The organism is Pseudoalteromonas sp. J2K-J031 (genome assembly GCF_058197095.2).
Window position 1 is genome coordinate 709848 of record NZ_CM200279.1, and the last position, 115343, is coordinate 825190.

The 115343-nt window shown below is 40.4% G+C and carries 108 protein-coding genes and 1 pseudogene (2 of these 109 cut by a window edge); 65 read left to right on the forward strand and 44 right to left on the reverse strand.

What is annotated here, in order from left to right; genetic code table 11:
- The 6 genes from dusB to rpsU form a co-directional block, all read right to left on the reverse strand.
- Positions 1-613, reverse strand: the 5' portion of a protein-coding gene (gene dusB / locus AC3KZC_RS03240; RefSeq protein WP_490578055.1) for a tRNA dihydrouridine synthase DusB. It extends 359 nt beyond the left edge of the window; the window shows 613 of its 972 coding nt (coding positions 1-613); its start codon is at positions 611-613; its stop codon lies off the left edge, out of view.
- 210 nt (positions 614-823) lie between these two features.
- Complete coding sequence (gene prmA / locus AC3KZC_RS03245) at positions 824-1702, reverse strand: 50S ribosomal protein L11 methyltransferase (protein WP_490578054.1); 879 nt, start codon at positions 1700-1702, stop codon at positions 824-826.
- Between the two features lie 73 nt (positions 1703-1775).
- Positions 1776-3623 carry an RNA polymerase sigma factor RpoD gene (gene rpoD / locus AC3KZC_RS03250; protein ID WP_490578053.1) on the reverse strand — a complete coding sequence of 616 codons (1848 nt, stop codon included), beginning with the start codon at positions 3621-3623 and terminating at the stop codon, positions 1776-1778.
- Between the two features lie 134 nt (positions 3624-3757).
- Entirely contained in the window at positions 3758-5509 is a 1752-nt protein-coding gene (gene dnaG, locus AC3KZC_RS03255) for a DNA primase (protein ID WP_490578052.1), read from the reverse strand.
- 123 nt (positions 5510-5632) lie between these two features.
- Entirely contained in the window at positions 5633-6079 is a 447-nt protein-coding gene (locus AC3KZC_RS03260; protein ID WP_490578051.1) for a GatB/YqeY domain-containing protein, read from the reverse strand.
- A 22-nt stretch (positions 6080-6101) separates the two neighbouring features.
- Positions 6102-6317, reverse strand: a complete 216-nt coding sequence (rpsU, locus tag AC3KZC_RS03265) for a 30S ribosomal protein S21 (RefSeq protein ID WP_009837707.1) — start codon at positions 6315-6317, stop codon at positions 6102-6104.
- A gap of 240 nt (positions 6318-6557) precedes the next feature.
- On the opposite strand from rpsU, the gene tsaD reads away from it, so the two are divergent.
- Positions 6558-7574, forward strand: a complete 1017-nt coding sequence (tsaD, locus tag AC3KZC_RS03270; protein WP_490578050.1) for a tRNA (adenosine(37)-N6)-threonylcarbamoyltransferase complex transferase subunit TsaD — start codon at positions 6558-6560, stop codon at positions 7572-7574.
- Between the two features lie 31 nt (positions 7575-7605).
- Here tsaD and plsY read toward each other — a convergent pair whose 3' ends face one another.
- Entirely contained in the window at positions 7606-8196 is a 591-nt protein-coding gene (gene plsY, locus AC3KZC_RS03275) for a glycerol-3-phosphate 1-O-acyltransferase PlsY (RefSeq protein ID WP_490578049.1), read from the reverse strand.
- 127 nt (positions 8197-8323) lie between these two features.
- Between plsY and folB the strand changes: the two genes are divergently transcribed.
- The 3 genes from folB to AC3KZC_RS03290 are packed head-to-tail and all read left to right on the forward strand — an operon-like array spanning position 8324 to position 9978.
- Entirely contained in the window at positions 8324-8680 is a 357-nt protein-coding gene (gene folB / locus AC3KZC_RS03280; RefSeq protein ID WP_490578048.1) for a dihydroneopterin aldolase, read from the forward strand.
- On the forward strand, positions 8681-9169 hold the full coding sequence (gene folK, locus AC3KZC_RS03285) for a 2-amino-4-hydroxy-6-hydroxymethyldihydropteridine diphosphokinase (protein WP_490578047.1): 489 nt from the start codon (positions 8681-8683) through the stop codon (positions 9167-9169).
- Positions 9166-9978 carry an undecaprenyl-diphosphate phosphatase gene (locus tag AC3KZC_RS03290; RefSeq protein ID WP_490578046.1) on the forward strand — a complete coding sequence of 271 codons (813 nt, stop codon included), beginning with the start codon at positions 9166-9168 and terminating at the stop codon, positions 9976-9978. The genes folK (AC3KZC_RS03285) and AC3KZC_RS03290 overlap by 4 nt, the downstream gene beginning before the upstream one ends.
- 515 nt (positions 9979-10493) lie before the next feature.
- Here the strand turns inward: AC3KZC_RS03290 and lepB are convergent.
- The 7 genes and pseudogenes from lepB to AC3KZC_RS03325 all read right to left on the reverse strand — a co-directional run bounded on the left by lepB (position 10494) and on the right by AC3KZC_RS03325 (position 15795).
- Positions 10494-11201, reverse strand: a complete 708-nt coding sequence (gene lepB / locus AC3KZC_RS03295; protein ID WP_490578045.1) for a signal peptidase I — start codon at positions 11199-11201, stop codon at positions 10494-10496.
- A 138-nt stretch (positions 11202-11339) separates the two neighbouring features.
- Positions 11340-11570: a DUF1496 domain-containing protein gene (locus AC3KZC_RS03300; protein WP_490578044.1), complete on the reverse strand. Its 231-nt coding sequence runs from the start codon at positions 11568-11570 to the stop codon at positions 11340-11342.
- Positions 11567-11734 carry a DUF1496 domain-containing protein gene (locus tag AC3KZC_RS03305; RefSeq protein ID WP_490578043.1) on the reverse strand — a complete coding sequence of 56 codons (168 nt, stop codon included), beginning with the start codon at positions 11732-11734 and terminating at the stop codon, positions 11567-11569. Before AC3KZC_RS03305 ends, AC3KZC_RS03300 begins: the two co-directional genes overlap by 4 nt.
- Before the next feature lie 221 nt (positions 11735-11955).
- Positions 11956-12225, reverse strand: a pseudogene (locus tag AC3KZC_RS03310) (HlyD family efflux transporter periplasmic adaptor subunit); the annotation flags it as partial.
- 10 nt (positions 12226-12235) lie between these two features.
- Positions 12236-13392 (reverse strand): IS3 family transposase gene (locus AC3KZC_RS03315; protein ID WP_518525906.1). Its coding sequence is split into 2 segments (ribosomal slippage): positions 12236-13146 and positions 13146-13392, totalling 1158 coding nucleotides; the frame shifts between segments, so codons are not numbered across the junction.
- 45 nt (positions 13393-13437) lie between these two features.
- A complete protein-coding gene (locus AC3KZC_RS03320) occupies positions 13438-14451 on the reverse strand; it encodes an HlyD family secretion protein (RefSeq protein WP_490579170.1) in 1014 nt (337 codons plus the stop codon).
- 234 nt (positions 14452-14685) lie between these two features.
- Entirely contained in the window at positions 14686-15795 is a 1110-nt protein-coding gene (locus AC3KZC_RS03325) for a tRNA nucleotidyltransferase/poly(A) polymerase-related protein (protein ID WP_490579169.1), read from the reverse strand.
- Positions 15796-15927: 132 nt separating this feature from the next.
- Between AC3KZC_RS03325 and AC3KZC_RS03330 the strand changes: the two genes are divergently transcribed.
- Together AC3KZC_RS03330 and AC3KZC_RS03335 are read left to right on the forward strand one after the other, a co-directional pair.
- Positions 15928-16839: an ExeA family protein gene (locus tag AC3KZC_RS03330; RefSeq protein ID WP_490579168.1), complete on the forward strand. Its 912-nt coding sequence runs from the start codon at positions 15928-15930 to the stop codon at positions 16837-16839.
- Between the two features lie 13 nt (positions 16840-16852).
- The gene (locus AC3KZC_RS03335) at positions 16853-17662 is read left to right on the forward strand and encodes a general secretion pathway protein GspB (protein ID WP_490579167.1); all 810 of its coding nucleotides are present in this window, start codon (positions 16853-16855) and stop codon (positions 17660-17662) included.
- Between the two features lie 6 nt (positions 17663-17668).
- On the opposite strand, the gene AC3KZC_RS03340 is transcribed toward AC3KZC_RS03335, so the two are convergent.
- The 3 genes from AC3KZC_RS03340 to putA form a co-directional block, all read right to left on the reverse strand.
- The gene (locus AC3KZC_RS03340; protein ID WP_490579166.1) at positions 17669-18853 is read right to left on the reverse strand and encodes a DUF3391 domain-containing protein; all 1185 of its coding nucleotides are present in this window, start codon (positions 18851-18853) and stop codon (positions 17669-17671) included.
- 15 nt (positions 18854-18868) lie between these two features.
- On the reverse strand, positions 18869-20071 hold the full coding sequence (locus AC3KZC_RS03345; protein WP_490579165.1) for a cyclic di-GMP phosphodiesterase: 1203 nt from the start codon (positions 20069-20071) through the stop codon (positions 18869-18871).
- A gap of 138 nt (positions 20072-20209) precedes the next feature.
- Entirely contained in the window at positions 20210-24016 is a 3807-nt protein-coding gene (putA, locus tag AC3KZC_RS03350) for a bifunctional proline dehydrogenase/L-glutamate gamma-semialdehyde dehydrogenase PutA (protein ID WP_490579164.1), read from the reverse strand.
- 156 nt (positions 24017-24172) lie between these two features.
- Between putA and AC3KZC_RS03355 the strand changes: the two genes are divergently transcribed.
- Positions 24173-24649, forward strand: a complete 477-nt coding sequence (locus AC3KZC_RS03355; protein WP_490579163.1) for an Lrp/AsnC ligand binding domain-containing protein — start codon at positions 24173-24175, stop codon at positions 24647-24649.
- Between the two features lie 115 nt (positions 24650-24764).
- Here AC3KZC_RS03355 and AC3KZC_RS03360 read toward each other — a convergent pair whose 3' ends face one another.
- Positions 24765-25373, reverse strand: coding sequence for a TIGR04211 family SH3 domain-containing protein (locus AC3KZC_RS03360; RefSeq protein ID WP_490579162.1), 609 nt, complete (start codon positions 25371-25373; stop codon positions 24765-24767).
- A gap of 186 nt (positions 25374-25559) precedes the next feature.
- Here AC3KZC_RS03360 and AC3KZC_RS03365 point away from each other — a divergent pair, with 186 nt between their 5' ends.
- Positions 25560-27080 carry a CYTH and CHAD domain-containing protein gene (locus tag AC3KZC_RS03365; protein ID WP_490579161.1) on the forward strand — a complete coding sequence of 507 codons (1521 nt, stop codon included), beginning with the start codon at positions 25560-25562 and terminating at the stop codon, positions 27078-27080.
- A gap of 5 nt (positions 27081-27085) precedes the next feature.
- A complete protein-coding gene (locus AC3KZC_RS03370) occupies positions 27086-27700 on the forward strand; it encodes an START domain-containing protein (RefSeq protein WP_490579160.1) in 615 nt (204 codons plus the stop codon).
- Positions 27701-27751: 51 nt separating this feature from the next.
- On the opposite strand, the gene metK is transcribed toward AC3KZC_RS03370, so the two are convergent.
- Complete coding sequence (gene metK, locus AC3KZC_RS03375; RefSeq protein WP_490579173.1) at positions 27752-28903, reverse strand: methionine adenosyltransferase; 1152 nt, start codon at positions 28901-28903, stop codon at positions 27752-27754.
- Positions 28904-29185: 282 nt separating this feature from the next.
- Between metK and tkt the strand changes: the two genes are divergently transcribed.
- The 5 genes from tkt to AC3KZC_RS03400 all read left to right on the forward strand — a co-directional run bounded on the left by tkt (position 29186) and on the right by AC3KZC_RS03400 (position 36963).
- Entirely contained in the window at positions 29186-31177 is a 1992-nt protein-coding gene (gene tkt / locus AC3KZC_RS03380) for a transketolase (protein WP_490579159.1), read from the forward strand.
- 346 nt (positions 31178-31523) lie between these two features.
- Entirely contained in the window at positions 31524-32537 is a 1014-nt protein-coding gene (epd, locus tag AC3KZC_RS03385) for an erythrose-4-phosphate dehydrogenase (protein ID WP_490579158.1), read from the forward strand.
- Positions 32538-32611: 74 nt separating this feature from the next.
- Positions 32612-33787 (forward strand): phosphoglycerate kinase, encoded by a 1176-nt coding sequence (locus AC3KZC_RS03390; RefSeq protein WP_490579157.1) that lies wholly within the window; start codon positions 32612-32614, stop codon positions 33785-33787.
- A 167-nt stretch (positions 33788-33954) separates the two neighbouring features.
- Positions 33955-35019: a class II fructose-bisphosphate aldolase gene (gene fba, locus AC3KZC_RS03395; protein WP_490579156.1), complete on the forward strand. Its 1065-nt coding sequence runs from the start codon at positions 33955-33957 to the stop codon at positions 35017-35019.
- Positions 35020-35160: 141 nt separating this feature from the next.
- Positions 35161-36963, forward strand: a complete 1803-nt coding sequence (locus AC3KZC_RS03400) for a choice-of-anchor I family protein (protein ID WP_490579172.1) — start codon at positions 35161-35163, stop codon at positions 36961-36963.
- A gap of 326 nt (positions 36964-37289) precedes the next feature.
- Here AC3KZC_RS03400 and AC3KZC_RS03405 read toward each other — a convergent pair whose 3' ends face one another.
- The gene (locus AC3KZC_RS03405) at positions 37290-38912 is read right to left on the reverse strand and encodes a response regulator (RefSeq protein ID WP_490579155.1); all 1623 of its coding nucleotides are present in this window, start codon (positions 38910-38912) and stop codon (positions 37290-37292) included.
- Between the two features lie 375 nt (positions 38913-39287).
- Between AC3KZC_RS03405 and AC3KZC_RS03410 the strand changes: the two genes are divergently transcribed.
- The 4 genes from AC3KZC_RS03410 (at position 39288) to AC3KZC_RS03425 (ending at position 43832) form a co-directional block, all read left to right on the forward strand.
- Positions 39288-40238, forward strand: a complete 951-nt coding sequence (locus AC3KZC_RS03410; protein ID WP_490579154.1) for a porin — start codon at positions 39288-39290, stop codon at positions 40236-40238.
- A gap of 421 nt (positions 40239-40659) precedes the next feature.
- Positions 40660-41349: a phosphate regulon transcriptional regulator PhoB gene (gene phoB, locus AC3KZC_RS03415; RefSeq protein ID WP_490579153.1), complete on the forward strand. Its 690-nt coding sequence runs from the start codon at positions 40660-40662 to the stop codon at positions 41347-41349.
- Between the two features lie 86 nt (positions 41350-41435).
- The gene (gene phoR, locus AC3KZC_RS03420; protein WP_490579152.1) at positions 41436-42758 is read left to right on the forward strand and encodes a phosphate regulon sensor histidine kinase PhoR; all 1323 of its coding nucleotides are present in this window, start codon (positions 41436-41438) and stop codon (positions 42756-42758) included.
- 105 nt (positions 42759-42863) lie between these two features.
- Positions 42864-43832 carry a PstS family phosphate ABC transporter substrate-binding protein gene (locus tag AC3KZC_RS03425; protein ID WP_490579151.1) on the forward strand — a complete coding sequence of 323 codons (969 nt, stop codon included), beginning with the start codon at positions 42864-42866 and terminating at the stop codon, positions 43830-43832.
- A gap of 291 nt (positions 43833-44123) precedes the next feature.
- Here the strand turns inward: AC3KZC_RS03425 and AC3KZC_RS03430 are convergent, their stop codons facing one another.
- From AC3KZC_RS03430 to sfsA, 8 genes are all read right to left on the reverse strand, one after another.
- Positions 44124-44357: a hypothetical protein gene (locus AC3KZC_RS03430; RefSeq protein WP_490579150.1), complete on the reverse strand. Its 234-nt coding sequence runs from the start codon at positions 44355-44357 to the stop codon at positions 44124-44126.
- Between the two features lie 15 nt (positions 44358-44372).
- Positions 44373-45224, reverse strand: coding sequence for a pantoate--beta-alanine ligase (panC, locus tag AC3KZC_RS03435; RefSeq protein ID WP_490579149.1), 852 nt, complete (start codon positions 45222-45224; stop codon positions 44373-44375).
- A complete protein-coding gene (gene panB / locus AC3KZC_RS03440; protein ID WP_490579148.1) occupies positions 45224-46018 on the reverse strand; it encodes a 3-methyl-2-oxobutanoate hydroxymethyltransferase in 795 nt (264 codons plus the stop codon). Before panB ends, panC begins: the two co-directional genes overlap by 1 nt.
- Before the next feature lie 34 nt (positions 46019-46052).
- Entirely contained in the window at positions 46053-46538 is a 486-nt protein-coding gene (gene folK / locus AC3KZC_RS03445) for a 2-amino-4-hydroxy-6-hydroxymethyldihydropteridine diphosphokinase (protein ID WP_490579147.1), read from the reverse strand.
- Position 46539: 1 nt separating this feature from the next.
- Positions 46540-47913, reverse strand: coding sequence for a polynucleotide adenylyltransferase PcnB (gene pcnB / locus AC3KZC_RS03450; RefSeq protein ID WP_490579146.1), 1374 nt, complete (start codon positions 47911-47913; stop codon positions 46540-46542).
- 175 nt (positions 47914-48088) lie between these two features.
- Positions 48089-48991, reverse strand: coding sequence for a tRNA glutamyl-Q(34) synthetase GluQRS (gene gluQRS / locus AC3KZC_RS03455; protein ID WP_490579145.1), 903 nt, complete (start codon positions 48989-48991; stop codon positions 48089-48091).
- Positions 48992-49002: 11 nt separating this feature from the next.
- Entirely contained in the window at positions 49003-49446 is a 444-nt protein-coding gene (gene dksA / locus AC3KZC_RS03460) for an RNA polymerase-binding protein DksA (RefSeq protein ID WP_490579144.1), read from the reverse strand.
- A 160-nt stretch (positions 49447-49606) separates the two neighbouring features.
- Positions 49607-50314 (reverse strand): DNA/RNA nuclease SfsA, encoded by a 708-nt coding sequence (gene sfsA / locus AC3KZC_RS03465; RefSeq protein ID WP_490579143.1) that lies wholly within the window; start codon positions 50312-50314, stop codon positions 49607-49609.
- Between the two features lie 91 nt (positions 50315-50405).
- On the opposite strand from sfsA, the gene pepB reads away from it, so the two are divergent.
- The 3 genes from pepB to AC3KZC_RS03480 all read left to right on the forward strand — a co-directional run bounded on the left by pepB (position 50406) and on the right by AC3KZC_RS03480 (position 53499).
- Positions 50406-51701, forward strand: a complete 1296-nt coding sequence (gene pepB / locus AC3KZC_RS03470; RefSeq protein WP_490579142.1) for an aminopeptidase PepB — start codon at positions 50406-50408, stop codon at positions 51699-51701.
- Between the two features lie 173 nt (positions 51702-51874).
- Entirely contained in the window at positions 51875-52738 is an 864-nt protein-coding gene (locus AC3KZC_RS03475; RefSeq protein WP_490579141.1) for an urea transporter, read from the forward strand.
- Between the two features lie 197 nt (positions 52739-52935).
- Positions 52936-53499, forward strand: a complete 564-nt coding sequence (locus AC3KZC_RS03480; protein ID WP_490579140.1) for a phosphoribosyltransferase — start codon at positions 52936-52938, stop codon at positions 53497-53499.
- Positions 53500-53739: 240 nt separating this feature from the next.
- Here AC3KZC_RS03480 and AC3KZC_RS03485 read toward each other — a convergent pair whose 3' ends face one another.
- Positions 53740-54396: a Crp/Fnr family transcriptional regulator gene (locus AC3KZC_RS03485; RefSeq protein ID WP_490579139.1), complete on the reverse strand. Its 657-nt coding sequence runs from the start codon at positions 54394-54396 to the stop codon at positions 53740-53742.
- A 275-nt stretch (positions 54397-54671) separates the two neighbouring features.
- Here AC3KZC_RS03485 and AC3KZC_RS03490 point away from each other — a divergent pair, with 275 nt between their 5' ends.
- Positions 54672-54902 carry a uroporphyrinogen decarboxylase gene (locus AC3KZC_RS03490; RefSeq protein WP_490579138.1) on the forward strand — a complete coding sequence of 77 codons (231 nt, stop codon included), beginning with the start codon at positions 54672-54674 and terminating at the stop codon, positions 54900-54902.
- A gap of 26 nt (positions 54903-54928) precedes the next feature.
- On the opposite strand, the gene ubiM is transcribed toward AC3KZC_RS03490, so the two are convergent.
- Both ubiM and AC3KZC_RS03500 read right to left on the reverse strand, forming a co-directional pair.
- On the reverse strand, positions 54929-56083 hold the full coding sequence (gene ubiM, locus AC3KZC_RS03495) for a 5-demethoxyubiquinol-8 5-hydroxylase UbiM (protein ID WP_490579137.1): 1155 nt from the start codon (positions 56081-56083) through the stop codon (positions 54929-54931).
- 80 nt (positions 56084-56163) lie between these two features.
- Positions 56164-57810, reverse strand: a complete 1647-nt coding sequence (locus AC3KZC_RS03500) for an amidohydrolase (protein WP_490579136.1) — start codon at positions 57808-57810, stop codon at positions 56164-56166.
- 1 nt (position 57811) lies between these two features.
- On the opposite strand from AC3KZC_RS03500, the gene AC3KZC_RS03505 reads away from it, so the two are divergent.
- From AC3KZC_RS03505 to AC3KZC_RS03515, 3 genes are all read left to right on the forward strand, one after another.
- Positions 57812-60565 carry an ATP-binding protein gene (locus AC3KZC_RS03505; RefSeq protein WP_490579135.1) on the forward strand — a complete coding sequence of 918 codons (2754 nt, stop codon included), beginning with the start codon at positions 57812-57814 and terminating at the stop codon, positions 60563-60565.
- Between the two features lies 1 nt (position 60566).
- The gene (locus AC3KZC_RS03510) at positions 60567-61805 is read left to right on the forward strand and encodes a response regulator (RefSeq protein WP_490579134.1); all 1239 of its coding nucleotides are present in this window, start codon (positions 60567-60569) and stop codon (positions 61803-61805) included.
- Between the two features lie 100 nt (positions 61806-61905).
- Entirely contained in the window at positions 61906-62076 is a 171-nt protein-coding gene (locus AC3KZC_RS03515; RefSeq protein WP_490579133.1) for a transposase family protein, read from the forward strand.
- Positions 62077-62162: 86 nt separating this feature from the next.
- Here the strand turns inward: AC3KZC_RS03515 and pdsS are convergent, their stop codons facing one another.
- Positions 62163-64307 (reverse strand): proteobacterial dedicated sortase system histidine kinase, encoded by a 2145-nt coding sequence (pdsS, locus tag AC3KZC_RS03520; protein ID WP_490579132.1) that lies wholly within the window; start codon positions 64305-64307, stop codon positions 62163-62165.
- Entirely contained in the window at positions 64307-64996 is a 690-nt protein-coding gene (pdsR, locus tag AC3KZC_RS03525; protein WP_490579131.1) for a proteobacterial dedicated sortase system response regulator, read from the reverse strand. Before pdsR ends, pdsS begins: the two co-directional genes overlap by 1 nt.
- A gap of 221 nt (positions 64997-65217) precedes the next feature.
- Here pdsR and pdsO point away from each other — a divergent pair, with 221 nt between their 5' ends.
- The 3 genes from pdsO to AC3KZC_RS03540 all read left to right on the forward strand — a co-directional run bounded on the left by pdsO (position 65218) and on the right by AC3KZC_RS03540 (position 68670).
- Positions 65218-65964 (forward strand): sortase-associated OmpA-like protein PdsO, encoded by a 747-nt coding sequence (pdsO, locus tag AC3KZC_RS03530; RefSeq protein ID WP_490579130.1) that lies wholly within the window; start codon positions 65218-65220, stop codon positions 65962-65964.
- 146 nt (positions 65965-66110) lie between these two features.
- Positions 66111-68105, forward strand: a complete 1995-nt coding sequence (locus AC3KZC_RS03535) for a marine proteobacterial sortase target protein (protein WP_490579129.1) — start codon at positions 66111-66113, stop codon at positions 68103-68105.
- On the forward strand, positions 68089-68670 hold the full coding sequence (locus AC3KZC_RS03540) for a class GN sortase (protein WP_490579128.1): 582 nt from the start codon (positions 68089-68091) through the stop codon (positions 68668-68670). Before AC3KZC_RS03535 ends, AC3KZC_RS03540 begins: the two co-directional genes overlap by 17 nt.
- 7 nt (positions 68671-68677) lie before the next feature.
- Here AC3KZC_RS03540 and AC3KZC_RS03545 read toward each other — a convergent pair whose 3' ends face one another.
- Positions 68678-69616 carry a DMT family transporter gene (locus AC3KZC_RS03545; RefSeq protein ID WP_490579127.1) on the reverse strand — a complete coding sequence of 313 codons (939 nt, stop codon included), beginning with the start codon at positions 69614-69616 and terminating at the stop codon, positions 68678-68680.
- A gap of 150 nt (positions 69617-69766) precedes the next feature.
- Between AC3KZC_RS03545 and proB the strand changes: the two genes are divergently transcribed.
- The 7 genes from proB to AC3KZC_RS03580 all read left to right on the forward strand — a co-directional run bounded on the left by proB (position 69767) and on the right by AC3KZC_RS03580 (position 78522).
- Positions 69767-70879, forward strand: coding sequence for a glutamate 5-kinase (proB, locus tag AC3KZC_RS03550; protein WP_490579126.1), 1113 nt, complete (start codon positions 69767-69769; stop codon positions 70877-70879).
- A gap of 27 nt (positions 70880-70906) precedes the next feature.
- Entirely contained in the window at positions 70907-72148 is a 1242-nt protein-coding gene (locus AC3KZC_RS03555) for a glutamate-5-semialdehyde dehydrogenase (RefSeq protein WP_490579125.1), read from the forward strand.
- Positions 72149-72359: 211 nt separating this feature from the next.
- Positions 72360-72719, forward strand: coding sequence for a glutaredoxin family protein (locus tag AC3KZC_RS03560; protein ID WP_490579124.1), 360 nt, complete (start codon positions 72360-72362; stop codon positions 72717-72719).
- A 171-nt stretch (positions 72720-72890) separates the two neighbouring features.
- Positions 72891-74876, forward strand: a complete 1986-nt coding sequence (locus tag AC3KZC_RS03565) for a methyl-accepting chemotaxis protein (protein WP_490579123.1) — start codon at positions 72891-72893, stop codon at positions 74874-74876.
- A gap of 881 nt (positions 74877-75757) precedes the next feature.
- On the forward strand, positions 75758-76705 hold the full coding sequence (locus AC3KZC_RS03570) for a YecA family protein (protein WP_490579122.1): 948 nt from the start codon (positions 75758-75760) through the stop codon (positions 76703-76705).
- Positions 76706-76864: 159 nt separating this feature from the next.
- On the forward strand, positions 76865-77491 hold the full coding sequence (locus tag AC3KZC_RS03575; protein WP_490579121.1) for a KwaA family protein: 627 nt from the start codon (positions 76865-76867) through the stop codon (positions 77489-77491).
- A 2-nt stretch (positions 77492-77493) separates the two neighbouring features.
- Entirely contained in the window at positions 77494-78522 is a 1029-nt protein-coding gene (locus tag AC3KZC_RS03580; protein ID WP_490579120.1) for a Kiwa anti-phage protein KwaB-like domain-containing protein, read from the forward strand.
- 593 nt (positions 78523-79115) lie between these two features.
- Here the strand turns inward: AC3KZC_RS03580 and AC3KZC_RS03585 are convergent.
- Positions 79116-79394, reverse strand: a complete 279-nt coding sequence (locus AC3KZC_RS03585) for a hypothetical protein (protein ID WP_518525925.1) — start codon at positions 79392-79394, stop codon at positions 79116-79118.
- 420 nt (positions 79395-79814) lie between these two features.
- Here AC3KZC_RS03585 and gltX point away from each other — a divergent pair, with 420 nt between their 5' ends.
- The 5 genes from gltX (at position 79815) to AC3KZC_RS03610 (ending at position 86595) form a co-directional block, all read left to right on the forward strand.
- Positions 79815-81299, forward strand: a complete 1485-nt coding sequence (gene gltX / locus AC3KZC_RS03590; RefSeq protein ID WP_490579119.1) for a glutamate--tRNA ligase — start codon at positions 79815-79817, stop codon at positions 81297-81299.
- A 177-nt stretch (positions 81300-81476) separates the two neighbouring features.
- Positions 81477-82175, forward strand: coding sequence for a DUF3581 family protein (locus tag AC3KZC_RS03595; protein ID WP_490579118.1), 699 nt, complete (start codon positions 81477-81479; stop codon positions 82173-82175).
- Positions 82176-82297: 122 nt separating this feature from the next.
- Positions 82298-83539, forward strand: a complete 1242-nt coding sequence (locus AC3KZC_RS03600) for a DEAD/DEAH box helicase (RefSeq protein ID WP_490579117.1) — start codon at positions 82298-82300, stop codon at positions 83537-83539.
- Positions 83540-83952: 413 nt separating this feature from the next.
- Entirely contained in the window at positions 83953-84525 is a 573-nt protein-coding gene (locus tag AC3KZC_RS03605) for a mechanosensitive ion channel domain-containing protein (protein WP_490579116.1), read from the forward strand.
- Positions 84526-84642: 117 nt separating this feature from the next.
- Positions 84643-86595, forward strand: coding sequence for a TonB-dependent receptor plug domain-containing protein (locus AC3KZC_RS03610; RefSeq protein ID WP_490579115.1), 1953 nt, complete (start codon positions 84643-84645; stop codon positions 86593-86595).
- A gap of 46 nt (positions 86596-86641) precedes the next feature.
- Here AC3KZC_RS03610 and rimK read toward each other — a convergent pair whose 3' ends face one another.
- Entirely contained in the window at positions 86642-87547 is a 906-nt protein-coding gene (rimK, locus tag AC3KZC_RS03615) for a 30S ribosomal protein S6--L-glutamate ligase (protein WP_490579114.1), read from the reverse strand.
- Positions 87548-87560: 13 nt separating this feature from the next.
- On the reverse strand, positions 87561-87986 hold the full coding sequence (locus AC3KZC_RS03620) for an ATP-dependent zinc protease family protein (protein ID WP_490579113.1): 426 nt from the start codon (positions 87984-87986) through the stop codon (positions 87561-87563).
- A gap of 131 nt (positions 87987-88117) precedes the next feature.
- Here AC3KZC_RS03620 and AC3KZC_RS03625 point away from each other — a divergent pair, with 131 nt between their 5' ends.
- Positions 88118-89089, forward strand: a complete 972-nt coding sequence (locus tag AC3KZC_RS03625; RefSeq protein WP_490579112.1) for a zinc transporter ZntB — start codon at positions 88118-88120, stop codon at positions 89087-89089.
- Positions 89090-89190: 101 nt separating this feature from the next.
- Here the strand turns inward: AC3KZC_RS03625 and AC3KZC_RS03630 are convergent, their stop codons facing one another.
- Positions 89191-89475, reverse strand: a complete 285-nt coding sequence (locus tag AC3KZC_RS03630; RefSeq protein ID WP_490579174.1) for a hypothetical protein — start codon at positions 89473-89475, stop codon at positions 89191-89193.
- Between the two features lie 383 nt (positions 89476-89858).
- Between AC3KZC_RS03630 and AC3KZC_RS03635 the strand changes: the two genes are divergently transcribed.
- From AC3KZC_RS03635 to AC3KZC_RS03645, 3 genes are all read left to right on the forward strand, one after another.
- Positions 89859-90365 (forward strand): DUF3087 family protein, encoded by a 507-nt coding sequence (locus AC3KZC_RS03635; RefSeq protein ID WP_490579111.1) that lies wholly within the window; start codon positions 89859-89861, stop codon positions 90363-90365.
- Positions 90366-90574: 209 nt separating this feature from the next.
- The gene (locus tag AC3KZC_RS03640) at positions 90575-91390 is read left to right on the forward strand and encodes a TIGR02285 family protein (protein ID WP_518525907.1); all 816 of its coding nucleotides are present in this window, start codon (positions 90575-90577) and stop codon (positions 91388-91390) included.
- 84 nt (positions 91391-91474) lie between these two features.
- Complete coding sequence (locus AC3KZC_RS03645; RefSeq protein WP_490579109.1) at positions 91475-92155, forward strand: phosphoglycolate phosphatase; 681 nt, start codon at positions 91475-91477, stop codon at positions 92153-92155.
- 15 nt (positions 92156-92170) lie between these two features.
- Here AC3KZC_RS03645 and AC3KZC_RS03650 read toward each other — a convergent pair whose 3' ends face one another.
- The 5 genes from AC3KZC_RS03650 to AC3KZC_RS03670 all read right to left on the reverse strand — a co-directional run bounded on the left by AC3KZC_RS03650 (position 92171) and on the right by AC3KZC_RS03670 (position 96592).
- Positions 92171-93625, reverse strand: coding sequence for an FAD-dependent oxidoreductase (locus AC3KZC_RS03650; RefSeq protein WP_490579108.1), 1455 nt, complete (start codon positions 93623-93625; stop codon positions 92171-92173).
- Between the two features lie 83 nt (positions 93626-93708).
- Positions 93709-94896, reverse strand: a complete 1188-nt coding sequence (locus tag AC3KZC_RS03655; protein ID WP_490579107.1) for a vWA domain-containing protein — start codon at positions 94894-94896, stop codon at positions 93709-93711.
- A gap of 4 nt (positions 94897-94900) precedes the next feature.
- On the reverse strand, positions 94901-95740 hold the full coding sequence (locus tag AC3KZC_RS03660) for an AAA family ATPase (protein WP_490579106.1): 840 nt from the start codon (positions 95738-95740) through the stop codon (positions 94901-94903).
- Positions 95741-95810: 70 nt separating this feature from the next.
- On the reverse strand, positions 95811-96269 hold the full coding sequence (locus tag AC3KZC_RS03665; protein ID WP_490579105.1) for a hypothetical protein: 459 nt from the start codon (positions 96267-96269) through the stop codon (positions 95811-95813).
- An 86-nt stretch (positions 96270-96355) separates the two neighbouring features.
- Positions 96356-96592, reverse strand: a complete 237-nt coding sequence (locus AC3KZC_RS03670; protein ID WP_490579104.1) for a DUF1653 domain-containing protein — start codon at positions 96590-96592, stop codon at positions 96356-96358.
- Between the two features lie 117 nt (positions 96593-96709).
- Between AC3KZC_RS03670 and AC3KZC_RS03675 the strand changes: the two genes are divergently transcribed.
- The 10 genes from AC3KZC_RS03675 (at position 96710) to rpoS (ending at position 104051) form a co-directional block, all read left to right on the forward strand.
- The gene (locus AC3KZC_RS03675) at positions 96710-97186 is read left to right on the forward strand and encodes a DUF2947 domain-containing protein (protein ID WP_490579103.1); all 477 of its coding nucleotides are present in this window, start codon (positions 96710-96712) and stop codon (positions 97184-97186) included.
- A 67-nt stretch (positions 97187-97253) separates the two neighbouring features.
- On the forward strand, positions 97254-97883 hold the full coding sequence (locus AC3KZC_RS03680; protein WP_490579102.1) for a hypothetical protein: 630 nt from the start codon (positions 97254-97256) through the stop codon (positions 97881-97883).
- Positions 97884-97897: 14 nt separating this feature from the next.
- Positions 97898-98179 carry a cell division protein FtsB gene (gene ftsB / locus AC3KZC_RS03685; RefSeq protein ID WP_490579101.1) on the forward strand — a complete coding sequence of 94 codons (282 nt, stop codon included), beginning with the start codon at positions 97898-97900 and terminating at the stop codon, positions 98177-98179.
- Positions 98179-98877 carry a 2-C-methyl-D-erythritol 4-phosphate cytidylyltransferase gene (ispD, locus tag AC3KZC_RS03690; protein ID WP_490579100.1) on the forward strand — a complete coding sequence of 233 codons (699 nt, stop codon included), beginning with the start codon at positions 98179-98181 and terminating at the stop codon, positions 98875-98877. Before ftsB ends, ispD begins: the two co-directional genes overlap by 1 nt.
- On the forward strand, positions 98874-99356 hold the full coding sequence (gene ispF, locus AC3KZC_RS03695) for a 2-C-methyl-D-erythritol 2,4-cyclodiphosphate synthase (protein ID WP_490579099.1): 483 nt from the start codon (positions 98874-98876) through the stop codon (positions 99354-99356). Before ispD ends, ispF begins: the two co-directional genes overlap by 4 nt.
- Positions 99353-100384 (forward strand): tRNA pseudouridine(13) synthase TruD, encoded by a 1032-nt coding sequence (truD, locus tag AC3KZC_RS03700; protein WP_490579098.1) that lies wholly within the window; start codon positions 99353-99355, stop codon positions 100382-100384. Before ispF ends, truD begins: the two co-directional genes overlap by 4 nt.
- Positions 100381-101145, forward strand: coding sequence for a 5'/3'-nucleotidase SurE (surE, locus tag AC3KZC_RS03705; RefSeq protein ID WP_490579097.1), 765 nt, complete (start codon positions 100381-100383; stop codon positions 101143-101145). Before truD ends, surE begins: the two co-directional genes overlap by 4 nt.
- Positions 101135-101773 (forward strand): protein-L-isoaspartate(D-aspartate) O-methyltransferase, encoded by a 639-nt coding sequence (locus AC3KZC_RS03710; RefSeq protein ID WP_490579171.1) that lies wholly within the window; start codon positions 101135-101137, stop codon positions 101771-101773. Before surE ends, AC3KZC_RS03710 begins: the two co-directional genes overlap by 11 nt.
- Before the next feature lie 370 nt (positions 101774-102143).
- Positions 102144-102974 carry a peptidoglycan DD-metalloendopeptidase family protein gene (locus tag AC3KZC_RS03715; RefSeq protein ID WP_490579096.1) on the forward strand — a complete coding sequence of 277 codons (831 nt, stop codon included), beginning with the start codon at positions 102144-102146 and terminating at the stop codon, positions 102972-102974.
- 102 nt (positions 102975-103076) lie between these two features.
- Entirely contained in the window at positions 103077-104051 is a 975-nt protein-coding gene (rpoS, locus tag AC3KZC_RS03720) for an RNA polymerase sigma factor RpoS (protein WP_490579095.1), read from the forward strand.
- 336 nt (positions 104052-104387) lie between these two features.
- Here rpoS and ettA read toward each other — a convergent pair whose 3' ends face one another.
- On the reverse strand, positions 104388-106052 hold the full coding sequence (ettA, locus tag AC3KZC_RS03725) for an energy-dependent translational throttle protein EttA (RefSeq protein WP_490579094.1): 1665 nt from the start codon (positions 106050-106052) through the stop codon (positions 104388-104390).
- 196 nt (positions 106053-106248) lie between these two features.
- Between ettA and AC3KZC_RS03730 the strand changes: the two genes are divergently transcribed.
- The 11 genes from AC3KZC_RS03730 to AC3KZC_RS03780 all read left to right on the forward strand — a co-directional run.
- A complete protein-coding gene (locus tag AC3KZC_RS03730) occupies positions 106249-107529 on the forward strand; it encodes a sensor domain-containing diguanylate cyclase (RefSeq protein ID WP_490579093.1) in 1281 nt (426 codons plus the stop codon).
- 252 nt (positions 107530-107781) lie between these two features.
- On the forward strand, positions 107782-109038 hold the full coding sequence (gene glyA, locus AC3KZC_RS03735; RefSeq protein ID WP_490579092.1) for a serine hydroxymethyltransferase: 1257 nt from the start codon (positions 107782-107784) through the stop codon (positions 109036-109038).
- Positions 109039-109206: 168 nt separating this feature from the next.
- Positions 109207-109656, forward strand: a complete 450-nt coding sequence (gene nrdR / locus AC3KZC_RS03740; protein ID WP_490579091.1) for a transcriptional regulator NrdR — start codon at positions 109207-109209, stop codon at positions 109654-109656.
- A 4-nt stretch (positions 109657-109660) separates the two neighbouring features.
- Positions 109661-110782: a bifunctional diaminohydroxyphosphoribosylaminopyrimidine deaminase/5-amino-6-(5-phosphoribosylamino)uracil reductase RibD gene (gene ribD / locus AC3KZC_RS03745; protein ID WP_490579090.1), complete on the forward strand. Its 1122-nt coding sequence runs from the start codon at positions 109661-109663 to the stop codon at positions 110780-110782.
- A gap of 3 nt (positions 110783-110785) precedes the next feature.
- On the forward strand, positions 110786-111442 hold the full coding sequence (locus tag AC3KZC_RS03750; RefSeq protein ID WP_490579089.1) for a riboflavin synthase: 657 nt from the start codon (positions 110786-110788) through the stop codon (positions 111440-111442).
- A 70-nt stretch (positions 111443-111512) separates the two neighbouring features.
- Positions 111513-112622 carry a bifunctional 3,4-dihydroxy-2-butanone-4-phosphate synthase/GTP cyclohydrolase II gene (gene ribBA, locus AC3KZC_RS03755; protein WP_490579088.1) on the forward strand — a complete coding sequence of 370 codons (1110 nt, stop codon included), beginning with the start codon at positions 111513-111515 and terminating at the stop codon, positions 112620-112622.
- Positions 112623-112732: 110 nt separating this feature from the next.
- Positions 112733-113197: a 6,7-dimethyl-8-ribityllumazine synthase gene (gene ribH / locus AC3KZC_RS03760; RefSeq protein ID WP_305972900.1), complete on the forward strand. Its 465-nt coding sequence runs from the start codon at positions 112733-112735 to the stop codon at positions 113195-113197.
- A gap of 9 nt (positions 113198-113206) precedes the next feature.
- Complete coding sequence (gene nusB / locus AC3KZC_RS03765; protein WP_490579087.1) at positions 113207-113617, forward strand: transcription antitermination factor NusB; 411 nt, start codon at positions 113207-113209, stop codon at positions 113615-113617.
- Positions 113618-113657: 40 nt separating this feature from the next.
- A complete protein-coding gene (gene thiL / locus AC3KZC_RS03770; protein ID WP_490579086.1) occupies positions 113658-114626 on the forward strand; it encodes a thiamine-phosphate kinase in 969 nt (322 codons plus the stop codon).
- Positions 114623-115111: a phosphatidylglycerophosphatase A family protein gene (locus tag AC3KZC_RS03775; RefSeq protein WP_490579085.1), complete on the forward strand. Its 489-nt coding sequence runs from the start codon at positions 114623-114625 to the stop codon at positions 115109-115111. Before thiL ends, AC3KZC_RS03775 begins: the two co-directional genes overlap by 4 nt.
- 12 nt (positions 115112-115123) lie before the next feature.
- Positions 115124-115343, forward strand: the start of a protein-coding gene (locus AC3KZC_RS03780) for a diguanylate cyclase domain-containing protein (RefSeq protein WP_490579084.1). 2906 nt of this gene lie beyond the right edge of the window; the window shows 220 of its 3126 coding nt (coding positions 1-220); its start codon is at positions 115124-115126; its stop codon lies off the right edge, out of view.

Genomic DNA, 115343 nt, shown 5'->3' on the forward strand with positions numbered 1-115343 from the left:
ATGTAATATCGCCATTGGCAACAATCGGTATAGACACTGAACGCTTTATATCCCTAATGGTTTGATATTCTGCTTCACCTTTGTACATGCACGCTTTAGTGCGACCATGTACGGCAAGAGAGGCAATACCATTACGTTCAGCTATCTTTGCAATTTCAACACCGTTACGATTATCGGTATCCCAACCGGTACGGATTTTTAAGGTAACAGGAACATCAACCGCTGCAACAACAGCTTGAATGATTTCCTCTACTAAATCCGGATATTGTAATAGTGCTGAACCTGCAAGTTTCTTATTCACTTTCTTAGCTGGGCACCCCATGTTGATATCAACAATCTGAGCGCCATTTGCCACATTAAATTGAGCTGCCTGTGCCATGAGCTCCGGATCTGCACCTGCAATTTGTACCGCCCGAATTCCCGACTCACCAGAATGATCCATTCTGTTCATCGACTTTTCGGTTTTCCAAACATCAGGGTTAGATGACAACATTTCTGACACTGCTAAACCTGCACCTAAGCGACGGCATAACTGTCTAAAAGGCCTGTCTGTAATGCCTGCCATTGGCGCGACAATTACATTGTTCTCTAATTTGTACTGACCGATCTGCACAGCGTTACTAGGCCTCTATTTAAGGGGCGCTAAGTTTACGGTTTTTTTTGCAAAAATCAAAGGCTATAAATTGAACAAAAGTGTTTTTTTTTGAACTTTTTGACTTGACTTTTCCTAACCGGTTGACAGATTTTTCATTTTGTATGAAAAAAGTACACTTCAAAGTGCAAGCCGCGCTGAATGCGACTTGCAAGGGACTTTCGATTTAGATTATTTTTTTTGGCCACTCACTCGAACCCATTCACCTTGCTCGGCAATTGGATCAAGTTGGCAATATTCTTGATACACATTGGCAACAGAATCAGCTTGTTCAACTAAAATGCCTGAAAGTGCTAAAGCACCTTTTGGCTTTAATAATCCTAAAATAACCTGATGTAATTCACGAAGTGGAGCGGCCAATATGTTGGCTACCATCACATCGGCCATAAATTCAGGTTGGTCTTGTGGGAGGTAAACTTCTAGTTGATGAGCGACACCATTACGCTGTGCGTTATCTAAGCTTGCTTCTAATGCTTGAGGGTCAATATCAATGCCGATCACTCGTGCTGCGCCTAATTTGATTGCCGCAATTCCTAAAATGCCAGAACCACAACCAAAATCGACGACTGTTTTACCCGTTAAATCTTGGCTTTCTAACCATTGAAGACAAAGTGCTGTTGTTGCATGGGTGCCCGTGCCAAAAGCAAGACCAGGATCGAGTAATACGTTTACTGCAGTGGGATCTGGAATTTCACGCCAGCTTGGACAAATCCACAAACGCTCACCAAATTTAATTGGATGAAAATTATCCATCCATTCACGTTCCCAATCTTTATCTTCAAGCTGCTCAATTTTATACTCGAATTGCTCTAAAAGTTCAGGCTGCTCACTTAAGTAATCAACCACCGCTTGCATATTTTCTGAGGCATCAAATAAACCAATAACTGTTGTTTGGGCCCATAATATGACTTCACCAATCGGCGGCTCATAGATTGGCGTATTATTGGTATCAAGAAATGTAACAGAAGCGCTGCCGCAGTCCATTAAGTAGTCGCTAATTTGATCGGCATTTTGTTTAGTTGCATTAATGCGAATTTGGATCCAAGCCATGAGAGTGACCTTTTTTAGTTTAAAATTTAAAAAGGCCGCAATGCGGCCTTTTATTTTAGCAATAACGTCTTAGTTATTTAAAATCTAAGAAGCTTTTTAATAAATCAGAGCGAGAAGGGTGACGTAACTTACGTAACGCTTTAGCTTCAATTTGACGAATACGCTCACGAGTAACATCAAACTGTTTGCCTACTTCTTCTAAGGTATGGTCGGTATTCATATCAATACCAAAACGCATACGTAATACTTTAGCTTCACGAGCGGTTAAACCTGCAAGCACTTCATGGGTTGCGCCTTTTAGGCTTTCCATGGTGGCTGAGTCAATTGGAGACTCAATAGTGCTATCTTCAATGAAGTCACCAAGATGAGAATCTTCATCATCACCAATAGGTGTTTCCATTGAAATTGGCTCTTTAGCGATTTTTAATACCTTACGGATTTTATCCTCAGGCATCATCATGCGCTCAGCAAGTTCTTCAGGGTTTGGTTCACGACCCATTTCTTGCAACATTTGACGCGAAATACGATTAAGTTTATTAATCGTTTCAATCATGTGAACAGGAATACGGATTGTGCGTGCTTGGTCTGCAATTGAACGAGTAATGGCTTGACGGATCCACCACGTTGCATAAGTTGAAAACTTATAACCACGACGATATTCAAACTTATCAACTGCTTTCATCAAACCAATGTTACCTTCTTGAATGAGATCCAAGAATTGTAAACCACGGTTGGTGTATTTTTTAGCAATTGAAATTACAAGACGTAAGTTCGCTTCAACCATTTCTTTTTTAGCACGGCGCGCTTTTGCTTCACCAATACTCATTCGACGGTTGATATCTTTAATACGCTCAATGCTCAAACCTGTGGTTTGTTCCATATTACGAAGCTTATTTAAGCTACGTTCTATTTCAGGGCGACACTCAGCAAGTTTTTCTGAATATTTTTCGCCTGCATTGATTTCAATATCTAACCACTCACCACTACTTTCGTTGTTAGCGAAGTGTTTGATGAAGATTTTTTTAGGTAACTTTGCAATTTGACACGCTTGCTTCATGATTAAACGTTCTTGAACGCGAACGCGATCCATCATGTCGCGCATGTTATTTACCATGCGGTCAAATTGTTTAGGCATTAGTTTAAAGGTACGGAATAACTCACCAATCTCAGCAATCGCTTCTTTAGCATCTGGGTGAGAACGACCCTTTTCTTCAAAAATCATGCGTGCTTTATTATAAAGATCACGAAGTTTTTCGAAGTTTTCACGAGCAAGCTCAGGATCAGGACCTAGATCAACCTCTTCTTCACTTGAGTCATCGTCGTCATCGTCATCTAAATCGACGTCTTCATCTTTTAGTTGTTCTTCATTTAAATCAGAGCCGATATGCGTTGCTGCAATTGGAAATTGCTCTTCATCAGAGTCAAAAAAGCCTGAAATAATATCGCTTAAACGGATTTCTTCGGCTTCGTATTTATCCCATTGTTCAAGCAAATAGGTAATTGCTTCTGGGTACTCAGCAACGGAGATTTGTACTTGATTAATGCCTTCTTCGATACGTTTAGCGATTTGAATTTCGCCTTCACGAGTTAAAAGCTCAACCGTTCCCATTTCACGCATATACATACGAACAGGGTCGGTAGTACGTCCGATTTCTTTATCAACAGTTGCAAGTGCAGCCGCCGCAGCTTCTGCAGCATCTTCATCTGTAGTTGTTTCCTGCATCATCAATTCATCGGCATCAGGTGCGTTTTCACAAACCTGTATACCCATGTCATTGATCATACTAATGATATCTTCAACCTGATCGGAATCAATTATATCCTGTGGAAGGTGATCGTTCACTTCAGCGAACGTCAAATAGCCTTGCTCTTTACCTTTTTGAATCAGGAGTTTTAGTTGTGACTGAGGAGTTTGCTCCATAGAGATATTCTCTTCCACTTTGAAAAGTTGACACTGCAGGCGTCAGCTCGGAAATTAGTTCAAATGCGACGCGGTGAATAGAGCATTATAACACGAAGTATTTTTTCTGGCTAGCTCACTTGTCGCCGTTATATTTAAGCCCCCTTAAGGGCTTGGGTTAATAATGAATACTCAAGACGCTCTTCTTTATTTAAGCCTTGCGTCTTGTCTTTTATTAATAGGGTCTCGAGGCGATGATTTAAACACTGATCTTCAATAAATTTAAATGTGTTTTTAAAATACTCATCCAGTTGTGCTTCATCTATTTGATGTTGCCAGCCAGCAAGCATTGAAAGTGCTTTAAAATCAGATGATTCGCGGTAAAGTTCTAAGATTTGACCGGTATTAATCTGGTTATGCTTGAGGCACAGGGCTTGAAGTTGCTTAAATAAAGCTAAACCCGGTAGGTTAAGTTCAACAAGCTCAGGAGAATAGGGGATGCTTTTTGCTAACTGTGGATGCTGTAGTAGCAACCCAATAGCAATGCGCATTGGGGTCATTTTAAATTTACTTTTAAGTGATTGCTGCTGACGCGGATTTTTTATTTTTTGGTTTAGCTGTTCGCGCGTGCGGCCAATGAGGCGAGCAAGTTTTTCGAGTAAATTTTCTTGGTAAAAATCGCTAGGTACTTTTTCAATCATCGGCAAGGCTAAACTCATTAACTTTGCTTTACCAGCATCGGTTGTGATGTCTAGCTCAAGCGAAAGACGTTCAAATAGTACTTTTGTAAAATCAGAGGCTTGCTCTAGCCTTTGCTCAAACAATTCTTTGCCTTCTTTTTGTACTAAAGAGTCCGGATCTTCACCATCAGGTAAAAAAACAAATAATAAAGCTTTGCCATTGTTGAGATATGGCAGAGCATTTTCAAGTGCTCGCCAAGCGGCATCTTTACCTGCTCTATCGCCATCGTAGCAACAAATAACTTTATCAGTTGTTCGAAACAGGGTTTGCATATGTTCACTGGTAGTTGCTGTACCAAGCGCTGCAACAGCATATTCAATACCTTGTTCAGATAGCGCGACTACATCCATATAACCTTCAACAACCATAATTTGGGTGAGTTTTTTAAAGGCTTGTTTTGCTTCGTAAAGCCCGTAAAGCTCAAACCCTTTATGGAAAATACGCGTTTCTGGTGAGTTTAAATATTTTGGGCCATTATCCCCTTGTAATACTCGCCCACCAAACGCTATAACGCGACCACGTTTATCACGAATGGGAAACATCAGTCGATCACGGAAAAAATCAAATTGGCGGCCAGGTGTTTTTTCACTGGCAAGTTTTAAGTCGGTGAGTTGTTGTTTTTGATCTTTTGTGCGTGCGAGTTGCTTACATAAGCCGTCCCACTCTGTTGGAGCGTAACCTATCATATATTTTTTGACTGTTTGACCTGATAAGCCGCGGCCTTTTAAATAGCTGATCACATCAGCTGAGTTTTGGTGATGCTTAAGTTGGTGCTGGTAAAAACTACTCGCTTGTAGCATTAAATCGTAATCGGAACGCTTTTGCTCTGCACTCACTTGAGGTGCACTTGATTGACCTGCGGTGTTTTCTCTTGGTACTTCTAAATGCAGGTTCGCAGCGAGTTCTTCAATGGCATCAACAAATTCTAACTTTTCATATTCCATGATAAAGGAAATTGCATTGCCATGAGCACCACAGCCAAAGCAGTGATAAAACTGTTTATCTTGTGATACGGTAAATGAAGGGCTTTTTTCGTTATGGAATGGGCAGCAGGCTTGGTAATCTTTACCTGTTTTTTTTAAACCTATTTTGTTGTCTATTAGATCAATAATATCTGTGCGGGCTAATAAATCGTCGATAAAGCTGCGTGGAATTTTTCCGGCCATGTATGAAGTATCAGTCTAATAAAGTTGAAAGCAAGGATAACGGAAATCTGAATTAGGATCTAGCCGCTCTAAAACGAAGAAACCGAGCACAAGGCTCGGTTCAGTAACAGGTCGCTACTTTATTTAGGCATTTAATCGTTGCTTGATTAAGCCAGAGATTTTACCGATATCGGCTTTTCCTTCGGCTTGGCTTTTGATTAAGCCCATTACTTTACCCATGTCTTGCATGTTCGTCGCATTACAATCTGAAATTGCTTGGTCAATAAGCTCAAGAATTTCTTCTTCACTTAAAGGCTTTGGTAAAAAGCTTTCAAGAACACTTATTTCACTTGCTTCAATTTGCGCTAAATCGTCTCGACCTGCTTTTTCAAACTGGTCGATTGAATCACGGCGTTGCTTAACCAATTTTACTAAGACAGAAGTAATTGCTGCTTCATCTAAAGTAATTTGGCCATCAATTTCGCGTTGCTTGATTTCAGCTAATGCCATACGAATAGCACCAAGTCTAATTTTATCCTTGGCACGCATGGCATCTTTTTGTGCGTCTTTTAATGTTGTCAGAAGACTCATCTATACAAGACCTGGTAAGGTATTAGTAAAGTTTAACGCGACGTGCGTTTTCGCGAGAAAGCTTTTTCATGTGGCGTTTTACTGCCGCTGCTTTCTTACGCTTACGCTCTGCTGTAGGCTTTTCATAAAATTCGCGGCTACGAACGTCAGAAAGGATACCTGCTTTTTCACATGAACGCTTGAAACGACGTAAAGCCACGTCAAACGGTTCGTTTTCTCTTACTTTGATTACTGGCATTAAAAAATCACCTACTAACTAAAATGAGTTTGACTCATATGACCAAAAATTGGCCGTCTAGTACAAAAATGGTGCGGCATTGTAAAACGAAGCACGACGCGATGTAAAGAATAATTATCACAAAGCTAGTAAAATTCTGACAAGTCAGTAAAATTGCCGGCTCAGTTTTACGGTTAATGGCGTAAGATATCATATAAATCTGGTTGCCACGATTAATTTGGCATATTTGGAGTGTAACAAATGCGTATTTTAGGTATTGAGTCGTCTTGTGATGAAACGGGAATTGCCATTTATGACGATGAAAAAGGCTTACTTGCACATCAATTATACAGTCAAGTTAAACTGCATGCTGATTATGGCGGTGTGGTGCCTGAATTAGCGTCGCGGGATCATGTTCGTAAAACTCTACCGTTGATTACTGCTGCTTTAAAAGAAGCTAACTGTACACCAGAAGATTTAGATGGCATTGCTTATACGGCAGGTCCTGGCTTAGTTGGGGCTTTACTGGTTGGTTCATCAATCGGGCGCGCACTTTCATTTGGTTGGAAAATTCCAGCCGTTGCTGTGCATCACATGGAAGGGCATCTATTGGCGCCAATGCTTGATGAGCCTCGCCCTGAATTTCCATTTGTTGCTTTGCTTGTATCTGGTGGTCATACCTTATTGGTAAAAGTTGCAGGCATTGGTGAGTATCAAATATTGGGTGAGTCAATCGATGATGCAGCAGGCGAAGCATTTGATAAAACAGCGAAATTACTGGGGTTAGATTACCCAGGTGGTCCGTTGTTGGCAAAACTAGCGGAACAAGGCATACCTAAACGGTTTATTTTTCCACGTCCAATGACTGATCGCCCAGGTTTGGATTTTAGTTTTAGTGGTTTAAAAACGTTTGCGGCCAATACAATTCGCTCAGAAGGCGATGATTTACAAACTAAAGCGGATATTGCGCATGCATTTCAAACCGCAGTGATTGATACCCTGGCAATCAAATGCAAACGTGCCTTAAAAGAAACGGGTATTAAACGCTTAGTGATAGCCGGTGGTGTGAGTGCAAACAGTTATTTGCGTGATCAGTTTGCTAAAATTATGCAAGGAATGCAGGGGGAGGTTTTTTACCCAAGAACTGAATTTTGCACCGATAATGGGGCGATGATCGCCTATGCTGGCATGCAACGCTTAAAAGCAAAGCAATATGCAAGCCTAGACAGTAAAGTAAGGCCGCGCTGGTCGATTGAAGAGCTACCGCCACTTAAATAAATGGCGCTAAAATTGAATTTAAAAAGCCAAATTATTGGCTTTTTTTATGTCCGATTTTTGGTTCAGTACCTTTGAATAATCGCACAATGTTGTCGCTGTGACGAAATATGATGAGTAGCGCTAACATACTCACAGGTAAAGTATAAAGTGGTTTAATCAACCATGTATAAAGTGGAGCCAAGCCAACGGTGATAAGCGCTGCAAGAGATGAATAACGTGTTAATCCGACAATTGCAATCCATGTTGCGATCAATAATCCTGCAAGCGATAAGCCGATAGGGAGTAAAGTGCCAAACGCAGTTGCAACCGCTTTGCCCCCTTTAAAATGAAAAAAGATTGGATAGATATGGCCTAAGCATGCTGCTACGCCAATCAGTCCTAACATCAAAGGATCAATCTTTAAAAAATAAGCGCCCCAAACTGGGATTGTGCCCTTTAGGATGTCAAAACACAGTACCAATATTGCGGGCAATTTTCCGCCTAAGCGCAAAACATTTGTTGCCCCTGGATTTTTTGAACCGAATTGACGGGGATCAGGGATACGAAAGACACGACAAACCAATACCGCAGAAGATATTGAGCCAAACAAATAGGCAAAAATGAGCATTACACCTGTTAACACTGTGATCCTTATTCTTTAATCAGCAAAATTGGGCTATCATCTGCCGCTGATATTATTCGGGTAGAAGGGTACTGTTTTTTTTGCCTTGTGGGTATCCGACCAGCCTTTAATTTAGAGCATTGTTACTATGGATAAAGTATTTATATCGCAATTGCAAGTAAACACTATTATTGGTGTTTACGATTTTGAAAAAGAAACCAAACAAGATTTATTTTTTGATGTTGAAATGCTCACCGATATTCGTGCCGCTGCGCAGTCGGACAATATTAATGATGCAGTCGATTATGCCGTGGTGAGTGAGCGAATTATTGCCCATACAACAGCCAAACCAGTCGAATTGCTTGAAACTTTAGTTGAACAACTCGCGAGCATTATTTTAACTGAGTTTAATGTTCAGCAAGTAATGATTAGAGTGAGCAAACCTGCTGCGGTTGCTGCTGCAAAAACGGTGGGTGTTGAAATCACTCGCGCTAGGCTTGCGTAAATGGCGAAGGTTTTTATTAGTCTTGGTTCAAACATCAACAAAGCACATTATATTCAGGCGGCAAATACCGTACTTGGTTTGCATTTAACTGAACTGACTTTTTCTTCTGTGTTTGAAAGTGAGGCAGTTGGTTTTTGTGGAAAAAATTTTTATAACTCAGTCGTGGGGGGGCATACGAATTTAGGGTTAAGTGAGTTCTGCCAATTACTGAAAAAGATTGAACGTGACCACGGCCGTAAAGATAACGATAAAAAATTTAGCCCTCGCACACTCGATCTTGATTTACTTTTTTACGATGATTTGATTTGTGAAACACCAGCGCAAATTCCCCGAGATGAAATCACTAAAAACGCCTTTGTTTTATGGCCGTTAGTAGAAGTGGCCCCTAATTTAATTCACCCCGTTTTGCAAAAAAGCATTGCTGATATTTGGCAAGCTTACGATAAAACACAACAAAAACTATGGAAAGTGGAGTTACCAGTAGTATGAGTATGATTGAAATCATTGTCTTAGCATTAGTGCAAGGATTAACCGAGTTTTTACCTATTTCGAGTTCGGCCCACTTGATTTTACCCTCGCAAATTTTAGGGTGGCAAGACCAAGGGTTAGCCTTTGATGTTGCGGTGCATGTTGGTACGCTTGTAGCTGTAGTTATTTACTTTCGTAAAGAGGTGGCGGATATTTTAGCTGCGTGGTTTAAGTCGTTTGGTGCACAAGGTGAAACAGATGATAGCAAATTAGGGTGGTGGATTATTATTGCAACGCTTCCCGCGCTTATTATCGGTTACTTTTTTAAAGACTTTGTTGAAAGCTACTCACGTAATGCTTGGATCATTGCCACCACAACCATAGTGTTTGGTTTGTTGCTTTGGTACGCCGATGCTAAAGGCAAGCAGATGAAATCAATTTACCAGCTTAATTGGGTTAGTGCGCTTTTAATTGGTTTGTCACAAGTGGTTGCAATGGTATTCCCTGGTACCTCTCGCTCAGGCATCACGATGACGGTTGGTTTATTACTCGGGTTAAATAAGCAAAGTGCGGCACGCTTTTCATTCTTAATGTCTATTCCGGTTATTGCCGCTGCGGGTTCTTATTATATATATAAGCTTTCAACGGGTGATGACCTGATTGATTGGACGGCAATTGTATTAGGTGCCGTTCTATCTTTTGTCGCCGCCTATGCGTGTATATATTTCTTCTTGAAAGTCATTGAACGGATGGGCATGCTGCCATTTGTTATTTACCGTTTAGTGCTTGGTGTAGGTTTGTTTGGCTTCCTCTATTTTACAGCCGCTTAAGCGTAAAATATTTAAATAAAAAAGCTCAACCTCGTATGGGGTTGAGCTTTTTTATTATCAGTTGAGCTAGATTTTTAGCTCAAATAGGCTGTAATGCGAATAAAGCGTTCGTTAGTACTTTGGCTAGATAATATTTCAATACTTTAATGGTAGTCCTGCTTTGTTGATATAACAGCCAATCTTGTATTGGCATCTCTTAGGGACATAATACTGTCATAATCATATATATCGACATTTTTGCGGTACGCTTTAAGCTCTCGAACTATTCTATCTGGAAACAAAAAATATCCTAAATACTTACACCTTTTTGTATGTAAAATCCATAAACTTAAAGTTCCGATATAAATAAGCCATAAATTAATTGGTAATAGGTAAATGCTAAAATACTTTAAACTTAAGATTGCAAGTAAAATTAAGACGATGCACTTGAGCCGTAAATAAAAACTATTCGAAGGTAAATAAAAATCGAAGTATGTAAACCTATTAATAAACGGCATTTTATTCATTTACAATCATTACTCAAAAATAACAGTTAAGCTGGTATGTTCTTTAGAAATTGAACCGCTTTGATTAAGTTGAAACTTATAAAGCGAATGAGCAACAATATCTTTACGTTTTACAGGTCCATAGTGCCTAGAGTCGTGGCTATTGGTAAAATTATCACCAACAAGAAAATATTGATCTTCTTTAAGCCTATAAGTCGAGCCGTTACTGCAATCTTTATAGATGTTTAATTTTTGTGCTTTCCAATTAGTTGTAATATTACGTGTAAAACCATTCACATATACAAAGTCACCGCAGATTTGCACCTTGTCATTTGGACCTGCAATCAGTCGCTTTCTATGCAAGTCACCTTGTGCGTTTTTGAAACCATACATAGCGCCTTTATCAAGACTAAAATCAAAGTGTTTGGAAATTATATAATCATTTGAAGAGATAGTAGGCCAGTTTGATTTGGTTGCGCTAATGTCAAAAGAATAACCTGTCATCAGTGGTAAGTTTATTGAAAGTATAGATACGGTAATAATGCTAATACTAAGCGAAGAGAGTAAAGCGTTTCGTTTTTTTACCCATATTAAATCTGTTATAAAAAAGATTACAAATAATATCGCAAAACCATAAAAAATATACGGAAATGAATATAAATTAGATCCAAGTTCGAATAATCTAATGGAATAAAAGTAGATTAATATTATTAAAGCCTTACATAAGGTGTTTTTCATTGTTTCAAATTTATTCCTTTATTAGAGGCTATTTGTTAATACTTTCTAAAAAGCTAACAATAAGTAAAGTTAGGATAAGAGTGCAAACAAATTTTTTTTAGCTTATTAATTACACTCTGTATTTTTTGCACTATCTATCTAGGCTTTATCTAGCCAAACTAACATGCCATCTTTTTGCCTTTGGCAAATTTGTAGTTTTCCTGACTGGATTAAACGGGAGCCTTCTGAATATTTTAGATTTTCATAGTAGCAATATTTTTTAAAATCTAATTCCAGTTCTACATTTTCTGAATTATTTTTCTCATTTTCAGCTAAAACACTGAATGAGCTAATCGTTAGAATGCTAAGTAATATGTATATTACTCTCATAATTTATCAACCTTACTTTTTTCCGCTACCCACTTACCATCTGTACATACCATCACTTTACCTTCTTGCTTTTTTCTTGAACCGTTAGAGTAGTTTTTACTGTCGTAAGTGCAGCCATTACCACCACTAACTTGTTCAATTTCATTTACGCTTAATTCACGCATACTGTTATACTCCATAAATCCGATACTTTTAGTTAAGTCATCGGGTTGTTAATACGCTCAACCTTTACTATGAAGGTGAGCGATTAATAGGCTTGCTTTAGTTGTTCTCGCTAAAGTTTGACTAAAGTCAGCCACTCTATTCTCTGGTGAGTCTTGCTGATTACAGCAAACTAAACAGATGAATTTTAACTGGTTTTCGGAATGAATTCCGACCTACACAGTTAGCTTACCCGCCCTTTCAGGCTATACAGTGGCTCTAATAACCATTCAATTAAAGTGCGTTGTTCGAGCATAATATCTGCCTCAAATAACATACCGCTTTTTAGCTCAAACGCTTGACCGTAGGCTTGCATTTGCTGTGTGTTTAATTTTGCCCGCAAACGATAAACGGGTTCTTGCAGTGCTATTGGCAGTTGCACTTCATTGGGTGCAATAAGTGCGCGATCTATGCGAGTGATTTCACTTTCAATAAAACCAAATCGTTGATAAGGGATGTTCTGGTCAACTCCAACCGGACACTTTTCTAAAAGAGATTTCAAAATCTATCGGTGACTGATCAGCATTTGCCGAATGCAGTCGTTCTACATTGTAATATTTCATATATTCCGCCACATCATCACGCATATGTTGACGGGTTGGCTGTGGTACTTTTAACAACCAGTCATGCTTTAAACTACCAAAAAATCGCTCTACAACAGCATTGTCCCAACATGCTCCCACATCACCCATACTTGCTCGACAGCCCAATTGTTTTAATAAACGTCGATAACCTTTACTGGTATATTGCGAACCTCTATCGCTATGAAACACCAAGCCTTTAGGTGGTTTGCGCAAGTTGTAAGCCTTTAAAAATGCTTTCTCCACTAAGCTTCGCGTCATTCGCTTAGATATGTTCCAGCCGACGATTCTGCGAGAATACAAATCCATTACCACTGCGAGATACAGCCAACCTTCGCCTGTTTTAAGATAGCTCACATCACCTGCCCAAACTTGGTTTGGCCCCACAGGATTAAAATTCATATTAAGCAAATTGTCAGCCACACTCTCACTGTGCTTACGCTTTGTGGTGACCTTATAAGCCAGACGTTGCGTCACATGCAGCTTCAGTCGCGCCATTAACTTAATGGTGCGATAACGTGTGATACTAAACCCTTCTTTGCGTAGCGCTTTAGCTAACTCTCGACTACCTAGGCTGTTCCGACTGGCCTTGAATAATGCTTTAGCTCGACGAAACAATGCGAGTGTATCGGCAGTGATAAGCTCACCAGGACTTTTAAGCCAAACGTAATACGCTGATGTACTGACCTGCATCACTTTGCACGCCATCGAAGTAGGATATTTCGACACAAGAGTCTTGATAAATGAGTACCTTACTTCATTTCTTTCGCAAAGAAGGCGCTGGCCTTTTTTAGGATTTCACGCTCCATTAATAAGCGTTTATTCTCTTTGCGTAACAGCATAAGTTCGGTGCGTTCATCGACAGATAAGGTATCACCTTGTGCCTGCTTTTTGTGTTTAGAAACCCAGCTGTAAAGGATTTTATCTGTGATACCTAAAGAAGCGGCTGCTTGAACTATTGTGTAACCTTGCTCAAGCACCAAAGCCACTGCTTCTTGTTTAAAATCGTTTGGATACTGCTTATTTATTCGTTTAGTCATATTCACCTCAATAATGGCATTATATTCCTTTATTAAAGTGTCCTGCTAATTCAACCACAACAGGAAGGCATCAAAACGTAGGCGGGATATTTGGCCTTTGGCGATAAAACCTACGCTGCGGGTGGGCAATAATAATTCGGCAACCAATTCGGAACCCTCAGGTAAAATATGCAGCAGTGGGGTTGATTGTGCTTTGGCAGGTGAGAGCGTTTCACCTGCAACCACTTGAATACCCGTCACTGTGCCTGCATGGCTGGCGGTTATTGTGTAGCTGTGGTTGTTTTTCACTTGCGCTAATTGATTTTCGATAACGGCTTTTTCACGCAATAAGCCATTAATGCGCAGTGTATATTGCTGAGGTAAATTTGCTGCATCAAAACTGGTTTGATTAATTTGATTAATTTGATTGTTTTGCTGAAGCAGTAAGCGAGCAATGTTTTGTTTTGCTTGCTTGGCTTCAAGCAATGCTTGTTGTTGGTTTTCTTTTTCAAATTTCGAAATAACACCATTATTGTGTAGCTTGTCAGCATCTTTTTGTTGTGCCACTAACAGTGATAACGTTTCGTTCGCAAGCGTTAGTTGGTTTTCGAGTGCGACCTTTTCGCTCTTTAACGCTATCGCTTTGCTGGCTAAGTTTTGGCTTTCTTTACCTTGAATGGTTTGATATTGCGTTATTTCTTCATCGAGCAATGTTAATTGTGAGGTTAATTGCTTTTGTAATTTGCTACTTAAGCTTAAACCATCGGCGTTATTTTGATGAATAATCAACGTTGCTAAGGCTTGGCCTTTTTCAACGACGTCGCCTTCGTTTACCAGCAGACTGTCGATAGTACCGCCTTGTGTGGCAAAACTTTTGATGACGCCTTTATTGGGCATTAAAAAACCGCGCACGGTTTCTTTACGTGAGTATTCAGCAGTGAATAAAAAAGTGATAATGGCGATAGCAACCGATACTAAAATTAACGCCGTTAGCTTAATAGATAAGGGTTGAGCTAAAGTAATGGCGCCTGTTAAACGCGCACTTTGATGGGATAGAGCTTCCTTTCTAAATAACGACACGGCCATTCCTTGGTGTGGTTGTGGGGACGGTGGGGATGTTAATCCGCCAAAAGTAATCTCGTCAAGCCATTATTGTTATAAAAATTACATGAAGTAAGCTTTTACCCCCCCCCAATATTTAGGTTAACTCATTGTATTTTAAAGATTAACTTCCTTGTGAGCTAATTGGTGTTTTTTATGGTCGCTTACATAGTTGCCAAGCAAGTAACCAATCTGAGTTTTTAAGCTTAGCGCTTAACCTAAAGCGGCTGCAATGGCTGTTAAGCGGGCTTGTTCCATTGCGGGTTTAATGGCTGCCCCAGTAATGCCTTGTTTGATAAACGTTTGTGCGTTAATGCTACTTGCTTGTTGTGCGGTATTTTCAAGGGTGAGTTGATGTTTACTTTTCTCGCCAAAATGACATTCAAATACCGCTAATAGCGCTGTTAGGCGCTCTGGGCGTCGCCATAAATCTAATGCATTAAAACAAGCCAGTATTTCACTTGCGCATAGTTTTGGCTGCATAAATAAAGGGTTAAAGCGAATGCTCAATTGGGCTAGGTCAGCAAAGCTATTGGGTAGTTTTAAATCTTGTTTGAGTTTTGCCAAATTAGGTTCATTCAACAGCAGTGCAACTTGGCAAAATAAAATTTCGGGCGTTGCTAATTGATGGTGTTTGGCGTAATCATGTTGTTGTTGTAAATCACAGGCCGTTTGTGTGCTCCACACTTGCGCTAAGTTTGGGCACAGCTCAGTAAGTGCATTGACCTGTTGCAGTACGGTTAAAAATGTTGCAAAGGCGCCATCATTTAATGACTTTTCCCACTCAATCCAAACTCGTTCTACCGTTAAGGTGTTTAGCTCATCTTGGGCCACCATATTTTGCATTAAAGTGATGGTTTCTGGTGCGACGGTAAAACCTAAATAATGATAACGGGCGGCAAAGCGGGCAACTCGTAAAATACGCAGCGGATCTTCGGCAAATGCACCGCTAACATGGCGTAAAATACGATTGTTTAAATCAGCTTGCCCATTATAGGGATCAATCAGTTGGCCATCAGGTGCTTGTGCGATGGCATTGACGGTTAAGTCGCGGCGAATTAAATCTTCTTCAAGCGTGACATTGGGATTAAAATCACAAATAAAACCTGTGTAGCCTTGGCCTTGTTTGCGTTCGGTACGTGCTAGGGCATATTCCTCTTTGGTTTTTGGGTGTAAAAAAACCGGAAAGTCTTTGCCTACTTGCGTATAACCTTTGGCTAACATTTGTTCTGCGGTCGTGCCGACAACAACAAAATCGCGTTCTAATATAGGGCGGCCTAGTAGCCCATCTCGTACGGCGCCACCGACTAAATAAATTTGCATGATAATGTTCACTTTTGGATCAGGCTGCTAGTTTAACATAGCAACAGAAGGCTGTAATTTTGGTGAGTGATTTTACTCGATGTTTATTTGTGCCATTATAAGGGCGAATTTTGTGACACAGGAACAGTTTAGGTGTATTTAAGCTATTTTGGATTAAGCGAAAAGCCGTTTTCAATAGCGCCTAACCCCGAGTATTTGTTTTTAAGCGAGCGCCATAAAGAGGCGCTGGCTCATTTAACATTTGGTCTTGGTGATGCAGGTGGATTTGTATTATTAACGGGAGAAGTTGGCACCGGGAAAACAACTGTGACTCGTTGTATGCTAGAGCAACTATCAGATTCAACACAAGTTGCTTTTATTTTAAACCCAGCTCTAAATGAACTTGAGTTGTTGGCGAGTATTTGTGATGAATTGAATATTCGTTATAAAAAATCAGAAACAAGTTTAAAAGATTTAACCGATAAAATAAAAAAGCACCTGCTGAAAAATCATCAAGCAAATGGCCATACTTTGTTGATTATTGATGAAGCGCAGCATCTATCAGCGGCAGTATTAGAGCAGTTACGATTGTTGACGAATTTAGAAACGAATACCAAAAAATTGTTGCAAATAATTTTGGTGGGCCAACCAGAATTGCAACAGCTATTAAAACGCAATGACTTACGGCAACTAGCACAGCGCATTACTGCGCGTTATCATTTGCTGCCATTAAATGAGTCGCAAGTGTTTGCTTATATCCAGCATCGTATTTTTAAAGCCGGTGGCCAAACTCAGTTATTTGAAATAGGCTCGATTAAGTTAATTCATCAATTAACCGCTGGGATCCCAAGATTAATCAATTTGTTATGTGATCGGGCGCTGATGGGGGCGTTTTCTAATCAATATCCATTAGTGACTAAAGCCGTTGTTAAAAAGGCTGCAGCAGAGGTGTTGCCTGATCAAGTAACAGATCAAACAGTATCATGCAGTGGTACTCAATGGCTTTGGTGGCTTGCAGGTGCAGCAATGCTTTTAAGTGGTTTTGCCTTATCGTATGTTTTTTAATTAAAAGGTTGTTATGTCGTATTTATTAGATGCATTAAAGCAAGAGAATCAACAAAATGGTGCGGCATCGGCCAATGTAGGCATGGCGGCGCAATTACATTACTCTGAGCAACAGTCGTTAAAATTTTATCGACGTCTAGTATTAGTTTTAGCGCTTGTTTTGGCGTTGATCGTGGGGTTTTTGAGTGGTAAGTGGTACCAAAGTTATCAATATGACCAAAGCGCGCTGAAGTTGGCGCAAGAAAAAGCTAATTTACCGCCTGTGCAAATTGAATCTAGCCCAGTAAATCCGGTTGTTGCTGCACCGAGCATTGAAAGTAAAATGATTGTGGAAAAAACGCATGATGAGCCTAAATTAGCAAACACGTTTGAAACTCAACATGACTCAAGCGCTGCTGATGAAATTGATTACAGCCAATATAAAGTAGTGGGTAAGCCATTAGATTTAACCGCTCAAAAAGAGCAAGATGCTGCTCTCAATGCTGTCCCCGATGAATTAAAAGCTGCCTTTGCCAAAGCGGTTGCGCAAACCGAGACACTCATAGAATATGAAGTCACTCAAGGGAGTCAGTCGTCTTCGCTCGTGCAACCGATTGAGTTATTACCAGATGTGATTGCCCAGCAAATCCCACCTATTCGATATCAGGCACATATTTACGCAACAGACGTAAAAAAACGTTGGATTAAACTCAATAACCGCTCTTTATACGAAGGTGATGCGTTATCGGGAATAACGGTATTAGAAATAGCGCCAGAACAAACGGTGCTGAGTATGGCTGGTTATAAGTTTAGCTTAAGCGCGCTACAAGATTGGCGAGAATAACAGAGGCTAGAGTGATGATAAATGTGAGGCCAAATCAAGGTTAAACTGCGATGCTTGGACGTTTGCTGCAATTTTATCATCACTTAAATCTGCAGTGAGTACGACTTCATGAATGTTAATGCAACGCTTTGATTTTACATTGTAAAAGCAATGGATCAGTGGCGTTGATGTACTGTTATCTTTAAAACCTTTGATATACCCCAGTTTTCCTGACTCAAGTTGTACCAAAAATCCTGCTGGGTAAATTCCAAGCTGTTTAATAACGCGTTTTATGAGTGTATTGTTAAATTGTTGCGGCGATTTTTTAATTAGGTACTGATAACATCCTTTACTCGAAATGCTTTTTTCACCTTCAAAGCCCGATGTTAAGCTATCAAAAGTATCGCAAATGAAAAAAAGCTCTAACATTTTATGCAGTGCAGCGGGTAGCTCTATCTGCGTTAATGAGTCGGTCGTTAGATTAGCTAACTGATATTGGCACAGTTGCAGCGTGTCATCTGGTGCTCCTCCGCTATTTGATAATATTTGCAGGGTTAATTGGCAATATTTATGACGTTGTAATCTTAAATAGCTGTTAAGTAGATGATCTTGTTTTTTAAATTGCTCTGAAAGTTTGTATTTCCCTAGGTCATGTAACAGGGCACAGAGAATTAAACAGATAATATCATCGTGTTTTTGTGTCACTAAATGGTGGGTGGTTGCAATGAGGATTGCCACCCGCATGCTGTGGCCTATAATGCTATTGGGTGTTGTTTTTATTTTAGTGATGCACAATAAACACCCTGGATTTCGCTTGACTGAATCTAAGATTGGGGGAATTAGCTGTTCTAGTTGCCAAATATTGATAGGTTGAAAAGAGATAACACGTTGCTCGATATCTAACATGGCTTTTTCTAGTTGAGTAAAAAGTTGATGTGCTTGCTCGAACTCACTGTTAAAACTAATTATTTTTGTTGTTATTGTGGGTTGGTCATCTTTTTCTGCGAGAGGTTCTGCTTCAGTACTTTGGATTTCTTTAGAGCAATCAATGATAACTTCAATTACCCCTTTTTTTTTCAAATCATCAATCGATTTTTGATTTCGCACCCAACCTGTTTGCGCTAAACGTACATTACCTATCTGCTTGCTGACACCCTCAACATAGCAACCAACTGTTAGTTTTGTAATTGAAATGCGTTGTAACTGACTCATAACTTACCGTAAAAATTAACTTAAAATCGAGTTTTTAAAAAACCTCATTAAATCAATACCAAACTCTTCTGGTTTGATGCCAGATTCTAACTCATCTGAGGCATATTTATCTGCCAAATTAAGATCTTTTACTTCTGTATGATGTTGATGTTTGGCGCTGTAGAATACTTTAACCCAAGGTTGTAGCGGGTTTTGAAAATTACTGCGAGTGACTATACCTAGCTTTTGGCTTTTGAGTTTTACTAAGGTGCCAACAGGGTAGATACCAATACATTTAATAAATTGATTTACAAGCTCAGTATCAAAGCAAGCAGGGCAATCATCTTTCATTATTTTAAAGGCCTGAATGGGATTCATGCCCTCTTTGTAAACCCGTTTTGCAGTGAGGGCATCATATACATCAACAATGGTTATCATGCGAACATGCTGTGCAATGGCGTCACCGCTTAAGCCAAAAGGATAGCCTTTACCATCAAGCCGTTCATGGTGGTAGGCTGCAATATCGACCGCAAGTCCAGAAAGCCCTGCCTCTTCTAATATTTCCTTACTATATAACGCATGATTTCTCATTTGCTTAAATTCATCGTCTGTGAATTTTCCGGGCTTGTTTAGTACCTCGTCTTGGATTTTTATTTTGCCAATATCATGCAGCAATGCGCCGGTTGCAAGTTGATGAATGACCTCAGGCTCAAGCAGCAGGTGCTTTGCAAAAATGGTCATTAAAACGGATACATTAATCGAGTGCTCTAATAAATAGGCATCTTTTTCGCGAATACGGGTCATGCAAGCAAGTGCATCTTGGTTACGAAAAATTGAATCAATAAATCCTTGTGCTACGTCTTCAAACGGGCCGATTTCTATTTTACGGTTGGCTTTAATGCTATCGAATGCTTGTTGTTGGAGTGATTTAGCTTCGGTATAGAGTTTTTCGGCTTTATTTATTTCATCATCAAATGCCGCTGTAATGGCTGTTGGATCGTAAGTGGATTTAATTGTTGTATGGCTATCGGGTGCTTTTTCTGAAGGGGTATCTGGTTTGATAAGGGCTTTATCGGGATCAATTTCAATCTCTAAAATACCAGCTTTAATGAGCTTGTCGATCGCAGCTTGAGTTCTTACTACCCCTTGATTTTTAATTTTGAATGAACCATGTTGCTTGGTTACGCCATTAACGTACATTCCTGGGGTAAGCTCTGAGACTGGGATTTTTTTTAGCATTACATGACAACATTGTGAAAGGTGTATGCTTTAAAACTAGCAACAAAAAAGCGATAAACCTAGCCGGTGGCACATAAAAAAGTAAAAAGGGCATCAGTGATGCCCTTTATGAGTTTACTTATAAATAAACATGAATGCTTATTGGTCGTCATCAACCGCAAGCGTCATTAGCGATGTATTACCGCCTGATGCTGTGGTATCGATGCTAATGGTTTTCTCGGTAATTAAACGAGAAATTAAGGTATCGTAATATTCACTGCTGATCACTGGTAAAATAGCACCACTACGCGCAGCTAACTGCTTACTAAAGTAGCCTAAACGTGATGAACGCGCTGCAACTACAGCACCTGCTAAATGGGTATGAGCCAAAATAGCTTGTAACTGGTTTGGTTTTGCAACTTGGAATACACCCTCAGCCACACCTGTTGAAATAAACTTATCTCTAAAGGCTTGTGCTTCGTCATAAAACAGCTCAGATGCTACTGTGATAACCGTATTACCTGCAGCTAGAGCTGTGATAATAGAAAGAACCCAGAAGTTAAACGAGGTGCTTTTATCTGCATAACACACTACACAACCGCGCGGCTCTAAATAAAGGATATTTGACTCGCCTGTTGGTCCAGGAAGTACAATCGCTTTTTTCATGCGTTTTTCAACACGGTTTAACTGTGAGCGCGCATCAGATAGCGTTAATGCTAAGTCATCAGCTAATTCATTCACGATATCAACCGTTGCTACTTTAGCTAACAATTGACGTACCACCGAAATACGATCGTTTAGCGGTGTTTTACGCCAAATTTTTTCATCGCGTAACGATTTCGCCATCAATTGATTAACTTGCTCTGCTGCACCTGGGAAGTTATGCGTTTCAAGCTCATCAGCACTTAAGTTTGTCATTTGTACGTTAGTTGGTGATGCTTTTTCTTTCACTAAACGGGTTAAATAGTTTGGACCACCAGCTTTTGGACCTGTACCAGATAAACCTCGGCCACCAAAAGGTTGTACACCAACAACGGCACCAATCATATTACGATTGATGTAGACGTTACCGGCACGTGACATTTTGGCTAAGTATTCAGCGCGCGCTTCAATACGTGTATGAATGCCCATGGTTAAACCAAAGCCAGTCGCATTAACTTGGTCAATCACGTTATCAAGTTGGTCGGCTTTAAAGCGAATAACATGAACACACGGACCAAATACTTCTTTTTTCAGCACGGATAAGTCGCTGATCTCGTATAAACGAGGGGCAAAGAAATAATGACCCGTGTCGCCCATCTGTGGTAATTCACATTGGTAATGTAAAGTTGAGCGACCTTTTAAGTATTCAACGTGTTCATTTAAGGCGTTTAATGCTTTTTGGTCGATTACTGGGCCGATATCGGTTGATAACAACGCAGGATCGCCAAGGTGTAGTTCAGCCATTGCGCCTTTGATCATGCGAATAACTTTATCGGCAATATCATCTTGAATAAATAATACACGCAGTGCAGAACAGCGTTGACCGGCACTTTGGAAGCCTGATGATACAACATCGTCTACTACTTGCTCAGGTAATGCGGTTGAATCAACAATCATACAGTTTTGACCGCCCGTTTCGGCAATCAATGGTACTTGGATGTCTTCACGTTGCGCTAACGTTTGTGAAATGCGTGTGCCTGTTTCTGTTGAACCAGTGAACATGACAGCTTGAATGCGTGGGTCTGGCACAATAACCTTGCCTACTTCTGAACCACGAGCAATAACGGCTTGAACTACATCTTTTGGTAAACCAACAGTTTGCATTAGTTCGATAGCACGTAAAGCGATTAAGCTTGTTTGCTCTGCAGGTTTTGCGATAACGGTATTACCTGTCACAATCGCCGCAGCAACTTGGCCTAAGAAAATGGCAAGAGGGAAGTTCCATGGGCTGATACATAAAATCACACCACGGGCTTCAAAGCGCTCATCTTTAGCAAGCTCTTCGGCGCGTGCAGCATAGTAGCGACAAAAATCAACTGCTTCGCGTACTTCATCAACGCCGTCTTTGGCAATTTTACCGGCTTCTTTGATACATAACGCAATCAGTTCATCACGATGGCGCTCTAAAATATCGGCTGTTTTACGAAGAATATCAGCACGATCTTTGACGCTAGTCGTTGACCAGCTAGTTAAGGCTGATTCTGATTTTTCAATCAGTTGACGCATTTGCTCTTCATTTTGCAATGAAATATGGCCAATGATTTCATTATGGTTTGCAGGGTTTTTAACCGCTTGTGCACCTTCAGGCAATTGTGCTTCGCTAATTAAATTATCAGCAAGCCACTTGTCTAAATTGGCTTTAAATGGCGTGATGTGGTTGATGTCAGTTAAATCTAACCCTTTAGAATTGGCGCGCTCGGCACCAAAAATATCAAGTGGTAACGTGATTTGCGAGTTGTATTTATTGCTGAGCCCTTGCAGTGTTTCTACTGGATCTGGCAATAGAGATTCAACTGGTTTGCTGTCATCAACAATTGCATTTACAAATGATGAGTTAGCACCATTTTCAAGTAAACGACGTACTAAATATGCTAGTAAATCTTCATGTTGACCAACAGGTGCATAAACTCGGCACTGCACTTCATCTTGCGTTACGATTTGGTCGTAAAGTGATTCACCCATGCCGTGTAAGCGTTGGAATTCAAAACCTTGGCTGTCACCTTGTGCAACTTCTAAAATAGTGGCCGCGGTGTACGCATTGTGAGTCGCAAATTGTGGGAAAATAACATCACGTGCCGCCATTAATTTAATCGCACACGCTTTGTATGATACGTCTGTAGTTGCTTTACGAGTAAACACAGGGAAGTGATCAAGGCCTTCTTTTTGGGTGTTTTTAATTTCGCTATCCCAATAAGCACCTTTTACTAAACGAACCATCATTTTACGACCAACACGGTGTGCAAGGTCGATTAACCATTCGATTACGAAAGTAGCACGCTTTTGATAGGCCTGAACCGCTAAACCAAAGCCGTTCCAGTTGCCAAGTGCAGGGTCTGAAAATACTGCTTCGATAACATCAAGTGATATATCTAAACGTTCTGCTTCTTCAGCATCAACAGTAAAACCGATGTCGTAATCTTTTGCAGCAAGAGCAAGTGCTTTTAGTTTTGGCACAAGTTCATTCATTACGCGTTCTTTATGAGTGAACTCATAACGTGGATGAATGGCTGATAATTTTACTGAAATGCCAGGGCTTTTAATTGGGCCACGGCCATTTGCTGCTTTACCAATGGCATGGATCGCATTGATATAGCTTTGATAGTAACGATCTGCATCAGCCATGGTGCGCGCACCTTCGCCCAGCATGTCGTATGAATAGACGTAACCTTTTTCTTCTTTATCGATCGCGCGTTCAATTGCTTCATCGATAGTTCGACCCATTACAAACTGCTTACCCATGATTTTCATGGCAAATTGTACAGATTTACGGATCACAGGCTCGCCAAGACGGCCTAGGGTTTTTTTCAAAATACCAAATTGTTCGTCTTTATTTTTATCAGAGTAATTCACCATTTTACCAGTGAATAATAAGCCCCAACTTGATGCATTTACAAAGATTGATTCACTATTACCTAAATGCGAGCTCCAATCACCGTGAGCAAGTTTGTCGCGAATTAAACTTTCTTGAGTTTCTTTATCTGGTACGCGAAGTAATGCTTCGGCTAAACACATTAAAACAACACCTTCTTCAGAAGAAAGTGAAAACTCGTTTAATAATGCGTCCACACCGCCTTGACCTGCTTGATCTTCACGGATATTCACCACGATTTGACGGGCACGTTCCCATGCGCGGCTACGGGCTGTTACACCAACTTCAGCTAAAGGTAAGATGTAATCAATCACTTCGTTTTCATCGATACGATAAAAATCACGGATTTTTTGTCTGATAGGACACTGTGTTGTTAAATCGTCATTGTAAAGCATTGCAAACCCTCAAAACAAAATGGAGCCAAACAAGATGGAGCCAAACAAAATAGAGCAGCATTCTATATAATATACAGCAGAATATGCTGGTTAATTTTGGCTAAATACCGTAAATTAGCGAGCACAAACAGGGGTTAAACCGCATAAAATACTGCCATGAGCCAAACTAAACCAAATCGCCAACTCGATAGAATTGATTTAGCAATTCTAGATGCTTTGCAACAAAACGGTAGATTATCGAATGTTAATTTAGCCAAAGAAGTCAATTTGAGCCCAAGTCCTTGTCTTGACAGGGTAAAGCGCCTTGAGAAAGATGGCTTCATTGATGGTTATCGCGCCATGCTAAATGCTGAAAAACTCAACCAAGGCTTAATGGCGCATGTTCAGATTACTTTAGAAAAATCAACCACAACAGTGTTTAAGCATTTTAAACAGCATGTTTTGTCTATTCCACAAGTTGCGGAGTGCGATATGGTGGCGGGTGGATTTGATTACTTGCTTAAAATTCGAGTGTCAGATATGAGTGAATACCGCGAAGTGCTTGGTAAGCTGGTGGACATTCCAGGTGTGGCAACAAATTACACGTATATGATTATTGAAAATGTTAAAAAAGACAGTGGTCTAATAATTTAATCCCCATTATTTAAAACAAAAAAGCACCTGAGGGTGCTTTTTTTGTTAATTCAGTATCAGGGTGGTGATTTATAAATCAAAGCTGAAATCGATGTTTTTGGATTAAATCATTTCCTTAGGCCCAACCATCGTAGCGTTTACGGCGTGATAATACTAACGTGATGATGATCCCAAATAATAAACCAGTAAAGCCAATAGCTGCGCCGTACATGAGCAGTTCTTGTTTCTCTTTTTCCGTATTATTAGCAACAATAGCTGTTTGTTGTGTACTTTGTTGCTTGGCAATTGAAAGCTTTTTAATCAATTGGGCAATTTCATCATTCAACATTGAATTTTGTTGTTGTAACTCGGGTAATTGTTCGCTTTGAAGTTGTAAATTATTTTCTAGTTCAGCGACTTTATCTTTCAATAATTGATTTTCAATGGTTAAACCACTTTTTTTAGTCACAAAACGTTGATCAACCCAACCAGTTCGGCCTTTATCATCTTTTACTTGGGTGTAGCCATCTTGCTCGGTGATCAATTCAAGTGGGCTACCTGCATTGATAGAGCCGATAATTCTAAAGTTTTTACCTGCACCCGCATGCATATAGATGTACAAATCATCGATGATATAGCCAGTTTGGATAGTATCGTTATTGGGAGTTGGTTGTTCAGTCGTTTCTGCACTGATACTCATTGTGGTGATGAGCAGCCCTGCGGTGAGTAAAAATTGTTTAAACATCCCCAAACCTTTGATTATTAATTATGATTATTTGCCGACAAATAGTATGAATTTACTCAAGTAATAGCAAGCATCTCAATCAAAGAGCTTCCTTTATAGGTAAAATAAGTAAAAAATTTGCATTGAATGGGGGGGATGGTTTATTTTGGACGCTCAATTAATTACCTTAAAAGCTATCTAACCTCTATGGATACAGAGATAGAACTGAAATTCCTTGTTTCAGATACCGTTATCGCCCACATTCCGGGACTTATTACTCAGTTTGGTAAGAGAATAACAAATTTCCCCGCACGTAATTTACTTAATGCGTATTTTGATACTCCAAACCGTGAGTTACGCGCGCTTGATATAGGATTGCGTACTCGCTGTTGTGATGGTGAATGTGAGCAAACGATAAAATTAGCCGGTGAAGTAGTCGGTGGCTTACATCAACGTCCTGAATACAATGTTGCTCTTAGCGGAAACCGCCCAGATCTTGAGGCTTTTCCTGCTAATATTTGGCCTCATGGCATGCAAATAAGTGCGATTAATCAAAGTCTCTATCCTATTTTTAGTACTAACTTTATTCGCCGCACTTGGTTAGTTGAAACTGAAAATGGCTCAGAGATTGAGGTTGTAGTAGATAAAGGGCAAGTGAGTGCAAGTAGCCAGTATGTCGGGATCTGTGAAGTTGAGATGGAGCTTAAAAAAGGCCATCGCAGTGATATTTTTGCCCTAGCTAAACAGTTAATTGCTTGCTCTGAAGTGCGATTAGGTTTGTATAGCAAAGCGGCGCGTGGGTATATGTTGGCTGATCATAAGCCATTAAAAGCCGATAATTACATCAATTACGTTCCTTTATCTGATGAAATGACGCAAGAGCAAGCCTTAATCGCTTGTTTAAATTATGGTATTCGTTTTGTGCAAAAGCATGAGCAATGTTATTTCGAAGACGCAAAATTTAAAACGCTTAAGTTAATGATGGATGGCGTAGCGCTTATCCGCCATACCTTGTGTTTATTCGAAGCGATAGTCGATAAGTCGACTACAGAGCATTTACGCCAAGAGTTAAAATGGCTCGCGCAGACTTTTTCGTGGGTAGAAGGTGCGATACAAATAAAGACTTTTACCTCTAAAAAGCATGCGTATTATAAAAAAATAAGCAAAGCGCCAAGCTTAAGCGCTGTGATTGACGAGATTCGTGAAAATCGCCCTCGTATTCGCTCAATTAAAGCCATATTTCAATCACCTCGATACAATAATTTAATTTTATCCTTAACTACTTTTTTAGTTGATAAATCATGGCGTAATACATGGTCAGCACACAGTGTGCAAGCAGCAGAATTAAAAGTTGTCGATATTGCCGCTGATTTATTTGAAAAAGATTGGCGAGAAATGCAAACCTTGATGCCCCTTGAGCATACTCTCAGTGCTGAGGACTATTTAGCACACAAACAAGCGTTGCAACGAAATTTGCTCAGTGGCGCGTGTTTAGGCTCGCTTTTTTCATCACCTAAACGTGACGAATATCGTAGCCCTTGGTTCGATATCATTGAAGGGATTGATGAATTGAGTACTTTAAATTATTTACAGCGCTTGTCTGAACAGCAATCTGATGAGGAATTAGCCAATATTAAAATTTGGTTAACACAAAAAACAGATAATTTAGTTGCTGCGATGGAGCAGAGTCGTCAAGTGACTTTGAAGCAAATACCGTATTGGCGCTAACTAAAGTGCTTAAAGTAATCGGAGCGTTTTACATCACTGTAATGTGCTCTGTTGCTTTAGCTGAACAGACTGACTGGAAGTGGGTGAGTAGTAAGCAAGGGGTTGATTTATTTCAACAAGAAACTGAATCAGGCTTAGTAAAGATTAAAGCGCATATGGTCTCTACAGGGACTCCTTCTGCGTTTGTTGCGTTGTTACATGATACCGAAAATGCACCTCTTTGGATTGATCGAGTGGTAAAAGTAGAAGTGCTTGCTCAACCAAGTGAGCGCGAGTTTATTGTTTATACTCAATTCTCGGCGCCTTGGCCGCTCAAAAATAGAGATATGCTGACTTATTCTAATTATTATACGCAAGCTGATGGCAGCTTTGCTTTTGATATTACAGATCAGCATCAATTACTTAAAGGGTATCAAAATCAGCGCATGTCGGATCAGACAGTCCGTATTAAAGATGTACGCGCTCATTGGCAGGTTAAAGCTTTGTCGGACAATACTATTGAGATTGAATATCACGCATTTGCTGATCCCAATGGCATCGCCCCTAGCTGGCTGGTGAATAAAATGGTTTTAAAAAGTGCGCAGAAAACGTTTGTTAATATACGGTCTCGGTTGCAATAAAAAAGGCGCTAGGCGCCTTTTTTATTATTTAACTAAGTTAATATTAGTTAATTACAGACCAGCTGCTGCACGAAGTGCTTCGGCTTTATCTGTTTTTTCCCACGGGAATTCTTCACGACCAAAGTGTCCGTATGCTGCAGTTGGCAAGTAGATTGGGCGTTCTAAATCAAGCATTTGAATTAAACCGTATGGGCGTAAGTCAAAATGCGCACGGATTAGTTCAATTAAACGTGACTCATCAAGTTTGCTTGTGCCAAATGTTTCAACGCTGATAGAAGTTGGCTCAGCCACACCAATCGCATAAGACACTTGTAATTCACATTTGTCAGCAAGACCCGCGGCAACAATGTTTTTAGCTACATAACGTGCTGCATATGCTGCTGAACGGTCAACTTTTGATGGATCTTTACCAGAGAAAGCCCCACCGCCGTGACGTGCCATACCACCGTATGTATCTACGATGATTTTACGGCCAGTTAAACCACAGTCACCCATAGGACCACCAATTACAAAGCGACCTGTAGGGTTAATAAAAAACTTAGTTGCTTTACTGATTAATTCAGCAGGTAGTACCGGCTTAATAATCGTTTCCATCACAGCTTCAACTAAATCAGCTTGAGCAATCGAATCACAGTGCTGCGTTGATAATACAACTGCATCAATTGCAACTGGTTTGCCATTTTCATAAGCAAAAGTAACTTGTGATTTAGCGTCAGGGCGTAACCACGGTAATGTACCGTCTTTACGAACTTGCGCTTGACGTTGAACTAAGCGATGAGAATATGTAATAGGAGCAGGCATTAATACTTCGGTTTCATTACATGCATAACCAAACATTAAACCTTGATCGCCAGCGCCTTGTTCTTCAGGGCTCTTACGATCAACACCTTGGTTAATATCAGGAGATTGCTTGCCGATAGTATTTAAAATAGCACAAGAGTCGGCATCAAAACCCATATCAGAATGCGTGTAACCAATTTCACGTACTGTTTTACGTGTTAACTCTTCGATATCAACCCAAGCACTAGTAGTGATTTCGCCACCTACCATCACCATACCTGTTTTTACGTATGTTTCGCAGGCTACGCGTGCTTTAGGGTCTTGTTCTAAGATTGCATCTAGAACCGCATCAGAAATCTGGTCCGCGATTTTATCCGGATGACCTTCAGATACAGATTCAGAAGTAAATAAATGTCTTGCCATTTTATTAATACTCACAAAAATCGCGCCCACGTAGGTGGTAAATTGCGCTTAAAAAATCAAGGGGCGTATTTTATATGAAAGTGACTTTTTTTCATAGTTGTTTTACGCCTAGATGGCCAAATTAAAATATTCAGACCATATTGTTATTAGAAAGTAACAAACAAGCCTTATTATTGCTGGTTTTTTCATTGCTCCCACTGGTTTAATAAGTAAGAATAGCTTCATACCCAAACTAATTGGGACTTACAACCAGCGCAAACACACTTAAAGGTAGGAGAATTCATGCCGTCTCGCAAAGAACTTGCTAACGCAATTCGTGTCTTATCAATGGACGCAGTACAAAAGGCCAACTCAGGCCACCCTGGAGCCCCGATGGGCATGGCTGATATCGCAGAAGTACTATGGCGCGATTATCTAAAGCACAGCCCAACAAATCCAGAGTGGGTAGATAGAGATCGATTTATTCTCTCTAACGGCCACGGTTCAATGCTAATTTATTCTCTTTTACATTTAAGTGGTTATGAGCTTTCAATTGACGATTTAAAAAATTTCCGTCAAATGCATTCTAAAACCCCTGGTCATCCAGAATATGGTTATGCCCCAGGTATCGAGACCACTACGGGCCCGCTTGGCCAAGGGATCACAAATGCAGTGGGTATGGCGATTGCTGAAAAAGCATTAGCGTCACAATTTAATCGTGAAGGCCATGATATTGTTGATCATTACACATATACCTTTTTAGGTGATGGTTGTTTAATGGAAGGTATTTCTCATGAAGCTTGTTCATTAGCCGGTACATTAGGCTTAGGTAAGCTGGTTGCATTTTGGGATGACAACGGTATTTCTATTGATGGTGAAGTTGAAGGCTGGTTTACTGACGATACGCCTGCGCGCTTTGAAGCATATGGCTGGCATGTGGTGCGTAATGTTGATGGTCATAATAGCGAAGCGGTGCGTGCAGCTATTGATGAAGCCCGTGCGCAAACAACAAAACCAACACTTATTTGCTGTAAAACCATTATCGGTTTTGGTTCACCGAATAAATCGGGTAGCCATGATTGCCACGGTGCGCCACTAGGCGATGCAGAAATTGCTGCGGCTCGTGAATTCTTAGGCTGGGAGCATGGCCCATTTGATATTCCTGCTGATATTTATGATGCATGGGATAACAAAGTGAAAGGCGCTGACAGTGAAGCTAGCTGGAATTCAAAATTTGCCGCTTATAAAGCTGCATATCCAGAATTAGCTGCTGAATTTGTTCGTCGTAATAACAGCGAATTACCAGCAGATTGGGCTGAGAAATCAAAAGCCTATATTGAGCAGTTACAAGCCAATCCAGCCAATATAGCCTCACGTAAAGCGTCACAAAATGCTTTAGAAGCCTTTGGGCCGTTACTGCCTGAGTTTATGGGTGGTTCGGCGGACTTAGCGGGTTCAAATTTAACGATTTGGTCTGGTTCTAAAGGTCTCACAGCTGATGATGCATCAGGAAATTACGTATTTTACGGTGTGCGTGAATTTGGTATGTCGGCCATTATGAACGGCATCACCTTACATAAAGGATTTATTCCTTATGGCGCAACTTTCCTTATGTTTATGGAATACGCACGTAACGCTGTGCGTATGGCTGCGTTAATGAAGCAACCTGCTATTTTTGTTTATACCCATGACTCGATTGGTTTAGGTGAAGATGGTCCAACCCATCAACCTGTAGAGCAAATTGCGAGCATGCGTTTAACACCAAATTTAGACAACTGGCGTCCATGTGACCAAGTTGAATCTGCGGTTGCTTGGAAAGCGGCTATTGAACGTAAGGATGGCCCAACAACACTTATTTTCTCGCGTCAAAATTTAGCGCAACAAACACGCTCAGCTGAGCAATTAGCTAATGTAGCTAAAGGTGGCTATGTATTGTCATGTGATGGTAATCCAGAAATTATCTTAATTGCGACGGGTTCTGAAGTGCAACTGGCACAAGATTCGGCAGCAGCACTGCGTGCGCAAGGTAAAAAAGTACGCGTAGTTTCAATGCCATCAACCGATGTATTTGAAGCGCAAGATGCTGCATACAAAGAATCTGTATTGCCTAAAGCGGTTAGTCGCCGTGTCGCGATTGAAGCAGGTATTGCTGATTACTGGTACAAATATGTTGGCTTAAACGGCGCTGTCATTGGTATGACAACGTTTGGTGAGTCTGCACCTGCCGGTGAATTATTCAAGCATTTTGGCTTTACGGTTGAAAACATAGTTGAAAAATCAATCGCACTTTTTTAATCTAACTTAAAAAGTGATAGCTTAATAGCCTACAAAGCCAGCCGAGTTGCTGGCTTTTTTATAACAAAAAATAAGCTATGAAATTGCGAAATAAGCATCGATTTTAGGTGTGTTTAAATTCAAAAGTTTATTTTAGATAAACCAAGAATCCTTAATTTATATTGCCTTAGTTTTTCTAATCTGAAAATTAATTATTTTCGCTATCGAAGATGGCGCGGGTCGTTTACAATAGCGCCATTAATTAATTGTAAATCTAAAGTTGTCGTTTATTGTTAGGGTGTTGACTAGCACTTGGACAATGATTTTGCTGCTTTAGCTACTTTTATCATGCGGAACCCTTTTTTAGATGGCAATTAGACTTGCAATAAATGGTTTTGGTCGCATCGGTCGTAATATCGTACGCGCTATTTACGAGTCCGAACAACACGATCGCTTTAAAGTCGTCGCAATTAATGAACTTGCCGAGCCGCAAGGAATTGCCCACCTGTTAAAATACGACACCTCTCACGGTCGTTTTAAATTTCCTGTTCAGCTAGATGGCGATTCTTTAAATGTTGCTGGCGATAGCATTGCTTTATTTGCCCTTGAATCACCAGCTGATTTACCTTGGGCTGAGCTTGATGTGGATGTGGTTTTAGAATGTACCGGTGTTTATCATTCCCGAGAGCACGCACAAATTCATTTAGCTGCAGGTGCCAAAAAAGTACTCTTTTCTCAACCTGCCGATGCCGATATGGATGCCACAATTGTTTATGGCATTAACGATGATGAGCTACAAGCTTCGCACACGATTGTATCGAATGGTTCATGTACTACAAATTGTATCGTGCCAGTCATTAAAGTAATTGATGATGCTTTTGGCATTGAGTCTGGTGCTATTACTACTATTCACGCTTCAATGCATGACCAGCAAGTAATTGATGCATATCATCCCGATTTACGCCGTACTCGCGCAGCAAGTCAGTCGATTATTCCTGTTGATACCAAACTTGCTCGCGGTATCGAGCGAATTTTACCCAAATTTCATGGCCGTTTTGAAGCGATTGCCGTACGAGTCCCAACTATTAATGTCACCGCAATGGATTTAAGTGTCACTCTTAATACCGACGTAGATTTAGCGGATATTAATCGAGTGATTAAAGCGGCTGCGGGTGGGCGGTTGACGGGTATTTTAGATTACACCGAAGAGCCATTGGTATCAGTCGATTTTAATCATGATCCACATTCTTGTATTATTGATGGTACACAAACACGTGTTAGTCATAAACGTCTAGTAAAGTTACTGGTTTGGTGTGATAACGAATGGGGTTTTGCTCATCGCATGCTTGATACTTCATTTGCGATGATGAGTGCCAAATAATCGTTAAAAATTAATTTATTGCGTATGTCGTTTACTAATTAGTAAATGAATTTTAGTTGAAAAAGGAGCAGACAATGTCAGTCATTAAAATGGCCGATTTAGATTTAGCAGGCAAACGCGTGTTAATTCGTGAAGACTTAAATGTACCAGTGAAAAATGGCAAAGTGACCTCAGATGCGCGCATTCGAGCTTCTTTGCCAACGATTAAATTAGCCCTTGAAAAAGGCGCTAAAGTAATGGTGATGTCACATCTAGGTCGCCCAACTGAAGGCGAATACAATGAAGAATTTTCGCTTGCTCCTGTTGTTGATTATTTAAATGATGCGCTCGATTGTTCGGTTCGTTTAGAGAAAGATTATTTAAACGGCGTAACTGTTAATGACAATGAAGTTGTGGTCTTTGAAAACGTTCGCTTTAACAAAGGCGAAGGTAAAGACGATGAAACTTTAGCAAAACAGCTTGCTGCATTATGTGATGTGTATGTAATGGATGCTTTTGGTACTGCACATCGCGCCCAAGCGTCAACTCACGGTGTTGGTGTTTTTGCTCCAATTGCTTGTGCAGGTCCATTGTTAGCGGCTGAATTAGATGCATTAGGTAAAGCACTTGATAACCCAGCTCGTCCACTAGTGGCGATTGTTGGTGGTTCTAAAGTATCGACGAAATTAACCGTACTCGACTCACTTTCTAAAATTGTTGACCAGTTAGTTACTGGTGGAGGGATTGCCAATACGTTTATTGCGGCGGCAGGTCATCCAGTTGGTAAATCGTTATATGAACCCGATTTAATTGTTGAAGCACAAAAGTTAACTGCAGATGCAAAAGCAAATAATGGTGACATTCCGGTTCCTACCGATGTAGTTGTTGCTAAAGAGTTTTCAGAATCAGCTGTAGCGACACTCAAAGATGTGTCTGAAGTAACAGAAGATGACATGATTTTTGATATCGGTCCTGATTCAGCGCAGCAATTAGCGACTATCATTAAAAATGCAGGCACGGTTGTTTGGAATGGCCCTGTTGGTGTGTTTGAATTTGATCAGTTTGGTAATGGCACTGAGGCAATTGCAAAAGCGATTGCTGAATCTAACGCGTTTTCAATTGCTGGTGGTGGCGACACATTAGCTGCCATTGATAAATATGGTGTTGCAGAACAAATATCGTATATTTCAACGGGTGGTGGTGCATTCTTAGAGTTTTTAGAAGGCAAAGTACTTCCTGCTGTGGCGATGTTAGAAGCACGCGCAAAATAGTTTTTTAAGCCACTTAGGTATCTTCTCTCACTTTGATATCTAAGCGGGTTGGTGAGTCTGGGCATGCTCAGACTGCGACTTAAGCCATAAATTGAGTCAGTAAAAAATTAATCTATCCGTTCATACCCGATAGCATTCGGTCGCTATCAAATATTGGAGAAAGCAAAATGGCTTTAATTAGTATGCGTCAACTTTTAGACCATGCAGCAGAATATGGTTATGGAGTTCCAGCCTTTAACGTTAATAACCAAGAGCAAATGCGTGCCATCATGGAAGCGGCAGACAGAACAAATAGTCCTGTTATTGTGCAAGGTTCTGCTGGTGCTCGTGCTTATGCCGGTGCCCCTTTTATTCGCCATATGATTTTAGCCGCGATTGAAGAGTGGCCACATATTCCTGTGGTAATGCATCAAGATCATGGTACATCACCGGGTGTTTGTCAGCGTTCAATTCAATTAGGTTTTTCATCAGTGATGATGGATGGTTCATTAATGTCAGATGGTAAAACACCATCGACTTATGAATACAATGTTGATGTAACACGTCGTACAGTTGAAATGGCGCATGCGTGTGGTGTATCAGTTGAAGGTGAACTCGGTGTATTAGGTTCGCTTGAAACAGGTGAAGCAGGCGAAGAAGATGGTATTGGTGCTGAAGGAAAACTAGATTTAGAGCAACTATTAACAGATCCAGAAGAAGCGGCTGACTTTGTTAAACGTACAGGTGTTGACGCCCTAGCAATTGCATGTGGTACATCACATGGTGCATATAAATTTACCCGTCCACCAACAGATGATATTTTAGCCATTGATCGCATCAAAGAAATCCATGCCCGTATTCCAAATACTCACCTTGTTATGCATGGTTCATCGTCAGTCCCACAAGAGTGGTTAGCGGTTATAAATGAATACGGCGGCCAAATTTCAGAAACTTACGGTGTGCCTGTTGAGCAAATCGTTGAAGGGATTAAACACGGCGTACGTAAAGTAAATATCGATACCGATTTACGTTTAGCATCAACGGGTGCTATTCGTCGCCATTTAGCGCTTAACCCTTCAAACTTCGACCCACGTAAGTTTTTAGCTGAAGCAACCAAAGCAATGACTGAAATCTGTATTGCACGTTATGAAGCGTTTGGTACTGCAGGACAAGCAGGTAAAATTAAACCAATGTCGCTTGATGAAATGCATTTACGTTATTTATCTGGCGAATTAGCTGCAAAAGTTAAATAAACCACATAACAAACACGTTGTTTTAAAAAAGCCCTGACAAGGGCTTTTTTTATGCCAAAAATCTGTCATATCAATGGCATAAATTCGTCATTTAAACATGGTCTGCTAGTGGCTTTATTTTTCACTATTTGGATGTGGGTTATGTATAAGAAATCGATACTAGCGTTGAGCTTACTGACTGTTTTAAGCGGTTGTTCACTTGAGGGTGAAGATGGCGCACAAGGCGCAGTAGGGCAAACCGGTGCAGCAGGGCAAACAGGGCCGACGGGCCAAACTGGGGCAACAGGCAGTAATAACTCAGGTTTGTATGATATTCAATTAGTGGGCCGAGCGGTATTAAGTGCCGAGTCGCCAGAAGGGGCCGCTGAAGTTGTTGCTTATCAGGCAAGTAAACAATGGATATATGCGATTAACAGTTCAGGTCTAAAACCCACAGTTGAAATTATGGCTACAGCCAATTTAGACCCTGTCACCTTGGTTAAAAATAACGAAGGGGTGATCAATAATACCAATTTATTGCCTGCGATCAGTCTTGATCTTTCTCTTAATACCCCAGGTGATGCCAACAGCATTGCTATTTCATCCGATGATAAATTGCTTGCAGTTGCGATGGCTTGGGCTGAAACGGGTGTCGCAGGCCAAATTGCATTTTATGATATCAGTGGCGATAGCCCTGTGTTTTTGCGAAATGTAACGGTAGGCTATTTACCTGATATGGTTACCTTTACCCCAGATAGTAGCAAAGTGATAGTAGCTAACGAAGGTGAGCCTGCAGGTGATTATTCGATTGATCCCGAAGGCTCGATTTCAATTATTTCAATTGTTAATGGTGCACCGGCTGCAACCGCAACCACACTTAGTTTAAGCGGTTTTAACGATCAGCAAGCTGAGTTAATGGATCAAGGAGTGGTATTTGCAAATCCGACAGGGCGCACCATTAAAGGCAAAGAGATTAATACCACCGTTGCGATGGATTTAGAACCTGAATACATCACCATCAGTGAAGACAGTAAAACGGCTTATGTAACAGTACAAGAAAATAATGCATTGCTGATTGTTGATCTTCAAACGAATACTTTAAAATTGAAAGGGTTAGGATTTAAAGATTGGGCTAAATTAGATTTTGATGCCTCAGACAAGGACGGCGGCATTCACTTTAAACAGTACCCCGGTTTATACGGTATGTACCAACCCGATACCATTGCAAGTTACCGTTGGCAAGGTGCAGAATTTTTAGTGACCGCCAATGAAGGAGATGGGCGTGAATACTTTTTTGCATCCCAAGATGAAGCAACTTGCTTAAATGAAGGTGGTTTGGAATTTGATGCTGATGCAGGTTGCTTGGCCTATGTTGATGAGATCCGAGCAAAAGCTCTCGATTTGGCTGATAACTTTAGTTATTTAAAAAATAATAACGATGACATAGGTCGATTAAAAGTCACTACCGTATTGGGTGACAAGAACAAAGATGGCCGTTATGAAGCTCTTTATACCTACGGTGCGCGCTCTTTTACGATCTGGGATAGTAATGGACTTGTGGTGTTTGATTCGGGCGATCAAATTGATCGGATCACCGCATCTATTCATGGTGAAGCGTTTAATAATGATGAAGATACTAACGAAGGCGATACCCGCTCTGACGCAAAAGGCGCCGAACCCGAAGCGTTAGCATTGGGTAAAGTAGGGCAACGTACCCTCGCTTTTATTGGACTTGAGCGAATGGGCGGTGTGTTAGTCTACGATGTGACTAATCCATACCATGCTCAATTTGTTGATTATTTTATTAATCGTGGCTTAGTTGAGGGCGCTGAGGTATCTGGTGATTTAGCGCCTGAAGGAATGAAGTTTGTAGCGGCCGATCATAGCCCAACGGGTAAGGCTTTATTGATCATCGGTAATGAGTTATCAGGCTCGGTAGCGGTGTGGCAAATAGCTGAAAAGTAATATTTTTTAATAAGGCGGGATAATTCTCGCCTTATTAGATCGAGATTTTACCTACTAGGGTAATTTCAGTGTCAATATTGGGTATAAAGTGGCTTTTCAGATCAGATCTTTATTAATAAGGATCACTTTTATACTAACAAGGATCGTTATTTTACCTACTTCGATCAGATCATAATCCCCAAAATCAGCAAAAAAAGAATCATAAAGTGCATTATTAGTATTTAAAACGACTTAAAACGAATAAAAAAACAGCACTATTTGTATTTACTGGGTAAAAAAGTGATCTCAAAAAGCAATATGATCTTAACTTAGTAAAAAACTGATCCTTAGCATTGATCTTTTGCATGTTGTTTTAATTGTAATAAACGCTGTTGCTGCGGTTGGGTCATTTTAAGTTTATAGGCTATCGCGAGAAGATCTTGTTGCTCAAAACGCCAAAATTTAGTGAGTTTTAGGGCTTGCATTGTATTGAGTAAATTTAAGAGATAAACCGGATTGGTTGGAGCCAAAAAGTGCGCTTTAGAAAACAGTTCGAGTGCCAAAAAGCTATGATTTAACAATTGTTTATCAATTGCTGATTGGTTGTAGTAGCTTGCTCTATATTCCTCATCTTGATTAATTTTATCAAATAATTTTTGCATCAAATAATCAAAAGACATGCTTTGAGCACTGATATCCATCATGCCATGTAACCGCACCTTTTGATCAAACAATTCTGTAGCACTTACTTTATCACGTAGTAATACCGCTGCAGCTAAACAAAAAAACTGTTTTAAATGATCATTCGCACGTAGTTTAAGTGGTTTTAACTGCTTGTTTAATGATGTTTTATCAGATTTTTGCGCATCTTGATCTAGGTAAATAGAGTCTAAAACGAATTTTATAAAAGGGAGTAAGTCTTGGTATTGATCAGCTGTCGATAAATTTAATAACTGTTTGAGGATCTTTTTGATTTGTTGACTACAGAGCTCAGCGGTGAGTGAGTTGTTATGATTTGATAAGCAGTAATCAAGTATGACAGTTTGCATCATACTCAGCAAAATAATCGTTAAATAATGGTGGTTTTCTAGGGTGGTTTTTAATTTACGTTCTAAATATTCGATACTGGTGGGCAGGCTTTCAATTTCAAAAATAAAAATACTTTTTAATTGTGCTTCATATGCACTGAAACTGACCTCGGGGAGTTGATTAAACGTGACTAAGCTTTGGTAATAATCATTGTGTTGTAAAAATACTTTTACTTTATATAACGCTTGTTTACGTGCCAATAAATTTAAAGACTGCATTTTTAATAAGGTAAGCTTGAGCTTTTTTTCATCACCAATTAAATGGTTAATGGCAAGTTGTGCACTGGCTTGTTGCGCTGATAAGTTGATTGCTTTGATTGTATGCAGAGCAGGGCTTATTTGTCCTATTTTTAGTAGTTGGGATGCACGAATAAGCTGTATTTCATTATGTTGTGCACTAGTTAAACCAATAAAATGTGCGTGAGTCAGTATGGCTTCTTTTTGCTCATTGTTAGCATTGCTAAGTTGATTAAACAGTAATTTTAAGCGTTTTGTAGAGTTTTCATGTTCTTTTAGTTGCTGTAAGAGTTTATTTTGATCAATTGGTTTATTAATGACTTCTGTTGTCACGTAGCGAAAAGCTAAATCAGCTAAAACAGCTTCAGGTTGGTCACTTAAAAACAGTACTTTACAGTGATGAGGTAGGAGTGACTGGCTAATTAAATAACGAATAAAATCATTACCATTACTGAACTCGGTATGTTCAAAATCCATCAATAAAAGATCAAAAGTGTTTTGTTTTAACTGCGAAAGTAGATCGTAGCTAGATTTGGCAATGCTCACATCTACGCAGCCTAACTTACGCAATAAAGCAACAAGGTGTGTGCGCACTTTTAAATCAGATTCAAGTAATAGGATATTGATTTTTAAAATGTTTTTCATCTATTAATAAATTATTTTTATTATTTTACATGAGTTTACCTATTTGTAAGTCAAGGCGAAAGTTTTAGCTGTATGCCATTGTTATAATTACTGAAATGATTATTGACGCCTCATTAGTTTCAATTATGCATCCTAAAATTATAAATTGCTGAATTTAAATGATATTTTTAATGGATCACACCTTAGATAACGAGTGTCACACTAGCAAAGCCGATTAATACATCAATTAAGTGCGATAGATTTAGATTATTTGATTGTTTTGCATGGCGTAACTTGATCTCGTTCATTTTATAGACGACTTTTAAATAAGACAAAAACACAGCCTACTTGCTTTTATACATGTGTTAGGCCGCCTGCACTAATAAGGGTTTCATGATGAAAACAATTGTAACAAACGCAGTATTACTGAGTTCGGCATTACTCTGCTCTACGGCATATGCTGAAGACCTAAAGCTTTATGGTCGTGCGCATTTAGGGGTTCAAAGCTCTGATGTTGGGAATGGCCGAGAAACCGATATTGAATCTTATGCATCACGATTAGGGGTCGTTGCTGATCATAAAGTTAGCGATAGTCTTGAAGCCGTTTTTCGTTTTGAATGGGATGTTAATGTCACAGAGCAAGATAATGATGGCTCTAAAGACGGTAATTTAACGGCACGTGATCAATACATGGGGTTAAAAGGAAAGTTTGGTGAAGTGATGATTGGTCGTATGGATACCACCATGAAAAAATCAGAGAATCAAGTCGATGTAATGAATGATTTTTCGGCAGATATCAAAGCGCTATTTAATGGTGAGAATCGTTTAGGTGATTCGGTCCGATATGAATCCCCCCTCATGGGCGAGGTTAAATTTTTAATCACTTATGTTGCTAAAGAAAATAGCAAACAAAATGATGAAAATGGGATTTCAGCAGCAGTTACTTACGGCGATAGTAAGTTAAAGCGCACCAATGTGTATTTAGCGATTGCCCGAGATGAAAAAGTGGCAGGTTATACAATTACCCGCTTAACAGGTCAGTTCCAATTGGGTGATTTAATGCTCGGTGGTATGTATCAAGAAAGTGAAAAAGATGCAGATGGCACTGATGGTGATGGGTATATGTTAAGTGCAGCGTATAAAATTGACGATTATAAGTTACTAGCCCAGTACCAACATAGTGATATGGTGTTTGGTAAATTAAAAGATACAGGTGATGCTGCGTCTTTAGGTGTTGAGCGAAAACTCAGTAAACAAGCACGTATGTATTTACTTTATAGCATGTTTGACATGGATACGATTGATGATCAAGATCATTTAGCTTTGACGCTGCGTTATGATTTTTAAGGTGCACTTTAATGCTATACAGTCGTTATTTGTCCTTAATGTTTTAGATTACTCCTGAAACTAAATGGTTTTCGGTGTTGCAGAGATTAAATTTGTTTTAACGGACACTGAAAACCATGATTTTATCAATCTCACCACGAAACTTATTTGATTTTTTTCATTTGCTTATAGCTACTAGATGATTTTTTTATTAAAAAATAATGAACGTGACTATTTTTCAATTTTAAAATGTAATAATTATGATAGTTTAACTAAAATTTATATTATATTTATCCATTGTAAATCATAAAGTTAAATTCAATATGACGTATTTAGTTTGTTTGTGTTTCAGATTTGAAGCCAAAATGAAGGCTTTTTCATAAAAATGTCATAATTAGTCATAATAATAGCTGCAGTTTACAGTACTGAAGAGAGTTAAAGGATGTCACGTAGAATACTTGTCGTTGATGACGAAGCACCCATTCGCGAAATGTTGGTGTTTGTACTAGAGCAAAATGGATTTCAAGCTATCGAAGCAGAAGATTATGACTCAGCCATTGCAGCGGTTATGGAACCCTATCCCGATATGATTTTATTGGATTGGATGTTACCAGGTGGCAGCGGTGTACAAATAGCAAAAAAAATTAAGCAAAGTGAATATACCCGCCATATTCCAATTATCATGTTGACCGCGCGTGGTGAAGAGGAAGATAAAGTCAAGGGTCTTGAAGTAGGTGCCGATGACTACGTTACTAAGCCTTTTTCACCAAAAGAATTAATGGCTCGGATTAAAGCGGTTATTCGAAGGGTATCACCAACCTCTCTCGAAGAAGCGATTGAAGTGCATGGATTGCGTCTTGACCCTATTTCACATCGTGTTACCTCTGCTGGTAGCGAACTTGATATGGGGCCTACGGAATTTAGATTACTTCATTTTTTTATGACTCATCCAGAGCGAGTTTACAGCCGTGAGCAGTTACTTGATCATGTGTGGGGCACAAATGTGTACGTAGAAGATCGAACCGTTGATGTCCATATTCGACGTTTACGCAAAGCCATTGCACCGATGGGACATGATAAATTAGTGCAAACGGTTCGTGGCTCTGGGTATCGTTTCTCTAGCAAGGTTTAATATAAAACGTATTGTTATTCCCTTTAAGTCGGTATTAAAATTGCGGTCTTAAAGGGAAAGCAATGCCGTAGCAAAAGAGTCGATTTATGTATCGAGTTATTAATAAGCGCACTCTCACTAAGCGTTTAGTCATTTATTTTTTACCTCTTCTTTTAATAGGAGTCCTCATAGGGGCTCCTTTTTTACTGTTATTTTTAGGTTCAAGTGTGCTGATGTTTTGGCATTACCGACAACTTTATCGTCTTAGTGATTGGCTTATTAATCAGCGAAGTTTTAACCCGCCTGAAGGTGATGGTGCATGGGAACAAATATTTGAAGGAATTTATCGTTTACAGCATCGTAATCGAAATAAACGTAATGAATTAGCCGAGCTTATCCGTCGTTTTCGCGAGGGCGCTGAAGCGGTACCTGACGCAGTGATTGTATTACAACGAGACTTAAGTATTGTTTGGTGTAATCAATTGGCATTAAAGGTTCTTGGTTTAAAGTGGCCGATGGATCATGGTCAGCGATTAGATAACTTAATTCGTCATCCTAAGTTCTCGCAATATATGCAGGCAAAGGTATTTGAAGAGCCGCTAGAGTTAATTTCGCCTTTGGGCATAGAGCAAGTACTTGAGTTTCGAGTGATGCCTTATGCGGATGCGCAGTTGATGATGGTGGTGCGAGATGTCACTCGCTTAAAGCAACTTGAACAGATGCGTAAAGACTTTGTTGCGAATGTTTCACATGAGCTGCGTACCCCATTAACTGTAATTGCAGGCTACCTTGAGATGATGGAGTCAGACGAACTCCCCCCTGCACGCGTTTGGGGTAAAGCGCATGGCACTATGCTTGAGCAATGTAAGCGGATGGACAGCCTTGTTAGTCAACTTTTGTCATTATCACGAATAGAAGGCCTGCGACGCCTTGAACAAGATAAAAAAGTCGATGTACCTAAAATGCTAAGGTTAGTGATGGTTGAAGCCAAATCTTTAAATCGTGAGAAGGGCCACACGTTACGATGTGACATTGACGAAAATTTATATGTCTTAGGTGCAGAAGATGAGTTACGCAGTGCTTTTTCAAATTTAGTGTTTAACGCAGTCCATTATACCCCAGCTAAAGGTGAGATAACGGTCAAGTGGTGCATGAGTGATGGTGTTGCACATTTTAGTGTGACAGATAATGGCGATGGCATCGCGCCTGAACATATTCATCGTTTAACAGAGCGTTTTTATCGGGTTGATAAAGCGCGATCACGTAAAACGGGTGGTTCAGGTTTAGGGTTGGCGATCACAAAACACGTTTTATCGCGTCATGAGAGTGAATTGGTTATTACCTCAGAAGTGGGGAAGGGTTCGTGTTTCTCATTCTCGTTTTTAGCTAATCGCGTCAAGCAACAAACAGTACAATCTATATTGCAATAAGATTAATCAGGTCATAAAAGTGTCATGTTCGAGTCATCTAACTGTCATTAAAACAGTCGAAAATAGACGCAATTAAAGAAAATACATTCACGTGGAGTCACCCGGATGAAATTTAAAAACACCGCTGCAGCAATCAGTTTTGCAGTTACAACCTTAGTTACAACTCAAGCCTTTGCAATGGATCAAGCCATTCCAGAGTACACAAAAGTAAGTGGTATTTCAGGTAACTTTTCTTCAGTTGGCTCAGATACATTGGCAAATATGATGACCTTTTGGGCTGAAGAATATAAACGCCAATACCCAAATGTAAATATCCAAATTCAAGCGGCTGGTTCTTCAACTGCACCACCGGCATTAACAGAAGGCACTGCAAACTTCGGCCCTATGAGCCGTAAAATGAAATCGAAAGAAATTGAAGCGTTTGAAAAACGTTTTGGTTATAAACCAACAGAAATTCGTGTTGCTATCGATGCTTTAGCGGTGTTTGTGCATAAAGATAACCCAATTGAAGGGCTTCGTATTGACCAAGTAGATGCTATTTTTTCTTCAACCCGTAAATGTGGTGCAGATAAAGAAGTAACACGTTGGAGTGATGTGGGCTTAACGGGTGAGTGGGCAACTAAAGATGTACAGCTTTATGGCCGTAACTCAGTATCAGGTACTTATGGTTACTTTAAAGATAAAGCTTTATGTAAAGGTGATTTTCGCAATAACGTCAATGAGCAGCCAGGTTCTGCTTCGGTAGTACAGTCAATCTCATCTTCTGTGAATGCGATTGGTTACTCAGGTATTGGTTACAAAACATCGGGTGTTCGTACAGTACCGATTGCTAAAAAAGGTGATAATTTTGTTGATGCAACCATTGATAACGTAGCCAGTGGTCAGTATCCACTATCACGTTTTCTTTATGTTTACGTTAATAAACACCCAAATAAAGCGTTATCACCAATAGAAAGTGAATTCTTAAAAATGGTATTGTCGAAAATGGGTCAAGAGATCGTTGAAAAAGATGGTTATGTTCCACTGTCTGCAAAGCTGGTTGAGCAAGAGCTTAAGAAACTAGGTTTGAAATAACCGAACTCATTAATTCGATATAAAAAAGCCAGTCTAGAGACTGGCTTTTTTATTGCAGCTTGTAAAATCAGATCAGAAGTAATACCAATCACGATAAGTAAGTGATCAACAATAGCGTAGGAAAAACGCTTGAGAACAAGGCTGAATTTTTCGATAAGTAGTTATTCTACAATCAAAAAATCTAACGAAGTTATCGAGTGTTTTAACAAGCTAGGGTGATCAGTTATTTATTACGATTGGTATAAGCTCAATATTGGATAATAAATTTAGCTCCGGCAGCCTTATTTTAAACTAAGATGCGTCTATTACTACTTCGGCTTGGCTTTTACAGCTATTGTGTGAGTCTGAGCATTTTGTTTCACACACGGATTTAACCAGACCATCACCAGAGCTTCGCATATCGCAGTTTTGCTGACACTGAAACAACTCTTGGCTACAGCGATTGAGCTCAGGGTGACTGTTTTGGCAGCCAAATAGCATTAAAACACTAAACCCGATACACGCACGTTTGCTGATGGTATTCATAGTCATCCTTTATGATTATTCCAAATTAAACTGTAAATTATCAATTAAACGTACTGATCCTAAAAACGCAGCAGCTAAAATGATAAGCTGTTTATCTTGCGATTGTGCAGGTTTAAGTGATTGTCTCGCCACAATATTATAGTAGTCAGGTTGTAATCCTGCTGCGGTTAATTGCACTTTTGCGTCAGCGACAACTTGCTCAATAGACACGTCACCCACTTTTAATGTTTCAGCGCTTTGGCACAGGGTTTCATAAAGCACCTTTGCTGTTTCTTTTTGCTCTGGCGTTAAATAGCCATTGCGAGAACTCATAGCAAGGCCGCTTGGCAGGCGTTTGGTGGCAACAGGAATTATTTCAACCGCAAAAGATAAGTCCTCAACCATGGTACGAATAACCTGAAGTTGCTGAAAATCTTTTTCACCAAAACATGCATAATCTGGTTGTACTAAATTAAATAACTTGGCCACAACCGTTGCGACACCACGAAAGTGGCCAGGGCGACTACCGCCACAATGGCCCTCAGAGACACCGATCACTTCGATATAGCTTTGGGCATCTAGCCCTTTTGGATAAATGATGTCAGGTGTTGGGGTAAAGAGTAAATCGGTATGTAATGCTTCTAATCCAAGTTGGTCTTGTTCAAGAGTTCTAGGGTATTTATTTAAATCTTCACCGGCACCAAATTGCATTGGATTAACAAAAATGCTGACCACGACTTTATCGGCCACTGATTTTGCTTTTTCGACCAAACTAAAATGGCCTTCATGAAGGTTGCCCATTGTTGGCACAAACGCGACGGTTAAGCCTGCTTGTTTCCATGCTTTAACTCGGCTACGTAACGATTGAATAGTTGAAACTGTTTGCATTAATTAAACTCGTGCTCAGTACCAGGGAACGCGCCGCTGGTCACATCATCTAAATATTTTTTTACTGCTGCGGGCATGTTGCCGGTCTCAAGTAAAAAGTTTTTCGAAAATTTTGGAATATAACCGGCAGAAATTCCAACCAAATCATGCATTACTAAAATTTGGCCATCGGTTAGTTTTCCTGCGCCAATACCAATCGTTGGAATTGATACGCTTTGTGTTATACGTTGCGCAAGCACTGAAGGGATGCATTCAAGTACTAATAATTGTGCACCGGCACGCTCTAAAGCTTGCGCATCTTGCACCATTTTATCAGCTTGTTCGTTTTCACGGCCTTGGATTTTAAAACCACCAAAAACATGCACAGATTGTGGCGTTAAGCCTAAATGACCACACACAGGAATACCTTGAATCGTGAGTGCTTTAATGCTGTCGTAAAGCCATTCACCGCCTTCTAATTTAACCATGTTAGCACCGGCACGCATTAACTCTGCCGCATGTTTACAGGTGTCGGTTACATTGGAGTACGTCATAAACGGCATATCTGCAATCACAAATGTGTCTTTAGCACCCGCACGGACACAGCGTGTATGGTACGCAATATCTTGATTAGTTACGCCAAGGGTATCGGATCCGCCTTGCAGTACCATGCCCATCGAATCGCCAACTAGCAGGACATGAATACCGTTATCTTGAAATAGTTGTGAAAAGCTAGCGTCATATGCTGTGAGCGCTGCAATTTTACGCCCTTCAGCTTTCATTTTTTTTAACGTAGAAACCGTAATTTTAGCCATAAAGCCCCCAGATAATGCCTGACATTATCCTGTATTAACGTGAAATAGGTGTTAAGCCATTTAATGGCACTAAATTGAGCAACGCCGCAATGGGCTTGCCATTGGGTAAGAGTAAATCGGCATTCAGTTCAGCTAATGGATAAAGCACAAATTCGCGCAGCTCCAATCCATAATGCGGCACAGTGAGTCGCTCGGTATTAATAATATCGTTATCGTACAACAAAATATCGATATCCAGCGTGCGAGGTCCCCAGCGCTCTTCTTTACGGACGCGGCCGCAATCGAGTTCAATTTTTTGAGTCTGATCAAGTAAAGCAAGTGGTGCTAAAGAGGTGGTTATTTTTACCACCGCATTGACATAGTCGGGCTGATCTTGCGGGCCCATTGGTTTGCTGCTGTAAAACTGCGATACCACAATATTGTCTTGTCCCACCAAAGAGCCAAGGGCAGCAACAGCTTGTTCAAGCTGTTGCACGGGGTGATTGAGGTTTGCACCGAGACCTAAAAAGACAACCGCCATATTATTGTTCCGAGTTATTAGGCTTTTTACTAGGAAAGCGACGGCGCGGGCGTTTACGGGCCGCAGGTTTTTTGTCTGAATGTTCAGTTCTTTCGCTTGCTTCATGTTTATGAAGCGGTGCTGGCACTATATTTTCGCGCTTTTGATATTCAGTCCACCAATTAGCTAACTCTTGCAGTGGTTCAGGTGTAATTTGGGTGCGCAGTAATAAAAAGTCAAACGCGGCTCTAAAGCGTGGTTGTTGTGCTAGGCGGTAGGCACGTTGACCACCACGTTTTGGCAAGCGTAATTGAATTTGCCAAATTTCACGGGAGCCTTGAGTAAAGTGTTTTGGTACAGCAATGCATTGTGCATTTTGTGCCACGACTTCATTACCTGCTTGGGTATAGGCTTCGTATTCATCAAGTTTAGACTCTGCCATTAACTGTTTAGCCCGTTGGACAACGGGGTACCAAAGTAAGGCTGCAAATACAAAAGCAGGCGTGACTTTTTTATCCGCATTAATACGCAGATCGGTATTAATAAACATCTGATTAATCAGTTTTAATTCTTCACCGGTTTTTGATTGTTCAATAATCAAATCAAGAGCTGGAAATAATTGTTTAAACAAACCGTACTGACGCAATGCGACAAAGTTTTGCTCAGCTTTACCATTTAAAAACAGTTTAAGTACTTCTTCAAATAAACGCGCTGCAGGAATATTCGATAATAAATCTGCAAGTTCATAAATTGGTTTTTCAGTCTCGGGCGCAATGGTCATATCGAGTTTGGTGGCAAAGCGGATCGCTCTGAGCATTCTCACCGGATCTTCGCGATAGCGTGTTTCTGGGTGACCAATTAGTTCAATGCGACGATGTTTGATTGCATCCATGCCATTGGCATAATCATGAATACTGTAATCGTTGATTGAGTAATAAAGTGCATTAATAGAAAAGTCACGGCGCTCTGCATCTTCATCGATAGAACCAAAAACGTTATCGCGCAGCAATTGTCCTTCAGTGCTTGATTGGCTGATTGGATTTTTATCTTCACTGCCTTCGTGATGGCCGCGCATTGTGGCGACTTCAATGATCTCACGTCCAAATACAATGTGCGCTAAACGAAAGCGACGACCAATAATACGACAGTTGCGAAATAAGCGTTTAACTTGCTCCGGCGTTGCATTCGTGACCACATCAAAATCTTTGGGTGTGATGCCGAGTAAGACGTCTCGAATACATCCGCCAACTAAATAAGCGTCATAACCACCGTCTTTTAAGCGATAAAGTACTTTAATTGCGTTAGGGCTAAAGTCTTTTCGAGAGACGTTGTGTTCTGCTCTGCCGATAATTAGCGGCAAATTGCTGTTTTTATTTACTTTTTTTTCAGTTTGCACGCTGCTTTTACCGGTTAGTTTTCGACAAAAATTAATTAGTTTGGAAATAATAACGCGTCTCCTTCGGCTGGTTGGGGTAACTTGGCCATTTTTAGGTGGCTATCATATAACAGCGCAGCGCAAAACTTAATAGCCCTGAGCCGCTAAGTGATTTTTTATCTAAAATAGCTGGTAATTATTGGTGATGTAAGACGATTTCGGTCTGTTTAGGGACTAAGCTGGTTTGCCATTGTCCCATTGCCCATTCAAGTAAAGTGCCGACTGAGCTATTGATAAGATCGATAGGCGGTGTAAACCCTAAAAAAGACAGTGCTGAATATAACGCAGATGAAGGGTTTTGCGTGTCTATTGCTGGGGCATGATTTTGTTTTGAGAGTTTAAAACCTGGCTCGACCACGGCTAAAGGCAAATGTGCAAAGGCAGGAACGGCTTGGTTTAATAAATGATAAATACTAATTTGGCGTACCGTGGGTTCAAGTAAATCTGCGCCTCGTACTATGTGACTAATTCCTTGTTCAATATCATCAAGAACTACCACTAATTGATAAGCAAAAAGTCCATCACTGCGTTTAATAATAAAGTCTTCGTTTGCAAAGCTTGCATCCACGCTTATCTGGCCTTGAATACGGTCGTGAAACTGCAAGCAAGGTTTGCTCTGTTTTATTCTGATTGCGTGGTGATCAAATGGGTGACCGGCATTTTTGCAGCTATTAAGGTAAATCCCACCTTGGTTTTTTATTTCTTTTCGGGTGCAAGTACAGGCATAAACTTGGTTGTTTTTAATGAGTTGGTTAAGGGTGTGTTGATATAAATCGAGACGTTGGCTTTGATATGCTACCGCTTCATCCCAATGTAATCCAAAGGCATCAAGGGTATGCAAAATTGTATCGCTTGCACCTTTAACAACGCGTGGCGTATCAATATCTTCAATACGAACGAGCCATTTACCAGCGTGCGCTTTTGCGTCAAGGTAACTACCAACGGCAGCGATAAGTGAACCAAAATGGAGGGCGCCTGAAGGTGAAGGGGCAAATCGACCTCGATAAACCCCTACTTCAGAAGAAAAAGCAGGATCCATACTACAGAGTATTAACCACGACCCGATTGCTTTTCTTTGATTTCTGACAACGTTTTACAGTCAACACATTGGTCTGCTGTTGGGCGCGCTTCTAAGCGGCGGATCCCAATTTCAATACCGCATGAATCACAGTAACCGAAGTCATCGTTCTCAATTAATTGTAATGTTTTTTCGATTTTCTTAATTAATTTACGCTCACGGTCACGAGTACGTAGTTCAAGAGAAAATTCTTCTTCTTGCGCTGCGCGGTCAACCGGGTCAGGGAAGTTTGCTGCTTCATCCTGCATATGTGTTTTTGTGCGGTCAACTTCACTGCGTAAGTCGCTGCGCCATGCTTCAAGAATCGCTTTGAAATGAGCGAGTTGCGCATCATTCATGTATTCTTCATTTGGTTTTTCTTGGTACGGCGCAACACCCGCCTGAGCCAGTAAACCTAATTTTTTTTGCTCCGGCATAACACTCTCCTAATCCTTACTTTCAATCCCGGTCAAAGTCGGCGGGTATAAATACCAGAAACTTACACCCTAGGCAAATACTTTATGTATTAATTCATTAGTATTACCGATAACTGAGACTTAGGCAGTTTTTATTATTTTATATGATAGTTAGTCTTTATTAACTGTTAAAAGGCACTCGCTTATTTAGGGTTATCTCTTTGGTGCTAATCTGTGTGTTGTAACAAATAATTTCGACCCCAGCGTTAAGCGCTGCTTTAATGCCATCAGTATATTTTATATCTATGTGGCTTGCAGGTTGTACCATTGCAATGCCTTGGTGCTGCACTAAAAAAAACAAAACAGCACGATAGCCTTGCTGCTTCATTTCAATTAATTCGCGTAAATGCTTTTGCCCTCGGCTAGAAACAGCGTCTGGAAAATACCCTTGGTTATTATCACCTAATAAAGTGACAGATTTAATTTCAACATAACATCGTATGTCAGCATTATTACTGAGTAATACATCAATGCGGCTATTTTCACTGCCATATTTAACCTCTGGTGTAATGTGACTGTAGCCATCTAGTTCAGGTATTTGATTTAAATGAAGTGCTTCAAGCACTATCTTGTTGGCCAAAGCGGTATTTACGCAAATCAGGTGTCCTTGATTATTTTGCGTCAACTCTAAACTGTGTGGGTATTTGCGTTTTGCATTTGTACTGGTTGAATAAAATGCGCTAAAACCAGAGTTTGCGCAGCCTGTCATCGCACCGGTATTGGCGCAGTGGATAGTGCACTGCGTTTGGTTTTCTTTGGTGATGTCGACTAAAAAGCGTTTATAGCGTTTTATTAACGTTGCACTTTGAAGTGGCGGCTCAAATTTCATGATTAACTCGCAATATTCGTCTCAATCTGTTGGGGGAAATGATCGGCTATAGTAGACTCAACCCACTCATAAAACGCAAGAGATATGGAACATGTCACAATCATTTATCGTTCGCCTAACTGAACAGGCTGCTGCGGCTCATTGGGGCCAAAACACGCAATTATCATTTGACCAAAGCGGCGCGTTAATTCATTTAACCGAGCAAGAAACACTGAAAAACATCCAAAAAGCAGGCCGTGCCATTGCAGCGCAAGGCATTAAAGCGGTGCAATTAGCTGGCGATGCGTGGTGCACTGAAAGCCAGTGGGCGTTTTATCAAGGTTTTGTTAGCCCAAAACAACTAGGCGGCGTGAACTTTGTTGAAAATGCGCAATCAGATTTAGCTGAATTAGCCCAATTACAACAAGCGGCAACCTGGGCGCGTACCATGATCAACGGCACTGCAGATGATGTTTACCCTGAATCATTAGCTGAAAAAGCGGCTGAATTTATTCAATCTTTAGCTCCTGAGCATGTAAGTTATCAAATCATCAAGGGCGATGCATTGCTTGAGCACCAATGGGTTGGTATTCATGCGGTAGGTCGCGGTAGTGATCGTAAACCTGCGTTATTAATGCTTGATTACAACCCTACAGGTGACGCAAATGCACCTGTTGCAGCTGCGCTAGTGGGTAAAGGTATTACTTTTGATTCGGGCGGTTATTCAATTAAACCGTCTGAAGGCATGTTAGGTATGAAATGCGACATGGGTGGCGCTGCGACTGTCACTGCTGGTTTAGCACTGGCTATTAGTCGTGGTATCGACAAACGTATTAAGCTGTTTTTATGTTGTGCTGAAAACTTGATTTCAGGTGGCGCTTATAAATTAGGCGATATCCTCACTTATAAAAATGGCACCACGGTTGAAATCGTTAATACTGATGCAGAAGGCCGCTTAGTATTAGCTGATGGCTTAATGGCCGCAGGCGAAACCGGTGCACCATTAATTATTGATGCAGCAACATTAACGGGTGCAGCGTTAATGGCGGTTGGCACGCAATACAATGCATTATTTGGTTTAGATAAAGCGTTAGTGCGTGATGTACAGCAGTTTGCAGAAGATGAATTTGAAGCGGCATGGCCACTTCCACTTGAAAAGTGGCATCAGCAACAATGCCCATCGGCGTACGCCGATACCGCTAATAGTCGCGCCCAAAAAGGCGGTGGTTTTGGTGGTGCATCAAATGCGGCAGGGTTCTTATCTCGTTTTGTACCAAACGAAGGTCAAGGTTGGGTACACATCGATTTAGCAGGTTGTTTCCAAGATAGCGCTGGCGCGCAGTGGGCTGCGGGTGCAACAACAATGGGCATGCGCACCGTAGCACGTACCTTGTTAGAAAAAGCGTAACTACGCAGCAACTTCATTTATATTTTAAAAGCTCACTGTTTTCAGTGAGCTTTTTTTATGACGCTGATTTTTGAGTTTGATGGGTAAGTGAATTCGCTTGAAAAGCTGGCTCAACTTATTTATAAAGCGCCAATATTTATCATCTAACACTTATTTCAGAGCATGGATCAACGATGAGCCTAACGCAGCAACTTCAGCCTTTTATCTCGTTGGTTTTTCGTGGTTTGGGCCAAATCATGTTGCAAAATAATCCAATCACCGGGATATTCTTTTTATTGGCTGTCTGGGTGAGTGCTCCTTGGCAAGCGCTTGCGATGTTGTTTGGTGCCACGCTTGGTACCTTACAAGCTAGGTTATGCGGGTATAACGAACACGCCTATCAGCAAGGAGTGTTTGGTTTTAACAGCGCATTAGTGGCGTTGGCTGCCAGTTTTTTTTATCCCCATGCATTGTGGGGCACTTTGGTGCTGGCGTTTTGTGCAATGCTTTTGGCCACGCAACTGATGGCCTTCTGCGTTAAACGAGCATACCGAGGGTTTACCAGTCCATTTGTGTTAGGGACATGGCTCTTGTTGTGCGTTTTGCAACAACTAGGCGTTGAACCAGCGCCGAATCTGATTAAAACAGGATGGGATTGGTCATTGCCGCTTGCCCTGCAAGGCACGTTACAGGCATTTTCACAGGTGTTTTTTCAGAGCAATAATATCGCAGGATTATTGATTATCATTGGGCTTGCGATCCATCAGTTAAAAACCACGATCATCACGGTGCTGGTGGCTGCTGCAATTGCAGTTGTGCTGCCTTTGTTTGGCGTATCTGATTGGGCAAAGGCTGGGTTAGTGGGGTTTAATGCGGTGCTATGCTGTTTAGTTTTTGCCAATCACAATTCGTATTGGCCACTTGGATGGGCAGTGTTAATGAGTATTGGCTTGATGCTGCTGGCGTTAAGTTTTGGTATTACCGTTTTAACCGCGCCGTTTGTGATTGCGAGTTGGTGTGTATTGGGTGCACAAATGTGGCGTCGCACTGACTGTTAAATTAAAACCAGTGCGATTGTGATACTTTAATTTATTGAGTTTTTTATAACAAAAAGTATGGAAATTAACTTCTTTTAGTATTTTTGCTCTAAATTAAGCCGAACTTGCGAAATTTATAACTAAAGTCCACGCTTTTGTATTAAGATCCGCCACCAATTTTTGCTACACAGTCCTTTTCTGAATTATGGGGAGCACACATGTCAGATAAACGTTATATCACCGCTCAGCAATTACTCGAGGATTCGTTCCGTGTTGCCGCACAGGTTTATGAAGATGGTTTTCGCCCTGATTTCATTATCGGTATTTGGCGTGGCGGTGCACCGATTGGTATTGCAGTACAAGAATATTACGATTTTAAAGGGGTTGAGACTGACCATATCGCAGTGCGTACGTCGTCTTATTACGGGATTAACCAGCAATCAAAAGACATTAAAGTGCACGGTTTGCATTACATTATTGAAAATGCCAATGCGAATAACTCATTGCTGATTGTTGATGATGTATTTGATTCAGGTCGCAGTATTTATGCTTTGAAAGAAAAGCTACAAGAATTAATGCGCTTAAATATGCCAGCCGATGTGCGTGTTGCCTGCCCTTATTACAAACCAAAAAATACCAAAGTAGACATGAAGCCCGACTATTTTATTCATGAGTCTGATGAATGGTTGGTATTTCCACATGAATTATCGGGTTTAACGCCAGATGAAATCATTTCAGGTAAAACGGATTTAGTAAATATTCAGCATTTATTGGTGAAATAATTTACTCTCAATCGGATTATTAAATAAAAAAGGCCATTTAATGGTCTTTTTTATTTACGGGAGTTATACCAATCGTAATAAATAACTGATCACCCTAGCTTGTTAAAACACTCGATAACTTCGTTAGATTTTTTGATTGTAGAATAACTACTTATCGAAAAAATCTGCCTTGTTCTCAAGCGTTTTTCCTACGCTATTTTTGATCACTTACTTATCGTGATTGGTATTATTTAATTGAAATTAACGCTGTAAAAAATTATCTATAAATTCTTCAAGTGCTTCTTCATTAACTGGCTTTAGGCCTGAGTCGGTGCGCGAGACTAAGCCTTTTTCAACTAACTCACTGACTACACGGCGATAAGCACGCTCTGTTGTGGCAAAGCGCTCGGCTTCTGCTATCACGGTTTGATATGGGCGAAGGGTGGTTGGGCCGCTGTGACGTGCCCGTGTGAGACAGTCTTTAGCGATATTATAACTCAGGGGAAGTAACAGTTTGTCGAGGTTCACTTGCTGATTTTCAGCAAATTTAGCCGCAATGCTTTGTGCGGTATATAAACTGAGTTCAGGTTGGCTGAGTAATAATTCACGCCAATGTTTAAGTTCAATTAAGTTATAACAGACATCACTTTTTGAGGTAACAGTATAAATCCCCGGTTTATTATTGAGGGCTTCTATTTCACCAATGAGGGTATTATTACAGTCGAGTTGGCCAAGTAACAAACGTCGGCCATTACCCACATCATAACTAAAAGACACAGTGCCAGAGCGTACCAACAACAGTTTTGTGAATGGCTGCCCTTGATGTAGCAAGGTTTTCTCTTTTACTTGATTAAAGCTATTGCCTGCAAATGACAGCAGTTGTTCAACCAAATTGGAGGAGAAATGATATTGGAACATAACGGAGTGTGCTCTCTTACTTTGGGGTTCGGACAATTGTCCTTTAATTAAAAACCGCAAGACCTTAACATCTTTGTCAATTTACACCAATCCACAATGAAAAGAAAAAGCCTTTATTCTATATTTAGCTCGGTTTTTTAACCGAATGAGTTATGGAGTTATCCCGTGACTGAACGTCCCCGCGCAAGTTGGTAAACACATTCAGTGGGCTATTGAGTGGATTGGTTTTTTTATTCTGACTACCAACCAAGTAGTTAAACATAATGAGGTGAACGATGAGCTGGGAATATTTAGGGTATTTAGCGTCAGTATTATTGGTTGCCTCACTTATGATGAGCAATGTAACTAAGCTGCGCTGGTTAAACTTAGCGGGCTGCATTGCATTTACCTTTTACGGTGTCGCAATTACGGCTTGGCCTGTCGCCATTACCAATGGATTGCTTTCTTTAGTTAATATTTATCACCTGTATAAATTGCATCGTACAGAAGAGGGCAAAGCTAAATAACCCTCATACAGGGTAATAAATCAATCTCAACTCTGTTGCGTGAGCTTATTTGTAATGGCTTGCTTGAGTGGTGTAAAGTGGTTTGAAAAACGCAGCAGTATTTTTCGCGCTAATTTTGCAGGTGGATTTTCACTGGTAAATAATTGCACTATACCATTGGTGCCATAGTACATAATGCGCGCTTCTTTTTGTTGTTCAATGTGATAGGGCGCAAGGGTCTGTTCGCTGAAGTAGGCAATGTTATTCTCTATTGCATCAGTAATTACCTTTGCCAAACGCGTTGCACCTACTAACCCTAAGTTAAAACCATGTGCAGTGACAGGATGCATTCCCACCGCAGCATCACCGAGCAATGCCACGTGCGCTTTACTAAATTTTGCCGCAAATACGCCTACCAATGGGTATGAAAAGCGCGCCGTACTTAGGTGCATGTCACCTAAACGATGAGCTAAAGCATCAGTAATAAATCGGCTGAACTCATCATCACTTAATCCCAATAAATCGGTAGCTGTGTCAGTATTTGCAGTGACCACAATGGATGATTCGCCTTCACTTAAGGGCAAAATCGCTAATGTATGGCCGTAATGAAAGCACTCATGAGCTGTAAATTGATGGCCTAATTGGTGGCGCATCCGACACACAATCGCGGTGCGGGCAAAATCTTTTATTGCCGCACTTATTCCCACTTGGCGTCGTGTTGCTGAAAACCGAGAGTCTGCGGCTATTAATAGCGGGGTATCAAATTGGCGGCCATCAGCGAGTGTGACTTGATAACCAAGCTCACTTTTTATCACCTGCTGCACTTTAGCTTGCCAAATAAAGTTAACATTTGGCTGCGGTGCAACCGCTTCATATAAAGCTTGGCGCAGTTGATGATTTGACACTAAAAAGCCAAGTGGTAGTTTATGTTCGCTAAAATTCAGCGAGTAGGGCGAATGGCCATCTTGTACTTTGGCCGCTGCAATGGGGTGTGCTTGCAGCTGCGACCAAATACCAAACTGTTTTAAAATAGCCAATGATTGATGAGTGAGTGCAATATCGCGACCATCATAGTCGGGAGTTGCACACTGTTGCTGGCTTTGCTGTTCAATCAAGGTGATATTGAGGCGGCTGTGAGCTAGGGCTTTTGCCAGTGCAAGGGCGCTTGGGCCTGCGCCAATAATAATTAAGTCTTTGTTCATAACCGCTGCCTTTATTGAGAGAAGCTCAGCATAAAGGCAGCGAATATTTTTTAGTTGATGTGTATCAAAATGCGGTGAATTTACCGTTTATATTTTTGCTCACCAGCTAACCAAGTTTCAAGTACTTGGGTTTTATAAATATCGGCCGCATCAATGGTGAAAATGTCTTGGTCAATTAAAATAAAATCAGCCCACTTTCCTTGCTCCAAAGAGCCTAATTTAAATTCTTGATGCGCCGCATAAGCGGCATCAAGACTAAAGGCTCTAAAGGCATCTTTGCGACTCAAAGCTTCGTTATTACGCCAGCCTCGCTCTGGCTGTTGGTTGTGATCCATTCGGGTAATTGCGGCATACAAGCCATCAAAAATATTAGCTAATTCAACCGGAAAGTCTGATCCTGCTGCTACTTTTGAACCTTGATTTAAGAAACTTTGCCACGCGTATGCGCCTTGTAATTGCATTGCATTAAGGCGTTGTTCTGCCATGTGCATATCAGATGTTGCATGCACAGGTTGCATTGACGGAATAATGCCTAGCGCTTTAAAACGAGGAATATCAGCAGGGGTCACAATTTGTGCATGTTCTATGCGATTGCGCAGTAATTTACCGCCGGTTTTTTTAAACACATTTTCATAGGCATCAAGCACTGTGTGGTTGGCCATATCGCCGATAGCATGCGTATTGGCACTAAAACCGTATTTAAAACTGAGCTCAAAGAGTTGCTCGAGCTTTTCTTGGCTTTCAAGCATTAGCCCTTTGTGGCCGGTGCGGTCAGCGTAATCATCAATCAGTGCGGCGCCTCGGCTACCTAAAGCGCCGTCGGCATAGATTTTAACACTGCGAATGGATAAAAAGTCATGCTGTTCTTTATACACGCCAGCTTGCATCATGGTTTCAAGTTTCGGATCGGTTGCACTTAACATGGCAAAAATACGTACGGGGAGGGTATGCGCGCTATCGCGTTCTTTGTACATTTGCCATGTTGGGTAATCAATGCCCGCATCGTGCACAGAGGTGATCCCAAGGGCTAAGAGGTGCTGACCTGCGGCATCAAGGGCTGAATTTAACTGTTCTTTACTTGGTTGTGGTTGGTGAACACGAATAAGTTCTTCGGCTTTATCAATAAAAATACCGCTAGGCTCACCATTTTCTAAACGTAAAATCTCGCCGCCGACTGGGGCTTTAGTGCTTGAGTTAATGCCTGCAAGTTCCATTGCTTTGCTATTGACCCACACCGCATGGCCATCAACTCGCGATAAAATAACTGGGCGATCGTTCACGTATTTATCTAAGTCGGCTGCTGTTGGGAATTGTTTTTCTGGCCAGTTTTCTTGATTCCAACCGCGGCCAATAATCCAGCCAGATTTACCTTGGGCAAAACGGCTTAACTGCTCACCGATTTCGGCTTTTGAACGAGTATTACGTAGCTCCAGTTGCACTAAGTTTTGACCCAAACCAATAACGTGGCCGTGGGCGTCAATTAAACCAGGTAGTAAAACCTGTTGTTTACCGTCAATTTTGTTAGCTTGGCTATAACTTGTTAATAAGCCTTCATCACCGGTTCGCACCACTTTGCCATCTTTAAATACGAGAGTTGAAAAGGTTTTAAGCTCGCCTTGGCGGGTAAGGGTATACCCTTTAACGTTATGAATAAGTTCAAATTCGGCTAATGCCGAAAAACTGCTGCCAAGCAGCACGGTGGCAGCAATCAGTTTGTGTAGTGTCATAATGATTCTCGTTGTTTTTTATTCAACAATAACAATATTATATGCTTTGGCAACAGTTGATTTTGTTACCTTGGCGACTATCTTTAATTTAGATAATAAAAGTGTCAGGTGGAATGTGACGATTAACTTAGATTTAATTAGCAATGCTGCATGTCGAGTCTCATTACAAGGTATATTAATCGATAGCAATGCGCTTTTTGCTCAAAACGAGATATTAAATAGTGCACAAGCGCAATTGCAAATGCAAGTGAGACTACATAGACAATCAGGTAATCAAAAATATCAATTTGATTACCTCAATTATGTGATCTCGGTCTTGAGTATTGAGTTGGTTAATGAGGAGCTATTATTAACGTGCGACATAACATCACTTGAAAATAAAAATAGTCGTTTAGCGTCAGGTTCGTTTCTTTCCTCTGCTTTTTGTGATGTTTTAGATTCGTTATCAGATGGAATGATTCTATGTAATGGTGAAGGTGAAATTTCATTTTTTAATCGACAAGCAAAAAATTTTTTTCAAGATGTCGATTTAAATCGTTTTATAGGGGGGTCATTGGAACGAGCGATTGGTTTTCTTATTTATTCAGAATGCCAAGAGCATATTTATGATTATGAAGAGCTAATTTATTTAACTCATCAAAAAAAATCGAATAGCTTGCCGACAGAGTTTCAGCTTGTGACAGATAGAGGGGTAGTGTATCAGTGTCATCATAATATAACGCCATCGGGTTTAAGATTACTGGCGATTATTGATAATTCTTATACTCAGCAACTAACAGAGCAATTTGATAATGCTTATTTGCAAGCAAGCAATTTAAGTGAGGCTAAAAGTCATTTTATGGCGGCTATGGGGCATGAAATACGTACTCCATTAAACGCAATTATAGGGCTGTTAGATCTCACCATTGATGACGCACAATTTAAAGGTAATTTAAATATAAAGACAATACATCGCAGTGCACATCAATTACTTGATTTACTCAATGATGTGCTTGACTTTACGAAGTTTGAGGCTGGTAAAATTACACTTGATTTAATCCCCTGTAATCTGCAAGTTTTATGCGAAAATGTAATTGAATCTTTTTCATCAGGAAACTCCCCCGAAAAAGACGCTTGGCTTTCATTATATTTTGACCCCTCCATCCCGATTTTTATTCAAGTTGATGAATTACGTTTAACTCAAGTACTAAGCAATTTAATCAGTAATGCAATTAAGTTTCAAAATGGCCAAACAGGTAAGGTTATTTTGCACGTAACGTTAAAAGCAGACCTTCAAGAGGGTGCAGGAGAGATCCAACTGCGTTTTAAAGTGGTTGATAATGGCATTGGGATCTCAGAAGAAGATCAGCTGCTAATTTTTGAACGATTCAGTCAGGCCAATAAACATATTCATGGTCAATTTGGCGGCACAGGCCTGGGGCTTAATATTAGCCAAAATATTTGTCATTTAATGGGTTCTGAACTTCACGTTGAGAGTAAGTTAGGCCATGGTGCGACGTTTTATTTTGATGTAACTATGGCTGTATTTGAGGCGCAGAAAGTTGAATACGCACAATTGCGTCAACCGACAAGACAGCATTATTACAGCAACAGTGAAAGATTTGTCGAAGCGCTTGGCTTTTACACCCAATATTTTAATTTTTCTGTGGAATATAAAAAGTTCACGGTTGATTTTATTGCTAGTGAGTTTGATTGGTTTTTTATCAACCCGAGTTATTTAACTGCGGATGAGCTCTCTTTTCTAGAGCAGTACTGTCCAAGTCAGCACAATATAGCGATATTACTAGATGACTCTCTTCCTGTAGAGTTAAAAAACTACCCTGTTTTTTATCAATTTCCTATTCGTCTTTCGGCGTTAAATCAATTAATTGAAAACCCAAATGAGTATTTACTACTAAGTAAAACAAATACAGAGCATACATTAGCGTATTTAGATTTGAGCCAATTGACAGTATTAGTGGTTGAGGATAATTCAGATAATACGTTTGTTATTGACCAGCAACTACGGTCGTTTGGCGTCCATGCAGATTTTTATGATCAACCTAAAGAGGCTGTCAATGCTTTTCAAAATAAACGATACGACGTGATTATTTCTGATTATCAAATGCCGGGGTTAACCGGTGCGCAGTTTACCGAAAAAATTCGTAAAATCGAATTTGAACAAGAGCGAGATTTAGTAACAATAGCCGTGTTGACAGCAGACAAAACTAACGAATGTTTAGAGTTATGTTTGGAGGCTGGTGCAGATGAGGTGTTCATTAAGCCATTTTCACGAGAAAATATTTACGCCTTTTTAGAGCAAGTATTACTTCATAGCGATGATGACTTTATGCAAGACAATGAGTTATTTTTGAATGGTGATGATGACGGCTGGAACATAGGGCAGAGCCATCACGACAAGCTTTCTTGTCGCGAGCCTTTCGATTTATCGGTGATTTCACAATTTGTAGGTGACATTGACCCCAAAACATCAACTGAATTTTTAACTCGTTATATTGGTAATATGAAAGAGCGATTGTTTCAAATTGAAGCCGAATCAGCTCTCGATAATTTTGCACAAGTAAAAAAATTAGCGCATAACTTAAAGAGTAGCGCGCTTTATATTGGAGCCAAACAGTTAAATTGTCAGTGCCAGCAATTAGAGAATGTATTATCCGCCACACCAATAAATGTCGAACTATATGCTGATTTAGTTGAGAAAATTATTATGGAAGTAGCAAAAATTATTGAATTACTCGAAAAGCGGGTTCTGTGAAATGAAAAAAGAAGGTGGAAGTCATATTGTCCTTGTGACTAAGGATATTGATGAAGTGAAGCTATTATTGAGTATTTTAAATAATAGTTTTCAGCGTGTATTAGTAATAGGGGAAGTTGAGTTACTTGTAGAGCAATTAATAGAAGACACAACAAAAGTTTTTTTGATTTCTAATGAAGTATTTCATGAGTCGCTATCATTTTATTATGCCGCGATGGATAAGGTTGGTAATCGCGCTATTTGTGAGCATTCGGTTGTGACCTTGATTTCAAGATTACAAGAAAATAGCGCGTTTGATGCTGTGAAATGCGGCATTGTTGACGATTATCTGGTCGCTCGTCCTTTGTATGAGTTGCATCGGCCAGTGGTTATTTGTCAGCGCTTACTGGAGATGATGGGAGTAATAATGCCGAGCGAAAAAAGTGAAGACTTTTTGATTCGACATAGTTTATTTTCTGATGAAGCGAAGGTAGTGATCGAGCAAGGTGTTAATCGTAAGAATGAATTAAAAGATGCGTTTTCACAGAGCCTAAGAAATATTGATAAAGCACTAGATGAAGCATCCGATAAAATTCAACATGATCAAAAAGTAAAACTAGATTTGGATATTTTAAAAAATACACTTTCTGCTATACGCTCGGATGCAATACGGCCTGAATTATTAAAGCTGCAATCAAAAGCAATTAATTTATTACAAAAAATAATTAGCGAAGATGCCGATGAGGTCGATGCACAAGCAATAATAGATTCGGCAACAGAGGTAAAAAAGTCAGTCCCAGAGCCTTCGTTTAATAAGTTGCATAATACAGGTATCACAAAACTTGACATTGCGACGCCGCCAGTGAAGAAAGAACCTCCCAAACTTTTGTTAGTAGAAGACGATGAGGTGAGTTTAAATATAACCCTTGGTTTATTTAAACATTTAAATGTACATATTGAAACGGCTGTTTCGGGTCGGCGGGCCTTTGATGTATTAATGAAAACAAAATTTGACTTGATATTGATGGATATTTTTTTACCTGATACCAACGGTTTATATTTATTAAATCAAGTTTGTAATACACAAAGTATTAATAAAGAAACTCCAGTCATTATGTTGACAGGTAGTAGTAATAAAGCAACGGTGCGCAAGGCTATTATGACAGGTGCGAAAGGTTATATTATTAAACCATTGTGCAAAAATGTTATTTTAAAACTCTTTGAAAAGTATCAATTGGTATTAACCAGAAAAAAAGTATAGCGACCATATTCGTTTAAATTCGGTGTACTTCCAGCGCAAGAGCACGAATTTTACTTTGACTTAAAAATATGAACTTATACTTTTTTAAGCTAGCACTTTTATGTCTGAATCCCTACTTCTGAAATACTTCGCATTTATTGATGATCCTCGCCAAAAAGCTAAAGTTATTAACAAGCTCTTTTATATCATAGCTTTACCTGTTAGTGCTGTTATTTTAGGATGCCAAGGTTGGGAAAGTATTGAAGATTTTGGGCGCGATAGACTCAACTAGCTTAGAAAGTTTATACCATTTGAAAGCGGGTTGAGTTTATAGTGTTTTTTCATGCTCTTGACCTGAGTGATTATTCAGACCCCAGGTTATTTATTAACAGGTATAGGCAAGGTTAAAATAATTACGACACCTTGTGGATTTTTGACGTTATTGGCGTTAATCCGGCCATGGTGAAACTCGGCAATTAAGCGGGCAACATATAAACCAAGCCCTAAATGGGGCTGTTTTTGCATAGCTTGACTGCGCACCGAGACCATAGAATCAAAAATATGGTCGCCAATTTTATCGGGCAGGGCTGGCCCTTGATTGCTGATGGTGAGTTTGGCATTTTTATCATCATGGCTGAGCTCAACCACAATCGGGGTCTGTGGGGTGGCAAACTCAATGGCATTGTTAATGACTTTATCGAGCAATTGGGCAATAAACTCCGGCACCCCGTTGAGCATAATGGGCTGCTCAGTGAGCTTTAGCTCAAAACGCTCGGTTGGATAAGTCATTTGATAGCCCTGCATACAGCCGTTAATCACTTTCGTTAAATCAAACATTTGACGCTCTGAATGGGCAATACTTTGCTCTAAACGAGTGGCTTCACTCATAGTGGTAATAATTTTATTGAGTCGATTAACACCTTCGGTAGCGCGGTCGATGTATTTTTGTTGCTCAGGCGCGAGCTCATCAAGCTGCAAGCTTTCAAGTGATGAGCGTACCACAGCCACAGGCGTGCGTAACTCATGAGACAACCGCGATGACATATTTTCTAAATAATGGGTGTAACCCCCTAAGCGGCCAACAATATTGGCAAAACTTCGCGATAAGTCGCCAATTTCATCACCCGCATTTGAGCTTTTAATCTCGCCGAGCACACGACCTTGTGGGTCGATAGCTTGTTCGGCTAAATCCCGTAATCTTCGAATGCGCGATGAAATGCGCGAGGCAAAAAAGAATAACGTAAATGTGCCAATCAGCATCACCGCTAAAATAACGGTAAAGAGTTTTTCAAGGGCTTTGTTGCGAATGGAGCGCACGCCATTGGTGGTTTCTTCTGCAATCACTGCGCCCATCACGTTATCATCAATCCAAATGGGATAGGCTGCAGATAAAATAACGGCCTTTTTATCTGGCGTGAGGCGCCAGCTCGATTCAGCGCGCCCTTTAAGTGCTGCTTTAATATGCGCACCTTCGAGGGCGGCATTATCATAAAGTTCATCAATAAACTCATCGGCAGGGCGGGTTAAAATCAAATAATAAAGTGGATGAAGGTATTCTTTTTCAAATTGATCCCACCATGACGTAGGCTGCTCAGATCCATCAAGACTATTGGCCCACACGCCATCGGCATGTTTGATATCACCCGATTGTGCCAGCACCCGATGATGGGTATCGACCACCCAAATTCGGCTGCCAGAGTGACCCATGCCTTTGATAATTCGTTCAATTTCGGGCGATGGTACCAGTACCGTACCCAGCTCAGTTAAATTGTTAAGGTTTGAAGTTGCCATGGTTTTAACGCCCGTATTGGGGCCATCCCAATCAACAATGGCAAAACCGAGTTTTTTACCCAGCATGTTAAGCGGTAAGCGCAATTCAATGTGATAGCCGCCCTCGGCCAGTTTCAAATGGCCTTGAATTTGAGGCACAACCGATAAATCGGCTTCATCATAGGCGGTGATCCAGCCTTGTTGTCTTGGCGCAATAATATAGGTTTTTAAACTGCCATCACTGTCTTGAAACGCAATTTTAAGATGGTCGTTGCGGGTAATACTTAGACTATTGGCTGGGCGAAAAACTACTTGCTGATCAGTAACATCAAAAATGGCATAAAGGTGTTTCTCGTATTTGCCGACCATGTGTTCAAACGCTAAATCATTGTTTTGGTGCTGCTCATTTTGTGGCAGTAAATAGCGACTATCGTATTGCCAAAATAGCGGGCGATACAGCTGCCATTCGTTAAAGTCTCCATCGAGTTTAATTGGGCCATTGATGTTGTAGGCATATAAATCACGGCCTTTTTCAACTTGTTTTAAAAAGCTGGCTTGGCTATCAAACAAGGCTGGGCGTTCATGTAATGCGGTGGCGAGTGCTCGGGTCGTGCCAACTAAGGTTTTTTCTTGGCCTTTGCGCAGGTATTTTTCCATTTCCCACACATATTCATAACCAAGCCAAGGCAGAAGCAGCAAAAAGCTCGATAACAAAATAAATTGGCTGCGCAAACCAAAGCTGGCACGGCGCATTAGCTGTGCTCCCAGCGATACCCCATGCCATAAACGGTATCGACACAGTTAAAATCGGCGTCCACTTTAATAAATTTTTTTCGAATTCGTTTTACATGAGAAGTAATCGTGGAATCATCAACGTAAATTTTGGCATCGGTCATTAAGTCGTTGCGACTTTTAACATGGCCTGGACGCTGCGCGAGGGCATGTACCATCCAAAACTCAGTAATGGTTAAGTCGATAGCATGGTCGTGCCAGCTGACTTGCATGCGATTGGTATCAATTTTCAGCGGCCCACGGCTGAGAATGTTTTGTGCAACAACGGGCACTTCTAGCGCCGCCATGCGGCGAAAAAGCGCCGCAATACGCGCCGCTAAATGGGGCAAACTAATGTCTTTGGTGAGGTAGTCATCTGCCCCCATGCGCAGGCCACACACGGTATCGATTTCGCTGTCGCGGGCGGTTAAAAAAATAATCGGCAAGGTTTTAGAAAGCGAACGTAAGGTTTGGCACAAGGTAAAACCGCCATCGATTTCATCACCAAGACCGATATCAACAATGGCTAAATCGGGCAATTGCTGTTTAAACGCCAGTTCCGCACTGTGGCGGTCGGCGTAACCTTGCACTTGATAGCCCTGCTTAGTGAGCATTTCAGTGTAGTTTTCGCGAATGGCGGTTTCATCTTCAACAATGGCAATGTGTTTCATTTTAGCTTGGCTTTTAACGCAGGTTTTAAATTCAATAAACGAACTATACCGAAAAAAATCAACTTGTAAGCAGTAAAACAGCAATTGCCTTTTTTTTGCCACAATTGATCGCCAGTTTGCCTTTTTTGCTCCCTTTTGTTGCCACTTGGCTGGTGTTTAATGAACTCCATCAAAACACACAAGCACTCCAACCAGTCTGCTTACTTTTTAGGAAGAACATTATGAAAAAGACCATCATTACAATCACACTTGCCACATTATTATCTGCGCCAGTTATGGCTAATGCTCAATCGGCAGAGCACACACCAAAGCGCGAAAATAAAGAACAAGCCATTGGGCTTGGTTCGGGGGCGTTATTAGGTGCTGCGTTAGGCGGCCCTGTGGGCGCATTTATTGGCGCGCTAACAGGCGGTTTAATCGGGCAAACCGCATCAGACAGCAAAATCATTAAAGCGCAGCAAGGTGACTTAGTGGCATTGCAACAGCAACAAGGGTTACAGCAGCAAACATTCATGGCGCAAAACGAAGCGCTCGAAAACCGCTTATCTGAAATTGAATTTGAGAAAAACAAACTGCAACAACAACGCTTAGATAATTTAATGGCGATGACTGTGCAATTTAGAAGTGGCTCAAGTGCCATTGAAACGCATTTTGCCAGCCAACTTGATGAAGTTGCGGCGGTATTAGCTCAAAACCCCGATTTATCGTTAGATTTGCAGGGGTTTGCCGACCGCCGTGGTGATGAGCAAGCCAACCTTATTTTATCAAAACAACGTGTTACTAATGTAAAAGCCTATTTGGTGAAACAAGGTGTGAGTGCGGTGCGGTTAAATACCGATGCCTTTGGTGAACAACATGCACTGGCTGCGCAGCAAGATTTTGAAGGTGACTTTTTTGATCGTCGCGTCACGCTAAAAGCAAAAAATAACCAACCAATTGAAGCAACAGCCAGTAACCAAAACTATTAACAGTTTACCCTGCAATTGCGCGAACCAGCCAATCAAACCGTGTTTGAGTGGGCCAGTTGCAGGGCTTTTTGCCACGGAGTTCCTAAATGTTCAATATCAATCGCTGTGTTTTGGCAACGTTTTGCTGCGGGTTGGCGACAGTGTTCATGCTGAACAGTCGACCTGTTTTTGCCATCGAATCAACAGATAACGCCGCTGCAACCTTGGCGCTTAGCGACCGCTCCGGTCGGCTGGTTAGCCAAGGTTTGTTGCTAAGCAGTGACGCGCAAATGACCATAACCGGTTTAATCAACAAGGTAACGGTCACGCAGCGCTATAAAAATACTAGTTCAGAAGTGTTAAATGGCCGCTACGCTTTTTCGTTACCCGACAACAGCGCAGTATACGAGATGCAAATGCGTGTTGGTGAGCGGGTGATTGTGGGTGAAATTAAAGAAAAAAAACAAGCTGAGCAAGCCTATGAAGTTGCAAAACAACAAGGTAAAAAGGCCAGTTTAGTGAGCCAAAAGCGCCCTAATTTATTTGTTAGCCAAGTGGCTAATATTGAGGCGGGGCAAACGGTTGAAGTAACCTTGGTGTATCAGCAATTATTGCATTATGAACAAGGTGAGTTTACGGTGCGTTTTCCGATGGTGGTTGCGCCGCGCTATCAACCAAAGCGGCTGGTTTTTGATGCTGATTTACAAGGCAATTGGCCAAGTGCGAGCGAGATAACCCCACCCCCTTTTATTGATGAGCTTGAAACACAAAGTGCCAAAGCAATGGGGCAAGGTATAACTGATGAAAAAATTAAACAAAGTGTATCGATAGCGCTTAACTTAGGATTTGAACTCGATACCTTAGTGTCGCCTTATCATGACATTAATCAGCAAGTTATTGGCAATAATCATTATCAAGTGAGTTTAAAACAGGGTACAACATTCGCCAATCGTGATTTTGTATTAAGGATAAAACCTAAAAATCAAACGGCTATTCAGGCTGCGGTATTTAAAGAGCAGTTTGAAAACGAGGATTACGCGTTAGTGATGTTAATGCCGCCCAGTGATGAGTTTATTGCTGCGCAGCGACTAGCGCGTGAAGTGATTTTTGTCATTGATACCTCAGGCTCTATGCATGGTGAATCATTAGAGCAAGCCAAGAGTGCATTATTTTTTGCTCTGGCTAATTTAGACCCGCAAGATAGCTTTAACATCATCGAATTTAATAGCACCGTTACTGCGTTTAACGTGCAAGCATTGCCTGCCAACGATTTTAATATTCGCCGAGCGCGTAATTTTGTTTATGGTTTAAAGGCTGATGGTGGCACTGAAATAGGATTAGCATTTGAGCGGGTACTTGATAATAGTGAGCATGGGGATTATTTACGCCAAATTGTATTTTTGACCGATGGCAGTATCAGCAACGAAAGCGAGATTTTTGCAAAAATCAGCGAGAATTTGGGCGATAGTCGAATTTTTACCATTGGCATTGGTGCTGCGCCTAACAGTTATTTCATGACGCGCGCAGCCACACTAGGTCGTGGAACGTTTACTTTTATTGGTGATGTGACGGATGTGCAAAAGACAATGAAAAACCTGTTTGCACAATTGGCCAATGCTGCGCTTAAAGCGCTGACTATCACCGATGAAAATGATGATGCGCTTGATTTTTGGCCCAAACCAATTGCCGATTTATATTTTAACCAAGCGATGATGGTAGCAATCAAACTCAAGCCGGGGCAAAACCAAATCAACGTACGCGGGCAGCAAGCGTTTGGTCAATTTAATGCGCAGTTTATGCTTGGCCAAGCACAAAGTGGCAGTAACATAGCGAGGCTTTGGGCAAGGCAGCAAATTCAATCTTTAAGCATGCTGCAGGTTAGGGCGGCTGATAACGACGCTGAACCAATTGGCGCTCAAATATTAACACTGGCGCTTAAATATCAGTTACTAAGCCCTTACACCTCATTTTTAGCGGTTGATAAAACCCCAAGCAGCTTACAGCCAGCGCATGGTGAAAGCCGTATTACACCGATGGCGGTAAAAGGCTGGAGTGCGCCAATTCCACAAACGGGTGGCCAAAGCGTGTGGCAATTAGTGGTCGGTTTTATGTTAGTGATGTTGGCCGCAATGGGCTGGTGGCGTAATGAGCAAACACAGTAAGCGTTGGTTGTGTGCATTAGGAGTGGTAGTGGGCACAGCTTTAATGTTGCAAGGGGGCACCGTACAAAGCAAGGCGTGGCTGGCACAATATTTAATTGCAGATGCGTGGCAGGCAACACTTTTGGGGCAGCATAACGTTAAGCCGTGGTTTTATGCCGATACGTACCCAGTGGCAAAATTACGGGTGCCGGCGCTTAATGTTGAGCGTTATGTATTAGCAGAGGCTAATTTGCGCACTTTAGCATTTGGGCCTGCTTTTTTAGTGTCGGATTTGTCGCAATCGCGCGCGCAATCGGCCTTAATTGCAGGGCATAATGACAGTCATTTTGCTTTTTTAGCCGATGTGCAACGTGGGCAAATACTGCAAGTACAACAACCAAGTGGCCTGTGGTGGCAGTATAAAGTGACTGACTTGACGGTGATTGTTGCCACCGACACCGCATTTTTAGCGCACGTTCAGCCTTCATCAACCCTTTATTTGGCCACGTGTTATCCGTTTAATAGCCCAGTGGCTGGAACAACGCAGCGTTATTTAGTCACCGCACAAAGAGTGAGTGACGCCTAAAAAGTCGTTAAAGCGCAGAGGAGTTCTTTACTGGCTCCTCGGTGTTTATGTGTTCAAGTTCGCCCAATGGGTCGGCATTATCTTTGATTTGCTTAGCATGCTGTTGACTGACCAAAATACCGATAAAGACCACGCCAATACTTAACCACTGCCAAAGAGTCAGCACTTCTTGTAAAATGATTGCCGAAAGCAGCAAGGCAAAAATGGGAATGAGGTTAGAAAATGCTGCCGCTGTAAGTACCGAGATTTTACTAATGGCATAGTTATAAAGCCCATAACCTCCCAAAGTAACAAAAGTACCCAGATATAAAATACTGAAAATGGCATTGCTGTTTATTTCAGTGGGTAGCTCAACAAAAAATAAAAATGGTGCAAAAAATAAGCTGCCGCTCAACCCTTGCAAGGCAATTAAAGATAGCGGTGAATAGCGTGCAGCTAAGTGTTTTACGCTGACGGTATAATAGGCGGCGCAGATCATGGCTAAAAATTCTAAAAAATTACCCAGTAATGGGTTAGGTGCTTGGTCGGAATGGGGTGAAACCAAGGTTAATAAAATACTGCCGCCAATACACAAGCTAAAACCAATAATGATTGCTTTAGATAACTGCTCTTTGAGTAAATAAAACGCCAACACCGCAACAATAATTGGCAAACACGATACCAGCACCCCAGCTTGTGAGGCAGAGGTGTATTCCATCGCATGGCCTTCAAATAAAAAGTATAAACAGGGCTCTGCCAACGACATGCTGACCAAATATTTCCAATCACCACTTTGATACTCAAATCGCTTTACATAGCGCCACAATAAAACACAAATGAGCAACGTAGTGAGCATGCGAGCAAAAATAACGACGGCTGGGTCGTAAATCGCAATCGCATATTTTAAGGCGATAAATGAGCTTCCCCACAAAAAGGTCGCAATGATCAAACATAAACTGGCAGGCATGAGAAACACTCATAAATTTCAAGGAAAAAAATCATATCATTTTGCTTAACGCACCGCAGCTTAGCGTATTTAATTTTTTCAAGTGATTAAAGCTTGTACTACCAAGTTGATTTGATATAACTAGAGCGCTTTTGGGAATGAGAGGGTCAAATGAGCATTAGTAAAACCATCGTGGTTAAGCTTGGCACAAGTGTGCTAACTGGCGGCAGTTATACCTTAGATAAAGCGCATATGGTGGAGTTAGTTCGCCAATGTGCACAATTAAGACAACAAGGTCACAAAGTTATTTTGGTTTCAAGCGGCGCTGTGGCTGCAGGAAAAGAGCACTTACATTTAAGTTGTGATTTATCGGTGCTGGCTAATAAACAAATGTTGGCCGCTGTAGGGCAATCGCAACTGATTTTAACGTGGCAAACCTTATTTAATATTTACGGCATTCATGTGGGGCAAATGTTATTAACCCGCGCTGATTTAGAAGACCGTGAGCGCTATTTAAATGCCCGAGATACCCTGCATGCCTTATTAAAACACCATATTGTGCCCATCATAAATGAAAATGATGCGGTGGCGACCGCCGAAATAAAGGTTGGCGATAACGATAACTTATCGGCTTTAACGGCAATTTTGGCTCAAGCCGACCAACTTTTATTATTAACCGATCAACCGGGGTTATTTACCGCCGATCCACGTTCAAATCCTGATGCCACGTTAATTACCGAAGTGAATAAAATCGATGATAACTTGCGCGCCCTTGCTGGTGGCAGTGGTACAAATTTAGGTACAGGTGGCATGGCGACTAAGTTACAAGCGGCTGATGCTGCACGTCGTGCAGGTATTGAAACGATTATTGCCGCAGGGCATCGCCCTAATGTCATCGTTGATACGGTTAATCAAGCGGAGGTTGGTACGCGCTTTAAAGCCCTTGACTGCGCAATTGAAGGGCGAAAACGCTGGTTATTAGCCGGCCCCTCAAGCAGCGGCAAGCTTGTGCTCGATACCGGTGCAACCGATGCCATTGTTTTGCAAGGCTCAAGCCTGTTAGCCAAAGGGGTGACACAGGTTAAAGGCTTGTTTGAACGCGGCGATTTAGTAGAGCTTGTTACCGTGCAAGGTGAGGTGATAGCCAAAGGCATTTGCCGTTACAGCAGCAGCGATTTAAACAAAATTAAAACCCTCCATTCTGAGCAAATTAAAGCGGTATTAGGGTTTGATAACGGCAAAGTAGTGATCCACCGTGATGACTTAGTATTGCTTGATGATTAATGTGTGCCACAAAACAGTGAAAATTTTATGTTAGAACAATTAGCCAAAGACGCACAAACAGCCAGTTATCAACTGGCAATACTGTCAAGCAGTGATAAAAACAGAGCTTTAAAAGCCATTAGCCAGCAGTTAATGCAACATCAGGAGGCGATTTTAGCGGCCAATCAGTTAGATATTGCAGCAGGTAAAGATGTTGGCTTAACCGATGCGCTACTCGACCGTTTATTATTAACCAAAGAGCGCTTGGCAGGTATTTGCCAAGATATTGAACAGTTAATCGCTCTTAGTGACCCAATTGGCGAGGAATACCAAGGTAAACAATTAGAAAGCGGTTTATTTTTAAAAAAACGCACCGTACCACTTGGGGTAATCGGGGTTATTTATGAAGCGCGGCCCAATGTTACTATTGATATAGCGTGTTTAGCGTTAAAAACCGGCAATGCCGCTATTTTAAGGGGCGGTAAAGAAACCCTCAATTCAAATGTGTTATTGGTTGAACTGATCCAAGCGGCATTAGTTGAAGTCGGAATTAATCCACAGGCAGTGCAGTTAATTGCCGACCCCGATCGTGCGCTGATTTACCAATTGCTGAAGCTTGATAAATACATCGATATGATTATTCCTCGTGGTGGGCAAACCTTACAGCAGGTATGTGTTGAGCACAGCACTATTCCTGTTATTACAGGGGGTATTGGCATTTGTCATTTGTTTGTTGATGAGTCGGCCGATTTTACAAAAGCACTGGCGGTGATAGAAAATGCCAAAGTGCAACGACCAAGTGTCTGTAATGCCCTTGATACGGTATTAATTCACCAACGTATTGCTGATGAGTTTATTCATCGTTTAGTGCCAAAATTAAGCGCACTTGGCGTTACGTTTAAAGGCTGCCCGCAAACCGTTACTTTAACTCAACAGTGCGACGCTGCAACAGCCAATGATTTTGATACCGAATGGTTGAGCTTAACCTTGGGCATTAAAGTGGTGCCTGATTTAGCCGCTGCAGTCTCTCATATTCGAGCGCATTCAAGCGGTCATTCTGATGGCATTTTAACCCAAAGCCTTAAAAGTGCTGATGCCTTTGTTGCCCAAGTCAATTCGGCTGCTGTGTATGTCAATGCCAGCACTCGCTTTACCGATGGCGCGCAATTTGGGTTAGGTGCAGAAGTTGCGGTATCGACTCAAAAGCTACATGCCCGCGGCCCAATGGGACTTGATGCGCTCACAACCTACAAATGGATTGGCATTGGAGATGGCCTAATTCGCAGCTAAATTCAAAGTCAGTGCTTGATATAGCTTCAAGCACTGATATTGAATTTTAGGATTGCGCAGCACCTTCACTGCTCGCATGTCACAGCTTGAACTGCTCATCAGCGCCCTGCGTTTTTTAGTGCGGATTTTTACCTAATAGATGCTGTTAAATACTTAACTTGCTTGATGCGGCTGTGGTAAAGTGCCCGCCTATTTTTAAGAGGAACGCAGTATGAAGCTTGTTCGTTGGTTATTGGGTCGTTTGATTTTATTATTTGATTTTTTGTTTCAGCCAAAAGCACTTAAACGTGCGCCACATGAGCAAAACATCGTTGACAAGCAAACTAAACAATTGGCGTTGTATCAATTTAATGCCTGCCCATTTTGTGTCAAAGTGCGCCGTGCGATGAAGCGTCAAAACTTAACGATTGAGCTGCGCGATGCTAAAAACGATCCTGTGATTCGCAAAGAGTTACAAAATGAAGGTGGGGTAGTCAAAGTTCCTTGTTTACGTATTGAAGTGGCGGGCAAGGTGACTTGGATGTATGAGTCAAATGATATCATCCGTTATCTAGAGCAACGCTTTACCTAATAATTGTCCCTGTATTTCAAACAAAAAAGCCTTAATTTAATAAAGTTAAGGCTTTTTTGTTTGCTGATTTTTCTTATTGATTTAACTCAACTATATCTTAGTTGAACTAATATTAAGTAACAGGTTCGTTCAAGCACAGCATAAAGTGTTTAAATCAAAGAGGAATACATTTTGAAATTATCGATAGGCAAAGTGCTCTACTTATCGTTTGGTGCGGTTTTGGTTGTGATGATGGTCGCCAGCTTAATTGTGTGGCAAAAACAAAGTCTTTCTATCGGATTTGCCAAAGAAATCGCCAATGATGACTTACCAGGAGTTGTTTATTATCTTGAGTTGTTAGATGAAATGGATGACATGGCATCAGCTGCCATGGCTTATACATTAGGGCAGTCTTCGGCCAAGCAAGATTTTATGTCTAATTACAACGAATTTAAAAGCTTTCATACAAAGCTGGTCGTGATTGAATCAGCAACCGCAGAATCGCGCGAGTTATTAGACAATACATTATCAAGCGTTGAGGCATTTAAATCAGAGTTAGAGCAAAAAGTGTTTAATGTTTATTCGTTCGAAAAAGAACAAAAAGCGTTGCAATTGTTTTTTGAAACCCGGTATGAAGTCGCGGGAGAATTAAAAGCAATTTTAGCAAACGAAAAAAATGCGGTTTTAGTTAAGCTTGATGCAGGATTAAGCTCTGAAAATGTAAAGTTGATGCGTTATATTTTAGAGCTTGAAGATGAAACAGACGATTTATTAGCATCTGTTGGGCGCTACGTTGCAGGAATGAATAATGCACAACAATATTTTTATGATCATAAAACAGAAAATGAAAAATATTTAAATAATTTACAGCAATATATTGAACCAAGCGTATTTAATAAAATTATCACGTTACAACAAACAATATATGGCAATGCTGAATTAATTTTTACTACCTTAACACCAGAGGCAAAAAGCAAAGCGCAAAATGCAGTTTTTGATGCAAAGCAAAAACATTTATACGCAATTTCTGATTTATTAGAGGCTGCATCCGATGATGAAATACGTGAAGCGGGAGTGGGTTCTACCTCATTAATCGGAGCATTAATAACGGCTACGAATACGCTTTTTATCACCACCTTTTTGGCTATAGTGATCGGGTGCGTCATTGCATGGCGCTTATCAAGCAGTATCACATATCGTTTAAAACGATTAACTAATCAAGCCGGTGAGATTGCCAAAGGTAACTTGTCTTTAGATGAAATACAGATTACCCGTGACGATGAACTTGGTGAATTAGCCATATCGATTAATGATATGCAAAAAGCACTGCAACGCTTAATTAAAGAAATAGTTTTAGTGGCCAAAGATGTATCAGAAGCTAGTAAGTCTCTTACTCATGCCAGCCAGCAAATTAATGCTGGTAGCCAAGAGCAAGCCTCAAAATCTCATCAAATAGCAACTGCGTCAGAAGAAATGACCGCAACAGTAAATGAAGTTGCAGCGCAAACTCAAGATGCAGCCGGTCAAGCCAGTGAAGCAGGGCGCGCAGCCGCTGAAGGCGGTGTGGTGATGAACAATGCAGTTCAAAGCTCACAACGAGTGGCTGATTTAATGGAAGAAATAGCAAATACAGTCAGTAGTTTAGGTGAGCGAAGCGTTGAAATTGGTCAAATCATCAGTGTTATTACTTCAATTGCTGAACAAACCAATTTATTAGCCCTTAATGCCGCAATTGAGGCTGCTAGAGCGGGCGAAGCTGGTCGTGGATTTGCAGTAGTTGCCGATGAAGTGAGAGGTCTTGCAGAGCGAACATCCAAAGCGACCAAGGAAGTATCTGATTCAATTACTGCAATTCAAAAAGAAACCGACACAGCGGTATCAAAAATGAAAAGGGGTACCGAGGCTGTTTCTGAAGGGGTTGAGCACAGCAAAGCAGCAGGAGATGCCTTAGAGCGAATAGTTGAATTGGCTGCGATAGTGAATGATATGATCCAATCTATTGCTGGTGCGGCTGAAGAGCAAACCGCTGTAACCAAAGAAATCACGCAAGATATTACCACAATCAGTGATATCGCCAATGATTCAGTTAGTCAAACCGCCGGTGCAGAGCAAACTGCGATTGCCCTTGGTGGAAAAGTGAAGCAATTAGAGAATTTAATTGCCGAGTTTAAAATTTAACGAGTCAGCGTTTGATTTTGTAAATTAAATTTATTTTACCATAAACCGCTTGCAGTAATGTAAGCGGTTTTTTATTACAAAAATGCGTGGTGGTTTTGTATTTTTGAGTATCGAAAGCTTTGCGTAGGTGCAAGCCTGCTTGCGAAGGCGAGCGAAACTCGGCAGGCTTTTGTGGTTGGGTATTAGCCTGATGCTACTTTATTAAATTGTGATTTTTCACCGCCGAGTACTTTTTCACCACAAAATACACCGATGCTTCGCTCACCGAGCAAAGCTAAGTGAGTAAAGCCAACTAATTAATAGCTTTTTCTTTCCTCTGTGTTTCTATTAACCTCGATGGTTAACCTTCTTTTTCACCAAAGAAAGCTCAGTGGTTAAAAGACTTTCACCACAGAGGGCACCGAGCGCTGCGCACACCGAGCAAAGCTAAGTGAGTAAAGCCAACTAATTAATAGCTTTTTCTTTCCTCTGTGTTTCTATTAACCTCGGTGGTTAACCTTCTTTTTCACCAAAAAAGTTCAGTGGTTAAAAGGCTTTCACCACAGAGGGCACCGAGCGCTGCGCACACCGAGCTTTTGATATTTTACTGTAGGTGCAAGCCTGCTTGCGAAGGCGAGCAAAGCTCGGCCGCTTTTATCTGTTGATAGAACGAAAGTAATACTGTTGATGAGTACAGGGTTTGATGAGGTGTCCAATAACATTATTCGTCGCCGTTTTGTCGGGAAATAACAGCGTAGTCTCGATAGATATTATAATTGCTTGTTTACTAAGAATAAAAATGATGTAAATATTGTGGATATGTTTTATCCGCCGTTTTGGGGGATTTTATCCCACCATTATGGGATCTAATAAGCTGTTAGCACACTTAAAGGAGGCTTTTGGTGAGAATAAATAAGTATGGCTTAAAAGACACAATTGAGGCTGGTATTAAGCGTGAGATTAGACAGCGCTGCGGTTTTGGTTGTGTGAACTGTGGGAATGCAGTTTATCAATATGAGCATTTAGATCCTACATTTGCGGAAGCAACTGAGCATAACCCAGATCATATAGTTCTCCTGTGTGGCGGCTGCCATGACCGTGTTACTCGAAAAATCTTATCTAAAGAAACGATAAAAATCAGATCTGATAATCCTGTTTGTAAACAAAAAGGGTTTTCTTTTGGCCCTTTTGACTTAGGTTTGGTTGAGCCAAAAATTACAATTGGCACATTAAATTGTAAAGGCGTTGAAACCTTAATTAGAATAAATGGAGATAATGTATTTTCTATCAAGCCCCCAGAATCGGAAGGTGCACCATTTCAAATAAATGCATATTTGGCTGATAGAGATGGTCGCGAGATATTAAAAATTGTCGATAATGAGTGGATTACAACTACAGATAATTGGGATGTAGAAGTTGTCGGTACGAGAATAACAATAAGGAAAGCCCTTGGTGATATTGTTCTTTCTCTACGTTCAGATCCTCCACATAATTTAGTGATTGAACGTCTAGAGATGGAACATTTAGGTGTAAAACTATCTTGTCGTGAAAATCAAAACTTGAGGGTTATTACACCGTCAGGTCAAATATTAACGTCTAATTCAATGGATATTGAAGGCAGTAAAGTAGGGTTTGATATTAATAATAATTCAATGTCTATAGGTGTTGGCGGTGGCAGTGTCCGTATAGGAAGTATGACATTAGATCATATGTTTCCATCAATGCCACAAAGGCCCATCCCACAAATGCTTGCTGATTCTGCACCAAAAAGTAGAAAAATTGGTCGCAATGAAATATGCCCGTGCCGTAGTGGGAAGAAATTCAAAAAGTGCTGTGGGTCAGTGTGCTAACAAAAACATCAAGGTGACGCGTTACACTCGGCGGTTTTGGTATGGAGTTTGGTGCGCTTGGTGAATTTATCGTGGCGCACCTTATGTTAGGCGTTATACGTGTAAATAGGCTTGGTGCGTGTGTTAGCCTAAGTGTTAATTTAAATATAGGATGAATAAATGATTAACCATAAGCCAAAGGAAATGGCTCCATCTCTTTGGGTTGAAGCTTTAATATTCTTGTCGGCATATTACCCTTTATTCTTGATTCTGCTTATTAGGGATATTTCAGATAAAACATCAGGCTTAAAGTTTGGTCTTTTATCATGGGGCGTTCAAGTAAGTTGGTACGCTTTAGTTTTATTTTTTATTTCTTCATTTGCAAGTTTAATTGTCGCACGCCTTATCCGTTCATTACTAACACATCAAGAAGGTGGAACCCCGATAAAAATTAACGCAGTTTCTCAGGTTCGGGGAGATATGCTTAATTATACGTTACCTTTTTTAATAGGTTTATTTGCTTTCAATTATGAAAGTATTCAAACAATAATTTCCCTTTTAGTTTTTTTGATTTTTATATTCTCTTTCGTTCATAAAGAGCAGATCTCTCTTTTAAACCCTATGTTTTTATTAATGGGTATAAGGCTATATAAAATAAAATACAAAGAAGTTGGAAGAACATCTACTTATGAAGAAAATGTACTTTGTTTAGGAACTGTTGAAGCTTCCAATGAAAGTATTGAAGTAAAAGAAACGGCTGGAATTCACTTTATATTCCCCAAAAAAATTATACGGAGTAAGGATTAGACATGGAAAATTTAGAAGCTCAGCCTGTTGCTGTGCAAGCAGCGCAAAATCAATTAGATCAGGCATCATTAGATCGAAAATTAGAAGTATTACAAGGCTTAGACTTAGAAAATGCAGTTATAAATATCTATGTCGCTAAAATTAGTACTAAAAATAAAGAAAAACGTTTTCTTGGTGTTAAAAGGTTAAAAGTAGAAAATGAGCATAAAAAAAGCTTTAAAAGTTATGTTACTGAATGTATTGCTGGTAATGAGCACATCTGTGAACTACGAACAATTAATACCAATCAAGATAATAGATTTTTTCATGTAGAAAAAGCTGCAACAGACTTTTCTCAAATGGAAGAGTTAGTAACTACAGGGAATATTCCCTATGTTTTAGATCAATCTGAGTTAAATGATTATAACGCTTATGTCATACAGCTAACTTTTGGTGAACCTGAACAAAGCCTATTCGCTTTCAGATATATAAGCGGCTCATGGTCTGTTAATAAGACCTCGGGTAAATTTTTAAGTTTTGCTCCTATAAACAATGAACTCATCGTGTCTATTGATAATGATCCTCGCTTTCAAATAACTCCTTATATTGATTTTATCCAATTTAAAGATGATATGTTCATAGCGGATATAAAGCAGTTTGAAGTAGCAATGAATTATCATGAAAGGTTAAAAGAAAAGAAAACAGAAGCCATTACAGCCTTATGTGCCAGTTCAGCAATGGTCGCAACTTCGAGTGACACATTAACAACAGTTATTGGTAATGATAAACATTTAATGAGACAGCTAGCCTCAGTTCACGAAAAAGGTTATTACACGAACGATATTTGGTTAACTAAATTAAAGATTGTTGCAGACGCAGCAGGAAATTGGAAAATAAAGTTCGATAATACAGGTAAAATCCTAGTAGAAGACAATAAAGACTATGTAAAAGAACTTTTAACATTATTGCAAAATAAGCGTGTAAAAACGGTTGTTGATGGTGTTATGTTTGATGTAGATGGTGAGTTAGTGGCTCTTGAAGTAACTGAATAAACGGGTGAAAACACGTATAACACATATGAGCCGATCTCTCGTCAATAGGCATTACTTATCTTTTTGACCGCGCAAGCGGTCAAATCCAAATCAATCAACAAATTCATCTACTTCGTCTGTCATTTAGCTGTCAAATCGTCGTGCTGTTAAAAATAAAAGTATGCAAACACCAATAGAGGCTCTCTAAGTACGAAATCTTTAACAAAAAGAATGCTGCCTAACGCTTTTCAATCCATTGAAATATCAGGGGCACTACGACTAAATGGATTTAGGAGGTAGAGCGACGCAGGAAGCCAAAGTCGAGACATTTATCGGTTAACCCTAAGATGGCACTATTCAAGTCATAGGTGCTTTTTACACAGTTAGTTTCAGGCTCATTTAAGGTGTAAACGACTTTGTTAATTGTATTAATGCGCGCCAATCAAGGTGTCACTCTTTGTAAAATCGAGAATAGGCAATGTAGCTTAAATAGCTTTTGGCATAGTGATGATGGTGAGAAGTCATTGCTTCATTAGCCACCTCATTCACAGTCATGCTCGCTTCTCTTTTTCAAGAGTACCTAGTTAGACGTTCAGCTCACCTTATTACGCGACTTATCCTTTTAAGAATCGTTGTTCATCAAACACCGTTTTGTTTTTTAACATGAAATAGACACAGCGCCCTAACTTATGGGCCAGCGCTGATTGTTGTGGATTATTTTTCTTCATAATTTGGCTTGCCTTGTCTGCGGTAGTTGTTTTGACTGGGGCGGCTGAGGTATCGGTTAAAGGCTTAGCTACTTCATTTCTAGTTTTACAGGTTCCTACATTGTTTCTTGCCATTAAAACCAAGTTAATGCTTAATAAAAATCCAATAAAATTAGTAATGTACATATAACAAGCGTGGCACAATGGTGGCACTTTTGGCTAGCATTCAATTGTTGTGTGTTGTAGAGATAAAAATATGGCGATAGTCATTCTAACTAACAAAGTACCAAAGCTATGGCATAGTTTTTTTTCTGGTTACAGTCTAGAGTCGCTATCAACAGGTATTTTGAAGTTGTTAGTTACTTATAAAGAAAGCATCGAGTAAATGCCATACAAGTTGCTTAAACGGAAAAATAACAGTTGGCCATCGCTACGCGATTATAGCCAAACGTTATTTAAATGCTGACACAGATCCTTTTTTCGGTTGATAAAACCCAAATCAGGGTGTTCTCGTTTTTATATTGAATCCTAATATCACTTCGAAAATGATCTCCTTTATGCTACTCTTCGCGGCCATAACCGACTTAATTTTTAGAGATTTAACAGATGACTATTCGTACTCGTGTTGCACCATCACCAACGGGTGATCCTCATTTAGGCACCGCGTATATTGCTTTATTTAATTATTGCTTTGCCAAGCAGCAAGGTGGTGAATTTGTTTTGCGTATTGAAGATACCGATCAGGTTCGTAGCACGCGTGAATCAGAACAAGCGATTATGGATAGTTTAAAGTGGTTAGGTCTTAATTGGGATCACGGCCCTGATGTGGGTGGTGAGTTTGGCCCATACCGCCAATCTGAGCGCTCAGAGCTGTATCGTAAATACGCACATCAATTGGTTGAGGCGGGTAAAGCATTTTACTGTTTTGCGACCAGCGAAGAATTAGACCAAATGCGTGATGAACAAGTAGCTGCGGGTTTACGTCCAAAGTACGATGGTCGTGGCTTGAAGTTATCGGCTCAAGAAATCAATGACAATTTAGCCGCAGGCAAGCCATACGTTATTCGTATGAATATTCCTGAAGACGGGACTTTTGTATTTGAAGATTACTTGCGTGGCGACATTGAAATCCCTTGGGAAAATGTTGATATGCAAGTGCTGTTGAAGGCTGATGGCTTCCCTACGTACTTTTTAGCTAACGTGGTGGACGACCACCACATGGAAATTAGCCATATTTTCCGTGGTGAAGAGTGGATTAACTCTGCACCAAAATTATTAAAGTTGTATCAAGATTTTGGCTGGACGCCGCCAGTTTTAGGTCATTTACCATTATTACGTAATCCAGATAAATCTAAATTATCAAAACGTAAAAACCCAACTTCGATTAATTACTACAAAGAAATGGGCTTTTTACCTGAGGCATTGCTTAATTACTTAGGCCGTATGGGTTGGTCAATGCCTGATGAGCGTGAAAAGTTCACCCTTGATGACATGATTGAGCATTTTGATATTAAACGTGTGTCGCTTGGCGGCCCGATTTTTGATATCGATAAACTCAATTGGTTAAACGGTTTGTGGATCCGTGAAAATCTTACTGATGAGCAGTTAATTCAGCGTTTCTTGGAGTGGAAGTTTAACGCGGATTTAATGGCTAAAGTGATCCCACAAGCTAAAACGCGTATTAATACGTTGTCTGATTTAGTTGAATTGGCAGGGCATTTTGTGGCTGGTATGCCAACGTACGATCCGGCATTATTAAGCGCAGGAAAAGCCGATGCCGATGTAATTCGCCAAGCGTTACAAATCTTTATTTGGGAACTCGAAGCGCTGCGTACATGGGATAAAAACGAGATTTTTGCCATTGCAAAAGCGGTTGCCACCCATCACGAACTGAAAATTAAAGAGTTTTTAGAGCCTATTTTTGTCGCTATTTCTGGTAAGACATCTTCTACGTCAGTGGTTGATGCAATGGAGATTTTAGGTTCTGATATGTCACGCGCGCGTTTACGTGCGGCTTTAGGCCATTTAGGTGTCTCGAAAAAACAAGCTAAAGCATTTGAAAAAGCCTATCAGGTTTATCAAAACGCTTAATAAGCCAGTGGTAAAAAGGCGACTGTGAGGTCGCTTTTTTATTGCAAAATAGCACAAGGGATCGCTTAATTATTCACGTTAATTGTGGGATTAAGTATAATCACAACAGATTCGACCTCTTTTTCATCAGTTCGCTGATAGAATGCGGCGGTTAAATTAATCAAGCAGTAGATGTGTATGTTAAGTAGCTTTTATCACCAAACCGACGACCGTATTTCTTTCACTCGTGAGCAAGGCAGCCGTTTTGCCAAATTAATCGCAGATGATTTTAACCCTTTGCATGATGTTGATGCGAAAAAATTCTGTGTTCCCGGAGATTTACTTTTTTCGTTGATCTTAAATAAATTTGGCATCAGTGAAAAAATGCACTTCACCTTTTGCGGCATGGTCGATGAAACGGTTGAGCTTATTTTGCCACAAGGTGCTGATAAGTTTGATTTAACCGATGGTGAAAAAGTGTATTTATCGGTTGAACGCTCGGGGGCAACTTCAACGTGCCAAACATTGACCGATAGCCTGATTAAAAATTACGTTGAGTTCTCTGGTACTACGTTTCCTCATGTAATTATTCCATTGATGGGCAAACAAGCGGTGATGATCAATCCATCACGCCCAATGGTGATTTATGAATCGATGTCGATTGATTTAAAACACCTTGATATTCAAGCGCCAGAGCTTGAGTTTGCAGAGCCTGAATTTGAATTAAATGGTAAGCGCGGCAAAATCATTTTGCGTTTTAACCTAATCGAAAATGGCTTGCTAGTTGGCACTGGCGAAAAACACATGCTGGTATCGGGTATTCGCGAATATTGCCAAGCAACGGTCGATGATTTAATCGCTTTTTATAATGAGCGAAAAGAAACACTCAAGCCATAAGGCTTTTAAGACTTAAAAAGGTGCTGCGGCACCTTTTTTTGTACGTAAAATTCAGTTAAGGCGTGATAGTGCCCGCATCTCTGCTAAAATAGCGGCAATTTTGATAGCTAAGGTAATAAAAAATGGGTTTTGCTGCATTAGGGTTAAATCAACAACTGATCCAAGCGCTTACTGAGTGCGGCTATGATACACCGACGCCAATCCAAAACGCGGCAATTGCTGAAATATTAGCTGGCAAAGATGTCATGGCTGGTGCTCAAACGGGTACGGGAAAAACCGCCGCGTTTGCTTTACCTATTTTACAGCGTTTAGCCCTTGAACCTGAACGCCAAGGCCAATTACGTACGTTAATTCTTACTCCGACGCGAGAGCTTGCACAGCAGGTATTTGCTAGCTTTGAAAAGTATGGTAAACACAGCCAGTTAAAGGCTGCTTTGGCTTATGGTGGCGTGAGTATTGGTGAGCAAATCAAAGCAATTAAAGCTGGCGTTGACATCATGGTGGCCACGCCCGGGCGTTTGCTTGATCACTTAGTTAAAGGCACGGTTAATTTATCAAACGTTCAATATTTGGTGTTTGACGAAGCTGACCGAATGCTCGATATGGGTTTTATTGACGAAATTAATAATATTTTGCGTCGGTTGCCTAAAAATCGCCAAACGCTGTTATTTTCTGCGACCTTTGATGAAGCTATTTTTAAACTAAGTAAAAAATTACTCAATCAGCCGGTGTTAATTGAAGTCGATCAGCGTAACCAAGCAGCGACTGAGGTTGAACAAATTGTTTACGCAGTGGATGAAGATCGAAAGCGAGAGCTGATCTCTCATTTAATTGGCGCAAAAAATTGGCAGCAAGTGCTGGTGTTTACGCGTACCAAACAAAGTGCTGATGAACTGGCTAAAGAAATGTGTAAAGATGGTTTAAAAACACAGGCTATTCATGGTGATAAATCACAAGGTGCCCGTGATAAGGCTCTAAGTGAATTTAAAGAAGGTAAAACTCGGGTCTTAGTAGCCACTGATGTTGCTGCGCGTGGTATTGATATTCAGCAGCTACAGTACGTAATCAATTATGAATTGCCTTACATAGCAGAAGACTACATTCATCGTATTGGTCGTACCGGCCGCGCCGGTGAAAAAGGGACTGCGATTTCATTGGTGAGTATTGATGAAAACTGGCTGCTTGAAGAAATTGAAGCGGTACTCGATACGCGTTTAGCACAGCAATGGTTACCCGGATATGAGCCCGATTTGACCAAAGAGCCCAGTGATAAACGCAAAAATAGTAAAGTGGCCGAAAAACGCCGTACTAAAAAGCGTTTAACAGGACAAAAAACCGGTAATCGTGCCCAGCGAAAACGCTAAATCTGAAGTTAACCACCAGTGTTGAGCTAGCTACGTGTTTTAATAGCTCATAAACAGCAGCCAATAGGCTGCTGTTTGTTTTTGTGCGCTACTAAACAATAGAGCGGGGCGTTAATCACAGTTTCATATTCGGTAACGCTAAATCGGGCTGTGGCCACGGATAGCTCAATTGTGCTTGAAAAAAACGCATTTTTGCGCAAGTAAGGAGCGCTTTGCACCATCAGAAATTATTGAGCTAGTATCAATGAGTATTACTTGCGATTGAACGAGATTCACTCTTTAAAACAGAAGCTTATTTGTCATGAAACTGTATTAATTTCTTAATTTGCGGCACAATAACACCTCTGAAATTGAGCCGTTATAGCGTGCTATTTTAGTCTGTATTCTCGTTATTATGGTTGTGAAGGAAAGGTATGGCGTTATTAGAATCTTTATTGGAACAATATAAACTGATTGTGACCATATTTGTTATTTTACTGTTCCCGTTTTTAGTTAAATTACAAAAAAAATTATTAGCAAATACTGTTAAAGGGCGCATAGACCCCCATCGTCAGCATCGTGCTGAATTGCTGCTTACAAGTATTTTAGGTATTGTACTTGTCTGCTTTTTATTGGTTTTTTGGGGTATAGAGCTGCGTGGCTTATTAGTTTTAGGCTCTTCTTTATTTGCAATGTTAGGTGTGGCGCTTTTTGCTGCTTGGTCTTTATTGAGTAATTTAACCTCTTTTTTATTAATGTTTGTGCAAAATGATTGCCGTGTTGGTTATTGGGTACGAATTATCGATGGCGCAAATTTTGTTGAGGGGAAAGTGGTTGAGATGGGGTTATTAAACGTTATTTTAGAAACCGCTGATGGCCATCGTGTTCTTTATCCAAATAATTTATTTGTTGTACGCCCAGTGATGGTGCTTAACCGTTCTTTAAGAGAGAAGAAAAAACGTTATAGCACTCGTTTGATTGAGTTGAAAAAGCGCCATACTCGATAGAATTGTTTTAATTTGCGTTGTTAATATTTTGTAACTTGGTTTCTGGTGTAATATTTGTTATTTTCAGTTGTAGCGTAAAAAGAGGGCTTAATTATTAAAGCATTAATCGTATTTTCATTGCTCCTTTGTGCATCACCTTTACACGCGGCAGAAGGTGAGGATATTTTTGATCTAAGCTTTGAAGAGCTATTGGATGTTAATATTGAGCTTGCAAGTAAAACCAGTGAAACCCTACGTTCTGTCCCTTCAACTGTTACTGTCATTTCAAAGCAGCAAATCGAAAATTTAGCTGTTAACAATGCATATGATCTTATTAATTTTATACCTGGTTTTCAGATCACTCGTGGTGATTGGGTTGGTGCTGTACCTAAAGAGCACGCTAGAGGTGTGTATTTAGATAGCGGTAATTTATTGGTCATGATTAATGGTGAGCGTTTAAATGAGGTGTCTTTTGGTAAGGCATCGGTTTATACCCCTTTTATACCAACCAATATTATTGAAAAGGTTGAGGTGATCCGAGGCCCCGGTTCTGCGCTTTATGGTAGCAATGCGTTTATTGGCGTTATTAATTTCGTTACAAAAAAACAAGATAATCATGTCATTGTAGGGATGGGGGAGCATGGCTTGGCGCAAATGTCAGCCAACTGGCACCAACAATTAACCGACAATACCCATGCATTTGTGAATTTAGCGCTAGATAAATCGGACGGTGAACATTATCAAGCGCTTAATGATGTAAAAGATCCTCTTGAATCTTTGTATTTTGAGCTCGGTTTGACGGTTAATAAATGGCATTTAAATGGGCGATATAATCAGGTTAATCTTGATCAATTTTTAAATTTGGGTGGTGCATCAGCCCAAAATCGCCATAAGAGTGAGAATAGTTATCTAAGTGCTCAGTATCAATGGTGGCAAGCGACTGACTCAGGATTGAGTTCTAAATTATTTTATGGCCTGCATAAAATAGCGTCTTCAGGCATGGTGATCCCTGCAGATCCTAATATCGTTAATGAGTCCTTTTTTGTTGGGCCATTTTGGCGTACCAAAGAGCTGGCATTGAGCACGGATTACCGAAATGAGTTATCGCCTACCTTAAGTTTAACAAGTGGTTTTGAGTTAAAAAAAGTAGAGCAGATCCAAGCAGGGATTTTTACCAGTCATTTTGATTTTGATCGTAATGTCAGTATTGTGGATGATGATTACTGGCTAGGTAACTTAACAAAAGTCAATGAAAACCCTGCGTTTTCAGGCCTCAAGAAGGCCCTTGAGCAATACAGCGTTTATGGTCAATTAAAATGGCATTACAATCAAGATTTAACCATGTTTATTGGCGGGCGATTTGATGATGTTGTGAATATTGAACGTAAGTTTTCGCCTCGCTTAGCCGCTGTTTATAGTGGAATTTCAGCCCACACTTTGAAATTTCAATATGGTGAATCATTTCGAACGCCTGTGACTAACGAATTGTACTCTAATGACGAAGTGACTAGCGGTAATGCTAATTTAACCTCTGAATTTGTTAAAACGACGGAACTTGTTTGGCAATACCACAATGAGCAATTTAATTCTGAGTTTGTTTTTTTTCGCAATGATTTGAATGATTTTATCAATAAAGTGGTCACGCCTAATGGACCAGCAGAGTTCACTTTTGCAAATGTTATTGATAAACGAATCGAAGGGCTGGAAAGTAGCTTAAATTGGCATTTTAGCTCTGGGATTGAACTAGGTGTAAATAGTACGCATTTATTTGATAAGCCTGCTAATGCGAGTTTTAAGCGTTTTGCCAGTGCGTTTATTAATTATCGTTTGGATACTGTTTTATTTAGTTTAAACGCTAATTGGCGAGATAGTGTAAAAACAACGCTTGATAGTGGCACTGACTTCGCTCAATCAGCTTATGTGCTTTTTGGAGGCAGTATTCAATGGCAATTAAATAATCATTCAAAACTAAGCTTTAAAGTAATGAATGCATTTGATAAGCCGTTTGTTGTATTTGATCCTCGAATGGACAATGGTCAAGTGCCCGGTCAAGGTCGCCAAGGGCGTTTAAGTTATCAATATAATTTTTAAGCATCAAACAAAAAAGGCCTGTTAAGGCCTTTTTTAACAGTGATTACTAACCTCGGCCACGCGTCGATGTTTTATTTTCGCTCGCATTTTTAGCGATGAAATCAATAATCATACCGGCAATATCTTTACCTGTTGCTTTTTCAATGCCTTCAAGGCCTGGTGATGAGTTTACTTCCATCACCAGCGGCCCTCTGCTTGAGCGCAGCAAGTCAACACCTGCAATATTAAGACCCATTGCTTTAGCAGCATCAACGGCTGTTTTGCGCTCTTCAGGAGTGATTTTAATTAACGATGCACTGCCACCACGGTGTAAGTTTGAACGGAACTCACCTTCTTGTGCTTGACGCTTCATCGCTGCAATGACTTTATCGCCAAGGACGAAACAGCGAATATCGGCACCGCCCGCTTCTTTGATGTATTCTTGCACCATGATGTTGGCTTTTAAACCCATGAAGGCTTCAAGCACGCTTTCTGCTGCTTTGCGAGTTTCGGCTAGTACAACACCAATACCTTGTGTGCCTTCGAGTAATTTAATTACCACAGGCGCGCCACCAACCATCGACAATAAATCTTTAATATCATCGGCTTTGCTTGCAAAACCAGTGACAGGCATACCAATGCCTTTGCGTGATAGTAGTTGTAATGAGCGCAATTTATCTCTTGAACGGGTAATCGCAACGGATTCATTAATTGGGTAAACACCCATCATTTCGAATTGACGCAAAACAGCACAACCATAAAAAGTAACGGATGCACCAATACGTGGAATGATAGCGTTAAAATCTGATAGGTTTTCGCCTTTAAAATGAATCTCTGGTTTGTCTGAATTGATATTCATGTAACAACGTAATGCATCAATGACTTTTACTTCGAAGCCACGTTGCTCAGCCGCTTCAATGAGACGCTTGGTTGAATAAAGGTTTTTATTGCGAGATAAAATACCTATTTTCATAATCTTTGTTCCTTTATTGTGTGAGATATGATGCTGCAGGATCAACGATGATTCTATCATTCATTGCTGTGCGGCCTAAAAGCATTCTAAACATCATGTTTTCCCTGTTTGTCAGGGTTACTTCAATAGGAAAGCTTTCGTTATTTATAGTTAATGTTGTTTTGATCACAAACCTATTTTCGGTATGACCACCAGAATCTGTGACTTTTCGAATATCGATAACTTGTGCTTCAGCAACAAGTTCGAACTCTGTATTTTGTTGGATTGGGTGTAGCCAAAACTTAACCCAACTTTGGTTATCTTTTTTGAATTCCTCAACTTTAAATGCATGCAAGCAAGACGTGCGTGCGCCTGTATCTATTTTAGCCTTGATTTTTGTGATCCCAAGATCAGGTAAGCTGAGCCATTCTCGCCATCCAACTAATAGTTTTTCAGCCATTGGTTATTCTCTTATAGATGTGATTTTTTGGGCACTGAATAAGTGTAAAATCATTAGGTGATTCATTTATTTGAGTATAACGTACTCCTTAAGTCTTATCTTGTATTAGCACACAATTAGTGGAAATTATTATGAAAAACGCAGGGTTAATTCATGCATTGTTACTCAATGGTAAAGGTGGTTGTACGCGCTTAAATGAGTCTGAGGTGAGATCGTGGCAGCCTGAACAAGGCCAATTATGGCTTCATTTTGACTATGGGGAAGAGCTAAGTAAGGAGTTAATTCAGCATAATTTAGGTTTAGAGCCTTTAGTTATTGACTCGTTGTTGGCGGGTGAAACTCGTCCTAGGGCAGTAAAAGTAGCTAAAGGCTGTTTACTTTTTTTAAGGGGGGTGAATCTTAACCCAGCTCAGACTCCTGAAGACATGGTATCAATCCGGATTTACGCCGATGAACATCGTATTATTAGTACTCGTAGACGTCGATTATTATCAGTCAGTCATCTTCAAGAGCAATTAGTTGCAGGGACTGGACCTTGTTCTATATCTCAAGTTATTAGTCAGTTGTCACTTGGATTAACAAGTAGGATGGAGGCTGTTATTGATGATGTTGATAGTAAACTTGACCTGTTTGAAAGTGATTTAGGCGTTGCTGCCAATGATAATTTGCATCAGGCTTTATCGAATATTCGCCGTCAAACAATCACGCTTAAACGTTATATCAAGCCACAACATGAAGGTTTAAAGCAGTTTTTATCGCATAATTTTAGTTGGTTTGAGTCAGATCAGAACCAAGTTATTGAAGAGAATATCAATGATTTAACGCGCTTTATTGAAGAGTTGGATATGGCGATTGAACGAGCTCAAATCGTATACGAAGAGATATCAAACTTAATCTCTGAGCAAGTAAACAAACGTATGTATATAATGTCTGTTGTTGCGGCTATCTTTTTACCTCTGGGATTTTTAACCGGGTTACTTGGAATTAATGTAGGCGGTGTACCGGGCACTGAAAATCCAAATGCATTTTTTATTTTTGTTGCTTTATTGGTGGGCTTATTTGTGTCACTGGCAGGTTACTTTAAATATAAAGGGTGGATTTAAGCGCTCAGTTGATGTTATTGCTTAGTTGTTAACTACTCTGATTTGAAACATAAAAAAACGCAAGTCGATGCTTGCGTTTTTTTATTGCTTATTAGCTTTAATTAGTTGCTTTTCAACCAATTAACAAACAAACGCGCGTCGCTATTTGTAGCAAAACGTGTGTTTTTTAATCCTGTTTTATCAGCAAAGATTACATTGCTTTTATTAACAGAAATAGACTGCACTGGATGTGCGATTTGGATCAATGATCCGTTATAGTTATATGACATAGAAAACTCAAAATAAATGTGTTCAGCATTTTGCTGAAGGAATTTTAAAATAAGCTTCAATACAGTTTTGACGATTCTTCCGAACATTAAATCAATGAATTTAATATTCTCTAACATGGATTTTCATTTTAGCAATAGACAAGCATTGCTTTAGTCGCCGTACAATAATTCAGCTTTCGATTTTTTTAATGCTGGCTTACTGGATCAGGGTAAGAAGGGGCATTACTACTATAATTTAACACTGAGAGGTTAGTGATAAACCAAAGAAGCGATAGTATTCATTATCATTTTTTTAAGCAAGCATTATTTTTGTTTAATCATGAAAATAAATATGAAAAAGGTCTATTTATGGTTTAGTTGGCTTTAGGTTATTTAATTTTTACATCAATTTTATTTTTACCTGCTTGAAAAAGGTTATTTTGGTTTTCTGCTTTTTTTAGTTAAGTAGGTGTGTGTTTTAAATGTAGAATAGGCTGTTTTTATTTGGGCTAAGAGGGCTTATGAAGTTACACGAAATCAATAAACAACGTTACCGAAAGCATTTAAATATTATTATTGTGGGGGCTATTGTGGTGCTTTCCATTCTAAGCTTGTCGATTTCTCAATCATTAATCGCTTTTTTTCCTTCAGAGCAAGGAACGCATTTTCATTGGAATTTAACTGGTGTTATTTGCGGCTCATTAATCATTGGCCTTGTGATTAAGCGCTACCGTAGTCATCACTTTATGACGGAAGTCATGTATGTTTGGGATTTAAAACAGGCACTTAATCAAGTAACGCGAAAATTACAAAAAGTTAAAAATGCTGTTGACCAAGGTGATGTGTCTGCAATGCACACCTTACACTTTTATTATTCTGGAAATCGTCAGCTATGGTTACTTGATGATAATACGATAACGTTGGATGATTTAGCTATTTGGCAAGCAGAGTTAGAAGTAAAAGCGAAAGCTGTTAATTTAACTTTAAATGCGGCATTACATGAGCCTCAGTATTTGGGTACTCTTTAAACACATCTGCTTTATTTTGGCTGCAAGTACCTTATTTTGTAGCCAAAACCTTGTTTAAAAAACGTTAAATCTAGTTCTTTTTTATGATTTTTAATTAACTCCCTTCCTATTTTTAGCGTGTGTGTTATCACTTAATAATCGGTTAAAAATAGTTGAACATATCTTTGAAAACTTTCAATAAGCAGCTTTGGTGTCGTGGTTTCTTATTATTGAGCCTTTTTAGTGCATGGCTTGCACAGGCTCAAGATCAGATTATTTGGCAATTAAATCATGCACCTCCTTCAACTATTGTCCATGGTGAATTGAAAAATAAAGGGTTTATTGATCTCATTCTAAAAGAAATTATTAAGCAATTGCCTCAGTATGACCATGTAATTGAAGTCAGTACGCTTGCAAGCTCGGCTTTTGAAATGCGAGCTAAAAAAAATATCTGTCTACCCGCTTTATTTGTTACACCTGAGCGAGAGAAATTTATGGTTTTCTCTCAAGCAAGTATTGCGCATCCTAGTAATCGTATTGTGTTGTTAAAAACAAAAGCAGAAACCTTATCTAAGTCTAATTTAAACGAATTGCTCGCTGATCCTAAAATCTATCTTGGGCTTGATCAGGCTCGATCTTATGGTGAATATATTGATGCGGTGCTAGCAGACTTCGAACCTGCGAATAATATCTATCGCCGTGAATCTGAGTCGCCTAATGGCTTACTTGAAATGGTGGTTGTGGGGCGTTTAGATTATACCTTAGCGTATCCGTTTCAGGTTCAATACTTCCTGCAAACTCATGGATACCAAGTTGATAATCCTTTAGTTGAACAACAAATTGAAGGTTTAGCGCCTTTTTCTATGGGTAAAGTTGCCTGTGCAGATAGTCCTTGGGGGCGCAATGTTATAAAAGCGGTTAATGAGGTTTTAACCCGAATTAAACCGACCAAGACGTATCAAGATGCGATGACAACTTGGTGGCGCCAAAGTGCTGCAGATCCTGCATTTATTGAATATTATCAACAGGTTTTTTTGACCCATTAAGTTTTATTTAAGTTTGTTGTTAAGTTACTAGCATGAAGAAAGGTATAATCAGACTCTAAAAATTAAGCTAAGAGTAATTTACCTATGACCTTTTTTGCCAAAGAGCTGATCATTTTTGATTTAGATGGCACTTTAATTGATAGTGCACCTGATTTAGCGTTATCAATTAATTTAATGCTGGTTGATTTACAACTTGAGCCTGTTGAAGAGGCGGTGATCCGCACTTGGGTTGGTAATGGTGCTCAAGTTTTAGTTGAACGTGCGTTAGCATATACATACCCATCAAAGCCTGTAACAATTGCTTTTATTGCTGATGCTCTTGCTATTTTCTTAAATCATTACCAACAAAATCTAGTCGTAAAAAGCGTCCTTTATCCTGATGTGCACAGCACGTTAACCACGTTAAAACAGCAAGGGTTTACGCTTGCTTTAGTCACTAATAAGCCTGAGCGTTTTATTGCTCCAATATTGGCTGTAATGGAACTCGATGCGGTATTTAGCTACGTATTAGGAGGCGATAGTTTGGAGCGTAAAAAGCCTGATCCATTGCCCCTTGTGACTGCTTGTCAGCAATTGAGTTTTTCAGTCGACCAAGCTGTGATGGTCGGTGATTCAAAAAATGATATTTTGGCTGCTAAAGCTGCGAATATGCAAAGTATTGGGCTTACATATGGCTATAACTATGGTGAATCGATAGCTGATAGTCTGCCTGAATTAGTGCTTGAGCATTTTGCGGGCCTAGTTGATGCATTAGGCCGCGCTTAATTATATATTCGTAGGTTAGCTCTGAATATTTTTAGCCAGCGACATCGGGTAGTCTCGCTCGAACGCCAATTGTTGAGCTGTTTGCTCAATTTGCTGATCAGTAAAGGATTGCGTAATTGCAAAATAATGGCCCACTTTGGCTGCTTTTTCGCTAAGTTCGGCACATAGCAGCTTTTTATCGATTAAATCTTGCAAAATTGCATCGCTAGCAGACAGTGCCGATGACGCTTTGACTATTTCAGCGCGAGCATAACTAGGGGCTTCAAAAGAGACACTCGCTGCGCGTAGGGTGGGATCTTGCCCTGGGATCTGCTGGGCGCCATAAAGTGGTTTCCCCGCAGGTTTTGCAGAATCAAAGCTTGGCATAAATTGCGCAAAATGATGAATAGACAGTTGTGTTCGTTGATGAATATCAACTTGTTGCCACAGATGGCGCGCTTTATTGAGTAATTTAGTGGGTAATAGAGGCTGAGCGCTATCTTGGTTATTTTTCACCAAGCCATCTTTAAATAAGGTGATGTCTTGCGTCATGCCATGTAGTTGAAAATAGCCATCCGGATAAGGTGTTAATTGCGCCATGCCATTTGGTGTGCCGCGCTCACCTAAAATAATCACTTCAGGCCATAGCCCAATGCAATCGGGCCATTTGGCAACATATGCAGCCTTAAACTCCACCATTCTGTTTCTTTTAAAACCAAGCATGTCATCAATTTCGCCCGTTTGATAACCGGCTGCATTAATCAAATAGTCAAACTTTAATGTTTCGTGATTGGTTTGAACCGACCATTGGTTTTCAATTCGGCGAATCGACTGTACTTGGCTGTTGAGCTTGAGTGTACAGCTTGGCAGTTGCCCTGCGGCCAAGGTAGCAATGGCAGCTAAGCGAAATGAACTTAAGCCGTATTCTTGCACTAAAATAACAGGCCATTGTAATTGAGATAAATCTAAATTTTTAGCAACGGGAATAAGCCAGTCACCTAAAGTGTTTATTTTAAGTGGGAGATGCTGTTTTGCCAGTTGTTCAAGATCTGCTTGTTGATAAATTTTGTAATAATCACTCGGTTTACCAAGTACTTGATTGCTTGGATCTTGTTCTATCAATTCTTGGTAATACTGCTGTAATTTTTGTAGGCGCGGTAAATAGTCGTTAACGTTGCCTTTATCTCGCTTTGGCAGTGCGATAACGGTTGGGCGAATATTGGCACTTTGCTGGTAGACTTTTAATGTATCAATTGATTGTTTTAATAATGTAAGGCATTGTTTATCTGAGATTTCGCGATACAAATTGCCCCCAGCATGCAGGTGGCAAATGGGTGGGCCATTCACTAGGCTTGGCCCTTGTTCAATTAAAGTGGTCGCAATACCTAATTCGGCAAAGCGTAATGCGATGGTTGAGCCTGCGATACCTGCACCGATAATACCGATGTGACTGGAAGTTGATGAGGTAAGTGATGCGTCATTAGATAGCATAGTTTTTACTTAAATGGCCCAAAGAAACGGGCGCATTTTAGGTGAAAACGACACTCATTTCACCCTCAAATTTATTATGGGTATTAGCTTAATGCTTTAATTGCACCGTTAATACCCTCTAAAGTGAGCGGAAACATTTTTTGTTGCATCAATTGTTTTATCACGCCAATTGAATGATAAAAATCCCAGTGTTGCTGTGGCTGAGGGTTGAGCCATACAACTTTATCAAAATGCTCCGTTAAGCGATTAAGCCATACCTGGCCCGCTTCTTCATTCCAATGCTCAACACTGCCACCAGGATAGGTGATTTCATAAGGGCCCATGGTGGCATCGCCAACAAAAATCACTTTATAGTCTTTGCCATATTTATGCAGAATATCGAAGGTCGAAAGGTTTTTATCGCGCCGACGCTGATTATCTTGCCAAACATGTTCGTATACGCAATTGTGAAAATAAAAGAATTCGAGATGTTTAAACTCACTGTGTGCGGCACTAAATAATTCTTCGCAGGTCTGAATGTAATCATCCATTGAGCCACCGACATCAAAAAACATCAACACTTTAACCGAGTTTCGGCGCAGCGGTTCCATTTTTATATCGAGCATGCCGCCTTGTTTTGCCGTCGCGCTGATGGTGTCATTCAGTGCGAGCTGGTTTGATGCACCGCTTCTGGCAAATTTACGTAGCTTTTTTAAGGCTAGTTTCATGGTGCGTGAGGAAATATCCGCTTGGCTATCAAAGTTTTTAAACTCGCGTTGATCCCACACTTTTACCGCTTGGCGTTGGCGGTTTTCGGCTTGGCCGATGCGGATCCCTTCAGGATTATAGCCATACGCCCCAAATGGTGAGGTGCCGCCGGTGCCAACCCACTTGTTGCCGCCAGCATGGCGTTTTTGTTGCTCTGCTAAGCGCTCTTGGAGTGTTTTTAACAGCGCATCGAGGCCTCCAAGGGCTTTGATTTGTTGTTTTTCGGCTTCTGATAGATTTTTTTCAAACTCTTTACGCAACCATTCATCAGGTAAATTCGCAGCTTGGTTGAGTAAATTAACCACATCTAATTGCGCTATGCCGTTAAAGTATTCAGCAAATGCTTGGTCGAAACGGTCAAATAAGCTTTCGTCTTTGATTAAAATGATGCGTGCTAATTGATAAAAATCGTCCATATTAGCAAAGGCTACGCCTTGCTCAAGAGCACGAATTAAATCGAGTAACTCGCGCATACTGACTGGTAGCTGATATTTTTTGAGTATTAAAAAAAATGAGATAAGCATGGTATTAGCGTTTACGGCTCATAAATGCGAGCTTTTCGAGCAGGCTGATATCTTGCTCATTTTTAAGTAGTGCGCCAAACATGGGCATTAAACCACCTTGGTGTGATTTATCGTTTAATACTTGTGGGTCAATGTCCTCTGCCATTAATAACTTTAGCCAATCAAGCAGTTCACTGGTTGAGGGCTTTTTCTTTAAGCCGTTGACATCGCGCAATTCAAAAAAGGCTTCAAGCGCTGCACTGACTAATTTTTGTTTTACATTAGGATAATGCACATCAATGATTTGTTGCATTTGCTCTGCGGTTGGGAAATTAATGTAGTGGAAAAAACAACGTCTTAAAAATGCATCGGGCAGCTCTTTTTCGTTATTAGAAGTAATAATCACAATTGGACGCTGAGCCGCTTTAACACGCTTTCCAGTTTCATAAACGTGAAACTCCATTTTATCGAGTTCAAGCAGTAAATCGTTTGGAAATTCAATATCGGCTTTATCTATTTCATCAATCAGTAAAACAGGGCGTTTATTGGCACTAAATGCTTGCCACATTTTGCCTTTAACAATGTAGTTATTGATATCGTGAACACGCGCATCGCCAAGTTGGCTGTCACGAAGACGAGACACTGCATCGTATTCATATAAGCCTTGTTGCGCTTTAGTGGTTGATTTGATGTGCCACTGGATGAGCTCGGTATCGAGTGCTTTTGCGAGTTCCTCAGCGAGCATCGTTTTACCTGTACCAGGTTCGCCTTTAATCAGTAACGGTTTTTCTAATAACATCGCGGCGTTAACCGCTAATTTTAATGGTTCGCTGGCAATATAATTGGCTGTGCCGTTAAAGGACATGACAGAATCTCTCAAGTGGTCTGATGAGAATATCATCCCATACTCATGCAAAAATACCAACAGTTTGCAATTATAAACTCGACTCCGGCGGTGTTTGTTGGCAAAAGTGTTTTGGGATTTTTCTCATCCTCACTCTAGTTGCTTCTTTCACTAATACACATTCGCCTGGTTTGATACTTTTGTCTTTTTGTACCACCGAAAAGTTGCCTTGAGTCACGCTACTTAATTGATACTGATAAGCGTTATTGTCACCTTCAAAAGCAGCGCTAATTATGCCGGTAAACAAAGCGCCTATAATTGAACCTGCAACCATATCACCGGTATCGCCATCTAGGTTTTCAATCAATCCAGCGGCGCCGCCTATTGCGATAGCTTCAGGTACGTCGGAATCGAGTTTTACATGGGCAATCGAATCAACGCGAGCATAATACTGTTTGATCACTTTATTTTGGTCAGCGCGATCAATGCCTTGATTAGCACATCCTGCAAACCAGCTAACCATTAATAAAAGGGGAAGTGATTTTTTCATGAGCAATTCTCTTTAAGGTTTTCTAAAGTGTAGAGAATTGCTTTGTAGGCTTCTGCAGGAAGTCTGTTGGAAAATGTCAAAAACTGTTAGTGCGTACCAAGTGTTTTTGTTGATGGGGTGAGTAATTTAAAACGAGGAACGATTTGACCATTTATCTCGACTGTTTCGCTAAACATGGTTAAAGGCCTAGCCCAAATACCAAACTCGCCATACAGCGCTTGATAAATTACCAAGGCTTCTTGAGTTTCGCTGTGGGTTGCTACAGCGAGTACTTGATACTCTTGGCCTTTGTAATGCTGATATAAACCTGTTTGGATTGTCATGTTTTTTCCTTTTGTTCAGCCTTTAGGCTGGTTTTCGCTTTCATGGCGCTATAAATCTCAGTGTGTGCTGAGTTATACTCTAGCTAATTTTGGCACTGTGGCCTGTAATGAGAATTCATGAATTATATACCGTTAGAAGAACATAAACACGCGTGGGTATTTCGCCACAAAGATTTACCGATTAATCCCGACGATCTGGCGTTAATTAAGCCAATGACCGAAGCGCGCGCTGCAAATGTGTGGACTACCTTTATTAGCCAAGAGCAAGATCACCCCGATTTTTTTACTGAAAAAGATTGGCTTGGCCAAAAGTCGACTTGGCTTGAAACCGTTAATTGGGAAAACGCTTGGGAAAAAGAAGGCTCCGCCTTGCCTGATGAAGTGTTAAGCCATTTAGCGTGGGATAATAATACGACAGTGTATTTTTGTTTATCGCGTAATAATGTGATTGAAACCCGTTGGGATGTGTTTGTGCGTTGTTGGCAAAACTTTTTGTTTATGAGTGATGGCGTGATTTTATTGGGTAAAAAACGTCAACAAGTGGCTCAGTTTATGGCTAACGGCACGGTTAAATTAGGGCAAAAGTCAGCTTAGCGACAAAAATTTTCACTGCGGACTTTGCTATGGTATAAAAACACAGCAAATTTAAAAAGGAAATGCATTGTTAGAGCAACTAAATCAGCAATCTGAATTATGGCAAGATGTTGAAAAGCATCGGTTGCATGCTGAGTTGTGTAATGCATTTTATGCGCGTGAAATACTAAGACTTAGCAAAGAGCAAAATAATGCAAAAGTGTGCCGTATTTTAGCGAGTTTACCTTTTTATATTGAACGTGCTGCGGTGCATATTTTAGCGGGTAATAGCCCGCTGCAGCTCGATAGCCAAAATGGCAGTTGGATAGCAAAACAAGCCGCGCATCCACCTGAAGTATCAGGCGAAAAAGTTGCTGATTATTATAAAAAGCATGCCAAAGTTGGTTTGATTGTACCAATCGTAGTGTGCAACGACGGTATCACTTTTGTTAAACTCGACAGCGTAGATGAAATTCAAATCAATAGCCTGCACTGCAATGAGCATGGTTGGTTTTCATTAAGTGGGCAAAGCCAAGATGATGCTGATTTTTTATTATTAAAACCGACTAAGGCATCGATTACAGCTGCGTGCTGTGGGCATGTATGGTTGCAGCAAAAACGAACTTCGCCTAGGCGATTAGCGCTTAGAGAAATGTTACTAGCAGCAAATTTAAATTGGCTTAACTTCGCCAAGCCGTTTATGGCCAATAGACGTTAAATACGGAGAATAATATGCGTCTTTTTCAACTGGCATTAGTGTGTTTGCTTGCCTTCATTCAATACAAATTATGGTTTGCCCATAATGGGATGAAAGATTACACACGTCTAAAATTGGCTGTAGAGGAGCACCAGCAAGTTAATGATAATTTAAGTAAACGAAATAAGTTGCTTAAAGCCGATGTTGAAGATTTAAAAGTGGGTCTTGATGGGATTGAAGAACGCGCACGAAATGAATTGGGATTAATTAAACCCGGTGAAACCTTTTATCGCGTCTTGCCTGGTAAACAGAAATAATGAAACAAATCAAAATAGCGGCCATTGTGCCCGCAGCTGGTGTGGGGAGTCGCATGCAAAGCGTGTTACCTAAACAGTATCTTAAAATTAATCAGCAAACCGTTTTAGAGCACACATTAAATAAACTGCTATCCGTGGCTGCCATTGAGCATATTTTGGTTGCAATTAGCCCAGAAGATGCATGGTTTAGTGACCTGCAATTGCATGATGAGAAAATTACCTCTACTGAAGGTGGCGCGCAGCGCGCTCATTCCGTACTTAATGCCTTAACCGTATTAAAAAAACAAGGGTTTGATTGGGTTTTAGTACACGATGCTGCTCGTCCTCTAGTCCAGAGAAGTGATATTGAGCTGCTGATAGCCAATTGTATTTCAAACCAAACGGGTGGGATTTTAGCCTCAAAAGTGAAAGATACCATTAAACAAGGTGGCCAATTCATTGACGCGACCATTCCTCGCGATGCACTTTGGCAAGCTTTAACACCGCAAATGTTTCAGGTTGATTTGCTTTTTGAGGCACTTACTAATGCTTTGAATGCAGGCTTTATTGTGACTGATGAAGCGTCTGCAATGGAGTACGCTCAACATCAAGTGATGCTTATTCCTGGGCGCTCAGACAACATAAAAATTACCACTCCTGAAGATTTAACTCTTGCTGAATTTTACCTCAGCTTAACGCGCAACTTGGAGGCACAATGATCCGTATAGGCCATGGTTTTGATGTACATCGTTTTGGCGGTGAGGGTCCGTTAACAATTGCGGGCGTAAAAATAGATTACCCTCAAGGATTTATCGCCCATTCAGATGGTGATGTGGCCATTCATGCATTATGTGATGCGATTTTAGGTGCTTTGGCATTAGGTGATATCGGTAAACATTTTCCTGATACGGCAAAAGAGTATGAGAATATCGATAGCCGAATTTTATTGCGTCATGTTGTATCGCTGGCAACCGAGCGTGGCTATCAATTAGGTAATGCTGATATTACGATAGTGGCACAAGCCCCTAAAATGCTGCCGCACATTGAAAAAATGCGCGCAATTTTAGCGACAGATTTAAACTCCAGCATTGAGCAAGTCAATGTAAAAGCCACCACAACCGAAAAGTTAGGTTATGAAGGGCGAAAAGAAGGTATTTCAACTCATGCTGTGGTTTTAATGATGAGCCAATCGGCATGATAGAATTAAATTATTTGTATGGAAAACCGCTTTCGCATGCTGATTTTAAAAAAGCACCAGAAGATTTTATGGTGGATGAAGTTTTAGGATTTGAGCTCAGTGGTGCGGGTGAGCATGTTTGTTTGCAGGTGGTTAAAAAAGGTGAAAATACCCAGTTTGTCGCTAAGTTGATTGCAAAACATGCTGGGGTTAATCCGCGTGATGTCAGTTATGCAGGGCTTAAAGATCGCCATGGGGTGTGTACGCAGTGGTTTAGTGTGCCAGTTCCTATTAAAACTGACATTGATTTTAGCGTGCTTAACAGTGAGACCCTGTTTATTGTGCAACAAGTAAGGCACCACCGAAAATTACGTACTGGTTGCCATCAAGCCAATAAATTTACCATTAGGCTGCGTAATGTTAGTGAGCCGCTTGACGTGTTTTGCCGCATTAATGCACTCAGAGCTGGGGTGCCTAATTATTTTGGCGAACAACGTTTTGGCCGTGATGGTCATAATTTAACGATGGCGCAGCGCATGTTCGCAGGTGAACGTATTCGTGATAAAAAACTGCGTGGTATAGTGATTTCTGCCGCGCGTTCCCATGTTTTTAATCAAATAGTCAGTAAACGTGTGCTTGAGCATGGCTTAGCCAAGACGATGCATGAAGAAGTGTTTTTACTCGATGGCAGTAATGCCTTTTTTAAAGAACCGATTAATAGCCGTAATTTAGACAGACTTGCCGCTAATGACATTGCGTTATCTGCACCTTTGATTGGTAAAGGTGATGAGGCACTTACGACACAAGAATTACTCTGGTTGGCTGATTTTCAGCTTTGGCGAGATGGTTTAATTGAGCTCGGTTTGAAAACGGAGCGTCGTTTATTGCGCTTAGTTCCGCAAGGTTTAACCATTAAGCAAGAAGACTCAGCGACGTTAGTTATTGAGTTCGCTTTAGCGAAAGGATGTTTTGCTACTGCCTTATTACGTGAGCTTGTGCTCTATCGTGACGCATCCCCAAGCCATAAAGAACAGGAAGAAGAACAATGAGAATTTTATTAAGTAATGATGATGGGGTTCATGCCAAAGGAATTGCGGTGTTGTATCAAGCGTTATCGCAAATTGCAGAGGTTGTGCTGGTGGCACCCGATCGTAATTGCAGTGGTGCCAGCAATTCCCTGACGCTTCTGAACCCGCTTCGTGCAACCACATTAGATAATGGCTTTATTTCAATTAACGGTACTCCTACCGATTGTGTGCATATTGCTTTAAATGAGTTACTTGATTTTGCACCTGATTTAGTGGTTGCGGGGATTAATAACGGCGCTAATTTAGGCGATGATACCTTGTATTCGGGTACTGTTGCTGCGGCAACCGAAGGGCGCCACATGGGTTTACCAGCGGTTGCTGTGTCTTTATGCTCTAAAGATGAGCAATATTATGAAACAGCAGCAGCCGTTGCGGTGAAAATCATTTCATCTTTAGCGTCTCATCCATTGCCAAAAGATCAAATTATCAATATCAATGTACCTGACATTCCATTAACACAGTTAAAGGGGATCCAGGTTACGCGCTTAGGTGCACGCCATAAAGCAGAAACAATGACCAAGCAAAAGGATCCATGGGGCCGTGATATTTATTGGTATGGTAGTTTAGGGAGTGAGTCTGATGCAGGCCCTGGCACGGACTTTTATGCAGTCAATCATGGTTATGCCTCTGTTACTCCATTAACTGTTGATATGACAGCAAAAGAGAGTTTAGTCGCAATGAATGAGTGGATTGGTAGCTTGGAGCTTAAGAGTGCTCAGTAACTACGATCGCAGCGCTCAGGCCTTGGCAAATAAATTATCGCAGGAGGGAATAACCAATCACTTGGTTTTAAAAGCGATAGCGACGACGCCAAGGCACTTATTTATAGATGATGTGCTCAAGCATCAGGCATATCAAAATACGGCGTTACCTATCGGGCTTGGCCAAACGATTTCGCAGCCATATATAGTGGCAAAAATGACACAACTGTTACTTGATGCTGGGGTCAAAGATAAGGTGCTTGAGATTGGCACTGGCTCGGGTTACCAAAGTGCTATTTTGGCGCAACTGTTTAAAGAGGTTTACTCAGTTGAGCGTATTAAGTCGTTACAGTGGCAAGCTAAAAGGCGTTTACAGCAGCTCGACCTTTATAATGTGATGATGAAACATGCCGATGGCTGGCAAGGTTGGTCAGTAAAAGGGCCTTTTAATGGGATTATAGTTACAGCCGCAGCAGCCCGCATACCAGAAGCACTTTTAACGCAGCTGGCAGATCAAGGAGTGTTAATTGCACCGATTGGCGAACAAGAGCAGCAATTAATGATGGTGCAGCGACAAGGTAACAACTTTATTTCTCATCAGTTTGAATCGGTCCGTTTTGTACCATTGATTGATGGGGAAATAGAATAAGCTCGTTATCTTGTTGCTTTATTTTGTTTTTTATCAGCAATTAATCATCTCGGGTTGAGGTTATTTAATACGGTGCTTAGTGGAAAATGACATGTAAGAATGCTGTCATTTTTATGTGTTCGACTTTTATATTTTGATTATCAAGAGTAGCTCGGTTATGCATCAAATCGGTTTAAAGGTTATGGATCGCACATGGTCTTCGCTGGTTTTTATTTATGAATAGTAGGTTTGTTGTATTGGCAGCTATATGTGCTTGTGGTGCTAAGGTAAAAAAAGGTAATACAGATCAATGTATTGAGTGGTCAACTTGGGGATTTGCCGCATTTGCGGTGTTTACCTGTTTAATCTGTTGTTAATTTCGGGGCGCACTTTGAATTTAAAGTTTACACAAACATTTATTCTAGCTTGTAGTGTCTTTATTTGGGGATGCACAAGCAGAACAACGCCAGCTCCCGTTTCAAATCTTTCATCTGGTCAGACTTCGTTACAACAAAAAATTCACCTTAGTCAAGGTCAGTATAAAGTCAGGCAAGGTGAGACTCTTTACTCTATTGCTTTTAGAGCAAATGTAGATTTTCGTGAACTAGCTAAAATCAACGCAATTAGCAGTCCTTATACAATTTACCCTGGTCAACTATTGCAATTAACGCCTACTCAGGAAAAAAATAAAAATGCGACAAAATACTCAAAAAAGATAGTTAAGTCTACAGTTTCGCAACAAAAAAATAACAAAAACTTACAAAAAGAGCTTGATCCCAAAAAACAAGCGGAGTATGGTCAAAAACAAGCCATACAAAAACAGTCATCTGAAACTGTGGTAAATGAAGCTAGTATTAAGTGGCGTTGGCCGGTAGAAGGAAAGGTCACAAATACTTTTTCTAATAAAGATAATGGCTATAAAGGATTGTTTATAACGAATAAAGCTAAAACGCCGGTTTATGCTGCAGCCTCAGGCACCGTAGTATATTCAGGTGATGCATTAAGAGGTTATGGACACTTAATTATCATTAAACATAATGACGATTATCTAAGTGCTTATGCACATAATGCAGCATTATTAGTGAAAGAAAAACAGGAAGTAAAAGTAGGGCAAAAAATAGCAGAGATGGGTAGTACAGAGTCATCCAGTACAGGACTTCGATTTGAAATTCGGTTCCGAGGTAAATCTGTTAATCCTGCGAAATATTTGCCTAGGCATTAGGGGCGCAAATCGTGTTGAAAGAGTAATAAAATTTACTTAACTTAGCTCGGGAGAATGCTTATGGTTCGCACAGTTAAATTAGAAGCGGTTACGGAGAATGCTATGGAAAGCAAATCTAAAAAAGTAATGGATGATGATATTCAAGATGACTTAATGGATGAGAATGAGGATCTTGATGATGTTGATACCATTGAAGACGAAGATGATGCTGATGAAGAAATCATCGCAAAAGAGGCGGTGGTTAAAAATTTAGATGCGACACAAATCTATCTTGGTGAAATTGGTTTTTCTCCTTTATTAAGTGCTGAAGAAGAAGTTTACTTCTCTCGAAAATCTTTAAAAGGATGCGAAGCATCACGTAAACGTATGATTGAAAGTAATTTACGTTTAGTGGTAAAAATAGCCCGTCGCTACAATAACCGAGGTCTAGCGTTACTCGATTTGATTGAAGAAGGTAACTTAGGACTAATCCGTGCGGTCGAAAAATTTGATCCTGAGCGTGGTTTTAGATTCTCAACGTATGCTACTTGGTGGATCCGCCAAACAATAGAACGTGCGATCATGAATCAAACGCGTACTATAAGACTACCAATTCACGTTGTAAAAGAGTTAAATGTATATTTACGTACTGCGCGTGAGTTAACGCAAAAGTTAGACCACGAACCAACAGCTGAAGAAATAGCCGAAAAATTAGACCGGCCCGTTGAAGATGTAACTAAAATGTTGCGCCTAAACGAAAAAATCACTTCAGTTGATACGCCAATTGGTGGTGATTCCGAAAAAGCTTTGTTGGATATCTTAGCCGATGAAAAGGGCGGTGGTCCTGAAAGTTGCATCCAAGATGAAGATATTCGCGAGAACATCGTTCATTGGCTTGAAGAGCTAAATGCTAAACAACGAGAAGTATTAGCAAGACGGTTTGGTTTGTTAGGCTATGAGCCATCTACCCTAGAAGACGTAGGTAAAGAAATTGGTTTAACACGTGAGCGAGTAAGACAAATACAAGTTGAAGCGCTGCGTCGTTTAAAAGAAATATTAATGCACCAAGGTTTAAATATTGAGTCATTATTTCAATAATATTGAAAATGCCTCGAAGGGTAATACTGCTCAGTTAATAAATGTTTAATTGTTCAGTTGACGATTCTTCTATAGATGTAACAATCCGATGAACTCACATGTCATCGGATTTTTTATGGAACTGCTAGAGGTGTTAGCGCGTACTTCAAGTAACCATTTTACCGAATTTTGATCATTAGCTGATATCATAGACCCCAAGATTGTCCATTCGTACTCAGCGTCTAATTGTTTAGCGCACCTTGCGCAAAATATAAATAATATATTCTTGCGATAAAAATATGCCGTTCACCTTAAGTGAACGACATTATCTCGAAGGGGATCTTTAATCTCAGGCTATTAGCCAATGCGTTTGTATTTAATTCGCTTAGGTTGAATAGACTCAGCACCAAAAGTTTTTTTCATCCACTCTTCGTATTCGGTAAAGTTACCTTCATAGAAATTTACTTGACCTTCATCACGATAATCGAGGATGTGAGTCGCAATACGATCTAAGAACCAGCGGTCATGCGAGATACACATAATACAGCCTGGAAATTCAAGTATCGCATTTTCAAGTGCGCGTAGCGTTTCTACGTCAAGATCATTGGTTGGCTCATCGAGTAAAATCATGTTGCCGCCAGCTTTTAATAGCTTGGCTAAATGTAAACGGTTACGCTCACCACCGGATAATTCTTTAACGAATTTTTGTTGGTCGTTTCCTTTGAAGTTAAAACGGCTCACATATGCGCGGCTTGGAATTTCAAAGTTACCAATTTTTAACATGTCTAATCCATCAGACACTTCATTAAATACGGTATTGTTTTCATTCATGTTACCGCGGAACTGATCAACCGTTGCTAATTGAACTGTGTCACCTAAAACAATGTCGCCACTATCGGCTTGCTCTTGACCACTTAGCATCCTAAATAGTGTTGATTTACCAGCACCATTGGCACCGATAATGCCCACAATGGCGCCTTTAGGGATGGCAAAGCTTAAGTTATCAATCAATAAACGGTTGCCATAGCTTTTACGTAAATTGCTAACTTCAAGTACTTTATCACCTAAGCGAGGGCCTGGTGGAATAAATAGCTCATTGGTTTCATTGCGTTTTTGGTAATCAGATTGTTGTAGCTCAGCAAACTGCGCCATACGTGCTTTTGATTTCGCTTGGCGACCTTTAGGATTAGAACGTACCCACTCAAGTTCTTGTGAAATTGATTTTTGACGGGCTTGCTCAGACTTTTCTTCTTGTTTTAAACGAGCGTCTTTTTGCTCTAACCACGAAGAGTAGTTACCTTCCCATGGAATTCCATAACCACGGTCAAGTTCTAAAATCCAACCTGCAACATTATCAAGGAAATAACGGTCGTGAGTAATAGCCACAACGGTGCCTTCATAATCATGTAAGAAGCGCTCTAACCATGCAACTGATTCAGCATCTAAGTGGTTAGTCGGTTCGTCAAGTAGCAACATGTCAGGTTTTTCTAATAATAAACGACACAGTGCAACACGACGGCGCTCACCCCCGGATAATGTGGCGATTTTTGCATCCCACTCAGGTAAGCGAAGGGCATCGGCAGCACGCTCAAGTACGTTGTCAATATTGTGACCGTCATGCGTTTGAATAATCGCTTCAAGCTCGCCTTGCTCTTTTGCAAGTGCATCAAAATCAGCACCATCAAGTGCGTACTCGTTATAAACTTCATCCAGACGCTTCAGTGCATTTTTTACTTCACTCACAGCTTCTTCAATGATTTCTTTTACTGACTTGCTTTCGTCTAGGACAGGTTCTTGAGGTAAGTAACCGATTTTAGTGCCTGGTTGTGGGCGTGCTTCACCTTCAAACTCATTATCTATACCAGCCATAATGCGAAGTAAGGTTGATTTACCTGAACCGTTTAAACCAAGCACACCTATTTTGGCACCTGGGAAAAAACATAAAGAGATATCTTTTAAAATTGTACGCTTAGGTGGCACAACTTTGCTCACCCGTGACATGGTATAAATATACTGAGCCATTAAAAATCCATTCGTGAATTATGAAATTAGCCGTATTTTAGAAGAAGCTGACATAAGGAGCAATGTTTGAAACGTAAATACAATTACTTATCCAAATTTATAACATTTAGTTACAATTAATGTCATTACGCTTATCAATCCATTATAATACTTTATAACTATTTTTCATCGCTGTACTTTAAAAAGGCCAGTCTAAGTGACTCATCAATTGCAACAGCTAAAACTCGAACTCAATACCTTAAAAACAACTATCGATAATGTGGGTGCCTATATTTACATTAAAGATGTCAATGGTTGTTATACCTATGCAAATCAAAAGGTTGTTGAGTTGTTCTCGTGTTCTTTAGAGCAGTTGATTGGTTTAGATGATAGCTATTTTTTTTCTTCAGAGCATATTGAAAACTTGCAAGAAAATGATCGTAAGGTCATGGAGCAAGGGATTGAAATTGAATGCGAGGAAAAAAATACGGTTAAAAGTACAGGCGAAACACGCTATTACTGGACAGTCAAAAAACCTTTGTATGAAGCGGGTAACGTGATTGGCATGTACGGTATTTCAACCGATATAACCGAGCGTAAGCTGCTTGAAAAGCAATTACATGAAAAACAAGCTTTGCTCGATACTGTGCTTAATAATATTGATGCTTATATCTATATGAAAAATAGTAATTCTCAATTTTTGTATACAAATAAAAAAACAGCACAATTATTTGGTCAAAAACCACAAGCTTTGCTGGGTAAAACAGCTGAAGAGTGCTTAGGTAGCGTTGCGTCGGTTGATTTTGATTTGCTTGATAAACAGGTTTTAACATCAGGTAAAAAAGTGACAGGTCAAGAGCAATTCATAGATGAAAAAGGGGAGATTCGTTATTATTGGACCACCAAGGTGCCCCTTACTAATGCAGATAATGAGGTTGTTTCATTTGTCGGTATGTCGACAGATACTACCGAAATAATTAAGTTAAAAGAGCAATATCAGCGCTTGGCTTCAACAGATGAATTAACGCAATTGCCTAATCGACGTAGCTTTACAGCACAAGGTAATTCGGAATTAGCGCGTTTTTTACGCCATGGCTGCCAATTTGTGATCTTAGTGCTGGACTTAGATTATTTTAAAAAAATTAACGACAATTTTGGTCACGCAGTTGGTGATGAGGTATTAATTGCTGTTTCTAATTGTTTTGTAAATACGGTGCGAGAGCTTGATTTTGTAAGTCGGATTGGGGGGGAAGAATTTGCCATCATTTTACCTAAGACAGATGTCGCAGCGGCTAATGTGATTGCGCAGCGCATCCGACATAACATTCAGCAGTTGGTTGTGAAATGTCTTTCTGGCGACGTTGTTCGTTTTACTATCAGTATTGGGTTGAGTGCGGTAGCGGCAAGTGATACCAAACTTGATGACATTTTATTGCGCGCAGATAAAGCGCTGTATCAAGCAAAATCAGCCGGTCGTAACTGTGTGTTTGAAAAATAATTTATCACACGCTTTAAACTGAAAAATATTAATATTTTAAATTTAAAATACTAATGCATTTTGTTTTTTATATATCCTTTACTTATGTATCTGATTAAAAAATATCATCTTTAAAGCACTGTGAAATTTTTTCAATTGCTGTTTAAATATGCTCACTTTCTCAATGTAGGCAAATACGGCTTTTATGCGTACAATAGCGCCTTGTTTGATCCATTAATTTGATCCTTTAATACGTTGCAACTAGGAGAACCCATGTTAGAACGCAGCATGAACATCGCAGATTTTGATCCAGAGTTATTTGAAGCAATCAATAAAGAAACAGCTCGTCAAGAAGAACACATTGAGCTTATTGCTTCAGAAAACTACTGTAGCCCACGCGTTTTAGAGGCTCAAGGCTCACAATTAACTAACAAATATGCAGAAGGCTACCCAGGCAAGCGTTATTACGGTGGTTGTGAACATGTTGATGTTGTTGAGCAATTAGCAATTGACCGTGCAAATGAATTATTTGGTACTGATTACGCAAACGTGCAACCACATGCGGGTTCTCAAGCAAATGCAGCGGTATTTTTAGCTTTATTAGAAGCTGGTGATACAGTGTTAGGTATGAGTCTTGCTCATGGTGGTCACTTAACTCATGGTTCTCATGTAAGTTTTTCTGGCAAATTATACAACGCAATTCAATACGGTCTAAATGCTGAAACAGGTGAGATTGACTACGCACAAGTTGAAGCGTTGGCACTTGAGCACAAGCCTAAAATGATTATTGGTGGTTTTTCTGCTTATTCAGGTATTGTTGATTGGGCTAAATTCCGCGAAATCGCAGATAAAGTTGGTGCATATTTATTTGTTGATATGGCTCATGTTGCAGGTTTAGTGGCTGCAGGCGTTTATCCAAGCCCAGTTCCGTTTGCTCACGTATTAACAACAACAACTCATAAAACATTAGCTGGCCCACGTGGTGGATTAATTTTATCTGCATGTGGCGATGAAGCTATTTATAAAAAATTAAATAGTGCTGTTTTTCCTGGTGGTCAAGGTGGTCCTTTATGCCACATTATCGCAGCTAAAGCCGTTGCATTTAAAGAAGCACTACAGCCAGAATTCAAAACATACCAAGCGCAAGTTGTTAAAAATGCACAAGCCATGGTTGCTGTTATGCAAGAACGTGGCTACAAGGTTGTATCTGGCAAAACAGAAAATCATTTATTTTTATTAGATTTAATAGATAAAGATATTACGGGTAAAGATGCTGATGCGGCACTAGGTAATGCAAACATTACTGTGAACAAAAACTCTGTGCCTAACGATCCTCGTTCACCATTTGTTACTTCAGGCTTACGTATTGGTTCTCCAGCAATCACTCGTCGTGGTTTCAAAGAAGCAGAATCAAAAGAGCTGGCCGGTTGGATTTGTGATGTTTTGGATAACATCAGCGATGTATCTGTTCAAGCTCAAGTAAAAGAGAAAGTAAAAGCAATTTGTAAAAAGTTACCTGTTTACGCTTAATTCTTCTACTGTAATTAATTTAGCGCACAAGCGAATTAATTTTTGTTATTATAAGGCCACTTTTTTAAGTGGCTTTTTTTATTGATAAAACGGCGAATTTTGTGCTCAATCAGGCATGCAAAGTTGATTGAGCTAATCTGCATTGTTGCATATAGAGGTTGAACGAGTATGTATTGCCCATTTTGTACTGCTAAAGAAACTAAAGTTATAGATTCTCGCCTAGTTGGCAGTGGCCATCAGGTGCGCCGTCGTCGAGAGTGCAACGAATGCAAAGAACGTTTTACCACCTTTGAAGGTGCAGAATTAGTGATGCCGCGAGTCATTAAACAAGACGGTAGTCGCGAGCCCTTTAATGAAGATAAGTTGATGAATGGTTTACACCGTGCACTTGAAAAGCGTCCTGTGAGCACTGAACAAATCGAAGAGGTTGTGCACCGTATTATGTCGCAACTTCGTTCAACAGGTGAGCGTGAAATACCGAGTCATATTGTTGGCGAATGCATCATGGAAGCATTGAAAAAACTCGATAAAGTAGCCTATGTGCGGTTTGCATCTGTTTATCGTTCATTTGAAGATGTCAAAGAATTTGGCGAAGAGATCGCTCGGTTAGCAGAGTAACCTTATGAGTTTTACAGAACTTGATTATCAATTTATGGCCCTTGCGATTGAGTTAGCAAAAAAAGGCTGCTATACCACATCACCTAATCCCAACGTAGGTTGTGTGCTAGTTAAAGATGGCCAGATAGTTGGGCAGGGATATCATCAAAAAGCGGGCGAAGGCCATGCTGAAGTTCATGCTTTAATGCAAGCAAAAGAACATGCTAAAGGTGCGACTGCTTATGTTACTTTAGAGCCATGCAGCCATACAGGTCGCACGGGTCCTTGTGCAGTGGCATTAGTCAATGCTGGTATTGTTAAGGTCATTGCAGCCATGGTTGATCCAAATCCAGCGGTCAGTGGGCGTGGTTTAGCGATATTAGAACAAGCGGGAATTGAAACTGCTTTTGGTTTAATGCAAGTTGAGGCTGAAGCGCTCAATGTTGGTTTTTTAAAGCGCATGCGATGTAATATGCCGTTTGTGCAGTGTAAATTAGCTGCCACTCTTGATGGCAAAACCGCTCTGGCTAATGGGCAAAGTAAATGGATAACAAGTCCGCTTGCTCGGGCTCAAGTGCAAGATTATCGTGCGCAAAGCTGCGCGGTATTGACCGGTGCCGACACCGTACTGGTTGATAATGCTAAAATGAATGTGCGTTATGATGAACTTATTAATCCACCTTTTTCTTTAGACAAATTGCGCCAGCCAATTCGCGTTGTGATTGACTCTAAGCATCGTTTAACACCGGATCTTGCTTTTTTTCAAATACAGAGCCCGGTCATTATCTTAACAACGGCTGTTGATAATTCGCATCAGTGGCCTCACTTTGTAACTCATCTGGTTGTGCCTGAAGAAAATGGCTATGTGGATTTGCGCCAAGCAATGATCTTATTGGCTGGTTTAGGCGTTAATAACGTTTGGCTTGAAGCTGGCCATACTTTAGCTGGGAAAATGGCACAACAAGGTTTGATTGATCAGTTTATTTTTTACCTCGCACCAAAATTAATCGGTCATAGCGGCAAAAGCCTTTTACACTTACCCATGTTAGAATCTATGGCTGAAGTACCTGAATTATCGATAGACGATATCACTATGGTTGGTGTCGACTTAAAAATTACGGCAACTTATAAAAAGAGTGATCATTAACTTATGTTTACTGGAATTATTGCAGCCGTTGGCCAAATCAGTGCCCTGAAAAAAGTAGGGGGCGATTTATCTGTAACGGTGAAAACAGGTAAGCTAGATTTATCTGACGTTCAACTAGGCGATAGTATCGCTACCAATGGTGTTTGTTTAACGGTTGTACGCTTGTTAGCTGACGGCTTTATGGCTGATGTTTCGCAAGAAACGCTAAGTTTAACTGGTTTTGCCCATTACACCGTAGGGCAAAAAGTCAATCTAGAAAAAGCCCTTACCCCGACATCGCGTTTAGGTGGTCATTTAGTCTCTGGGCATATTGATGGAATTGCGACCGTGGTGGCAATACAAACAAAGGGGCGTGCGGTTGATTATTGGCTCAGCGCACCGGCGCAATTATTGAAATATATCCCTTATAAAGGTTCTGTCTGTATTGATGGTATTAGTTTGACGGTTAATGAAATTAATGCGTCGCAATTTAAATTGACGATAGTGCCGCATACGGCGATAGAAACGACCATCAGTCAATTTAAAGTTGGCTCAACAGTTAACTTAGAAGTTGATCAACTCGCGCGTTATATGGAGCGTTTATTAACGCAACAAGCAGCCGCAGAACCGATGAAAAATAATGTAACGATGGATTTATTAAACCAAGCCGGTTTTATGTAACACTCCATTATCTTAATTAAAACGTTTAATAGTGTTCTATTTAAATGACAACAGCAACAGCGAGTAAGCAATGAAACTCAACAGCGCAGCAGAAATTATTGAAGACATTCGTGCCGGTAAAATGGTTATTCTGATGGATGACGAAGACCGTGAAAATGAAGGTGACTTAATTATGGCAGCCGAGCACATCAGTGCAGACGCTATCAACTTTATGGCCACTTATGGTCGCGGCTTAATTTGTTTAACGTTAACACAAGACCGTTGTCGCCAGCTTGATTTACCATTAATGGTTCGCAATAACGGCGCACAGTTTTCTACCAACTTTACTATGTCGATTGAAGCTGCAAAAGGAGTGACCACAGGAATTTCAGCTGCAGATCGCGCTCGCACTGTTCAAGCTGCGGTTGCTAAAGGCGCTGTACCGACTGATATCGTACAACCAGGTCATATTTTTCCAATTATGGCGCAACCGGGTGGTGTATTAACTCGAGCTGGGCATACCGAAGCGGGTTGCGATTTAGCGCGTTTAGCGGGGTGTGAGCCTTCATCTGTGATTGTTGAAATTCTTAACTCAGACGGCACAATGGCGCGTCGTCCTGATCTTGAGGTTTTTGCCCAGCAACATGGTTTAAAAATTGGGACCATAGCCGATTTAATCGAATACCGTAATTTAAATGAAGCAACGATTGAGCGTGTTGCCAAGTGTAAACTGCCAACAGAGCACGGTACATTTGATCTTGTTACTTACAAAGATACAATTGATGGCCAACTACATTATGCGTTGGTCAACGGCGTTGTTGAATCTAATACTCCAACCTTAGTGCGCGTGCACTTACAAAGTACATTTAATGATTTATTATTATCCGACCGTGTCGCCGATCGCAGCTGGACATTAGCTAATGCGATGCAGCGCGTTGCAAGTGAAGGGGGTGTTGTCGTTATTCTTGGTAAGCAAGAAAGTTCTGCAGAACTCGAATCAATTGTAAAAGCACTTGAAGCACAAGATAATGGCGAAACCACGCAATTGCGTAAGTTTCAAGGTACATCTCGTACCGTGGGCGTAGGCTCACAAATACTTGCTGACTTAGGTATTCATCAAATGCGTTTGATGAGTTTACCGAAAAAATATCACGCAATATCAGGCTTTGGCTTAGAAGTAATCGAATACGTCGAGCCTTAAAAAGTTAAAACCAACACCGCTCATTATTAACGCTAATATAGTTGAGCTTTTTATGTTATGATGCGCGCCGATTTTTGCGCATCAGTTTAAAACCAGTTTAAGGGCTTCGGATGAAAATTATTGAAGGTAATATGAATGCAACGGGCAAAAAATTTGCCATTGTCATTTCTCGTTTTAATAGCTTTATTGGTAGTAGCTTACTAGCAGGCGCTGTTGATACTTTAAAACGTACTGGTGGCGTAAATGACGACGACATTACCGTTATTTATGTGCCTGGTGCGGTTGAGTTACCGTTAGTAGCAAAACGTGTTGCTGCTAAAAAAGAATATGACGCGATTATTGCACTCGGTGTAGTGATCCGTGGTGGTACACCGCACTTTGATTTAGTTGCGGGTGAATCGAATAAAGGTTTAGCTCAAGTGTCTCTTGAGTATGACATTCCAGTGGCTTTTGGTGTGCTAACCACAGAAAGCATTGAACAAGCTATTGAACGAGCAGGAACCAAAATGGGTAACAAAGGCGGCGAAGCTGCTCTTGGTGCGCTTGAAATGGTAAATGTTCTTGACCAAATTTAAGGAATTGATGTGAAACCTGCAGCGAGACGTAAAGCCCGTGTTTTAGCACTACAAGCGATTTATTCATGGCAAGTAAGTGGTAATGCCATTGCCGATATCGAACAACAAATGTTACTTGAAAACGACATCAGCAAAATCGATGTTGAATACTTCAAAGATTTAGCATGTGGCGTGGCCGTACAGCATAAAGTATTGGATGTGATTTTAGCTCCGCATCTTGCTCGCCCATACGAAGATATTGATTTTGTTGAAAAAGCTATTCTTCGTTTATCAGCTTATGAGCTTAAATTCCGTGAAGACGTACCTTATAAAGTTGCGATTAACGAAGGGATTGAACTGGCAAAAATGTTCGGTGCTGAAGACAGCCATAAATTTGTAAATGGCGTGCTTGATAAAGCAGTTAAAGAATTAAAAGCTTAATCAAAATAGAGGGAGCCGGCTTAGCCCGGCTTTTTTGTGTATGCGTGAATTTGAATTGATTAGCCGGTACTTTAAAGGCCGAGGTATTACCCGTAAAGATGTGAAGTTAGGTATAGGTGATGATGCCGCTGTAATGACCGTTCCTGAAAATTGTCAGTTAGTGGTTACTACAGATACCTTAGTTGAGGGGGTTCACTTTTTTAAAGATATGCCAGCTCGGGCTTTAGGGCATCGTGCACTTGCAGTAAATTTAAGTGATTTAGCTGCGATGGGTGCAGAACCTGCTTGGATTTCATTAGCACTAACGTTACCGCATGCCGATATTGAATGGCTTGAAGAGTTTACGGCAGGGATGCATGAAATTGCAGAATATTTTAATGTACAAATTGTTGGCGGCGATACCACTCAAGGGCCTTTAACAATCACAATTTGTGCAAAAGGCACTATTCCAACGGGTAAAGCAATTACTCGCTCGGGTGCTAGAAATGGCGATTGGATTTATTTATCAGGGCCACTAGGTGATGCAGGGCTTGCTATTGAAACGCAGAAAGGTCGTTTTAATGTGCGTCCTGAGCATTTAGCCAAATTAAAACAACGTTTTGAATACCCCAGCCCGCGTGTTGCCGCAGGTCAGGTACTGCGTAATTTAGCCTCATCATGTATTGATATCTCAGATGGTTTATTGGCTGACTTAAAGCATATATTAACGATGTCGATGGTCGGTGCTGTGATTAATGTAGATAAAATTCCCACATCAGAATCGCTGCGAGCCTCATTAACAGAAGATGAGCGTTGGCCATTTGTACTTGCATATGGCGATGATTACGAGTTGCTATTTACTGTACCCGAAGATAAAAAAGGCATGCTTGATTTAAGTTTGCGTCAATACGGCGTTGAGGCTGTTTGTATCGGTCAAATCCGTGGTAATGAAGGTACAGTTGAGCTTTTAAACAAAGGTGAAAAGTTTACTTTTACAGGCCAAGGTTACCAACACTTTGCTGAGGAATGATTGTGCAGCACAAAATAGCGTTTAATTTAAAAAAACCGCACCAGTTTTTGGCCTTGGGTTTTGGCTTGGGTTTAGCGCCAAAAGCGCCAGGTACATTTGGCACATTAGCTGCCCTTCCGTTTATCTTTGCAACCGCACAGCTAGGCTGGCAATGGCAGGTTGTGGTTGCGCTACTACTTAGTGTGGTTGGTATTTGGTTGTGTGGAAAAACCGCAAAAGATGTTCAAGTGCATGATCATTCAGCAATTGTTTGGGATGAAATTGCTGGTTTTTATATCACTATGATAGGCGCTGCTATTAGTTGGCAGTCGTTACTTGTAGGGTTTTTGTTATTTCGTTTCTTTGATATTTTAAAGCCTTGGCCAATAAAATTATTGGATAAACAAGTCAAAGGTGGTTTTGGGATCATGATTGATGATGTCGCAGCAGGATTATTTTCATTGATTATTGTCCAAGCTTTGTTTAAAACAGGGTATTTAGGATAAAAAGAGTTCAGTGTGATTAAAACGTTAGTCTGTTTATGCCTCTTTTTGAGTGTTAGCTGCTTTGCTTCTATTAATGATTATGTCGTTAAAAAGTGGAGCACCAGCGATGGACTCGCGTCACAATCATTAACCAGTATTGTTCAAGACCGACAAGGCTATATCTGGGTAGGCACTCAGTTTGGCCTGAGTCGTTTTGATGGCATGAACTTCACAAATTACAGCACTGCTAACG

Bases quoted from the DNA above. Each gene is read 5' to 3' on its own strand.
- metK (WP_490579173.1), bottom strand. From the start codon at position 28,903: ATGGCAAGACATTTATTTACTTCTGAATCTGTATCTGAAGGTCATCCG.
- AC3KZC_RS03510 (WP_490579134.1), top strand. From the start codon at position 60,567: ATGAAAAAAGAAGGTGGAAGTCATATTGTCCTTGTGACTAAGGATATT.
- gltX (WP_490579119.1), top strand. From the start codon at position 79,815: ATGACTATTCGTACTCGTGTTGCACCATCACCAACGGGTGATCCTCAT.
- panC (WP_490579149.1), bottom strand. From the start codon at position 45,224: ATGCAAACAGTTTCAACTATTCAATCGTTACGTAGCCGAGTTAAAGCA.
- phoR (WP_490579152.1), top strand. From the start codon at position 41,436: ATGTATCGAGTTATTAATAAGCGCACTCTCACTAAGCGTTTAGTCATT.
- AC3KZC_RS03540 (WP_490579128.1), top strand. From the start codon at position 68,089: ATGAGCAAACACAGTAAGCGTTGGTTGTGTGCATTAGGAGTGGTAGTG.
- ubiM (WP_490579137.1), bottom strand. From the start codon at position 56,083: ATGAACAAAGACTTAATTATTATTGGCGCAGGCCCAAGCGCCCTTGCA.
- dksA (WP_490579144.1), bottom strand. From the start codon at position 49,446: ATGCCGGAGCAAAAAAAATTAGGTTTACTGGCTCAGGCGGGTGTTGCG.
- AC3KZC_RS03335 (WP_490579167.1), top strand. From the start codon at position 16,853: ATGTCGTATTTATTAGATGCATTAAAGCAAGAGAATCAACAAAATGGT.
- AC3KZC_RS03670 (WP_490579104.1), bottom strand. From the start codon at position 96,592: ATGACAATCCAAACAGGTTTATATCAGCATTACAAAGGCCAAGAGTAT.
- AC3KZC_RS03475 (WP_490579141.1), top strand. From the start codon at position 51,875: ATGAGCCTAACGCAGCAACTTCAGCCTTTTATCTCGTTGGTTTTTCGT.
- AC3KZC_RS03655 (WP_490579107.1), bottom strand. From the start codon at position 94,896: ATGCTTATCTCATTTTTTTTAATACTCAAAAAATATCAGCTACCAGTC.
- AC3KZC_RS03535 (WP_490579129.1), top strand. From the start codon at position 66,111: ATGCTGAACAGTCGACCTGTTTTTGCCATCGAATCAACAGATAACGCC.
- AC3KZC_RS03355 (WP_490579163.1), top strand. From the start codon at position 24,173: ATGAGCCAAACTAAACCAAATCGCCAACTCGATAGAATTGATTTAGCA.
- pdsO (WP_490579130.1), top strand. From the start codon at position 65,218: ATGAAAAAGACCATCATTACAATCACACTTGCCACATTATTATCTGCG.
- AC3KZC_RS03390 (WP_490579157.1), top strand. From the start codon at position 32,612: ATGTCAGTCATTAAAATGGCCGATTTAGATTTAGCAGGCAAACGCGTG.
- AC3KZC_RS03340 (WP_490579166.1), bottom strand. From the start codon at position 18,853: ATGAGTCAGTTACAACGCATTTCAATTACAAAACTAACAGTTGGTTGC.
- tsaD (WP_490578050.1), top strand. From the start codon at position 6,558: ATGCGTATTTTAGGTATTGAGTCGTCTTGTGATGAAACGGGAATTGCC.
- ispF (WP_490579099.1), top strand. From the start codon at position 98,874: ATGATCCGTATAGGCCATGGTTTTGATGTACATCGTTTTGGCGGTGAG.
- folB (WP_490578048.1), top strand. From the start codon at position 8,324: ATGGATAAAGTATTTATATCGCAATTGCAAGTAAACACTATTATTGGT.
- ettA (WP_490579094.1), bottom strand. From the start codon at position 106,052: ATGGCTCAGTATATTTATACCATGTCACGGGTGAGCAAAGTTGTGCCA.
- AC3KZC_RS03425 (WP_490579151.1), top strand. From the start codon at position 42,864: ATGAAATTTAAAAACACCGCTGCAGCAATCAGTTTTGCAGTTACAACC.
- AC3KZC_RS03515 (WP_490579133.1), top strand. From the start codon at position 61,906: ATGTCTGAATCCCTACTTCTGAAATACTTCGCATTTATTGATGATCCT.
- AC3KZC_RS03625 (WP_490579112.1), top strand. From the start codon at position 88,118: ATGAAAAACGCAGGGTTAATTCATGCATTGTTACTCAATGGTAAAGGT.
- ftsB (WP_490579101.1), top strand. From the start codon at position 97,898: ATGCGTCTTTTTCAACTGGCATTAGTGTGTTTGCTTGCCTTCATTCAA.
- truD (WP_490579098.1), top strand. From the start codon at position 99,353: ATGATAGAATTAAATTATTTGTATGGAAAACCGCTTTCGCATGCTGAT.
- gluQRS (WP_490579145.1), bottom strand. From the start codon at position 48,991: ATGGATCCTGCTTTTTCTTCTGAAGTAGGGGTTTATCGAGGTCGATTT.
- tkt (WP_490579159.1), top strand. From the start codon at position 29,186: ATGCCGTCTCGCAAAGAACTTGCTAACGCAATTCGTGTCTTATCAATG.
- AC3KZC_RS03365 (WP_490579161.1), top strand. From the start codon at position 25,560: ATGGATACAGAGATAGAACTGAAATTCCTTGTTTCAGATACCGTTATC.
- rpsU (WP_009837707.1), bottom strand. From the start codon at position 6,317: ATGCCAGTAATCAAAGTAAGAGAAAACGAACCGTTTGACGTGGCTTTA.
- folK (WP_490578047.1), top strand. From the start codon at position 8,681: ATGGCGAAGGTTTTTATTAGTCTTGGTTCAAACATCAACAAAGCACAT.
- AC3KZC_RS03485 (WP_490579139.1), bottom strand. From the start codon at position 54,396: ATGTTCCAATATCATTTCTCCTCCAATTTGGTTGAACAACTGCTGTCA.
- AC3KZC_RS03345 (WP_490579165.1), bottom strand. From the start codon at position 20,071: ATGCTAAAAAAAATCCCAGTCTCAGAGCTTACCCCAGGAATGTACGTT.
- AC3KZC_RS03400 (WP_490579172.1), top strand. From the start codon at position 35,161: ATGTATAAGAAATCGATACTAGCGTTGAGCTTACTGACTGTTTTAAGC.
- AC3KZC_RS03560 (WP_490579124.1), top strand. From the start codon at position 72,360: ATGAAGCTTGTTCGTTGGTTATTGGGTCGTTTGATTTTATTATTTGAT.
- AC3KZC_RS03675 (WP_490579103.1), top strand. From the start codon at position 96,710: ATGAATTATATACCGTTAGAAGAACATAAACACGCGTGGGTATTTCGC.
- AC3KZC_RS03430 (WP_490579150.1), bottom strand. From the start codon at position 44,357: ATGAATACCATCAGCAAACGTGCGTGTATCGGGTTTAGTGTTTTAATG.
- proB (WP_490579126.1), top strand. From the start codon at position 69,767: ATGAGCATTAGTAAAACCATCGTGGTTAAGCTTGGCACAAGTGTGCTA.
- AC3KZC_RS03545 (WP_490579127.1), bottom strand. From the start codon at position 69,616: ATGCCTGCCAGTTTATGTTTGATCATTGCGACCTTTTTGTGGGGAAGC.
- AC3KZC_RS03775 (WP_490579085.1), top strand. From the start codon at position 114,623: ATGATTGTGCAGCACAAAATAGCGTTTAATTTAAAAAAACCGCACCAG.
- AC3KZC_RS03260 (WP_490578051.1), bottom strand. From the start codon at position 6,079: ATGAGTCTTCTGACAACATTAAAAGACGCACAAAAAGATGCCATGCGT.
- AC3KZC_RS03500 (WP_490579136.1), bottom strand. From the start codon at position 57,810: ATGACACTACACAAACTGATTGCTGCCACCGTGCTGCTTGGCAGCAGT.
- AC3KZC_RS03650 (WP_490579108.1), bottom strand. From the start codon at position 93,625: ATGCTATCTAATGACGCATCACTTACCTCATCAACTTCCAGTCACATC.
- surE (WP_490579097.1), top strand. From the start codon at position 100,381: ATGAGAATTTTATTAAGTAATGATGATGGGGTTCATGCCAAAGGAATT.
- AC3KZC_RS03600 (WP_490579117.1), top strand. From the start codon at position 82,298: ATGGGTTTTGCTGCATTAGGGTTAAATCAACAACTGATCCAAGCGCTT.
- AC3KZC_RS03605 (WP_490579116.1), top strand. From the start codon at position 83,953: ATGGCGTTATTAGAATCTTTATTGGAACAATATAAACTGATTGTGACC.
- AC3KZC_RS03595 (WP_490579118.1), top strand. From the start codon at position 81,477: ATGTTAAGTAGCTTTTATCACCAAACCGACGACCGTATTTCTTTCACT.
- ribBA (WP_490579088.1), top strand. From the start codon at position 111,513: ATGAAACTCAACAGCGCAGCAGAAATTATTGAAGACATTCGTGCCGGT.
- prmA (WP_490578054.1), bottom strand. From the start codon at position 1,702: ATGGCTTGGATCCAAATTCGCATTAATGCAACTAAACAAAATGCCGAT.
- sfsA (WP_490579143.1), bottom strand. From the start codon at position 50,314: ATGAAATTTGAGCCGCCACTTCAAAGTGCAACGTTAATAAAACGCTAT.
- nrdR (WP_490579091.1), top strand. From the start codon at position 109,207: ATGTATTGCCCATTTTGTACTGCTAAAGAAACTAAAGTTATAGATTCT.
- rimK (WP_490579114.1), bottom strand. From the start codon at position 87,547: ATGAAAATAGGTATTTTATCTCGCAATAAAAACCTTTATTCAACCAAG.
- AC3KZC_RS03645 (WP_490579109.1), top strand. From the start codon at position 91,475: ATGACCTTTTTTGCCAAAGAGCTGATCATTTTTGATTTAGATGGCACT.
- AC3KZC_RS03300 (WP_490578044.1), bottom strand. From the start codon at position 11,570: ATGAGAGTAATATACATATTACTTAGCATTCTAACGATTAGCTCATTC.
- AC3KZC_RS03490 (WP_490579138.1), top strand. From the start codon at position 54,672: ATGAGCTGGGAATATTTAGGGTATTTAGCGTCAGTATTATTGGTTGCC.
- AC3KZC_RS03325 (WP_490579169.1), bottom strand. From the start codon at position 15,795: ATGCAAATTTATTTAGTCGGTGGCGCCGTACGAGATGGGCTACTAGGC.
- AC3KZC_RS03555 (WP_490579125.1), top strand. From the start codon at position 70,907: ATGTTAGAACAATTAGCCAAAGACGCACAAACAGCCAGTTATCAACTG.
- rpoS (WP_490579095.1), top strand. From the start codon at position 103,077: ATGGAAAGCAAATCTAAAAAAGTAATGGATGATGATATTCAAGATGAC.
- AC3KZC_RS03585 (WP_518525925.1), bottom strand. From the start codon at position 79,394: ATGTACATTACTAATTTTATTGGATTTTTATTAAGCATTAACTTGGTT.
- AC3KZC_RS03660 (WP_490579106.1), bottom strand. From the start codon at position 95,740: ATGTCCTTTAACGGCACAGCCAATTATATTGCCAGCGAACCATTAAAA.
- ribH (WP_305972900.1), top strand. From the start codon at position 112,733: ATGAAAATTATTGAAGGTAATATGAATGCAACGGGCAAAAAATTTGCC.
- phoB (WP_490579153.1), top strand. From the start codon at position 40,660: ATGTCACGTAGAATACTTGTCGTTGATGACGAAGCACCCATTCGCGAA.
- ispD (WP_490579100.1), top strand. From the start codon at position 98,179: ATGAAACAAATCAAAATAGCGGCCATTGTGCCCGCAGCTGGTGTGGGG.
- panB (WP_490579148.1), bottom strand. From the start codon at position 46,018: ATGGCTAAAATTACGGTTTCTACGTTAAAAAAAATGAAAGCTGAAGGG.
- AC3KZC_RS03580 (WP_490579120.1), top strand. From the start codon at position 77,494: ATGGAAAATTTAGAAGCTCAGCCTGTTGCTGTGCAAGCAGCGCAAAAT.
- pdsR (WP_490579131.1), bottom strand. From the start codon at position 64,996: ATGAAACACATTGCCATTGTTGAAGATGAAACCGCCATTCGCGAAAAC.
- AC3KZC_RS03620 (WP_490579113.1), bottom strand. From the start codon at position 87,986: ATGGCTGAAAAACTATTAGTTGGATGGCGAGAATGGCTCAGCTTACCT.
- pdsS (WP_490579132.1), bottom strand. From the start codon at position 64,307: ATGCGCCGTGCCAGCTTTGGTTTGCGCAGCCAATTTATTTTGTTATCG.
- dnaG (WP_490578052.1), bottom strand. From the start codon at position 5,509: ATGGCCGGAAAAATTCCACGCAGCTTTATCGACGATTTATTAGCCCGC.
- folK (WP_490579147.1), bottom strand. From the start codon at position 46,538: ATGGCGGTTGTCTTTTTAGGTCTCGGTGCAAACCTCAATCACCCCGTG.
- ribD (WP_490579090.1), top strand. From the start codon at position 109,661: ATGAGTTTTACAGAACTTGATTATCAATTTATGGCCCTTGCGATTGAG.
- AC3KZC_RS03360 (WP_490579162.1), bottom strand. From the start codon at position 25,373: ATGTTTAAACAATTTTTACTCACCGCAGGGCTGCTCATCACCACAATG.
- AC3KZC_RS03305 (WP_490578043.1), bottom strand. From the start codon at position 11,734: ATGCGTGAATTAAGCGTAAATGAAATTGAACAAGTTAGTGGTGGTAAT.
- pepB (WP_490579142.1), top strand. From the start codon at position 50,406: ATGTCACAATCATTTATCGTTCGCCTAACTGAACAGGCTGCTGCGGCT.
- AC3KZC_RS03290 (WP_490578046.1), top strand. From the start codon at position 9,166: ATGAGTATGATTGAAATCATTGTCTTAGCATTAGTGCAAGGATTAACC.
- AC3KZC_RS03480 (WP_490579140.1), top strand. From the start codon at position 52,936: ATGTCAGATAAACGTTATATCACCGCTCAGCAATTACTCGAGGATTCG.
- epd (WP_490579158.1), top strand. From the start codon at position 31,524: ATGGCAATTAGACTTGCAATAAATGGTTTTGGTCGCATCGGTCGTAAT.
- glyA (WP_490579092.1), top strand. From the start codon at position 107,782: ATGTTAGAACGCAGCATGAACATCGCAGATTTTGATCCAGAGTTATTT.
- fba (WP_490579156.1), top strand. From the start codon at position 33,955: ATGGCTTTAATTAGTATGCGTCAACTTTTAGACCATGCAGCAGAATAT.
- AC3KZC_RS03750 (WP_490579089.1), top strand. From the start codon at position 110,786: ATGTTTACTGGAATTATTGCAGCCGTTGGCCAAATCAGTGCCCTGAAA.
- putA (WP_490579164.1), bottom strand. From the start codon at position 24,016: ATGCTTTACAATGACGATTTAACAACACAGTGTCCTATCAGACAAAAA.
- AC3KZC_RS03575 (WP_490579121.1), top strand. From the start codon at position 76,865: ATGATTAACCATAAGCCAAAGGAAATGGCTCCATCTCTTTGGGTTGAA.
- AC3KZC_RS03665 (WP_490579105.1), bottom strand. From the start codon at position 96,269: ATGAAAAAATCACTTCCCCTTTTATTAATGGTTAGCTGGTTTGCAGGA.
- AC3KZC_RS03410 (WP_490579154.1), top strand. From the start codon at position 39,288: ATGAAAACAATTGTAACAAACGCAGTATTACTGAGTTCGGCATTACTC.
- thiL (WP_490579086.1), top strand. From the start codon at position 113,658: ATGCGTGAATTTGAATTGATTAGCCGGTACTTTAAAGGCCGAGGTATT.
- rpoD (WP_490578053.1), bottom strand. From the start codon at position 3,623: ATGGAGCAAACTCCTCAGTCACAACTAAAACTCCTGATTCAAAAAGGT.
- lepB (WP_490578045.1), bottom strand. From the start codon at position 11,201: ATGAAAAACACCTTATGTAAGGCTTTAATAATATTAATCTACTTTTAT.
- AC3KZC_RS03630 (WP_490579174.1), bottom strand. From the start codon at position 89,475: ATGTTAGAGAATATTAAATTCATTGATTTAATGTTCGGAAGAATCGTC.
- AC3KZC_RS03505 (WP_490579135.1), top strand. From the start codon at position 57,812: ATGATTCTCGTTGTTTTTTATTCAACAATAACAATATTATATGCTTTG.
- AC3KZC_RS03635 (WP_490579111.1), top strand. From the start codon at position 89,859: ATGAAGTTACACGAAATCAATAAACAACGTTACCGAAAGCATTTAAAT.
- AC3KZC_RS03405 (WP_490579155.1), bottom strand. From the start codon at position 38,912: ATGAAAAACATTTTAAAAATCAATATCCTATTACTTGAATCTGATTTA.